This window comes from Staphylococcus sp. FW104-15G4D (genome assembly GCF_058790135.1).
Window position 1 is genome coordinate 1,198,280 of sequence record NZ_JBYTCH010000001.1, and the last position, 93,809, is coordinate 1,292,088.

Below are 93,809 nucleotides of genomic sequence, written 5' to 3' on the forward strand. Positions count from 1 at the left end.
ATTCAGCTTTAGCTTCTTGTATTTCTTGTGCTTCTGGTGACTGGTCAGCTAATTTTGATTCTTGTTGAATCGCATTTTGCTGGGCTGTTAACTCTGATGCTGATGGTTTATTTTGTTGTTCTTGTGCTTCGGCTTTAGCTTCCTGTATCTCTTGCGCTTCTGGTGACTGATCTGCTAATTTTGATTCTTGTTGAATTGCATTTTGCTGTGCTGTTAACTCTGATGCTGATGGTTTATTTTGTTGGTCTTGTGATTCAGCTTTAGCTTCCTGTATCTCTTGTGCTTCTGGTGACTGGTCAGCTAATTTTGATTCTTGTTGAATCGCATTTTGTTGAGCTGTTAATTCTGTAGCTGATGGTTTATTTTGTTGTTCAAAGTCGTCTTTAGTAGCTTCTAATTTAGCTTCTTGAATTTCTTGAGCCTCAGGTGATTGATCTGATAGATTATTGTCACTAACTTCTCTTTGGATTGCTACTTTTTGTGCTTGTAATTCATCAGAAGTTAAACCGTCTTTAGAACGATTTCTGAAGTTCTCTACTCTATCTCTTACAGAATTAACGGTGTTTTCTGCCTGTTCTTTATAATTAAGTACTTTATTTCTTAAATCTTGTTCTTTATCTCTTAATTCATCTGTTTTTTTATATACTTTATTTTTATAAAAAAGACCTAAAGCAGAGCCAACGATTGCACTAGCAATAAAACTTACTACGAAGTCTTTACGTTTAGGCGTATTTGATGAATTGCGTGACGTACGGTTATATAAATCACGACCTGTATTATTTCTCTCAAAATTATCGCGGTTATAGTGTTCCATAACGATTCCTCCTAAAACAAAAGCACTTAAATAAGTAAAAACCTCATTTAAGTGCATTTAATTCATTCGTATTAATTATTTGTTAACACGTGTAGTGTAACTATGATCAGAATTGTATTCTGAATTTGAATAGCTATGATTTGCATCGTCAGCTACAGTGTTTGCTTTGTAGTTTGCACTTCCTCTACGGTAGTATCTATTTTGCCATTTGTCAGCAATTTCCATTGCCACATTTGACCATTGAACTACTTGAGAAATTTTATCTTCATTTTGAGAAATATTGTGCGTAATTGAGTTAGTTACTCGGTCTACAGAACCATTTAAAGTTTGAACTGAGTCGCCGATACCTTTAACAGCATCTACAACAGAATTTAAACGATCCACTTTACCTTGAATATCTTCAGTTAAGCGATTTGCTTTATGAAGTAAATCAGTAGTTTCTCGAGTAATACCTTGAACTTGACCTTCAACACCATCAAGTGTTTTAGCCACGTAATCTAAATTTTTCTTAACAGAAATTAAAACTACAACGATACCGATACATAAAATTAAGAACGCTATCGCAGCGATAATTCCTGCAATTGGTAAAATCCAATCCATTAAAAACGCCTCCTAAATACCATAAAATAAAAGTCATTAATATTTAATACCCATGATGTTTTATTATAAACATATTAAAACTCATTTTTTACGCCTAATTTTTCTAAATAAGCTTTAAGTAACTTTTGAATGTCACCAGCGCCCATAAATAAAATGACTGCGTTATCAAATTCTTTTAATATGTCAATACTATTTTCATCTATTAGCGACGAGCCGTCAATACGTTCAATTAAATCTTGTATAGTTAATTCACCTGTATTTTCTCTAATAGAACCAAAAATTTCACATAAGAATACGCGATCTGCTTTACTTAAACTAGATGCGAATTCGTCTAGAAAAGCTTGAGTTCTAGAGAACGTGTGAGGTTGGAAGACAGCTACTACTTCTTTCTGTGGATATTTCTTTCTAGCTGATTCAATTGTAGCACTAATTTCTCTAGGATGGTGAGCGTAATCGTCTACTAATACTTGATTAGATACTTTTGTTTCGTTAAAGCGACGTTTTACACCACCAAAAGTGACTAATGCATCTTTAATGTTGTCAACATTCATCTTTTCTAAATAACTAATCGCAATAACTGAAAGCGCATTTAAAATATTATGGTCACCAAATTGTGGTGATAAGAACTGATCATAAAATTCCCCGTTAGTATAAACATCAAACTGAGTACCTTTTTCGGTGATTTGAATATTTTTAGCATAAATATCGTCAGTCTCTTTAAAACCATAATAATAAATTGGTACATCAGCCTCTAATTTACGTAAATAGTCATCATCACCCCATGCAATTATGGCCTTCTTAACGTTATGAGCCATATCTTGGAAAGCATCATAGACATCTTCAATATTTTTAAAATAATCTGGATGATCAAAATCAATATTCGTCATAATCGCATAATCTGGATGATAACTTAAGAAATGTCTACGGTACTCACAAGCTTCGAATGCAAAATAATCGCTTCCAGGCAATCCCATGCCAGTACCATCACCAATTAAGAATGATGTCTTTTTATCTCCGTTCATAACATGTGACAATAGACCAGTTGTTGAAGTTTTACCGTGAGCACCTGTAACAGCTACAGATGTATATTGATTTATAACATGACCTAGGAAGTCATGATATTTAATGACATCAAGTTTTAATTCATGAGCTTTAACTATTTCTTCATGATTGTCTGAAAATGCATTACCCTGAATGACAACCATGCCTTCTTTAATATTTTCAACATCAAAAGGTAAAATTTTGATGCCTTTGTTACGTAGAGCAACTTCGGTAAATACGTATTTTTCTATGTCTGAACCTTGGACTTCATGACCAAGATCATGCATGATTTGTGCTAATGAACTCATGCCGGAGCCTTTAATTCCGACAAAATGATAGTGCGTCATTTTAATACTCCTTACTCAATTTATTCTTTATTTAAATCCGCTTCAGTAATATAAACATCCCTTGGTTTAGAACCGTTAGCACCTGATATATAACCTAACTGCTCTAATTGATCTATAATTCTAGCTGCTCTATTGTAACCAATTTGGAAATGTCTTTGAATCAATGAAGTTGATATATGTCCTTCATTCACCATAAACTCGCACACGTCATCGAATAAATCATCTTGTGCTTGAGATTGTGTTTTCTTTAATAATTCCTTTTCTTCAAATAAGTATTCAGGTTCTCGCTGCTGTTTAATAAAGTCAACGACATCATCTATTTCCTCATCAGAAACGAATGTACCTTGAACACGAATTGGCTTATTCATTCCACTTCCTAGATATAGCATATCACCATATCCTAATAAGCGTTCCGCGCCACCACTATCTAGAATTGTTCTTGAATCCACGCTTGAAGATACCATAAAGGCAATTCTAGTAGGAATATTTGCTTTAATCAGACCCGTAATAACATTTACTGAAGGTCTTTGTGTAGCCACTAACATATGAATACCACATGCACGTGCTTTTTGAGCAATACGTGCAATTGATTGTTCTACTTCTTGAGGTGCCATCATCATCAAGTCGGCTAACTCATCAATTACTATAACAATTTTTGGCATTCTTTGCTCATAAGGTGCCTTTTTATTAAATGCAGTAATATTTCTTACGTGATATTGAGCAAATAATTTATAGCGCTTCTCCATTTCTTCTACTGCCCATTTTAAACTTTGAGTAGCAGCTTTCACATCTGTAATTACAGGAGAAACTAAATGTGGTAAATCATTGTATGGTGCTAATTCCACCATCTTAGGATCAATCAATAATAAGCGTAATTCTTCAGGGTGATTTTTATATAATAATGACATTAAGATACTATTGATACAAACCGATTTACCTGAGCCTGTTGCTCCGGCAATAAGTGCATGAGGCGTTTTAGCGATATCCATTAATAATGGTTCATTATTAATTCGATAACCCATCGCTACAGTTAATTTAGACTCTGTATTTTTAAATTTAGGTGTTTCTATAATAGATCGTAAGTTAACCTTAGTTGGGTCTTGATTTGGTACTTCAATACCTACAAGACTTGTTCCAGGAATTGGCGCTTCAATACGTATATCTTTGGCAGCTAATGCCATTTTAATATCGTCTTGAAGTGCAGTAATCCTTGAAACTTTCACACCTTTTTCTACAGATAATTCAAATCTTGTAACACTTGGACCTTCTGTTACATTTTTAACCTCTGCGGGCACATTGAAATAATAAAGTGCATCATTTAATTCCTGTTTCTTCTCTTCTATCCATTCTTCATCAACTTCGTGTGGTTCAGGTTCTTCTAATAAATCAAAGCTAGGCAATTTAATATTAGGTCCTTTTCTAATTCCTTGTTGCTTATCTTGAGGTGACTCTTGTTGGTTTTTATAAGAATTGGATGCTTGTTCTTTTACTTCCTGATGAGTAATTCCTGTTGCAGAAGTTTTATTATTATTTAGGTTAGTGTCATCATTATCTTTTACAGTTTCTGAGTAATAATTACCGCTAATTCTTCCACTAGTTTCATTATGAGATGTGCTTTGAGTATGCTGTTGAATATGATTATTGTTAACATTGTCACTTGTAGACACACCTGTAATACCGTCGTCGTTTGATTCAGATTGAGTTTGGTACTCATGTGAAGTTTGTTGATTTGTTTCACTTTCATTTAAATTATTTTCAGAACTAAATTGATGCTCACTGGAATCCTCTTTAGTAGATTGAACATTATGTTGTTCAGGTTTTAATTCAGGAACATTAACTCTACTATTGTTTTTACTATCCATCATACGTTTCTTATCTGAAGGAGTCATTACCACATTAAATGGTTTACTACCTGCAAATCGCGGTTTATGTGTTGAAACATCTTTTGATTGCGATTGAGTTGTTGGTCTATTTAATTCCGATTCTTGAGCCACACTGCCCTCTGATTGTGAAGTAACCTCACTTGTTGAAGTTGAATTATTACTATTAGTATTATTCATGAACTGGTTACTATCTAATTCTGAATGTTCCTCACTATTGGTAAAGTGATTTGAAGACTCGGCATCTTCACTATTCATTTTTGAATGATGATCGTGTTCTTCTACACTTTCATTGTTACCAAATGATTGACCTTCATTAGCTGTCATACTATGTTTTGAATTAACCGTGGAAGCCATAGTATCATTATTTGAAGCATTTACTATCGACGAAGAACTATCACTATTTATCTCACTTGTACTTAATGAAGAAGCTGATTCTTTAAAATCATCATCGTTTTTCTGTCTATGTTTAGCATACTCCTTCTCATTATCAACACTTTGGTTAATTGCATTATTATAGTGTTCTTGCTGTTGTGAATTTTCATTTTCAAGGTGAGAAGTCGATTCTGATGATTGTTGGCTATCATTTAATTCTTGGAATTGAGCATCCTCTACATTATCGTTGTGTGCTTTATCAACACTAGTTTCCTCATTAGCATTATCGCTAGAGGCATCACTTACATGCACATCTTCGTCATTTACCTTTTGAATATGTTGTTCATCATCAAGGTTGATTTCTTCATAATTGTACGACGAAGCGCCAATTTGGTCTTCTTTAAATGAAGTTGTTGTAGTACTTTCTGACACATTATTAGACTGTCCGTCATTCATATCCTCATCATTATGGTCTTCATCTAGAGAGCTTTCACCAATGTATTGATGTGCTTGTTTCGCGTACATTTCATCAATTGCTTTTTGAATTTGATCTTCTTCATTGTCTTTATTTTGTTGTCTCTTTTGTTGAAGCGCTTTTTTAAATCTTCTTTTTTGAAGGACTTTACGTTCTCTTTCACGTCTGATTTCTTCAACGATTTGTGAAGCATAGATATTTTCAATATTAACAGTGTTGTCTTTTTTAGAATAATTAGGTGTTCGTCCTTCAGACTTTTGCGCTGAATGATTGTTAGATTGAAGATGACTTGAAGATGTTTTCTGTGTCTGTTCTGTATCTGAAGTTTTGGCATGGATTTTTGGTTGAGGTTGATTATCTTTAGATGATGATTCTTCAGATTGATAGCCCATTTGTTTATTTATAGATTGACGATACATGTTTACATCATGTGCATTTTTAGGTTGATTCCTTTGTGATTTACTAGTTGCATTATTGCTATTTTGTAGAGAATCTTGTTTAGGTGGAATCACTCCGTTTTCTAAAGGACGTCGTTGCTTAGTTCCAAAAATAGCTGACGGAACGTCGCTCGCTTTGAAACTACCGCCATGATATGTAAGTTCAGAATTCGTAGAGGATTGGAGTTTACTGTTAGATTTCAAACGTTCAGATTGTAATTTCATGCGAGAATTTGACTTATTATTATATGAACGATAATCATCAGATTGACTGTTATTAGAACTTCTTTTAGAACGACTTGACTCGCGATGATGCATTTGATTTTCATTACGATTTGAATGTTGATTAATATGATCATGCTCACGCATTTGAGATGAACGTCTACGGCGATGTCTTTTTCCAGAATTATCAACTAAATTACGTGTAGAGTCATCATCTTGTGTGTCATATGTTCTTGAACCATAATTAGCATTGTATTCAGAAGTTTCATATTTTTTATCATTATCTAGATCGTTATATGAAGCTTCTTCAGATACATGCATAGGAAATCTAAATTTACCTCTTGGGCGATTATAAATATCATTGTTTTGAGGCAGTAATGAGTCTTGATTATTTTGTTGAGATTGAGTGCCCTGTCTTCTTTTTTTATTTTTACGTAACAGGTCGTCATTTGAATCATTATCTTCGCCAAATAATTTATCAAACCAGCTCATAATTTCACTACCTTTCTTTATTATTCAAAAAATGCTTGCCCAATTTCATAATCATCATTTAATACCATAATACCCTTCTCTTGAGGTGCATTTGGTAAATCTAATTCTTTCATTGAACAAATCATACCACTTGAATCAACACCACGTAATTTAGCATCTTTGATAACCATTCCACTTGGCATTACAGCACCTACTTTAGCTACTACTACTTTTTGTTCAGCTGCTACATTAGGTGCACCACAAACAATTTGTAAAGTTTCATTACCAACATTAACTTTTAAAACACTTAATTTATCCGCATCAGGATGTTTTTCTTTAGTTTCAACATATCCAACTACAAACTTAGGTGATAAATCAGTATCTAATTGATAGTTAAATCCAGAATTATTAATAGATTGTTGTAACGCCTCAATAATTTCTGAAGTTAATTTGATATGACCGTTTCCTTCTATTTTTATTTTATCTGATACGTTAAAGATATTGAAACCAACAACTTGCCCATCTTGAGTGATTTCGACTACATCATCTTTCTTGTTGTAATCAAATGCACCATCTGTAGGTTCAATCTGTAAAAAAGCTACATCTCCTACACCTTGTGGATTATAAAATAAGTTCATCTATAAAACTCCATTTCTATTGATTATCTTTATTATTAAATTTCTTTCTATTCGCTTCTAATCTCTGTATAACATCAGGATTACGTTTTTGTTTATTATTTTTTCCTAGAATAAATATTGGTTCTAAGTGTCCCTTGTCATAGCCAAATGATAATGAAGTAATTGGTACTAAACCTTTAGTAAAGAATTCCATTGTCAAATGAGCCATGACATCGTAACCTGTTTTATTACGTATATCAGCAATAATTAACACGTCTTGGTGAGGAACTGCAACTAACATCTCACCCTCACATTGTTCTTGGACTTCATTCAAGAATGACGTATTAAGTATGCGACTTGCATCATACCCATCATTAGAATTGATGAAATAAAAAATATTGCCTTTAACCTCATCAGTAGAATATTTATTTTTAAGTTTTCTAACATTGAATAATGACATTTCTTTAATTTGTTGTTCAGTCATATTTAATGTTTTTAACATACTTTCATCTATTAATCTGTATGATTTATCTAAATCGAGAGCATAATAAATATTCGTTTCAGCTGTATGTTCACTATAAATAAATGAATGACCTTCTTTAGTCTTCTTGTCAAAGCTTGTTGCTCGAACAACTGGCATGATTTTTAAATCTTCCATTTTTTCTAAAGAATGATCGCCCATTTGAGCAATTGCTTCTTCTACATAGTAAACAATTTCATCTATAATTTTATCTTTTTGTTCTTCATATTTGGCGACAATAGCATTGAGTTTGATTGTGACACCTTTATAATTATCTGTACGATAAATTCTTAAAGTTTCTTCTTCTCTATCAAATTTAAAGTCTACGTCTAAATGATTTAAACGCGCTTTTAATTTATCTCTCATTTGGAAGACATTCATTTAAAACACTCCTATTTTCGCACCTTATAACATTTTACAATAAATAACTGCTATATAACAGAAAAAACTAAAAATACGGTGTATAGATAACGTTATTTTCTAAATAAATTGATACTTAAATATATTTTGCTAAAAATGCATCAATTTGATCAATAGATTTTCTTTCTTTACCTATATAGCTACCTTCAAGTTTACCATTTTTATAAACTAAGAAACTGGGTATTCCTAGGATATCGTTATCAATACATATATCAATAAATTTGTCTCTATCTACCGAAACAAAATTAAAGTCTTTATATTTGTTTTCTAATTTAGGTAAATCAGGTTCTATAACTTTGCAGTCTGGGCACCAATCAGCGGTAAATTCAAAGACAGTATTACCTTGTTTTAATTCTTCAAATTGTTGTTCTGTATCAAGTTGTTTCACTTGTTCTACACTCCTTAACCAAATTTTAGTACTTCTATTTGATGATGATTTAAATGAGTTATACATTCTTTTAATAGTTGTCTAGCTGAGTAGTAATCTCTTATATCAAAAACTGCATCCGTGCTGTGTATATATCTTGCGCAAACGCCAATCACTGCTGTAGGTATGCCCTCATTTGCTTTATGGATCTCTCCCCCATCGGTACCACCTGGAGAAATATAATATTGATGTTTAATATCATTTTCTGTGGCTAACTTTAATAAATAATCTCTAAAGCGTGGCTTCAATATCATTGTACCATCTTTAATACGAATTAATGTGCCCTCCCCTAGTGCACCAGAGAGTTGTTGTTTCCCTTTTATATCATTAGCTGGGGAACAATCTACCACGAAGGCAATATCAGGTTTAATTTGCTCAGCAGCCGCTTTTGCACCTCTTAATCCAACTTCTTCTTGAACATTAGCGCCTACATACAAATCAACATCTAATTCTATATCTTTGAGCAATTCTAATATTTCTATCGCGAGGACACAACCATAACGATTATCCCATGCCTTAGCTATATAACGATACTCAGATAATTGAGTGAAAGATGTGTCAGGAACGATTGTATCTCCAATTTCAATACCTCTTTCTCGTACTTCTTCTTGAGATGAAGCACCGATATCTAACATTAAATCTTTTATTTCCGGAGCCGCTTCATTACCTGTTCTAAAGTGCTTTGGAATATTGGCAACAACGCCAACAATCTCATTGCCATTTCTATTTTTAACTTTCAGTCTTTGTCCTTGCCATATATCATTAGCAACGCCACCTAAATTAGTAAACTGAATCATACCATTATCAGTTACATGAGTAATCATAAAACCTATCTCATCCATATGTGCAGCAATCATTACTTTAGGGGCATTGCTTTGTTTAGATTTCTTAACTCCATAAATTCCACCCATGTTATTTTGAACAAATTCATCAACATAGGGGTTCATTTCTTGTTTCATATAATCTCTTACTTCATCTTCAAAACCTGGGGCTCCATGAAGCTCTGTTAATTGTTTTATGCGTTCTAAAGTTTTCGTATTATCTATCATCATACACAATCTCACTCCTTGCACTCTATTATATCATCTTCAATATGGTAAACTAAGAATAAGAAATTAGATAAGAGGAGATTATATGATGAAGTCTTTTAATTTTAAAGGTATAGCAATAGTGATGCTTTTCGTAACATTTATAACTTCACTATGTTTAGCATTTTATCTAACAAAGCGAAAATTATATAATGCCAATGACTTATTAAAAGAAGTTAAAACGTATTTTAGAAACGTAAAAGGCTCTTATATAGTACATCAACCTATTGTCTTGAATAATGTTAATCATAACCAACCTATCTATCAAGGTGGTATTACAGCTTATCATGATGGTAAATTAGTAGACTATGAGTTTTATGCCGATGCTAATTCTGGTCAAGTTATCGATATTATCGAGTTATAGCATTCTATAATTAAGGTTATCGTTTGAATATTTTATCAAACGATAACCTTTTTTTATTGTCTAGAAATAAATGTATCAATTGTTTTGAAGTCATCTAGGTATTTTACCGCAAAATAATTTTCATCATGATAAAACAAGAACCAATAATTATGATGCATGAAATATGGGATTAATCGTTCCTTTTCTCTAATGGATTGCATCGGATAGTCATCATAAGCTGTCACCCAAAGTGGATTAAGATGAGCAGTAGTCGGTAATATATCAGCCATATGCACAGCGTATTCATTATCACTTTCAATCGTAATGATTGAGTGACCGAAACTGTGCCCGCCTGTGTGCTTCATCTTTATACCAGGATAAGGTTCGATCTCATTTTCAAATAAAATTAACCTTTCCTTATAATCCCCTTGATTATAACTCCAATAAGTAGCTTGACTTCTTATGTTAGGTGAAAGAAATTCATGCCACTCGTCTTGCTGTATGAAATGTATAGCTCGGTCAAAAATTGCATGCCCATCTTTATCTGTTAAACCAGAAGCGTGATCAAAGTGAAGATGGGTCATTAAGACCATATCAATATCAGAGGTTGTTAAACCTAATTGTTTTAAATCCTCATCTATTAAGCTCTCATATTCAACACCACTATTTCTTTGTTGTTTATCTGAAAGTTTACCATTACCAATACCCGTATCGATTAAAATATTCTTATCACTAGTTTGAATTAAAATAGGATGTGTCGGAGTATGAATTTGATTCTTATCATTTACTTTGTATTTTTTAGTCCATAACGGTTTGGGAACAACACCAAACATCGCCCCACCATCTATATTAGTGTTTCCACCTCTTAAATAATGGAGAGTAAATCGCCCTAATTTCAAAGATAACGCCTCCTTGACATTATTGAACTTCTCATAGAAATGATGTAAATTACATCTTTTATTAAAAATTATTATAAGTTACTATTAAAATCAAATGTAAGCATTTTATAGGAAAGTTTAAGTTCCCAGTCAATCTCATAGAAGTTTGAGTATACAAAATTTGATTCTCATTTTGAAATAGTTTATTAGGTAAAATAAAAAAAGCCTACAAAGTTTGTAACTTTGTAGACGTTCTATTTAAGACAATAGTTATATTATTTTCTTCTTTAAGGACTTTATAAATCCTTGTGAAATTTTGCTTCCATACGATAGATTCTTGAGCCTTTATCAGAAAACTTTTTCTCATATTCTGTTAAAATATTATCTTCATCATCTTCGTCATGTAGGTTCAAATTCATTTTTGTAAAATACATCCCAAATTGCGACATACTCTCAAGGCTATATGCAAACAACCCACGATTGTCTGTTTTAAAGTGAATTTCTCCATCGTCCTTGAGAATCTGCTTATATAGAGCAAGGAATGTGTGATATGTAAGACGTCTTTTTGCATGACGTTTCTTTGGCCAAGGGTCTGAGAAATTAAGGTATATTCTTGAAATTTCTCCATCTTTAAAATATTCATTTAACTCAATAGCATCATTACAAATCATTTTAAGATTAGTTAAATTAAGTTCTTTTGTTTTATCAAGAACTTTATACATGACACTTTTCTCACGTTCCATTGATACAAAATTAATTTCTGGATGTTTAGAAGCCAAAGTAGTTATAAACTGCCCCATTCCTGAGCCAATTTCTATATATATTGGTTGTTCTGTGTCAAACCAATCAGACATACGGCCTGCGTGAGTACCGTCCATGTCTACTAGGTCAGGATGTTCTTTTAAATAATCTTCTGCCCAAGGTTTGTATCGAACTCTCATATTAAATTACTCCTTATATAAATAAGTTGCTATTCATAACTTCATTTAAGAATTTCAACCACATATTCATATCTTTATATCGTTTTTGTTCTTCATACCATTGAACCATACCAATGGATTGAATCACTGTATACCATTTCATACGTTTATTTAAATTGATACTCTCTTCTAGGCCATATGTATCAAACCATTTTGACCATTTAGATTGAGGAACATAGTTGTAAAGCAGCATACCTATATCTATAGCTGGGTCTGCAATCATTGCCCCTTCCCAATCAACGAGATACAATTCATCTCTATCAGACAATAACCAATTGTTATGGTTAACATCTCCATGTACTACAGTAAAAAAGCGAGAATCTAAATTTGGAATATGATCTTCTAAATAAGTTAAAGCTTTTCTAACAACATGGTGAGTTAGAACTTCTCTAGATAAAGAGGCATTAATTTTATTTAACATGATATCAGGAGTGATGGGTTCCATTTCCATACGTTTAAGCATGCTTAACAATGGTTTAGAACTGTGAATTTTATTGAGTAATTTTGCTACTCTGGTTTGATCCATTTCATCAGATTTTAATTCTCTACCGTTCTTCCAATGCTGTGCGGTAACGACTTCTCCTGTTTCAATTCTTTTCGTCCATACAAGTTTAGGTACAATTCCTTCTGCAGACAATGCAGCAATAAAAGGATTAGAATTACGTTTTAAAAATAATTTCTGTCCATCTTGTTCAGCCATATATGCTTCACCAGAAGCACCGCCAGCTGAATCAAGCGTCCACCCTAACTGATAAAACTGCTCCAACATGTTCACCTCACTTTCAATTAGAAAATGGCTCTAGAAATATATTTTCAAGAGCCATATATTCTAATTTATAGAAAAGCGCATATTTTAATTTTCTCTTACGCTCAATTGATATTTAGATAACAGTTTTTTAAGTTGGCTTTATAATATAAAATTCCCTAAATATTTTATTTAATCAGCCCGTTCATTATTTATCACTCATAGAAGATTTTATAATTTTTAAGGGTCAATTTCAACTAAAAATGAGAAACAAAATGACACATTTTACTAGTCGAAAGTACTTGTATTTTCTAAATCACTTTAATATAAATTATAACATAATTTTAGCACTAATTATTGAGAAATTAAGACAATTTTATTAAGATTTTTAAAGTTTAAATAATTTTAAAATTTAAGGTTTTAAATACTATGTGATTTAATGTACTTATTAAAGCCTTCTTGCAATTTACGAGTTACATCTCCTACTTTTCCATTGCCAATATCGTCACCATCCACTTTAATCACTGGCATGACTTCAGCAGAGGTACTAGAAATAATAACCTCATCAGCATTTTTTAAGAAATCAACTGTAAATGTCTCTTCTTTGAATGGTATGCCGTAATCTTCAGCGATCCATTTTATTACACGGCGAGTAATACCATTTAAAATAAAGTTATTGATTGGATGCGTATAAATTGCACCATCTTTAATCGCATAAACGTTACTAGATGCACCTTCTGTAACAGTCTCACCTCGATGTTGAATCGCTTCTGTAGCGTTATATTTAACAGCATATTCTTTTGCTAATACATTTCCTAAAAGATTTAAACTTTTTATATCACAACGTAACCAACGAATATCTTCAGTTGTCACACCATATACTCCGTTTTCTAATTGTTCATATGGTCTGTCATAACTCTTAGTAAATGCCATGATTACTGGTTTTGTTGGAGGCGTCGGGAAGGAATGTTCACGAGGCGCTACACCTCTAGTTGCTTGAATATAAATTCCACCATTTTTCACATTATTTTCGTTTAATAATTGACGAACTAAATCAATTAACTCATCTACTGTATATCCTAAATCTAGGCCAATTTCATTTGCGCTTCTCAAAAATCGTTCAAAGTGTTCTTTAACTGTAAATAATTTTCCTTCGTAAGCACGAATATATTCATATATTCCATCGCCAAATACATAACCACGATCTTCGTAAGATACTTTAGCGTCTTTTTCGTTCAAAAAATCCCCGTTAATAAAAACTTTTGTCATCGTTTATCCCTCCACACATAAAGCATAAATTGCCTCTAAATAAATACTCGTTGCGTTAATCAATTGTTTTTTAGTCATATATTCATTTTTTTGATGCATTAAATCTTCAGTATCTTCAAACATAGCACCAAATGCGACGCCTTTGTCTAGGTTTCTAGCATAAGTCCCCCCACCAATCGTGTAAGGTTCAGTCATATCGCCAGTTTGGTTTCTATATGCTTTGACAAGTTTCTCCACAAATGGATCATCTTTATCTACATAATGTGGCTTTTGAACTTTACCAAGTTCAAGGCTAAATCCAATGTCTTTAATTTCATTAGTAAACCTTTCAACAGCCTCTTCAAATTCAAATCCCTGAGGATATCTTAAGTTCACACCGTATCTTCCAGCTTCTTTATTATCGTATTTAATAATTCCTATATTAGTAGTAACGTCTCCCATTACATCTGTATGGAATTTCATACCCATTTTTTCTCCAAAATGAGAATCAAAGAGATAACGATTATTGAATTCAACAAAATCTTTTGCACTTTTATCTAAATTTAAAGAAGACAAGAATTTAAGTAGATATAATCCAGCATTGACGCCTAGTGAAGGATCCATGCCATGAACCGCTTTACCTTCAACCGTTAAGATTAAAATACCACTATCAACGGTACTTTCTCCTTGAAGCTCATTTTGTTCAACGAAATATTCAAAGTTTTGAATCACATCTGTCATATTTTCTTTAACTAAAACACGGGCTTCAGCATGATCTGGTACCATGTTATATCTTTGACCAGATTCAAAGTTTAATAATTCATAATCTGGTTCATCTACATCTTCATTTATTTGATCTTGAATTAAATCAAATGTAGTGATTCCTTTTTCACCATGTATCGCTGGGAACTCAGCATCAGGTGCAAAACCTAATGTAGGCATTTCTTCAGTTTGGAAATATCTATCTGTACATTTCCAATCAGACTCTTCATCTGTACCTATAATCATATGAATACGTTTCTTCCAATCTACGTTCATATCATTCAATATTTTCACGGCGTAATATGCAGCAATTGTAGGTCCTTTGTCATCTAGTGTACCTCTGGCAATAATTGCATCGTCTGTTACTACAGGATCAAATGGGTCAGAATCCCATCCATCACCAGCCGGAACAACGTCTACATGACATAAGATACCTAAGACATCTTCTCCTTGGCCAGCTTCTATTCGACCGGCTATATGATCTACATCATGTGTTGAAAACCCATCTCTCTCAGCTAATTCGTACATGTAGTCTAAAGCTTGTCTTGGTCCGGGTCCGACAGGTGCATCTTTAGAGGCTTTAGAATCATCTCTTACACTTTCAATAGATAATAAGCCTTTAAGATCATCAATCATTTGATTTTCATATTCTAGAACCTTTTCTTTCCACATTTGAGATCGACTTCCTTTTTATATAAGTTAAACTCCATTTTACAATATGTTACTCAGAAACTACAGTAAGATGTCAGAAAATTACTTAATTTTTTGTAATGATGATTTTCAAGTTAAATTATATCAAATTTAGGAATACTAATATAATTCATATTTGCGTTTCAAATTGAATGCTTTATATATTTTTTTAGATAAAAAAGAAGCCTATAGATGAACTTCTAGCGTTCATCTATAGGCTCTTTATTATTGTGATTTAAATTGATAAATTTTATTTATTCTTTATCTTCTAAAGCATTTTTATTATTTTTTAAATCATCTTCAGAGACAACTCTTAGATTATTAGAAGTTGTTGCGCCACCTTCGTCGTCAAACTTTCCTTCTTCTAAATCATCTGCTTTTTTGTCATCTAAATCAGTAAATTTAGATTTTTCTTCTTCAAAGAATGCTTTAGGATCATTTTTAATTCGATCAACATAATCTCTTGGATTATTTCTTACTTCTTGAATCGTTTCATTGGCTTTGTTTCCAATTTGGCTAGCAAAGTCTTTAGCGTTTGCTTTGTATGATTCAGGATTTTCTTTATATTTGTTATATTCATTTTTAAGTTTGTCACGACTGTCTTTGCGTGATAAAGCGACTGCTGCAACAGCGCCACCAATGCCTAATGCAATTCTAAATAAATTTGTACTTTTACCCATAATTGTACACCTTCTCCTTTGTCATTTTTTTAGATTTTCGAAATCTTGTTCATTTAAAAAACGATATTCACCAGAATTTAGAGTTTCATCTAATTCTAAATTGGCGATTTTAACACGTTTCAATTCTAATACCTCATTTTCGATACTATGAAACATTCGTTTTACTTGATGATATTTTCCTTCATAAATCGTAACATATGAAAGTCTATCATTTCCTTTAATAAGTTCTGCCGGTTTGACCTTACCATCAGAAAGTTCTACGCCTAATTTAAAAGCTTCTATATCTGACTGCTTAATAGGATATTTAGATATAACTTCATAAGTTTTAGATACATGTTTTTTTGGGCTCATTAATTCATGATTAAATTGTCCATCATTAGTTAATAAAAGTAATCCTTCTGTGTCTTTATCTAACCTTCCTACAGGAAAAATCCCTAAATGTGAAAATTCAGGGATTAAATCTAAAACAGTTTGATGAGCGTTATCTTCTGTAGCTGAAATATAACCTTTAGGTTTATTTAACATCATATAGACGTTATCTACATATGAAATCTCTTCACCATCAACCACTACTTTGTCTGTTTCAGGGTCAATTTGAGATTTAGGTGTTTTAATTTTTTTCTCATTAACCTCTACAAGACCTTTTTTAAGTAATTGTTTTACTTCAGTACGAGTGCCTAAACCCATATTAGCTAGAAATTTATCTATTCTCATCTTAAAAACGTCACTTTTCGTCTAATTTTTTCAGGAACGTCACCTAAAAATTCGTCAGCCAGTCTATTCTTGATTGTAATGCCACCATAAATAAGCGCACCAACAATAACACTTATAGCTATTATAATGAGGTAACCAAATCTAGTAGGATTTAGGAATAATTTAAGAATGAAGTATACAACTTCTACACCTATCATCATGATGAAGGAGTATAAGAATATTTTAGCAAATTGTATCCAACTATAGCTGAATTTGAATTTCGCATATTTTTTTAAAATATAGAAATTACAGCCAATTGCAAATAATAATGCAATTGCAGTGCTTAGTACCGCACCTGGAGTGTGTAAAAGCATAATAAGCGGATAGTTTAGTGCTAATTTGATGACTACTGAACCTAAAATAACAAAGACTGTTAATTTTTGCTTATCAATACCTTGCAACATAGAAGCAGTTACACTTAATAGTGAAATTAATATCGCTACGGGTGCATAATAAAATAGTAATCTACTTCCGTCAAAGTTAGGGTCGTGACCATGAACAATAGGATCATAACCATAGAATACAGTAAATAAAGGTTGTGCTAATGCCATAATACCTATACTAGCTGGCACTGTAATAAACATTAGGACACCAATAGATGTTCTAATTTGTCTATGCATTTCCTCTAGACGACCCTCTTCATAAGTTTTTGTGATAAATGGAATTAAACTCACCGCAAAACCAGCACTTAATGATGTTGGGATCATTACAATTTTATTTGTAGACATATTTAACATGTTAAAGAATGTATCTTGTAACTTTGGATTTACGCCAACTAAACTTAGAGCCCCATTATGTGTAAATTGATCTACTAAATTAAATAATGGGAAATTTAAACTTACAATTACAAATGGAATACTGTAAGCAATAATCTCTTTATACATGTTTCCATAAGAAACATGCATATTAGCTGTATCAGACTCAACCATTTCTTTAATATTTCTTCTACGTTTAATCCAATAATACCAAAGCGTAATAATTCCAGCTATAGCTCCGATTGCTGCTGCGAACGTGGCAATTCCATTTGCTTGTAGAACTGTACCATTAAATACATTTAAAGCTAAGTAACTACCTACTAATATGAAAATAATTCGGGCAATTTGCTCTGTTACTTCTGAAACAGCTGTTGGGCCCATAGATTTGTATCCTTGGAATATACCTCTCCATGTAGCTAAAACTGGTATAAATATAACTACAATACTGATAATTCTTATAATCCATGTAATATCAGCAACTGACCAACCAGTTTTCGCATTATTCTTACGCGATAAAGTTAACTCTGCTATGTATGGAGCTAAAAAATATAAAATTAGAAAGCCAATTACACCCGTAATACTCATTACAATGAAACTTGACTTATAAAACTTTTGACTGACCTTATAAGCACCTAACGCATTGTACTTAGCTACATATTTAGAAGCTGCTAGTGGCACCCCTGCAGTTGCTACTGCAATTGCAATATTATAAGGAGCGTAAGCATAAGTAAAAGGAGCCATATTTTCTTGCCCGCCAATCAATGAAGTGAACGGGATAATAAACAGCACACCTAATACTTTAGTAATTAAAATACTTAATGTAATTAAAAAGGTTCCTCGAACCATTTCTTTACTCTCACTCATTACCTATCTTCCTATCTTAAAATTTTATTAAAGTTTTATATCGTGTTGTTTATATCAAAACTTATTACCTTGCATTACTTAAAAATATATCACAAAATAATAAATGTTTGTCTTTTATTTTCCACTTTTTAGACATTGTAAAAATTATGTTTTAAAAAGCTAAGTATCTGTAGAAAAAAGACACGATGTTAGTATTAATTTAATGAGGTTCCAAGTTTCATATTATAATTATATTTTTACTCTTTGTCATCTCATACCTTAATTTTTATTAGATAATACTTAAATAGTCTAATACAATTGTAACAATGAATATGTGGAGGTAACTCAATGTATCAAACTATTATAATTGGCGGAGGCCCCAGCGGTTCAATGGCTGCAGTCGCCGCAAGTGAAGTAAGTGATAATGTCTTATTAATTGAAAAGAAAAAGGGTTTAGGACGAAAATTGAAAATATCAGGTGGAGGTCGTTGTAATGTTACTAATCGCCTACCCTATGCTGAAATAATCAAAAACATACCTGGTAACGGTAAATTTCTTTATAGCCCTTTCTCAGTTTTTGATAATGAATCTATTATTGAATTTTTTGAAAGCCGAGGCGTGAAATTAAAAGAAGAAGATCACGGTCGGATGTTCCCTGTATCCAATAAAGCACAGGATGTTGTAAACACTTTGATTAAACAAATTAATGAAAACAAAGTTAATGTTATGGAGGAAACTCCAGTCACAGAAATTTCTCATGATAACGGTATTTTTTATGTTACAACTCAAAAAGGTGAATTCCAAAGTAAATCTTTAATCATTGCTACTGGTGGTACATCTGTACCACAAACAGGGTCAACTGGAGACGGTTATCAATTCGCCGAATCTCTTGGCCACTCTATAACCGAACTCTTCCCTACAGAAGTTCCAATAACTTCTAGAGACGCTTTCATTAAATCAAAACGTCTTAAAGGATTAAGTTTGAAAGATGTAGAATTATCAGTTTTAAAGAAAAATGGTAAAAAAAGAATAAGCCATCAAATGGATATGATATTTACGCACTTTGGTGTAAGTGGTCCAGCTGCGCTTAGATGTAGCCAATTTGTCTATAAAGAACAAAAGAATCAAAAGAAACAGGATATTGCTATGCAATTGGACGTATTTCCAAATTTAAATCACGATCAACTCTCTCAAAAAATTAAATCCTTATTAAAGGCTGAACCAGATAAGTATATAAAAAATAGTTTGCATGGCTTAATTGAAGAACGTTACTTATTGTTTATGTTAGAACAATCCGATATTAGTGATGAAACTACATCTCATCATTTGTCTAATCAACAATTAAATCACTTTATCTCAAATTTAAAAGGATTTAGGTTTAACGTTAATGGAACACTCCCCATTGATAAAGCGTTTGTCACTGGTGGTGGTGTGTCTTTAAAAGAAATACAACCTAAAACAATGATGTCAAAAATCGTTCCAGGATTATTTTTGTGTGGAGAGGTATTAGATATACATGGTTATACTGGCGGATACAATATAACAAGTGCATTAGTGACAGGTCACGTTGCTGGATCTAATGCTGGAACTTTTAAAAATGAATCCTAATATATTTAAAACCTTCTAGGTAACGTTTTATGCTACCTAGAAGGTTTTTTGAGTAGTGAATTAAGATTTTTTATCTTTTTTATTTTTACGTGTAGATAACAATGCTAGTCCTGAAAGTAATGCTGCACCTGCTAAAGGTCCTGAATAATCTGTTTCACCAGTATCAGGCAATTCATTTATTGTATGTTGATTATTATTAGAGCCATTTACATTATCACATTTATTATTTTGTTCAGTTTGATGAGTAGATTCCATAGAGTTTAACTTATCTTCTTTAACTTTTATAGCTTCTAGTTTAGTAATTGTTTGTTTGACTACTTCATCAACAGTTTTATTATCATTAGCGTCTTCAATTTCTTTAAATGAATCATTCAAAATTTGAGAAATTAAATTTTTAGCTGCTAATTTAGCTTGATAACTAACCTTATCATTATCTTCAATATTTCGAATGATTTCATCCGCTTTGTTTTGAATGATACGTTTAGCATTAGCTTTTTTATGAGTTTGTAATTTTAATTTTTCAAATTCTACTTTAAAGTTATTCAAACTATTATCTACTTCTTCATTTGTTTCTGAGTCATTCACTTGCATATGAATACGATTGACTAAAGCTTTTAATTTGCTAATAAATGCTTGCTTCTCTTCAACTGTCGCATCACTATTTGCTTCAACAGCATGAATTTTAGCAGAAAGTTGTTGATGTAAGTATGATTTCGCATCAGATTTCTTATGTGCATTTATTTGAATTAAATCTAATTTAGCTAAACCGTCGTGAAGTGATTTTGATACATCAGCATTAGCCTCAGAATCTTGTATAGCAAGATTAATAGTATTAACTGTCTCAGCAAGTTTATTTAATACTTCTTGTTTTTCTTCAACAGTTGCATCCTCAAATTTCTCAAACTCATTTTTCTTCTTATTAGCTACATCTTGAATTTGCGCTTTTGCTTGAGGTTTAACTTCAGTTGTAACTTTCACCGCTTCAATTTTTGGTAAAGCAAGTGCTTTGGCTTTATCAACTTCTTCATTAGTATGAGCAGATAATATAGATTCATCTGCCTCATTTATCAATTCATCTAAAGTTTTTAAAGCTGCATTTTTCTCTTCAGTAGTAGCATCTTTATTAGAATTAATTGTAGTTTTTATTTCCTCAGCTTTCTGTTGTACTTCTAACTTAGCTTGAGGTTTCTTACTAATTAGAGAAAGTATAGATTCTATATCTTTAATACTTTGATTTTTAACTGCTTCGACCTCATCATTCGTTTTAGCATCATCAATTTTAGCAGCATATTCACTAGACGCTTCTACGAGTTTATCTATAGCTACCGCTTTCTCTTCGTCTGTAGCATCATTATTTTCACTAATAAACGCTTTTTGAGCGTCTAATTTAGCTAAAATTTGTTTCAAAGCTGCAGGTTTAATGCTATTAGTTGGTTCAATATTTAAAATTTTATTAATAATATCATTTTTAATATCTTCAACTTGTTGGTTTTTAGTCGCAGCATCTAATCGTACTTCACTCTGTTTAATTAAATCATCTACTAAAAGTATAGCCGCATCTTTTTCTTCTTTAGTCACTTCAGAGTTGTTGTTTATTTTAGATTTTTGATTATTAGCTTGTTGTTGGATTTCATCTAAAGCAAATGGTTTTACTTGAACTTCCGGATTGATAACAGAAAGTAAAGAAATTGCATCTGTTTTAGCGACCATAACTTCACTATCTGCTTTAGCTTCACGGATTTTATTTTGGGCATCATTAACAATAGCATGAACTTTATCTAATGCATTCTGTTTTTACTCATCCGTAGCATTAGGTGTATTGTTAATTGATAATTTAATTTCATCTGCTTTTGTATTTATAGCTTTTCTAGCAGTTGGTTTTTGAATTACATTAATAACAATATTGTTTAAATCATTTAAACCAAATACCTTTTCTTGAGCCACTTGTACATCTCTAGTATCCTTATCGATTGCACCTAAGACCGCACTTAATTGATTTTTCACATGGTTGATAGCATCATCACGTTCTTCTGTAGTAACATCAGGTGTATTTTCAAATGTTTTAATTAATTGATTAGCTAAATTGTTAAGTATAGTTCTAGCATTAGATTTACTTACAACTTCAGGGAAAATTGTTTTAATTTGCTCTGATATGTTGTTATAAATGTCATCTACACCAGCATTATCACTTGCTAAACCGATTTCTTTTTTCGTAGCATGTAATAATTGTTCAACTTTATCTATAGCATTTTGTTTCTCATCTTCTGTTGCATCAGGAACTGCATTAATAATAGCTTCTTGAGCATCAACAATATCATAAAGTTTTAGAATTGCATTTCGCTTCTTATGATACTCTGGTTCAAATTGTTTAATCGTATTTATAACATTATCTTTTGCTTCAGTTACTTGTGAATTTGTTTGGGCTTTATTAATTAATTCTATAGCTTTTTGAGCTTCTTCATTTACGAATTGTGATGCTTTATCTTTCTCTTCTTGTGTAGCACTGAAAGCTTGACTTATTCGGTCGATTTTTTCTTGTTTAGCATTATTAATTGCGTCAATTGCATTTTGTTTAACACCTATTACTGGTTCAAAAGTATTAATACTGTTAGTACCGTTCTCTTTAGCTTGATCTACTTGAGCATTAGTTTGTGCTTGATTTATATTAGTTTTAGCTTCTTGAACAAATTGATCTAAATGATTTAACGCTTGCTGTAATTCGTCCGTAGTTGCATTAGGTAATTGATTAACCTCGTTTTGTTTTCTTTTAAGTGCTTTATCAAGCTCAACCCTAGCAGCTGGTTTTTTAATGATAATAGGTTGAATATCTTTAATAGATTCTATGCCCTTATTCTTTTCTACGTTTACTTGATCTGTATCTTGTGCTAAACCAATTGAATTATTTGTTCGATCAGTAACCTGTTGAAGCTGTTGGGAAGCCACTTCTTTCTCTTCTGTAGTAGCTTCAGTATTATTAACAATTTCATTTTGTTTTTCATTACTTTTAGCAACAACATCTGCTTTAGCTCTATCCTTAACATCAGTAGATGGTTGTATATTAGCTATAGCTTTTGAATCTTCAGATATTATATTTTGAACATCTTGATTTGTATCAGCGTGTTTTAATCTATAGTTAGATGAATTTAATTCTTGTTCAACTAATTCTTTTGCTTCCAATTTTTCTTCTGTTGTGGCATTGCGATTACTGTCAATTAAGGCGTTTTGTTCATCTGCTTTCGCTTTTAATGCTTTTCTGGCATTTGCTCTTACTTCAGTAGATGGTTGTATTAATGCAATTTTTTGTATACTTGAATTTTTAGCATTGTCAACTTCATCATTAGTTTGGGCATTTTTAATGTTAGCCTTACCTTCTTCATAAGCTTGATTAATTTTATTTAGTGCATCATTTCTCTCTTCTAAAGTCGCTTCTTTATTTTTGTCAACTTCACTATTTTGTGCATTAACTTTTGCACCAATTTCATCTATTGCTGAACGTTTCTTTCTCGCTTGAGGTGTAATAGCTTCTATTTTAGGTCTAGAATTATTTAAGATTCCGTCAACTTCACTATTATGACTTGCATTGTTAATTTGTGTAGTTGAAGTATTTAATTCATTATTGAGTCTCTCAATAGCTTCGTCTTTCTCATCCTTAGTAGCTTCAGTGTTGCTATTAATCACTTGTTTTTGATTCTCACCTAATTGTGAAAGTTGTTCTTTCACATTTTGTTTTTTAACAACTTCAGTTTGAACAGCTTTCATATCTTGAATTGCTTTTGCTTTAATTTGGTTAACTTCATCTGTTGTATTAGCTTTGCCTATGTTAGCATTTGCTTTTTCTTGGATACTATCTACTTTATTATTTGCTTCTTCCATTTCTTCAGCAGTTGCATTAGGTGTTTGATCAATTAAATCATTTTTATTTTTAGCTTCTGTTGAAAGAGCCTGAATCGCATTTGCTTTTACCGATGTATCAGGATTTATTCCTGTGATTACAATAGTTCCGCTATTTTTTGCATCTTGAACTAACTGCGTTGTCGTAGCATTAGTAATATTATTTAATGCCTCATTTTTAGCTATGTTGACTTTATTAATAGCTACTGCTTTTTCTTCAAATGTTGAATTATTATTATCATTTATTTTGTTTATTTGATTTTGAGTAGTTTGTTCAATGCCTTGTTTAGCTGCTTGTTTCACAGTTGTTTCTGGCACTATTTTTCCTATTTCTGCAACACCAGTATTTTCAGCTGCTTGAACTTCGTCATTTGTAGAAGCTTGATTAATATTTTGAAGTGCACTAGTTTTCGCAGTTTCTAATTTCGTTAAAGCTGCCTGTTTCTCTTCTGAAGTAGCTTCTTGATTATTATTAATAAGTTTTGTTTGTTCTGTTACTTTATTATTGATTACATCATTTGATGCAGGCTTTTTAACAATATTAGGCTGAATATTTTCAATACTTGCCAAGTATTGTGTTTTGGCATCATTAACATTTTGATTTGCTGAGGCTGAATCAATTGCATTATTTGCCTTCGTTTCTTCCTGTTTTAGTTGATTAAGTGCTTCATCTTTTTCCTCTGTTGTAGCCTGACGATTAATATTAATTTGTTCTCTTTTATTATTTATAGCATTTGCTACATCAGCTTTTGCAGTTGTTTTAGTTACTGTTGATACCTCAATTTGTTGGAGACTTTGTTTACCTGCTTCAAGCTTTTCATCCACTACAGCATTCGTTTGAGCATTACTAATTTCTGCTTTAGCTTTAGTTAAAGCTACTTCAATAGATTGCGTTGCCGTATTTTTTTCTTCAGTAGTAGCTTGAGAATTATTTCTTATGTCAGCTTTTTTACTTTCTGCCTGAGCAATTAAACTATTGATAGCATCTTGTCTCTTATGAGGTTGGGCATTGATAGCACTTATTGCTGTGATTGCTTTAGATTTTACATTATCTACTTGAGCATTTGTATCCGCATTGTTAACATTTTGTATTTCTTCAGCTAATTTAGCATCTACTTGTGCTTGTGCTGCATTTTTTTCATCATCAGTCGCGTTGTTATTAGCTAAGATTAACTGTTTTTGTTCATTAGCTTTTTGTTTTAATTCATTAATAGCAGATTGTTTCTTGTTTACTTTTGCATGAATATCATTAATAGAGTTAATTCCATCACCTTTGGCACGTTTAACTTCCTCAGTAGAATGCGCTTGATTGATGTTTTGATTAGCCTGAGCCAATGAAGTATTAACTTCTGTGATAGCATCTTGTTTCTCTTCTTGAGTTGCATTAGGCGTGTTAGTAATTTGAGCGATCTGATCATCAGCTTTATTTTGTAATTCTTGTTTAGCGTTAGACTTAACAGTTGTAGCTGGGTGAATTTCTGCAATTTTTTGTATGCCCTTAGTTTTTTCATTATTAACATCAATAGTTGTATGGTCACTATTTATATTATTTTTAGCTTCAGTTTTAGCTTGTTCAACTAGCTCTCTTGCTTTAGCTTTCTCTTCGTCTGTTGCATCATTATTACCATTAATAATTGTATCCTGCTGTTGAGCTTTTTGATCAAGAGCTGTTTTAGCATCAGTTTTGGTAGTAGTCGCTGGGTGAATTAAACTCATCTCATCCATACCTGTGTTTTTAGCATTATCTACTTGAGCATTTGTTTGTGCTTGATTAATACTACTAATTGTTTTTATTTTGCTTGCTTCTAGAAGATTCTTTGCGACCTCTTTTTCTTCATCTGTTGCATCGTTGTTATTCGTAATTAAGTCATTTTGTGATTTAACTTTCTCTTGAACAGCATAAATAGCCTCTGCTTTTTTAGTTGGATGAGCATGAATAGTTTCTAATTCATGTATTCCATTTTCTTTATTTTGATCTACTTGTGCATCCTTAGTTGCTTGACTAATTAGATTTTTACTTTCATCTTTTTTTTCAATTAAACGTTGTATAGCTTCATTTTTCTCATCTGTTGTTGCATCAGGTGTAGAATTGATAGCTTGTTTAAGTTGCTCAAACTTAGCATCAATTTCCCTATTTGCGGTTGGTTTCTTTGTTACATTAGGGATAATAGTGTTTATTGTATCAATAGTAGTAGTTTTTGCATCAATTACTTGTTGATTTGTTTGAGCTTGATCAATATTTTGATTACCTGTATTTTCTTCTGTTTTTACTCTATTTTTAGCTTCTTGCTTTTCTTCATCAGTTGCATTAGTCGTATTATCAATTACTCTATTTTGTTCAGTTACTTTGGTTTCTATATCTTTTTTAGCGGTAAGTTTTTGTTGTGCATTAGGTTCAATATTATTTATTGCACTTATGCCATTTGTCTTAGCCTGAGCAACGCCTTCGTTATCCGTTGCAGTTTGAATATTATTTTTTGCTTCATTAGCTTTTTGGTTTGCTAATTGAACAGCTGTATCTTTTTCTTCTGTTGTAGCAGTTTGATGCTGGTTAATATTTTCTATTTGTTCACTTAATTTACGATCAATATCACTCTTAGCATTTGTCTTAGTAGATGTTGACGATTGAATTAAATTAATATTATTAATACCCTCATTTTTAGCACTAGTTACGGCTTGATTCATTGTTGCACTATTAATATTGTCTAGTGCTTCTTGTTTAGCATTATTTATTCTGCCTATCGCTTCTACTTTCTCTTCCTCTGTTGAGTTATTGTTATTATTGATAACATCAGTTTGTTCATTAGCTTTTTGTTTAACTGCATCTCTAGCGGTTTCTTTCTCTATTGCTTGAGCTGTGATTTGCTCTATTGCAGTCATTGCATTTGCCTTAACACTATTAACTCCTTGAGATGTATGTTCTGTATTAATTTGTTGTTGAACTTTGGCTAGTTCACTATTAACTTTTGCAATAGCAGTTGCTTTTTCTTCATCAGTTGCATCTGGTGTCGCTTTGATTAAACCAATTTGCTCGTTTACTTTATTTTGAACAGCCTTTCTAGCTTCTGACTTAATTGTAGTAGTTGGGCTAATTTCATTAATTTTATTAAGACCGTTATCTTTTGCTTCTTTAACTTGTTCATTTGACTTTGCTATTTGAATGTTACTATTAGCTTCAGCTTTTGCTTCTTCTACTTTTGAATTAGCTTCTGCTTTTTCTTCGTCAGTAGCATCAGGTGAAGTTTGGTTTTTAGCTATGATAGACTCTGCTTTTTTAGCAATTTCATTTTTAGCATTAGTTTTTACAGTCGTAGCAGGAGTAATTGAATTTATCGTTTGAGTTCCATTAGCCACTGCGCTATCTACTTGAGCGTCTGTATCTGCGTTGTCAATATTATTATTGATATTAGTAATTGCTGCATTTACTAAATTCTTTGCATCATCTTTTTCTTCAGTAGTAGCGTTATTATTTAAGTCAATTTCATTATTATGATTTTGAGCGACATGATTAATACTTTCTTTTGCTTGAGGTTTTTTATTAACTGTAGTGTTAATACCATCTAAAGTTTGAATTCCATTAGTTTGTGCTTGGTCAACATTATCATTTGATTGTGAATTACTTATTGTTTGTAATACAGCATCTTTAGCTTGCGTTAATTTTGTTAATGCTTCATTTTTCTCTTCTTGAGTAGCATTAGGGGTTTGATTGATTTGATCTTGTTTTGTTTTAAATTTCTCATTTATTTTTGCACGTGCTTGTTGTTTTTTATTAAAGACAGGATGAATATTTCCAATATTACTCAATCCAGCATTTTTAGCTTTTTCAACCTCTGTATTAGTTTGAGCTTGTGAAATACCACTGTCAGCCTCAACTTTAGCTTGATTTACACTTTCTATAGCACTTTGTTTTTCTTCAGTAGTACCTTCATTATCATTCGTTATTTCTCTTTGTTTGTCATTCACTTTAGATGCGATTTCTTCTTTAGCTTGTGGTTTCTTCAGAACATCTACATTGATGTTATCGATTGTTTGTGTAGCATTTGTCTTAGCATTATCAACGTCATTATTTGATGTTGAACGATTAATTTGTTGTATACCATCATTAAGTGCCTGATCAACCTTGGTATTAGCAGCGTTTTTCTCTTCATCAGTTGCATCTGGTGTTTGGTTAAGTGTAGCTTTTCTTTCTTGTGCCTTTTGACTTAATTCCAAAATTGCTTGATCTTTTTTAACCGCATTAGGTTGATCTAGATTGATAGTGTTTATACCATCTTGTTGTACATTTTTAACATCTGAATTTGAATGAGCATTAGTAACATTGTTCAAAGCTTCTTGCTTATGTGCATATACATTATTAATTGCTGTCTCTTTTTCTTCATTAGTTGCTTTGTTATTAGCATTGATTTGTTGAATTTGAGAAGTTACTTTATTTTCAACTGCTTCTCGTGCAATTCTCTTAACTGTAGTGTTAGGATTGGCTAAATTAATAGCATTCTGACCACTTGTTTTTGCTTGGTCAACCTCATTATTAGTAGATGCAGAATTAATGTTTTGAGTAGCTTGAGCTAATTCTCTTTCCACTTTACTTTCAGCTTCCGTTTTTTCTTCGGTTGTAGCTTCATTATTTCTTTGAATGTTCTGTTTTTGTTGCTGCGCTACCGTGTTTAATTCATTAATAGCTTGCTTTCTTTTAACAGGGTTAACACTTAATTGATTAATTGTATTTATTGCAGCATCTTTAGCGTTAGTAACATCATTATTTGTATTAGCATTTTGAATATTTTGCAAAGCTTGTGTTTTTGCTTGGTTTACATTGTTTAAAGCAATATTTCTCTCGTCTTGAGTGGCTTGAGTGTTTTGATTAATTTCAGTGATTTTATCTTGAGCTTTTTGATTGATTATTCTTCTAGCTTCGGCTTTTTGTTGAGGGTTTGGAATGTCCGAAGAAATGTTATTAATACCCTCATCTCTCGCTGCATTAACAGTACTCTCTGTTTCAGCCTCACCAATTTTTTGTAGTGATTCCGAAGAATGATTATCAACTTTTTGAATTGCGACATTTTTCTCTTCATGCGTTGCCTCATTATTTTGGTTAATTAACGCTTTTTGATCAGTAACTTTATTATTAATGGCTTCACGCGCTTTAGGTTTTATTACTGGTTGAGGAGTGTCTGCAGCCAAGGTAGTTAGTCCAGTATTTTTAACTTGCTCGACACCTTCATCAGTTGTTTGATCATCAATTTTACTGAGGATTTCATTCTTATCATTATCTATTCTCTCCGTTAGAGCTTCTTTTTCTTCAGTAGTTAATTCATTGTTAGCTTCCGCTTCATCACTCATATCTTGTGCTTTATTATTAATTTCTTGAGCTGCGTCCACCCTATTAATTAATGTATTCTGTAATTGATGTAACAAACTATCGATTTCAGCTTGGGAAACTCTCTCATTAATTGGTTTATTATTAGCTTCTTCTTCAAGTATCGTTTGTGCTTGTGCTTTTAAGTTTTTATAAGCGTTAAAAGAGGCTAAAGTATAATTTGAAGGTATAACTTCTTTATTCACTTGTTCTTCTAAATCGTCTTTATTCATTTTTACATCAATTGTAAATGGTGTTTGTTGCGCAGTTACAGTATTATCATTAGTATTTAAGTAATATTGAGCATAAGTTTTATATGTTATTGATTGATTAACTGTAACTTGTCTAGGCGTTGGAATATTAACAGGTCTTAATTTATATTTAATATTTAAAATTTTATTAGGTAAAAATTTAGCATCTTCTTGATTACTACTAGACTTATTCACACCATTACTTGTGAAAGTCAGTGTATTAGTTTGTCGATTGTAATTTACACTTAAAGGTTTAATTGTAGTATTTGGCATATTTCCATTAACGAACGTAGCTACAGTAGAATCATCAATATACTCAAAGTTTTCTGGTAATTTAACCGTATAAATTAATTTATTAGTATCTAACGCAGCAGCGAAATTACCATCATTCTCTATTCTAGTACTCACTTCAAATTGTTTATTATTCTTCACAGCATCATTATTTTCCTTAGGGAGCACCTTCAAATGAGATCCTGTAGCGATATCAATGGAATCTATAAGTGAGTAATATTTATATCCATCCTTTAATAGAGCCACTCGGCGAGTGTCAGTCATAATATCATTATTTGGTAAAAATTGAACTTTAACTCTATTAACATTATCTGGAATTTTAACTAATCTCCAAATCCCACCATCTTGAACATCTTGTTTCACAATTTGCTTATCATTATCTGCATTTTTAACTATTAAATATGTTCCACCTTTACCATTATTGGCAGGCATTGTATTAAATCCAAACATTAATTCTGAATTTGGATTAACAGTGAAATCTTTTTCAACTCCATTGAAACCTCCATGATCATTAACATCTGTCCCTCTTGATCTACCTAGAACCAATACATTACCACTTGCTTGATAGTTTCTAGGATCGCCACTATGAAATACATTGGTACGCTCAAGTTCACTATTAACTAACCCTACACTACCACCATTGATCATTTTGAAACCTTTTAATTCATTTAGGACTTTTACTTCAGGTTTATGTCTGTTATTGCTAGTAGTAATGCCTAAATCATCAAACGTTAACGTTGTTTTTATACTGTTTGTTCCCGTATTACTTAAATTAGGATCATTAATTGTCGTAGCCGTGTTTGCGTTGTTGCTATCTCCAGCTGGTAAATCTCTTCGGCTTCTTTTTTTAGGTAAATTACTTTCTTCTCTTACTACCTTTGTATCGTGTGTAATTGGATTTGACGTATTTTTAGCATCTTTAGATGACTTATCATTAGTCTTAGCTTCTAAATGGTGTTGAGTTGTGTTATCAACATGTATAGCGTTCTCATCGATAGTAGAATTCGTATTAGTTGCTAAAGTATTAGTTTCATTTTCTAATTCATTTGATTCATTATTAGTTAGAGATTGTGTTTGATCTAGTGTATTGCCTGTAATTTGTGAGTTATTCAAATTATCAGATTGTTCTAAATGAGTTGTACTTGGTTTATTATCACCTTGAATAACATCGTTGTTTAATTGTGCGCTTGATTCTTCAGTTGACACATTTTGTCCAGAGCCATTTTGCACTGTTCCTTCAGAACTTTCGGGTTGAGTTGAGTCTAGTTCTGATGCAGAGGCTTGTGATGGATGCGCTAAAAATGTAACAGTCGCAATGAGTGCCGAAAAAATTCCAATGTTAAATTTTCTAATACTAAATTTCTGTTTTCTAAATAGATTCATTAAGTTGTTCCTCCTAGATGTTGATTCTTTGATGTTAGTTTAATGTGAATAATTATTTTCATGATGTTTAGAACTTTTTAAAAATCTGACTGCTGGTTTATTGAACACAATCTTTTTAGTCTGTTTAATTTTATCATCTATAATATTTAAAATCTACTATTGTATAAAATTATTTTAACTCAATTGAAATTTATTAATAATATTTTGTTTCCTAACACATAACATATTGCAAAAATCTTTTTTTGTACAAAAAAACACTAGCCCTTGTCGGACTAGTGTGATAAAAACATTTACTTAAGATGAGTTTAAATACTGTCGATAACAGTACCTTCATCTCCCCATTCATTCATGCCACCTTCAACATTAACAGCATGAATACCTTTATCTTCAAGATATTCAACGACTTTAGCACTTCTTGCTCCAGCAGCACAGATAATATAATATGTTTCGTCTTTATTAAACTCATTTAAGTTATCAGGAATTTGATCCATTGGAATCGTTTTAGCTCCAGGAATAACACCCATAGCTGTTTCTTCATCATTTCTAACATCTACGATATTAACTGGATTAGAATCCAACACTTTTTTCTTTAGTTCATCTACTGTAATTGATTCCATTAATAATCTCTCCTTAATATTTATTTAGCAACAATGTTAACTAATTTTTGAGGTACTGCGATAATTTTTTTAATCTCTTTACCTTCGATACTCATTTTAACATTATCATTAGCCAAAGCTAAATCTTGCATTTCCTCTTTTGATAAATCTTTTGGAATATTTAATTTAGCACGGACTTTGCCATTAACCTGAACTACAATTTCAACTTCATCGTCAACAAGTAGACTTTCATCAAATGTAGGCCATGGTTGATAAGTTATAGTTTCATTATGACCTAGTTTACTCCATAATTCTTCACCAATATGAGGAGCAATTGGCGCTAACATTTTTACAAAACCTTCAATATAAGGTTTATAAATTTCATTAGCTTTATAACAATCGTTAATAAATACCATTAATTGACTGATTGCAGTATTAAAGCTAAGCGCATCGAAATCTTCAGTAACTTTTTTAACTGTTTGATTGTAAACTTTGTCTAATGATTTATCATTAGACTCTACAATCTTGTTATTTACTGAGCCATCTTCAGTAACGATAAGTCTCCATACACGATCAAGGAATCTTCTTGAACCATCTAAGCCGTTTTCACTCCATGCAATTGCTGCATCAAGTGGCCCCATAAACATTTCATATAAACGCAGTGTATCGGCACCATGAGATGATACGATATCATCAGGATTAATAACGTTTCCTTTTGATTTACTCATTTTTTCATTACCTTCACCGAGAATCATTCCTTGGTTATATAATTTTTGGAATGGTTCTTTTGTAGGAACTACACCTAAATCATAAAGTACTTTATGCCAGAATCTTGCATATAATAGATGAAGTACTGCGTGTTCTACCCCACCAATATATAAATCAACTGGTAGCCAGTGCTTTAATTTTTCAGGGTCAGCAATCATATTTTCATTATCTGGATCAATATAACGTAAGTAATACCAACAACTACCTGCCCACTGAGGCATTGTATTCGTTTCACGACGTCCTTTCATGCCTGTCTTTTCATCAATCACATTTACAAATTCATCAATATTAGCTAAAGGAGATTCTCCAGTGCCAGAAGGTTTAATTTCACTAGTTTCTGGTAGTAATAAAGGTAATTCTTCTTCAGGCACAGTTGTCATTGAACCGTCTTCCCAATGAATAATTGGAATTGGTTCACCCCAGTAACGCTGTCTGCTAAATAACCAATCGCGCAGTTTGTAGTTAACTTTTTTCTCACCAGCGCCTTTATCTTCTAATAACTCAATTGCTTTACTAATGGCAGCTTCATTTTCAAGACCATTGAGTTCACCTGAATTAACGTGCTCACCTTCACCAGTGTATGCTTCTAGTTGAACATCTCCGCCTTTGATGACTTCAATGATTGGTAAATCAAATTTCTTTGCAAATTCATGATCACGTTCATCATGTCCAGGAACCGCCATAACTGCACCAGTTCCATATGTTGATAGTACATAATCAGCAATCCAAATTGGTAATTTCTCACCAGAAAGAGGATTAATTGCATATGCACCTGTGAAAACGCCTGTTTTTCCTTTAGCTAAATCAGTACGTTCTAAATCTGATTTCTTAGAAGCTTCTTCTTGATAAGCTTTGACTTCTTCTTGTTTGTCTTCAGAAGTAATGCTATTAACAAGTGAATGTTCAGGACTTAATACTAAGAATGACGTACCAAAAATTGTATCAGGACGTGTTGTGAAGACATCAATTTTATTATCAGTGTCCTCAACATTAAAGGATACTTTCGCACCTTCAGAACGACCTATCCAATTACGTTGCATATCTTTAATTGATTCAGGCCAATCTAAGTCATCTAAATCTTCTAATAAACGATCTGCATATTCAGTAATTTTTAGTACCCATTGTTTCATTGGTTTACGATAAACTGGGTGTCCACCACGCTCTGAAACGCCATCAACGACTTCTTCGTTTGATAAAACTGTACCTAAAGCTGGGCACCAATTCACCGCAACCTCATCAACATATGCTAAACCTTTATTATAAAGTTGAATGAAAATCCATTGTGTCCATTTGTAATATTCTGGATCAGTGGTATTTACTTCTCGATCCCAATCATAACTAAAACCTAATTCTTGAATTTGACGTTTAAATGTTTGTACGTTTTTCTTAGTAAATTCACGAGGGTCATTTCCAGTATCTAACGCATATTGTTCAGCAGGTAGACCAAAGGCATCCCATCCCATAGGATGTAGCACATTATATCCTTGCATACGCTTATATCTTGAAACAATATCAGTAGCTGTGTATCCCTCAGGATGTCCTACGTGTAATCCTGCACCAGATGGATAAGGAAACATGTCTAACGCATAAAATTTCTTTTGACCTAAATTGTCACTTGTTTTAAATGTTTTATTGTCTGCCCAATAATCTTGCCATTTTTTTTCAATTTCCTTGTGATTGTAATTCAACACATTTCCTCCTATTTCATAAAAAAGACACCTCTACTATTGTGTGTATAAAGGGACGACAGTGTTGCCGCGTTACCACCCTTATTCGCTTATCAAGCGCACTTCATTAAAATAGTTAGAGATGTCTCATTAAATTCATTTAATTATTGGAAACGATTTAGTCCTTAACACTAGTTCTCACCACTACTAGTTCTCTGTAGAAAAGCCTCTAAATGCTTCTTTCTATTCATTTTTAATCTTATGTTATCAAACGTATTATTGCAAGTAGTTAGAGCTATTTCTTCCATATTATATTTATTTAGAAGCTTTTGATTTTCTTCTCTTACGTCTTCTAGGTATAGGGGTTTCATTTTTATCTTTAGGCAAACCTCTATCAAAGATGCTTAGGAAAATGAGTCCGAAGCAAAGTAATACTATCATTCCTACAAACATCATACTCATATTCATTGCATCTACGAGTACACCACCAATAAACGGTCCAAAGGCTTTACCAACTGTAGAAGCAGAGTTTACAAAGCCTTGGTATTGACCCTGTTTACCTTCAGGTGCAAGTTTATTGGCAATAGTAGGAACTGCAGGCCATACAAACATTTCACCAAATGTAAGAATAACCATACCTACAACGAAAATAGCAAAGTGATGCGCAAAACTTGTAACAAGGAAAGAACTCATAAAGATTAAAATACCAACGAACATTTGATGTTTTAAGTTCCCTCTTAAAATTACAATAATTGGTCGAATAAGTGGTTGTGCTACTAAAATCATAATACCGTTTATTGTCCAAAGCACACTATATTGAGACATAGAGATATTGATTGATTGAGTAAAGGATGCAATTGTTGTTTCCCATTGAATATAGGCGATCCAACAAATAGCAAACATCGCACATACCAACATCATTGCTGTAAAACGTTTTCTATTTTCTTTACTTTTTAAATCAACTGCATCTTGATGCTTAACTTTAGCATGAATTTCCAAATTAAATTGTGTAATTGCAACAAGAGCAAATAAAACATACATAACTAAATTAGCTAGAAAAATAAAATTAAAGCTAAATTCAGCAACAAATCCTCCAAGTGCTGCGCCCAATGCAACACCTATATTTTGTGCTAAATAAATGGCATTAAATGTTTGTCGTCCCCCATTTGGCCATACTGCTCCGGCCATAGCATAAATTGCTGGGACAATCATACCGCCACCAAAACCTAATAACACGAGCCAAATTGCATACCATGGCCAACCATGAAATAGATTTAACAGCGTAGTACTGCACAAACATGTAATAGTACCTATAAGTATGGTTTTATAACCACCAAGTTTATCAAATAAGGTGCCCCCTAGTAAGTTACCAACAACCATGCCAAATGAATTAATCATTAAGACAATACCAGCAATTGTAAGACTTTTATGAAGTTCTTCCTTCATATAAATAGTGTTTAAAGGCCACAAAAAACTGGCGCCAGTGATATTTAAGGCCATGCCAATAACTAGCCACCAAACTGATTTAGGTATATTCATATCTTGAGTCCCTCTCTTTATGTTTTTCTCAATCTACAATAGACACTATAACACTAAAATATGTTAAAATCTGTACTTAGAACTAAAATAGAAAGGAAAATGTATTATGGGTAATTTTTTCCCGTATGCTTTTGAAAATAAACGATATCACACATGGAATTATCATTTAAAAAATAAATTTGGACGAAAAATATTTAAAGTTGCTTTAGACGGTGGATTTGACTGCCCTAATAGAGATGGTACTGTCGCACATGGAGGTTGTACTTTTTGCTCAGCTGCAGGAAGTGGTGACTTTGCTGGTAACAGAGCTGATCCCATTGAAGTACAATTCCAACAGATTAAAGAAAGAATGCATGAAAAATGGAGCGAAGGACAATACATTGCTTACTTCCAAGCCTTCACTAACACGCATGCGCCTGTAGAAGTGCTGAAAGAAAAATATGAACCAGTACTTAAAGAAGAAGGTGTTGTCGGTTTATCCATAGCCACACGTCCTGACTGTTTACCTGATGACGTAGTAGAATACTTAGCTGAGCTTAATGAACGAACTTATCTTTGGGTTGAGTTAGGCTTACAAACTGTTCATCAAACTACTTCTGATTTAATTAACCGTGCACATGACATGCAAACGTATTATGAAGGCGTAGCGAAATTACGTAAACATAACATTAATGTATGTACTCACATCATCAATGGTTTACCAGGCGAAGATTACGATATGATGATGGAGACTGCTAAAGAAGTTGCGCAAATGGATGTTCAAGGCATTAAAATTCACTTACTTCATTTATTAAAAGGAACACCAATGGTAAAACAATATGAAAAAGGCATGTTAGAATTCATGAGTCAAGAAGACTATACAAATTTAGTATGTGATCAACTTGAGGTCATTCCTCCTGAAATGATTGTTCATCGTATTACGGGTGATGGCCCTATCGATTTAATGGTTGGACCAATGTGGAGTGTAAATAAATGGGAAGTCCTAAATGAAATTGATAATGAATTAGAACGTAGAGGCTCTTATCAAGGGAAAAAATTTGAGCAGAAGGTTAAATCATGAAAATCGAGCGTATTCTCCCCTTCTCAAAGTCATTGATTGATAGTCATGTTTGTGAGAGTAGTATCGTCATTGATGCTACTTGTGGAAATGGTAATGATACGCTATATCTTGCTGAAAAAGTCACTAATGGGTTTGTTTATGGATTTGATATTCAGAAAGAAGCGATAGATAATACTCAACTCAAAGTAAGTGATTTTAACAATGTTTCTTTAATTCAAGACAGTCATGAAAATGTAAAACAACACGTCTTAGAAAGACACCTAAATCTCATTGATTGCGCGATATTCAATTTAGGTTATTTACCCAAAGGTGATAAATCAATAGTTACTAAACCGGATTCAACTATTAAAGCTATTGAGGAAATATTTGATATGATGCGTGTCGAAGGTATTATTATTCTAGTTATTTATCATGGACATGATGAGGGTAAATTGGAGCGAGACGCACTTTTAAAATATCTTAAAGAACTTGATCAACAGAAAGCGCATGTTTTACAGTATCAATTTATTAATCAAAAAAATAATGCACCTTTCATATGTGCAATCGAAAAAAGAATATAAATATATAAAAGATCTTATTCTCACTTTTGAATTAAGCGTAGAATAAGATCTCTTTTAATAATAAAATATAAGACTAGTTAAACAGCTAAAATTGATTTTAAACTATTTTGCATTGGTTCTGATTTACTTCTAATTGATTGTCCAATAAAGTTAAGTAAATCTTCTTTTTGGGAATTGAGTTTCTCATTATAATGAATAATTACAGTTCGTTCATCATCTTGAGGTCTTTCTTTATAAATCCATTCAAGATTAACCAAGTTGTTGTACGTTCTTGTACGTTTATATGGCTTAATGTGAACGAATTTATCCATTTGTTTAAGAGTCATTGAACCTTCTTCCCAAAGTGTAAGTAAAATTAAAACTTCTTCTTTAGACATTTTATACTCTTTTTTGATTGTATCAAAAATCGAGTTAATGTCAGAAAGTAATGCCTCTAATTGCAAAATTCCATGTACTCTCTCTTTTTCACTTTTAGTCAAAATTAACATCTCCCAAATAAAATAACTGTTAATATTTTTCTAAGTTAACCGGTTCTCCCTTAATAATTAAAACCGGTTAAATTAAAAAAATATCTAATTTTCCCTATTATTTAATTGAATGTGTTAATTTAAAATCAAATTTAGTGCCTTTGATTAGAACTAGACTAGAAGCATTAGTACATATAATAAAACATCCCAAATAATAATATAATTTCAGTTCAACTTCTAGTCTCAATACATATTAAAATTATATTATTTATACAAACAAAATATATCAAGTTCCTAATTAAAATGCAATGTTTTTGTTAAATATCTCTATTAAAATTGTAAATTGTTTTTAGTTACAATAAAATGATATTTTGAATTAAACATTCTAATAAAAAGAGCTTACATTACGCAAGCTCTTTCTTAACCTAAATATCTTCTATTTCTTCCTCTTTAACCACAAACCCCATAGTGTTAACACTATTATTTAAAAAAGTAAGAACATATCTCATAACTTGATCTCTCTCGGGTTCATTATGAATTTCATGATATAAACCATTCCAAGCCTTAAAGTACAATTCATTACTAGCTAATTTATCTTTAAGTTCTATGATAGCATCAGTTTCTAAAATTTTATCTTCAGTTCCATACATGATAAGCGCTGGTAATGGTTTAATATCTTTAATATGATCCATTGTCTCTTTCATTTTTTCAACGATTAAGTTATACCAACGATACGTTACTTTCTTCAACATGAGACCATCATTATCTGTTTCGTCAATAATTTCATCATTTCGAGTTAAATCTTGTGAAGAGATGCCCACTTTGAACCTAGTATCCTTGGACATCTTACCTAAATTAGAGATAATTTTATTCTTTCGACCTTTACCAGTTTTTCTAAGTTCTAGCATAGGAGACAATAGCATTACACCTTCAATAGGTAATTCAGCCTTTTCTAAGAGATTTAAGACAATTAAACCACCTAAACCAACACCTAAAACAAAGGTAGGAATTTTATATTCATTGGCTATTTTGATCCATTCTAATAAATTTTCATGATATGTATTAAAGTCATCGATTTGACCTTTATTTGCTCGTGAGGTTTGTCCCTGTCCAGGCAAGTCTCCCATAATAACATGATAACCATTTCTTCGTAACATGGTAATAACGTATGCATATCGTCCAGTATGTTCTAAAATATTATGAGCAATGACCACGACGCCTTTTGCGTCATTTTCTGTTTCCCACTTCCACATTCTAAGACTGCCCCTTTTTATTTATTCTTTAATAGTACAATTATATCAAAACAAACATATTTATTACCATTTTTAGCATAACTTTCACTTAAAATTAATGTAATTGTAGATATTACCACCTTGAATATAAAGTATAAAACTACTCTATTAGTGTTTTAATGCGTTATGTAAACGCTTTCTCAAACATTAGTTTCGTGATACACTATTTTTAAACATTAATGTATCAATGTATTGGAGGTATTACATATGTCACTTTTCCGAGATTTTTTTATCGCATTATCTAATAATACTTATTTAAATGAAACTGCTAAAAAGGTTGGCCCTAGAATGGGGGCTAATAAAGTAGTAGCTGGAAATACTATTCCTCAACTAATTGAAAAAATTCAATATCTAAATGAATATAGAATTGCGGTCACTGTTGACTGTTTAGGCGAATTTGTTGAAACTAAAGAAGAAAGTTTACATGCAAAACAACAAATTTTAGAAATTATTGAAGCAATTCAATATTTTAATGTTGAGGCACACATGTCAGTTAAAATCAGCCAATTAGGCAGTGAATTTGATTTAGATCTTGCTTATGAGAATATGCGTGAAATACTTCTTAAAGCAGATGAGTGTGGCAAAATGCACATTAACATTGATACTGAGAAATATCATAGTTTACAACAGATACAACATGTACTTGATAAACTTAAAGGAGAATTTAAAAATGTCGGTACGGTAGTTCAAGCATACTTATATGAGGCTGAAGATTTAATTGATAAATACCCAGACTTACGATTGCGATTAGTTAAAGGTGCTTATAAAGAAGATGAAACTATCGCTTATCAAACCAAAGAAGACATTGATTCCAATTATATTAAAATTATAGAGAAAAGACTTTTAAACGCACGTAATTATACATCAATTGCGACTCATGATGATCAAATCATTAGTCATGTTAAACAATTTATGAAGAAAAATCACATTGAAAAAGATCAAATGGAATTTCAAATGTTATACGGCTTTCGTTCTGATCTTGCTCAATCCATTGCCAATGAAGGCTATCATTTTACAGTTTATGTTCCTTTTGGAGATGATTGGTTCGCTTACTTCATGAGAAGATTAGCTGAAAGACCTCAGAACCTGTCACTTGCATTTAAAGAATTTTCAAACCCTAAAGCACTTAAAAGGATAGCCCTCTACGGCAGCGTGGCCACAGGCTTAGCCTCTACCCTAGCCATAGCAACCAAACTACTCAAGAGGTAACAAACCAAACGACACGGAGAAGTAAACTACGCACCATTATCACTTCTCCGTGTCGCTTTGCTTTGTCTATATTTGTTTGATTAGGTTAGCCATTTCAATTGCGCTTACTGCTGCTTCAGAACCTTTGTTCCCTGCTTTTGTACCCGCTCTCTCAACAGCTTGTTCAATACTTTCGGTTGTTAAAATACCAAAAATAACTGGTACCTCTGATACTTCATTTGCCTTAGAAACACCTTTTGCAACTTCATTACAAACGTAATCATAATGAGAAGTAGCCCCTCTAATAACACATCCAAGTGTAATTACTGCGTCATAGTCACCTTTTCGAGCTAATTTCTTAGCAACTAATGGAATTTCAAAAGCACCCGGTACATATGCAACATCAATTTGTTCTTCTTCGACCTCATGACGAATTAATGTATCTTTCGCACCTTCTAATAAACGACCTGTAATAAAATCATTAAATCTGCTTACTACAATTGCAACTTTTAAATTTTTACCTACTAATTTACCTTCAAAATTCATATTTTATGTCCTCCTTAATGTGTTTACATACTCAATTCACAATTAAATTAAGTGACCCATTTTCGACTTTTTCGTCTCCATATATTTATGATTATATGCAGTCTCAGGAACAATTAATTCAATTCTATCTTCAATGTTAATACCATATTCTTTTAATCCTTCAAATTTTTTAGGATTATTACTTAATAAGTTAACTTTTTCAACGTTAAAATATTTTAAAATTTGAGCAGCTATATTATAGTCTCTTAAATCTTCATCAAATCCTAAAGCGAGGTTTGCAGTTACGGTATCATAACCTTTTTCAATCAATTCATAAGCTCGTAATTTATTCATCAATCCTATACCTCGTCCTTCTTGTGGTAGATATATAATCATACCACCGTGTTCATCGATGTATTTCATTGATGCTTCAAGTTGAGCACCACAATCACATCTTTGACTGTGGAATATATCACCAGTTAGACATGAAGAGTGTATACGAACATTTTCATTTGAACGAATTGATCCTTTAGCAATCACTACAATTTCTTCATCACTTAAGTCAGTTGTAAAACCGTACATATCAAATTTTCCATAATCTGTCGGCATATTAACTTTAGCATTTAACTTCACATGTGACTCAGATTGCTTACGATATTCAATTAAACTTTCAATCGTAATCATTTTTAAGTTATGGCGTTCCTTGAAACTTTGTAAGTCTTCACCTCTAGCCATTGTTCCATCATCATTCATAATTTCACATATCACACCTGCTGGTTTAGCTCCAGTTAATTTTGCTAAGTCTACAGCCGCTTCTGTGTGACCATTACGTTCTAGTACACCATTATCTTTAGCAATTAATGGGAATAAATGACCAGGGCGATTGAAGTCTTCGGCATTAGCATGATGATCTATAAGTGCTCTTGCTGTCATTGTTCTCTCATAGGCACTAATACCTGTAGTCGTATTTTTATGATCTACACTCACGGTGAAATGTGTACCATAAGCATCAGTATTATGCGGTTCCATAGCATTTAGCTCTAACCTTTTAGCAATTGAAGTATCTAAAGGTGCACATATGAGACCACGTCCTTCTTTTGCCATAAAATTAATCGTATCGTCAGCCATCCATTCAGTAACTGCGATAAGGTCACCTTCATTTTCTCTGTCTTCATCGTCTACTACAATGATACTTTCACCTTTTCGCAAAGCTTCTATAGCTAACTCAACTGTATCAAATTGCATATAAATTCCTCCTAAAAACCAAATGCACGCAATTTATCTTCTGTTAGTTTAGATTTTTGATGATTCATGATATTTTCCACATATTTAAAAAGTACATCTGTTTCTAAGTGAACTGCATCGCCCACTTTTTTATCTGATAAAATTGTAGACTTACGCGTCTCTGGAATAAGATGAATATCAAATGTGGTTTCATGAAGATCAAAGACTGTTAAACTTACGCCATCAACAGTGATAGAACCTTGTTGTACCATTTGATTTAAAACATTTTTTGAAGTTTTGATTGAAATTATTTTTGAGTTAGCTGATTCATTAACTTTAGAAATCGTTCCAAGTTCATCAACATGTCCAAGAACAAAATGTCCACCGAATCTGCCATTACCACTCATCGCTCTCTCAAGATTTACTTCAGCCTGACGTTGTAAATCGGCTAGGTAGGTCTTATTTTCAGTACCTTTAATCACTTGGACTGAGAAAGCTGTATCATTAAAATCAATCACCGTTAAACATGCGCCGTTTACACTTATAGAATCACCGATATGCATATCTTCAAGAATGCGATTCGCTTTAATTTCTAAAGTTCTCACTGATTTCTCAGAACGCACTTGTTGAACGATACCAATTTCTTCAACGATACCTGTAAACATAGGCATTCACTTCTTTCGTAGTTTCAATTTTAAATTTTGATTAATTAACTTGGAATAAACAATTTCAAATTGAGTTGCTTCAGGTAAATCAATGACTTGATCAGTTTTGTAAAATTGATGTTTACCTGAACCACCTATTAATTTCGGGGCTAAATAAAGAATGAGTTCATCTAAATGATGAGATTGGAGAAATTGTGAAGTAACATTTGGACCTGCCTCGACTAGCAGTTTTCCAATACCTCTTTGATATAAATCTTTTAATATAGCTGTACTATCGCATTTTTCTAAACAAATAATTTCTATATGTTTATCATTACTTTGATTTTTTAAATTTTCATTTTCAGTATAAATCCAAATAGGTGAAGCAGTATCTGCAAATAGCTGTTGCTCAAAATCAATTTGTCCTGACTTTGATAGAATAACTCTAATTGGATGCTTACCATCCTGAACTCTAGTCGTATACAATGGATCATCAGCGTCTATCGTTTTTCTACCTGTTAATACAGCATCATGCTCGTGACGCAACTTATAAACATCTTCTTTAACTTCTTTATTAGTTATCCATTTACTCTCATCAGAATCAGTGGCTTGTTTGCCATCTAAACTTGATGAAACTTTAACAGTTAACTCTGGAATGCTATTTCTTTTAGCAGTAAAGAAGTCTTTATAAAGTTCAGCGGCATTCTCATTAAATTGAAATTCAACTTCAATACCAGCTTCTTTAAGTATTTCATCACCCTTAGAAGCTAAGGTAGTGTCTTTTACCGCATAGATAACCTTACGAATACCAAATTCAATAATTTTATTTACGCAAGGTGGTGTAGAACCATGATGAGTACAAGGTTCTAAAGAAACGTATATAGTTGCATCTTTAGCATTTTCTCCCGCCATATCTAATGCTTGTACTTCTGCGTGTTTATCACCCTTTTTCAAATGGGCGCCTAGACCGACAATTCTACCATCTTTAACCACTACAGAACCAACCGGCGGATTTATACCAGTTTGACCATCAACCATTTGAGCAAGTTGAATGGCATAATTCATAAATCGACTCAATTTATCACCTCAACAAAATAAAAAAACCTTACACCAATTTAATTAGGCATAAGGAGATTGATAATATATCTTTAAATAAGCATATTTGTTTACTATAAGACATAGTCCTACAAATTTGCTTGTCGAGTAATTATATTCTTTCTCCCATCCAGACTTTCACTGTCGGCTCTAGATTCTCACTAGATCAGCCACCAATATTATTAAATATTAGCAGGTCGCAGGCTTAATTTACTGCCGGTTGGGAATTACACCCTGCCCCGAAAGAATTATATGAAATTGTTATTGGTTAATTGAGTGATGTAGTTAATAACTACAAATAAAATCTTACTATAATTGATTTCAAAACTCAATTTAATAGCATCAATCAAATTTTATTTATTAGTGGAATTTTATCCGTTAGTCGATAATTTACCTATTTTTTTCCATTTCTTTTTGCGTCAAATATAAGTGAGATACTGTATTCACTACTTGATCAACAATCATCTTCACACCATTACGTAATTTGTTAACACCATTTGTCATTTGACCAATGGCAATGACGTTCGTCAACGTACCATATCTTGGACTAATGACTTGATTGGTTTCAGGAATAATTTGAATGCCACCCATAGGATGTCTTTGTACAATTTGACGATTTTCAAGATTTAACATCAATTGATCATCTTCATCTAATTGTCCGAGGTGTGTTTTAGATCCTGTTGCATTAATCACTACATCAAATAATTCAGTTTCTTGATCTTCATTATTAAATTTTAAATAAAATTGATTATTGTCATGTTGAATATCTTCTAAATCTTTCTTTATTTCAAGATATCCTTCTTCAATTAACTGTATAAGTAACTTTGCAGTTCTAGGAGGCATAGGGTTTGAATTTAATTGAATCATTTTTGAGTATTTTTGATTAAATAATTCTTGATCTCTTAAACTTAAACTATTCCAAATCCAATCTAAATTCTCTTTCAAATGCTCAATGATACTTTGAAATACTCCCATTTCTGTTTCATTATTTAAATCAAATTGTAAATCTTTAATATGGTGACCAGTTCTTCTATTCACTAATCTTTGAAAATCAATTTCATAATCCTCACACTCTTTTAAAAACAAAGCAACTGCCTTATCTATAGGCACATTACCGTAATTATTTTCCTTAATTCCATTAAAATGATCTTTAGTTAAATGAGTAAATTGTATATCTATCATTTTACCTCTTACACTAGGTAAAGAGGCTGAACGACTTGTCATTGTTATCGGCAAATTAGGATGATGTGCAGCAACATATCTCACTGCATCTAAACTCGCTAACCCAGTACCTATAATAGCAATCCTATCTGAATCATCTACATGATCTAATGTATTATATGTTGGATATGGTGTTTGGATGTATCCTTTTTTACCTTTCAAATGATAAGGATCGTGATAACTAAACGTACCAAACGTTAAAAATAAATAATCATATTCTCGCCATTCTTTATCATCTTCACATGTACATACATAATACTTTAACTTTGTATCATCCACATTTGAGTTAGTAAAGATTTCCTGAACTTTATCATTAATAATTGTTAGATTCTCGTATTGTTGGTCGTATCGAGAAAGATGTGACTTCATATAATGTCCAAAAACAAACCTTGGTAAGTACTGTGGATTAGGAAAATCAAATTCGGTTTGTTGTTGATACCATTTCCAAAATTCTTCATCATCATCTAGATTTAAACTCATTTTTTTTGAGGGCATATTTATTAATAATTCACTACTGTCATTCTGAAATGGTACACCTTGCCCCATATTTTTTGCATCGTCGTACACATCCACTTTAAGTTTGGAAAAATCTTCATGTTTAACAAGTTGTCGTAAAACACTGACACCAGCTGTTCCCATACCGATTATTGCCACACGCATATTCATCATCCTTCTATTTATGTATTCAGTTATTATACCAATTAATGTGAAAGCTTAAAAAATATATACCTTATAAACATATCCTTTACTAATTACTTTTAATCTTATATAGATATGCTAAAATCATTTTGTCGAGGTGAAATAATGAAACTACTAACAAAAATATTAATTGTATTTATCATTCTGTTCACATGGTTATCCAGTAAAAATAAAGCAAAATAACTTAAATTAAACCCTCTATAAACTTTTGCACTACTCACAAAAAAAGCATCGCTATCGAGAAAATTCTCAAAATAGCGATGCTTTTTTTAAATTCTATTTTTGATGTTCTTTATCATCTTTGTATACATATAATTTAAAGTATTTACCTTCAGTCTTCATGTTCTTGTAGAAATCTGCAATAATGCTTGCATTACTTTCAGCCCATTTAATATCTGTTGCATATTGATGTTCACCAGGATTCTTAGGGTTCCATCTCATACTATACAGCGTGTCTTGATCTTCATGAGATAAGAAATGTTTGTGAATGAAATCAGCACCACCATATATAGCTTTCTGTGGAGTATCCCAACCATGTTTCTTAGCGTATTCTGCACCTGTTTTAACAGGATCACTGTCTAATGCACCTACACCATAAAAGTTATAATATTTTTTGCCGTCGATTTCTACACCTTTAGACAATTCACTTTTAGCTGAACCTGTCTCTAAAAGCGCATGAGAGATGAGATAAACTTCATTAACATGTTTAGCTTTAGCTGCATTTAAAAAGTCATCAGTATGTTCTAATAATACTGGTCTATCAAATAAAATACGTTTAATTCTGTTTTTATCTATACCTTGATATTTTGATAAATCTAAAAATTGATATTTTTGTTTATCATTATCAATGAATTCACTACTATCCATAGCTGTTTTAATTTCAGCATCTGATGCATCACGCCATGAATCATTATTTTTATTAGATACCTGTTGACTCGTATAGTTATGTATTTGTTTCTTTGCTGCTTTATCTAGAGTTTTATCGATTTTAATTACTTTCTTTTCTGACTTTACATGTTTAAAGAATATTTGATCAGAGATCATTGAAAAGAAAATAACAGCAGCAACAACAAATACTATTAGCAATCCTATAATAGCTAAGATAGAGCCCTTTTTGTGCTTAATCATAGTCACACCTCTTAGGTCATTGTTGTTAAACTATTCAGTTTCATTACGATAATAAAGTTTAACATTATTAATTCAGATTCACAATTTTATATTGGTAATGTTACAAATTCATAAATAAATAGTAATAAAAATGAAACTAAAAAATAAAAATAGAGGTTTCACTTCTTCATCATTTTTTATTACTCGATAATAAATGAGTGTCTACATCTAATAATAGAACGTAAAACTAGCAATAAATCTCTATTATTAAGGGTATTAATCATGAGAAAAAACGTTAAATGATGATAAGCAACCTCGATTTTTATATTATATGAATTAAGACTTTTTATATTCCATCATAACAAAACTAGCCGCTTGTGAACGATTTTTATAATAATACTGATTTAAATCAATTGTCCCTTCAATTTCACCATCACGATACTTCATTTCATTAGTAAAATTATTTATCATGACGAAATCAGAACGATCTCTAATTACGTCTAAATCATCGTTACGTGCGAAAAAGTGCTCTAAATTTAAGTGTGCGTAATCCATATTAACCTCCCTTAGTGCATACCAAATTTATTTATGTTGAATTATCATTTTAATGTCAATTTTATGCTTTTTTATTTGAGTTTTAATAAGTCTATGCTTACTATTTAACACCTTATTGGAAAATTACGCAAATGATAATTTTTATAAAGTAAGTTATCTTCTTTTTATCCGGAAATAATATTTATGTACATAAATAGGAGTGCATATTTTGGAATTTGAAGAAGTTTATAAAAACTATAATAAAATTATTCATTATTTGTTAAATCACTATCACATCACTTATAATTATGATGAATTTTATCAACTCTTACTTATTAAAATGTGGCAACTCTCTCTAAATTACGATGAACAAAAATCAACCTCGATAAGTACATACCTCTTCACGAGATTGAAATATCATTTAATAGACCATTTTAGGAAAGAAAATAATAGATCCAATCAAATCACTCTTGATGCCCATCTTCACAATTCTTATGATTCTACAATTCTCCTCAATGATTTTAACTTAGTGTTAGAAGACTTCTCTGATCAACTCAAACCACAAGAAGCGCAATGGCTGCGTCTTCATATTCAAGGCTTTAAACAATATGAGATAGCCCAGCACATGAATTTATCTCTAACTTCTATAAAGAAAATTAAAAACTCCACTAAACAAAAATGTTTAAATAATCTTAAATAACCATGAAGGAATGAACAACATGACTACTTATTCAACGAGACATTTACTTTATTTAAAAACTGCTATATCTAATGAGACAGAAACACGTATACAATACTCTGACTATCATATCACTGTCCCCTTTACACCACAGAAAATGATTCACTATCTACTTGAGTTGAATCACACTTCATTACAAGTGCAATCGTCAAAAGCTAAAAGATTACTAAATATAAATAAACTAATACCTATCTATATCAATCGAGATACAATTTTATTCCCACTAACACAAAAACGTGCATCAATAAAATATTTTATTAACGCACGTAAAATTATTGGAATTCACTCTTCTGTAGATTCTACTATTATCATTTTCGACAATACGACTCTACTTCGTACTGAAATCCCCTATACACTGGTATCCAAAAAATGGCAAGAAAGTTTAACTCTTGCTCAAATCATTGAAAAGACTAGCGCTTATTAAATTTTAATTCTAGTAATTTTTTTGTAAATAATGCTGTAATTATTTTAATTAAATAAAGGCTCAATATCATTATACAGATTGCTGCTATTAAAATGATAATTACTAATAAACTAGATAATTCAACTTTAGGATTAATAAAGTAATGAACTGAAGTTAAACTTGTTATCAAACCTGTTAAAAATAATCCAAGTAATAAAGCATATGTTACAACAATACTAAATAGTAATATAAAGGTTTTACCTGAAGTAGTACTTTTATGCTCGTATATATGATTTTTGAGATAACGATTAGAAAACTGAATGGGTTTATTAAAATCTACATTATCTTCACTATCTAACTGACTTAGCTTTTTATTCAATTGTTCTTTTTCTTTTTTATTTAAAAACCATAATTGTTTTTGAACCTTTTCTTTAAACGTCTTTTTGTCCATAAATTGGAGTACGCTCCTCAAATCTAATAATTACTATAAATCATAAATTATTTATCATACTGTTGCAATCACTCTTAAAAATCTTCAATGAAAAAGCAATCGATGAAGTGTTATTTCTTCATCGATTGCTTTTATAAATTAACTACAATTAAGCTTTACAAGATAGAAAGACCTGAGCTTTGAATATCTTTAGCGAAACCTTTAACTGTGTCAATTGAGAGTTCTTCAATATTACGACCCAAATTTGAATTAACTTTTTTGACCACATCAGCTGGACATGTGATGATATCTGCACCTATTTCATCAGCTTGAATAACATTAATCACTTCGCGACAACTTGCCCAAAGTAACTTAACACCTTTTTTACTATGAGTAACTTCAACAGATTCCTTCATTAAAGGTAGTGGATCTACACCAGTGTCAGCTATTCGACCAGCAAACACTGAAACATATGTAGGTACGCCTTCAGTAACAGCATTTGTAATATCTCTAACTTGTTCAATGGTATAAACTGCTGTAACATTTAATCTCACATTATCAGCTGATAATTTTTTAATTAAGGGAAGCGTTGATTCCCCTGTTGTTGTTACAATAGGTATTTTTACAAAAACATTATCACCATATTGTTTAAGGATTTCAGCTTCCTTTTCCATAGTTTCTAAATCATCCGCAAAAACTTCAAAAGAAATAGATGCATCTGGAATTGCTTTAACTACTTCTTCAGCAAATGCTTTATAATCAGTCACCCCTGCTTTAGCCATTAAACTAGGATTAGTAGTAAAACCATCAACATACTTATTATTATAAGCAGCTTTCATTTCCTCAATATCAGCGCCATCTGCAAATACTTCTACATTTAACTTCGTCATTTGTTGTTCCTCCTTAACTCAATACGTTCAATACGATAATTCATAAGTATTTTAAAACAAGATATGTATGTATATTTATAATTATAATAGAATTATAGCTTTCACGTGTTATTATTAAAACTTTATAAGATATTTATAACATGCACCGTTCAGACAAGCGAATGATATGCCTTAAAATCGCTGTTTAAAAAGAGACATTAATCTTTATAATAATGATCAAATTATTTTTACTATTCTCATATTCATAAAATGTGATAGTATATTGTAATGATGTAAATCAAGGAGGCAACGTATGGCACGTTCTAAGAAATACTTTTACTTAAGTATACTTATGATTATTGTTAGTTTTTTCTTTAATACTAACAATTCTTTATTGAGTCATATTTTAGGCTCATTTATGAAATTAATGGTTGCTACATCAATAGTAAATATTATTATCTTAATTTTATCTATTATTTTTGCGGATAAATCAATTAAATATTCAAGAGAAAGTAAAGATTGGATAAAAGTAGCAAGTAAACTTCTACCTTTAATTATATTTATAGTTATTGTGATACACATTCTTTCATCACTACACACATTTGGTTTTATATTTAATTAATCAAACGTAACAAAATAAAATTAAAATGTTAAAACGTTAATGAGGTGTTAATCCCATGCAGTACATATATATATTTATTGGTGGCGCTTTGGGTGCATTACTACGTTACGCTTTTTCAACGCTTAATGATAGTTCGGGATTCCCCTTAGGCACCTTTATAGTCAATCTTTTAGGTGCTTTTTTAATGGGACTAATTGGCACTTTGACAATTACCCTATTTAAAAAGTACCCTCTAGTTAAAAAAGCAATAACAACAGGGTTTATAGGCGCCTTGACGACTTTCTCCACTTTTCAATTCGAACTCGTCCAATTATTTGATCATCACAATTTTATGATGCTTATCATATATGGACTGACAAGTTACATCCTAGGTATCATTTTCTGTTACTTAGGAGTTAAAATAGGAGGTCAATTATGAAGTTAGCTATCCTTCTTGTTATGTTAGGTGGAGGTTTAGGCGCTGTAATTAGAGCGTTTATAACAAATATATGTAATGAAAAATTCAATTCTGCTATTCCTATAGCAACTTCAATAGTTAATATTTTAGGTAGTTTTCTAGGCGGGATAACATTGGGTTCTTCAATTTCAAATGACTGGATATCACCTTTTTTTATAACAGGAGTTCTAGGCGGATTAACTACTTTCTCTACACTTACAAATGAATTAGTTCATTTCATGACACCCAATTTTAAACTAGGTCATTTTATAGGATATTCACTACTGCAATTTTTAATTGGATTTATAGCTTGTTATATAGGATTTCATCTTTAATACTGTTGACTATTTTAAAAAAGACCATAGTAAAAGCACTCTGATACATGTATCAGAGTGCTTTTTTATAATCATTATTATTTATGCCCGTTATACTCGGCAGGATGCGGTCCCATTCTTTCATCTTTATTTAAACTATCAATTTTCTCCATCTGAGCATCAGAAAGTTCAAAATCAAATACATTTAAATTTTCTTCTATACGATGCGGCGTCACTGACTTAGGAATAACAACTACCCCATGTTGAACATTCCATCTTATAATCACTTGTGCAGGTGATTTACCTATCTCATTTGCGACTTCGTTGATAGTTTCATCTTCTAAAATTTTAGCATTCATTAACGGAGACCAAGATTCCATAACGATGCTTTGTGCTTCTAAATATTTACGTAAGTCTTTTTGAATTAAATATGGATGAAATTCAACTTGATTGATAACAGGTTTTATAGATACCTGAGCGAGTAAAGCTTCAAAATTTTCAGGAGTAAAATTACTTACACCGATGTTTTTAACTTTATTATCTTTGTATAAATCTTCCATTCCCTGCCATGTATCAATCATGACTGCTTCATTTGTTCCAGGCCAATGCATTAAATATAAATCCAAGTAATCTAAACCTAATTTATGAATGGTTGTTTCATAAGCTTGTGCAACATTATTACGACCATAATCTTCTAACCATAATTTAGAAGTTATAAATAAATCGTCACGTTGTAAACCTGTAGAAGCTAGTCCTTCTTTTATCCCTTGACCAACCATTTCTTCATTACCATATATTTTGGCTGTATCTATACTTCTATAACCATTTTCAATAGCATGTTTAACAGCATCTTTACATTGATCACTATTCTCAACTCTATATGTCCCCAAACCTACTTTAGGCATCTCTCTACCATTATAAAATTGAACTGTTTCCATCATATTCACTCCTCATCTATGCTTTAGTGTCTATCATATTACGATTCAATCTAACTGTAAAAATATTAATATGATTTTCTCTCTTCAGATTTCTATACCCTGTTCAAATAAAAAAATACAAACGTAAGAAAATCATTTTCTTACGTTTGTATTAATTAATTAAAAGACTCTATTTTATCCATAATAGTTTGTAACTCGTCCACGTTATATTGAATACGTCCATGGAATACAAATTTATTAAAGAATTCATCGAGTTGTTCAGGCCCAACTAGAACCTTAACATTAGAAGCCTGATTATAATTAGAAATTGTAACATCTCCATCATTTTTAGGATTAAAATACAAAATTGAAGTTGGTGTATATTTAGTGTTTAATTCACTTTGTAAATCACCTGCAAGATTTTGAATATGTTTAATCTTCTCAGAATAATTAACAAATGATAAAGATTGTTGATCTTCATTTTGATCTAATACTAATGTTTGAGGTGTAGATTCATCTAAATCAAGTGTTTGGAATACTTGAGACATTGTTGGTAACTCTTTGAACTGAGCACCACTAATACCATTATACACATGACCTTTTAAAAGTTGAGAATCAATGATATATAAACCAGTTCTAGTTAAAACAAGATGACTGATGCGTTCGATATTATTAAATTCATTACTTGGTAGGAAGATATTTGCCATAATGTGCATATCTTCAGGACGAATTCTCTTCTCATTAACAAGACGTTCACGAATACCAATCAATCTCATATCTGTTACATATTCACTATGATTTTTAGAAAATAGTTTTAATGCATCAATTTCTCTATCTTTACTGCTTACTGTCGCATCAAAATCTTCTTTTTGTTTTGTGACAGCCTTTTTATTTTCAACTCTTTCTTTTTCTAAGGCTTCTTCATGAGATTCTTTCATATGTTGCTCTTTTTCTTTATATTGGGCTTCTGTTTGGTTTTTAATTTTCTTTTTACTGTGATTCGCTACTAAAAAGAGAATAAAGAAAAGAATTGCCACAATAATTGCAACGATTAAGCCTATAACTATCGGTGAAGATAAACTCATCACAACAACGCTCCTTTAACCATTTCAATAACTCTCATTATAATAGAAAAAAATCAATTTTTCGACATTTAATTAATATTTATTTCTCTTAATTTTGAAAGCTATGGTTATCATTCGACCGCATCTTTAAGTAAATTAACTTTGTCTAATTTTTCCCAAGGAAGTAAAACATCAGTACGGCCAAAATGACCGTATGCAGCAGTTTGTTTGTAAATAGGATGTTTTAAATCTAACATTTTAATGATTCCAGCTGGTCTTAAGTCAAAATTATTTCTAACCGCTTCAACTAGTTTAGCTTCTGAAACTTTACCAGTACCAAAAGTATCAATTGAAATAGATACTGGCTCAGCCACACCAATGGCATAGGCTAATTGCACTTCACATTGATCAGCTAACTCCGCGGCTACTATATTTTTAGCAACATAACGTGCAGCATAAGCAGCTGAGCGATCAACTTTAGTTGGGTCTTTACCACTGAAGCAACCGCCACCATGACGTGCATAACCGCCGTAAGTATCAACAATGATTTTACGCCCAGTTAATCCTGCATCCCCTTGTGGTCCTCCGATAACAAAACGACCTGTAGGGTTAATAAAGAATTTAGTATCAGCATCTAATAAATCATCTGATACTGTAGGGTAAATGACATGTTTTTTAATATCTGCTTCAATTTGTTCCAATTCAACATCTTCAGCATGTTGAGTAGATACAACAATTGTATCTATACGTTTAGGTTGATCGTTCTCATCATATTCAACTGTTACTTGTACTTTTCCATCAGGACGTAAATAATCTAAAATTTCATCTTTACGCACATCAGATAAACGTTTAGCAAGTTGATGTGATAAGAAAATTGGTAATGGCATATACGTATCTGTTTCATTAGTGGCATACCCAAACATTAACCCTTGATCTCCTGCACCAGTCGCTTCTATTTCTTCTTCTGAAATTTCATTACGGTATTCTAGCGCTTTATCAACACCTTGTGCGATGTCTGGAGATTGTTCATCAATAGCGGTTAAAACTGCCATAGTTTGGAAATCATAACCATATTTCGCTCTTGTATAACCAATATTTTTAATTGTCTCACGCACTACTTTAGGTATATCAACATACGTTGATGTTGAAATTTCACCAGAAATAAGCGCCATACCAGTCGTTACTGTTGTCTCACATGCGACACGCGCATTTGGGTCGTCTTTTAAAATTTCGTCTAGAATTGCATCAGATACCTGATCTGCAATTTTATCGGGATGACCTTCAGTTACTGATTCTGAAGTAAATAATCGTTTATTATAAGTCATGTTTTGCTCCTTTAATATAAATTACGAAAATTCTCTTTTATTTGAGAGCTAAATAAAAGAGCCTTCATCACTATCAAGATAGAGAGAAGGCCCTTAAACGTCCATTCGCTCTTATCGTTCAGACGATATATGTCTGCAAACGGTTTGGCACCTTTCTTTATCATAAAAGAGGTTGCTGGGTTTCATTGGGTCCATGTCCCTCCACCACTCAGGATAAGAGAATCCGTTAAGAATAATAGTACCGAATTCAAGGTTCAATGTCAATTTATGATTTTCGTTAAATGCTTATGTTAACGGTGGATTAATAAAATTAATGTGTTATACTATTTAAATGTAAAGGCTTACATAACTACTATTGCTTTGGAGGGATTGAGTATGTCAGTAGACACATACACAGAAACAATAAAAATAAAAAATTTACTAGAGAAACCATCAACACAATTTCAACTCTCAACAACTCAGCTATACAATAAAATTTTAGATAATAATGAAGGGAAATTAACTGAATTAGGTGCAGTGAATGCAAGTACTGGGAAATATACGGGGCGCTCACCTAAAGATAAATTTATCGTAACTGAACCTTCTTATAGAGATAATGTCGATTGGGGAGACATTAACCAACCTATTGATGAGGAAACTTTTTTAAAACTTTATAATAAAGTTCTAGATTATTTAGGTAAAAAAGATGAATTATACGTATTTAATGGTTATGCAGGAAGCGACAAAGATTCACGTTTAAAATTAACTGTGATTAATGAATTGGCTTGGCATAATTTATTCGCGCACAATATGTTTATTCGTCCAGAATCTAAAGATGAAGCTAAAAATATCAAACCTAATTTCACAATTGTATCAGCACCTCACTTTAAAGCTGATCCAGAAGTAGATGGCACTAAATCAGAAACATTTGTCATCATTTCTTTCAAGCACAAAGTCATTTTAATTGGTGGCACTGAATATGCTGGAGAAATGAAAAAAGGTATTTTCTCAGTAATGAATTATCTTTTACCAATGCAAGATATCATGAGCATGCATTGTTCAGCTAATGTAGGTGAAAAAGGTGATGTCGCTTTATTCTTTGGACTATCAGGCACTGGTAAAACAACCCTTTCAGCTGATCCAGAACGAAAACTTATTGGGGATGATGAACATGGCTGGAACAAAAATGGTGTATTTAACATTGAAGGTGGATGCTATGCCAAAGCAATCAACCTCTCTAAAGAAAAAGAACCTCAAATTTATGATGCAATTAAATACGGCACTATACTAGAGAACACAGTCGTAAAAGAGGATGGTACAGTAGACTTCGATGACAATAAATTCACTGAAAACACTCGTGCTGCTTACCCTATCGAACATATTGATAATATCGTGTTGCCTTCAAAAGCAGCTCATCCTAATACAATTATTTTCTTAACTGCTGATGCCTTTGGTGTGATCCCTCCTATTTCCAAACTAACCAAAGATCAAGCAATGTATCATTTCTTAAGTGGATTCACTTCTAAGTTAGCCGGTACAGAACGTGGAGTAACTGAGCCTGAACCATCGTTCTCAACATGTTTTGGAGCACCATTCTTACCATTAAATCCAACTGTTTACGCTGATTTATTAGGTGAATTAATCGATAAACATGATGTTGACGTTTATTTAGTTAATACAGGATGGACTGGTGGAAAATATGGTGTAGGACGCCGAATCAGCTTACACTATACGCGTCAGATGGTAAACCAAGCTATTTCAGGAAAGTTAAAAGATGCTGAATATAAAAAAGATGAAACATTTGGTTTAAATATCCCAGTTGAAATTAAAGATGTGCCAAAAACTATTTTAGACCCAGTGAACGCTTGGAGTGATGCAAATAAATATCATGAACAAGCTCAAGACTTAATTAATCAATTTGAGGAAAACTTTAAAAAGTTTGGTTCAGAAGTAGAACACATTGCTGAAAAAGGTGCATTCAATAAATAAATATTTCCAATTAATAAAGGGTGAGACGTTTGTCTCACCCTTTTTAATATATCTCTATCTTGATTTAAAATTTGTTATCACAAATTATTTTTAGTTTCTTCAATATTGGTCATCCATTGTTGAATTTTAGATAATGTTTCTTTCATTGCTGGAGGTCGTGGCACATGACCTTCATCTAGTTGATAAAACGTTTCGTAGTACACCCTCTTAGCTGTCAACTTTTCTTCTAAATCATAAGCTTGGTGAATGCCAACTTGCTTATCTTTACCTCCATGAACAATTAATATAGGAGGGCTGGTAGAATCAATGGTTTTCATCGCGTTTCTTTGTTCATAAGCGTCTTTATCTTTTTTAGGATGGCCCACCATTCGTCTTAACATCCCTCTTAAATCAACACGTTCCTCATACATTAAATGAATATCTGAGACGCCTCCCCATATGATGAAGCTATTTACAGGTAAGTCTTGAAAGGTTAATAAACCTTGTAGTCCACCACGTGAGAATCCTATCATATGAATATATGCTGAGGGATACTTATCATGTAAAAGTCGAATTAATTGTGTTACATCATTCAAATCTCCTCGATAAAATTCATCTTTACCTTCACTACCGTTATTACCTCTATAATATGGCCCTATAACTATCGTATGTTCATTTGCAAACTGCATTAATCTTGCAGCTCTTACACGACCTACTTGTCCTTTTCCACCGCGAAGATATATAACTATACGTTGAATTACATTTTGGTCTACTGGTGTCATCATTAAAGCTTTGACATTTAATCCATCTACTTTATAGGTTACTTCATCAAAATGATGCGTATGAGCGTCGATTGGCATTTTCTTAATTTTTGTAAAATCCAAGCGCTCTCACCCTTTCTAAACATTTCAATATCGTCGCATCTTGTATTAAAAAACTTTGCTTATCCGTAGGTATGTTGGAAACATTTTCAAATAGACATGGACCATTTGTCTCATAATAAGTTGAAGTTTCAATGAAATGACTTACTTCAATGAAAAATACATCTTTAAGAAATGTACTATGATCATTTGTGTTCACTTTATATTGCGCAATATAAATACATTTCTCAGCAACTGCGCCTGTCTCTTCATATAATTCCCTTAAAACCGCATCTAATGGTGTTTCACCGGACTCAACTTTACCCCCAGGGAATTCAACTCCACGAACTTTGTGTCGAGTAAATAAGAGTTGATGATTATATATTGGAATCGTGAGTACGTGATTACCACTAGGCGTATCCTTATTCGTTTTAAAATTTAAAGTGACCGTTCGATTGTCTTTATCACGAAACTCCACAATCCACACATCCCCTCTTACTATGTTAAAATAAATCTATTAAATAATTTGTTGGAGGCGCAATACCATGATAAAAAAGATTTTTCTAGCGCTAGTTGTATTTTATCAACGATTCATATCACCGTTGACACCACCTACTTGTCGATTTTATCCAACATGTTCGGAATATACGAGAGAAGCAATCCAATATCATGGTGCATTTAAAGGGCTTTATTTAGGTATACGCCGCATTTTGAAGTGTCATCCATTTCATAAAGGTGGCTTCGATCCAGTACCATTAAAAAAAGATAAACAATCGACATCAGAACATAAACATTAAAGTTTTGTTAGTTTAGTTTTTTGTACTTTAGGGGGAATAAAATGAATCATTCCCTCTTTTAAAATGCCTGAATCTCTCACTAAATCACCTTCAAAGTAATATCCGGAAGGTGTAACATCACCTGGATAATCTCCCTCTTTAGCTAACATTGCTGTAAAATATCTACTTAATCCAAATTCATACATGCCACCGACTACAAATTTAATATTTTTTTCTTTTAAAATATCTATTGCCTCTAAAACTTTATCAATACCACCTAATCTATACGGCTTTAAAACAACTAATTGAATAGGAAATTTTTCAATAATTGAAACAATATCTTTGATAGAAGTCGCCTTCTCATCGATAGCTATAGGTGGATATTCGCTCACATTCATTGCATTTAAATTCTCTAATGATTTAAACGGTTCTTCAATATATATGATATTCGCTTGATTAACCTCACTAATCTTTGAAAATGATTCAACATTCAGCGATTCATTCGCATCAAGTGCTAAATCACAATGAATATCATTTTGATGTATAGCATTGATATCTTCAACAAGTTGTGAAGACCACTTAAGTTTAACACGACGTGGCTGTGTTTCATAAAGCTTATGTAACTGTTCATTTGTTAAACCACTTATTGTCGCACCATAGGTTACTGAGAAAGATGATAACTCATGATACATTTGATAAACTGCCATAACGATAGCTGAACGAGTCGCTGGGGTCTCCTCAAGTTGCTCTAAATAAACAGACCACTCTCTAAATGAATTAAATTCTTTGTCAATAAGCTGAGGTATCCACTCATTGAGCGTATGAACTGCTATATCTATCGTTTCATCATCATACCAATTCGTAGTAAACGCATTACACTCACCATAAAAAGATTGATTATCTCGGGTTAAAATTTCAACAATTAAACTTTCACGTTCATAAAGTTTAACTTTAGGTGTAATAATGGGAGATTTGAAAGGTTGTTTATACGTGTATAAATGAATAGCTTTAATAATCATAATTGATTTCCTTCATATGTTACTTTGCTACGTTGCAGTTTTCCTGTAGAAGTATACGGTAAATTCTTTACTTGATAGAAGGCTTTAGGCACTTTATATTTTGCTAAATTCTGTTGAAAATGGTTTAACAATTCTTCTCTATTGACTTCATTTTCAGAAACAAAATAAAGCACAGGAATTTGTCCCCAAGTATCATCAGCAACACCTACACATACTGCATCAGAAATTTCATTAAATTGTTTAGCAACTGTTTCTATTTGGTATGGATAAATGTTCTCTCCCCCACTTATAATTAAATCTTTACGACGATCATAAACCATTACGAAACCTTCTTCATCTATCTCAGCAATATCTCCAGTTTTGAAAAAGCCATCTTCAAATGTCTTTGTCAAATTCTCAGGATACAAGTAACCATTCATCACATTTTCACCTTTGATAAGAAGTTCACCGTGACCATCTTGATTAGGATTCTTAATTTTTACTTTTACATTGTCACTCGGTTTACCGACTGTATCATGTTTTTGAGCTAACAATTCAGGTGAAGCTGTTAGAAATTGCGAACATGTTTCTGTCATACCGAAAGAGTTATAAATCGGTAACTGATTGGCAAGTGCTTGCTCTATCAGATTAGAAGAGAGTTTTGCTCCTCCAAGTAAAATTTTTTCTATTGAGAATGGTTGTGTAAGACCACCATCCATCAACCATTTTAATGTTTGAGGAACAAGTGAGACATGCGTCATGTTTTCATCTTTAATAATATGAAGCATCTTATCAGTATTAAATTTACCAACTAAGCGAACTGTGAATCCCTCAATGACTGATCTTAAAATAACGCTCAGACCAGAAATATGATAAATAGGTAAAACTGATAGCCACTTTGTATGTTGATCAAAACCTAAACTTTGTTTACAACCTGTAGCACTTGCTAAATGATTATGGAACGTTTGTGGCACAGCTTTCTGTGGGCCTGTCGTTCCAGAAGTGAACATGATAGATGCAATATCTTCTAAATTGAATTGTTTAGATTGGAGTTGTTGAGGTGTTAAATTTCTAAGACCTTCAATGTTGTATAATTTAAAATCCTCCATTGTTAGAGGCATCGTATGTAATATGGTATCAACACGAACTGATTTCATCTGATTTCTCATTTCTTGCTCAGTTAAACGCGTGTTAAGCATCGCTATTTCGATTTGAGCAATCCAGCAAGCATGTATAAGTATGACCGAATCTAAATCATTTTTAATAAATAAACCTACTCTTTTCTTATGAAGTGACTGAATGTAGCGTGCCAAATCATAAGCCTTCTCATACAGCTCACTAAACGTTAACGATTGTTCATCAGTGGCCACTGCAATTTTATCTTTATTTAATTGTGATTGTTCTTTTAACCAATAACCCACAACGCATTCCTCCAAAATTAAATACAATACTCATTATAACGATTCACTGCATAATTATCAGTACTTTAGCTTAAAATATATAAGGGGTTAACATGTTATTTTTGATAAGCATATATTAATTATACCTTTATAAATGTTATAATATTAAATAAGATTTACTATGTTTAATTAATATATAAATATATAATTAAAATAAATTCATACAGATAAAAGGAGGAACTCATATATGGTAACGTTTGTAATGATTTTTCTTTTTGTTTACTCGCTTGTTATAACAATGATGTATTTTAATAAAGATAAGAAATGATGTTTCCTGTCGCCACAGAAAGTGATTCTTAATAAAAGAATTTGAGAACAAAGAAGATTAAGAAGTAGTTAAATATTTAAATGAGATTTTCTTGAGACTAAATTAGAAAATGTTGTGACTATAATAAAGCTTAATTATCATACTCATAGTCACAATTTGACTAAAAATTTAAAATGAATAAAAACTATTCAGAAGTAGAATTTTACAAAACACATCCAAAGTGTTGATACATAAGGATTTAAAAGAATGCAAAAAATTAACGCTTATAATGGATTTAAACCATTATAAGCGCGTTTGTACGGAGAGTGAGGGATTCGAACCCTCGAGACGCTTGTGACGCCTACACACTTTCCAGGCGTGCTCCTTCGGCCAACTCGGACAACTCTCCACTATTGAATTTTATTTAAGATATAAAAAAACAGAAGCGATATTTCACTTCTGTTTGTATGACTCCTACGGGACTCGAACCCGTGTTACCGCCGTGAAAGGGCGGTGTCTTAACCGCTTGACCAAGGAGCCATGGCTCCACAGGTAGGATTCGAACCTACGACCGATCGGTTAACAGCCGATAGCTCTACCACTGAGCTACTGTGGATTAATAAAATGGAGCGGGTGATGGGAATCGAACCCACAACATCAGCTTGGAAGGCTGAGGTTTTGCCATTAAACTACACCCGCGTAGTATAATACGATTATGGGGCGGTTGAAGGGAATCGAACCCTCGAATGTCGGAACCACAATCCGATGCGTTAACCACTTCGCCACAACCGCCAAAAATAGCGAATGGTTCAGGACAGAGTCGAACTGCCGACACATGGAGCTTCAATCCATTGCTCTACCAACTGAGCTACTGAACCATAATAGTAATGGCGGTCTCGACGGGAATCGAACCCGCGATCTCCTGCGTGACAGGCAGGCGTGTTAACCGCTACACTACGAGACCTATTAAAATTATGTATTGCGGGAGGCGGATTTGAACCACCGACCTTCGGGTTATGAGCCCGACGAGCTACCGAACTGCTCCATCCCGCGCTAATATTATTTTTGACTACCTTATAATCTTACCATTTTCTTCTTTACAATGTCAATACTTTTTTAAAGAAAATTAACATTTTGTTCATTTCAACTTCAAACCTATTTGCAATAATTGAAATGAATGACGCTTTAATTAAGTACTTTATTAGTATATAAACTCCAACACATTTCGTCAATATTGTTTTGGAATTAAATTGTGTAAAAATTAACCTCATATATCTTTTTATATTATTCTTTACTAAAAGATATATGAGATACCTTGATAATCACCTATTAGACAACTTGTGCTCTACCTTTAGATATATACTTACTTAGTCATGTAACCTTGCATTCTAGATTGTAAAGAAGTAAATGTTTTAAAACCTTCATCCTCTAAAAAGTGTCCACCCTCATCGACTATTCGAATCTTACCTTCCAACGTATCCATTAACCTTTTAGTCTCTTTATAAGAAACATATTTATCATCTTTAGATGTAAGTCCGTAAAAATGATCGACTTGAGATTTAACTTTTTCATAATCTATTGATATGCCCTCTAAGTTGACATTCTCATCAATATCATGGGCATCTTCTTTGAAACCTGCAATACTAAACAATCCTTCAATATGATGATGAGTCCCCTCAATATATTTTAGTGCAGCTATCGTACCAAAACCATGGGTTACAAAATAAGTATCATATTTACGAATTTCAATTTGTTCTTTCATTTGTCTTACCCATTCATCAATTTTTGCATGATCATCTGCCTCTAAATTAAACAACGTCACATGATAACCTTCTAAAGTTAAATTATGCTTCAACCACTCATACCAATGATTTGTGGCATTCCCATATTTTGAATGGATTATAATCACGTCAGTCATTTTTCAACACCTCATTCAACGATTGATTCATTTAATTCTTATTTTAAAATAAAAACACTTTAAAAAGAAATGATATTCAAATGATTTATCTATCTCACCGCTTCTTAGATTTAAATCATCCCATTCTCATTAAAGTGTTTTACAACATCTAAATTTCTTCTAAAATTTCTTCAACAGCATTTTTTCCTTGTTGAATACAATCAGGTAAACCTACCGCTTCAAAAGGTGCTCCAGTAATTCTTAATCTAGGATAAGTATTCTTTATATGTTGTTGAATTATCTTTATATTTTTTATATGCCCTACGTGATATTGAGGCATACTTTTAGGCAAACGATTCACTATCGTAAAGTCAGGATCACCCTTGAATGTCATCATTTTCCTTAAATCTTTACGAACAATTGATACAATTTCATCATCAGTATGGTCATCTACTACAGTGTCGCCTGGTTTACCTACATAAGCTCTAATTAATACTTTACCTTCAGGTGTAGTAAACGGCCATTTTTTCGAAGTCCAAGTACAAGCTGTAATATCTGTTTGACTCGTTCTAGCTATAACGAATCCAGTACCATCATACGTATTCTCTATATTCTTTTCATCAAAAGCCATAACCACTGTTGCAACAGTAGTCGAGTCCATCTTATTAAAGTAATCAAAGGCAGGATCATGGCTAAACCATTTCATAAATACTTGTTGTGGTGTAGTAACAAGTACCCCATCAAATGTTTCACTACTATCTTCGAGTAAAATTTCATAATCTTTCTGAGAAACTTTAATGTCACGTACTTGAGTATTGTAACGAATATTTACTCCCTTATTCTGAACATTTTCTGCCAATGCTTCAATAAATGAACTTAAACCATGTCTAAACTGTTTAAATTGTCCTTTAGGTGCCCCTGGGTATAGTTGACGATGTTTAATACGTTTTTCTTTCTCATCTTTCATTCCTTTAATCAAACTGCCAAATTGTTCTTCTTTTTCTTTAAAGTTTGGAAATGTACTCATTAAACTTAATTCATCAATATTAGTACCATATATGCCACCCATTAAAGGTTCAATCAGATTTTCTAATACTTCATCACCTAGTCTTTTTCTAAAAAAGTCGCCGACAGAAATATCATCCTCGATTTGAATCGGTTTCTTAAACAAGTCCATTCCAGCTCTTAATTTACCAATTGGAGAAATAAGCTTCGTTTTAATAAATGGCTTTATATCTGTTGGAATGCCCATAATAGAGCCACCTGGTATAGGAAATAATTTATTTTTAGCGTATATATACGATTGACCCGTAGTATTAGTAATTAAGTCATTTTCTAGACCAATATCTTTAGCCATATCTGTCATGATAGTTTTACGTCCTAGATAGGATTCTGGACCTAACTCAATAGTATACCCTTCATGTCGATATGTTTGAATTTTACCTCCAGGACGATTAGAGGCTTCAAATATCGTTACTTCTATAGTTGGATCTTGTTTTTTTATAAAATACGCACTCGATAAACCAGTAATACCTGCGCCGATAATCGCAATTTTTTTACTCAACTTTTTCACGCTTCCTTTCAATTCCACCTGAATCTATCATGAAAATGTATCAAATTTTTTAATTTATTTCTCTCAAAAAATGAATTCCCCCGTTATACTGGAGGAATTCTGTCATCACTTTATTAATGCTTTAACTTAATTTTAAAAATGAGCTTTAATTTCGTCAACAATTGCTCCTATAAATAGCGGGTTTGTATTAGGCATTTCAGGACGATAGTATTTAGCGCCAATTTCATCACATACTACTTTACATTCGTAGTCATTGTCATAGAGCACTTCTAAATGCTCACAAACAAATCCTACTGGTGTATAAATAAAGTTTTTGAAATGATGTTCTTGATATAATTCTCGCGTAAGATCTTGAACATCAGGTCCTAACCAAGGTGTACCGGTGTTTCCTTCAGATTGCCAACCTTCTGCTACATGAACAATATTGGAGTCTTGTTTAAGAATTTGAGCTGTTTCATGCAATTCTTTAGGATATGGATCATTATTACGCTCAATCAGACCTTTAGGTAAACTATGTGCTGAAACGATTAAAACTGTTTCATCGTGCTCTTCTTCAGGAATTTGATTTAACGTTTCATTAATTTTATCTGTCCAATATTTAATAAATTTTGGTTGGTGATAATAATGTTTAATATGAGTCAATTTAATGCCATATTTATCTGCTTCTTCTTGTGCGCGATTATCATAAGAACCTACTGAAAAACTTGAATAGTGTGGCGCGAGCACAACTGTTACAGCTTCATCAATGCCATCTTTATGCATTTTTTCTACGGCTTCTTCAATATAAGGAGAGATATGTTTTAATCCTAAATATAATTTAAATTCAACATTGTCATACGTTTCATTTAAAGCTTTAGTTAATGCCTCAGCTTGTCGATCTGTTGTTCCTGCTAAAGGTGATAACCCTCCGATAAATTCATAGCGTTGTTTTAAATCTTGTAGTTCTTCTTCAGTTGGTCTTTTACCGTGTCTAATATCAGTATAATAAGGCTCGATATCACTCTCTTTGTATGGTGTACCGTACGCCATCACTAATAATCCAATTGTTTTACTCATTGATAAAACCTTCCTTTAATTGATAGTTATCGTTACTTTAATAAGGTTTGGAGAGACACCAAATCTTCGAAAGAACTATTTTTGAGTATAGTTATGAACGAATTCACTCACTTTTCTTAATGTTTCAGGTTTAACTTCTGGAAATACACCGTGACCTAAGTTAAATATATGCTTGCCACGCGCCGTTCCTTGATCAAGAATATCTTTTAGTCGTGATTCGATAACATCCCATGGTGCTAATAATAATGAAGGGTCGAGATTACCTTGTAGTGTCTTGTTTACTCCCATTTGATCAGCCTGATTAATAGATGTTCTCCAATCTAGACCTAAAACATCAATAGGTAAATCATTCCATTCATTAATTAAATGACTTGCGCCTACCCCGAAAAGTATCACAGGTACATCATAATGAGCTTTGATACCACTCACTAATTTCTTCATAGCTGGCTTGATATAATAGTTATAGTCTTGGACGTTTAGTGCTCCTACCCAAGAATCAAAGATTTGTATTAATTCAGCACCAGCCTCAATTTGAGCGACTACATATGTGATTGACACATCTACAAGATGGTCCATTAGTGCAAACCATGTAGGTTCGTCTCCATACATCATGGCTTTAGTAAAATTATAATTTTTAGAAGGACCTCCCTCAATCATATAAGATGCTAATGTGAACGGCGCACCTGTAAAACCAATCAACGGTACATTTAATTTTTCCTCTGTAAGCAATTTGATTGTTTCTAAAACATAAGGTACATCTCTTTTAGGATCTATCTGAGATAATTTTTCAACATCTTGTACTGACTTAATAGGGTTTGAAATCACTGGTCCAATACCAGATTTAATTTCTACATCTACACCTATGGGTTTTAAAGGTGTCATAATATCCTTATAAAGAACAGCCGCATCAGTATTGTAATTATCTACTGGTAAATGCGTAACATACGCACATAATTCTGGTTGATGCGTAATTTCAAAAAGTGAATATTTTTCTTTAAGTTTGCGATACTCAGGTTGAGAACGTCCTGCTTGTCTCATAAACCAAACTGGAGTGTGTGACGTTGATTCACCTTTTATTGTCTTTAATATCGTATCGTTTTTACTATGCACCCTAGCGTCCTCCTACATTAAAATCATTCTTATCTATAATAGCATATTGTATACAATTTCGTATTTTATTATGCTTAAATGTCATAAAAAAGACATAGTACTTTTATTTATAAAACCTAGCTTTATAAACTTTAAAAATATACTTTATTTTTATTAAAAAACGGGTAAGTAATTCCTAGATATTCTAATAACGTTAAATTATATATTTAATTTTATTTTTAGTTAAATTTGTAAATTTAGGATGAATTCTATTACTTTTAATTAGAAAATCTGAACTTTTGCAGTAGCAAAAGGAATTTTATAATCGTATAATAAGACAAAACAAGGGAGGTTTGTATCATGAATTTATATACATCTTATGGGACATATGGATTCTTAAATCAAATTAAATTGAATAATCCAGATCATGACCTATTTCAGTTTTCTGCTTCCGATACATCAGTCATTTTAGAAGAAACTGAAGATAAGTCAGTTTTAAAACATCCTAGTTCTTACAATGTACTCTACCAAGTTGGAGAATTTAACGAAAATCATTTCTACTGTGCTTTGTTCATTCCCTCTTCAGAGGATCATAGTAATCAACTAGAGAAAAAATTATTGCACTTGGGCGCACCTTTTGATTCATTCGCTGGTTTCAAAAGTTATCGATTATTAAAACCTTTAGAAGGTAATACTTATAAAATATACTTTGGCTTCGCAAATCGCACTGCCTATGAAGATTTCAAAGCTTCAGAATTATTTAACGATAATTTTTCTAAGGTAGCTTTAAGTCAATTCTTTGGAGCAAGTGGCCAACATTCAAGCTATTTTGAAAGATACTTGTATCCAATTGATGAAAACTAATATCAAAATAAAAAGTTCTTAGCGTATTGTATTGAACGCTAAGAACTTTTTTTAGTCTCTTAATAAAGTTTCCTGATATTTTAACTTTTTAATGGTACTTCTTATTGTTAACCACCCTACAATAAAGAAAAGTAAAGCAAAGAAGAACAATGTAGGATGTTTTATAACAAATAGTATTGTAAAGATAATACCAACACCAATCATTAATCGGTATAAAAATTGTTCATATCCTTTGATAACTTTCGTATCAGAAACTGGCCATACTTGTGGCCATAAACCATATGCTTGTTGAGTATAGAACTGAGCCATTTGCAATAATGTAATATACATAAATAAGCTTCCTATAATCAGAGATACGATTGGATTTGATAACCATAACATTAAAACGAGTGCTATAATCACTAATCGAAGAATGATACTAAACGCGTCTCGTCCTCTTACAAAGCTTCTTACAAATAAGAATAAGTACATACGATTTTCATTAAACTTGTTACCCTTTGGTGTGGGTAATATGAAATCTAAATAACTTCTACGTACTGCTGACTCTCTTAAATGTTTCACATCAGTAAACATATTTACAAATTTATAATAATTCGTGTGTTTTTGTTGCTCAATCGCTATCATTCTCTCCCAAGGAAATAATTGCTTTTTGCTATTCAATTTTAAAATCAATAACAATACCCCTACGATGAAAATAAATATAATAGCAAAGTAATTATGAAATCTTAAAATTAAATAAAATGTTATACCAAATAGTACAAATAATAATAAATTAATTGTCCAACTTGAAAGATTTAGCTTTAACCATTGCCATTTAACAAGTAATCCTAAATAAGGAAAAATGATAGCACTTATTGCAAATACAATATAAAATGTAAAATGGTTATCATTTAATTTATAAAATAAAGGAAATAGTATAATAAGAAGTATGACTTGTAAAAAAATTCTTGAACTATAACTATATATTAAACTTACTTGCATATAATCTTTCATATGTTTCTCAAATGGTAATAGAAAAATTTTATCTGCGTCTTTTAATAGTGTTCGAATTGGAAATAATGAAACTAATGCTACAGCAATACTTGCAAATAGTGCATAATCAATATGTTGTGGTATATGTTGTAGCCATTCACCATATCCAAAAATAAATGCACCTAACAATATAAGTAAAAACACCGTGAAATGACCATTAAAAATGAATTTGTTATAGTAACTTTTTTCTTTACGAATCGCTTTATATCTCCGATTAAACAGAGATAATGATTGATTATTCATTGGCATTGCCACCTTGTGTAACATGTATATAAATATCATCTAAGGTTCTATCATACAGACCTGTTTGTTCACGTAGTTCATCTAAGTTACCAAACGCAACAACTTTCCCTTGATCTAAAATAATAAATCTATCACAGTAACGTTCCGCTGTAGCAAGTATATGTGTACTCATTAAGACAGTTCGATTTTCGTTTTTCTTTTCAACCATTAAATCAAGCATTGATTGTATTCCCAAAGGATCGAGACCTAAGAATGGCTCATCGATGATATACAATTCTGGATCAACGATGAAAGCGCAAATGATCATGACCTTTTGTTTCATTCCTTTTGAGAAATGACTTGGAAAGACTTTTAATTCATTTTCTAAACGAAATACTTTTAAAAGTGGCTCAGCACGACGCATTGCCTCTTCCCTACTTAGTTGATAGGCCATAGCAGTCATCTCTATATGCTCTTCTAATGTAAGTTCTTCATAAATCACTGGTGCTTCTGGAATATATGATAATTTTCTTCTATATACTTCAATGTCATCATTAATATTTGTATCAGAAATGGATAATGAACCTTCCATTGGATTAAGAAGTCCTAACATATGTTTAATTGTTGTACTTTTTCCTGCACCGTTAAGACCAATTAAACCAACAATTTCGCCTTTTTTTAATTCAAAATTTATATCTTTAATTACAGGACGTTTTCCATATCCGCCTGTAAGATGTTCAACTTTTACTGTCATAAGGCACCTCCATGCAAACTATTGTACCAAAAAATAATGTTTTAACCTAAAATAATCATTGCTATCATGTTGTTTTAAATTGAGTAATGCTATAATAATGACTAACAAATGATAAAGAGGAGTGTCATTGTTATGTCAGAAACTATTTTCAGTAAAATTATTTCTGGAGAAATTCCAAGCTTTAAAATTTATGAAAATGACTACGTTTATGCCTTTCTTGATATTTCACAAGTGACGAAAGGTCACACATTATTAGTTCCTAAGAAAGTTTCGGCTAATATTTTTGAGACTGATGAAGAAACAATGAAACATATTGGAGTGGCTTTACCTAAGGTAGCCAATGCTATTAAAGCCGCTTTTAACCCAGATGGATTAAATATCATTCAAAATAATGGAGAGTTTGCAGATCAGTCTGTATTTCATCTTCACTTCCATCTTATCCCAAGATATGAAAATGATATCGATGGCTTTGGATATAAGTGGGAAACGCATGAAGATACAATTAATGACGACGCTAAAAAAGAAATTGCTGAACAAATTCAAGCACAATTTGATTAATCGTGCATATTCCTTGTTATACTGGGTATGATAAAAATAATACAAATATCCGACATATAAAGTGAGGAGAATAAAAAATGAAAGTCACAAGAATATTATTTGGCTTAGGTGTAGGTGCTGCAGCAGGATTTGCAGTAGCATTAAGAAATCGTGACGACCATAGTGTCAAACATAATACAATTGATGCGAGCCAACCTACAGGAGCACAATCTGAACTTGAACGAGAAATTGAAACTATGAAACAAACATTTAATGATATTCTTAATTATGGTTCTCAAATTAAGAATGAAAGTGTTGAATATGGTAGTTCAATTGGAGATGAGTTTAAAGAGTTAATTGGTAACTTTAAATCTGATATTAACCCTAATATTGAAAAGCTCCAAACTCATATTGAAAATTTACAAAACCGTGGAGAAGATATAAGCAACGCTTTCTCTAAAGATAAGTAATTTCATTAGCTATGGCATGATGCCATAGCTTTTTTATTTTACTTAATCATAATTTCTTTTAGACATTTTAACACTAGCTTAATTAATGACTTTATCAACTTCTTTTTTGTAAATTAAACTGCCCCTTGACTATTCCTGTGAACACGTAGATAATACGTATCGAACATTAACACAGAGATGAGGCTTACATTATGTATTTATGCACTCGACAAATTGATATACACGCAAGATTTGGAATTCAAAGAATTGCTTTCATGAGTATAGTAGCAACTATTATTACCTTTTTAGTAAGCTATGAAATTATGTACTATTTCTCTGATACTCCTTTATCAGATCGACATTTTATCATTTTATTAATCTTTATAATTTTAATGTATCCCATTCATAAAATCATGCATCTTGTTTTCTTTTTGCCATTTTATAAATCTTTTAGAGTCCATAAATTAGTTAAAAAGAAATGGCTGCCATATTTTAATACGTATGTTAATACGCCTGTCCATAAAGTATATTTTTGTATAAATTTAATTTTACCTATATTATTATTAACTGGCATTTTTGTTCTGTTAAGTATTCATCTACCTCAATATGGTCATTATTTTATGTTTTTATTATCATTAAATATTGGCTTTTCTATGATGGATATTTTATATTTGAAAATCTTACTTTTCTCAAATGATGGTCATTATGTAGAGGAACATCAATCTGGTCTACATATTTTAAACAAAGTTAATAATCCTAAATCAACTAGAACTTCGCTCTAGTTATAAGGATTACCATCTTTTGCGTAATTGTATTTAATTTTCATAAATATTAATAAAACATGCAAAATTAAAATATATAATATTTAATCAACTTCCCCCATCCTAGTCATACTATAGTCTTAGGACGGGGGTTTCTAATTGGTAGTCTCTAAATAATATGTTATATTTACGATGATTAATACATAAAGGAGCTATCAACTTATGAAATTGATGAATAAAATTATTGTTCCCGTGACCGCTAGCGCGCTGTTACTTGGTGCTTGTGGCTCAAATGCAACAGAATCTAAAGATAATACATTGATTTCTTCTAAAGCAGGAGATGTAAAAGTCGCTGACGTGATGAAGAAAATCGGAAATGAACAAATTGCTAATACTTCATTTAACATTGTTTTAAATAAAATCTTAGCTGATAAATACAAAGATAAAGTCGATACTAAAGACGTTGATGAAGATATTAAGAAAGAAGAAAAACAATATGGCGGTAAAGATCAATTTGAAAGCATGCTTAAACAGCAAGGTATGTCATTAGATGATTATAAAGAACAGAAAAAACTTTCTGCTTATCAAAAACAATTATTACTAGATAAAGTGAAAGTCTCTGATAAAGATATTAAAGATAATTCTAAAAAAGCTTCTCATATTTTAATAAAAGTAAAATCTAAATCTAGTGATAAAGAAGGTCTTTCAGATAAAAAAGCAAAAGAAAAAGCTGAAAAAATCCAAAAAGAAGTAGAAAAAAATCCTAGTAAATTTGGCGAAATCGCTAAAAAAGAATCTATGGATAGTTCTTCAGCTAAGAAAGATGGTTCATTAGGTTATGTAATTAAAGGTCAAATGGTAGATAGCTTCGAAAAAGCGCTATTTAAATTAAAAGAAGGTCAAGTTTCTAAAGTAGTTAAAACTGATTATGGTTATCATATCATTAAAGCTGATAAAGAAAATGACTTTAATAAAGAAAAATCCAACCTTAAAGAAAAAATTATTGAACAAAAAGTACAGAAAAAACCTAAATTGTTAACAGATGCTTATAAAGATTTATTAGATGATTATAAAGTAGATTACAAAGATAGAGATATTAAAAAAGCTGTTGAAAATTCAATTTTAGATCCAGATAAAATTAAACAACAACAGCAGCAACAGCAATCTTCACAAGGTGGTGCCTCTGGTTCAGGCTCTGCAGGTTTAACAAGTAGTGGGTCATAATCAATAACTCATTGGTATGATTGATATAAGTTTTGCATTTTATCTAGAAAGTGTTATAATACAATTAACAAGGATATCAAGCATATATGCACCAAATCCCCTCACTATGGCAGTAGTGAGGGGATTTTTTGGTGTGGCTTATTTTAGTTGTCGCCTATTTACGTTTATCGTTGCGAGTGCGTAGCCAATGCGCGAATAAAGCAACGATACAACCACTGGTTGCCGTGGCCATGATGTGTACAAAGATATCAAATAACATATATGCACCTCCTTCCCTTGTCATATTGACGCCTGAGAAGAGAAGATAGGCGACCTATTTATTATAACACTGAACTTTAGCTAATTAAATTTGAATATAAAAAAGTGCAAAGCCCATTGTATCATAATACCACTTGAATCAATCCCGACTCTGTAGCAACTTTACAAAGATAGCTTTGCACTAAAAATATTTAATCTAAACTTGTTGGATTATAGAATTGGCGATTTTCTAAACCAAAAATGCGTTCAGTAAATTGACCTTTATCCGTTTTCTTAAATGCTTTCTCAAACATGTTCATTTTTGCATCAATATTATCAATAAAGAATAAAATTTCAGCTTCTTTCAAATGAGGTAGTTTAGGTGACCCGAATTCCATTTTACCGTGGTGTGCTAAGATCATATGTCTTAATAACATCACTTCTTCACCTTCAATACCTAATTCTTTAGCCGATTCAGCTACTTCATCACTAGCAATTGAAATATGGCCTAGCAAATTACCTTCGACAGTATAAGTCGTTGCAACTGGTCCACTTAACTCTCTGACCTTTCCTAAGTCATGTAAAATAATCGCACTATATAATAAGCTTCTATTTAATAGCGGATAAATATCACAGATTGACTTAGCAATACGTAACATAGTTAAAACGTGATAGCTTAGACCGCTTGCAAAATTATGATGATGTGAACTTGCTGCTGGATACGTAAAGAAACGGTCTTGATATTTCTTTATTAAATGACGCGTTATACGTTGTAAATTTGCGTTTTCAATATCTAACATAAAATGCGAAAGCGCTTCTTTAATTTCATCAGGCGTCATAGGTGCTCCATCAACAAAATCTTTAGTTGATAAATTGTCTTCAGGTTTAGCTAAACGCACTTGATTAACTTTCATCTGTTTACGACCACGATAATTAATCACATCGCCTTTGACATGAACAATTTCTTCAGGTTTAAGGTTCTGCATATCCTCTTTCGTTGCAGTCCATAATTTCGCTTCTATATCACCACTTTTATCTTGGAGGTAAAGTGTCATGTAATCTTTACCTTGAGCAGTGACACCCTGAGTTGCACGATGAATTAAGAAAAAGTGATCAACTGAATCGCCGGGATTTAAATTTTCTACATTTCTCATTTTTTCCCGCCTTCCTCTAGTTTATTAAGAATAATCATTTCTTTTGAAGGGATAATATTATCTTTAGTGCATGTAAAGTAAAGCACTTGATAATTTTGAGATAATTCTCTTAAATAATTTAACATTCTTTCTTTTCTATGTTTGTCAAAATGAACAAATGCGTCATCCACAATAATTGGGAATGGATAGTATGGTTTTAATACTTTAATTAAACTAATTCTAAGAGCAACATACAATAATTCTTTTGTAGATTGACTTAGTTCAACAGGTTCGAAAACTTGTCCATTATCATGTTTGACATGAATTGAATCATCTTCAGTATAATTAATCATTGTATATGCACCATTTGTAAGATACTTGAATATAGATACAGCTTCTTGGATAACTTGTGGTAAACGCTTATCTTTGATTTGCTTAATATGTTCTTCTACTAAATTTTGAAGATAACTTAAGCTTGCCCAATCTTTAGCGATATCATTTAGTCTATTTTTTAAACTGTAATATTCATGTCTTAATTGTGCAAGTGTCGAATCTGTTTCCATATGATTAATTTGAGCAGTTAAATCACTGACTTCAGCTTGCATATTTAAATATTGATCGTTATATTGATCTACTTGTCTCGCTAATGTATCATCTTCTTCGTCTAATTGAGCGGTTGTTTTTTCACTTAATTTAGAACTCATTTCATATGAGTAATTTTGGTTCTCTAAGTATTGAGTTAAATCATTAAATCTATTTAAGTTACTATGATACGTTTCGTAATCTTGATGATGTGAATAATAACTTTCCTCATCTTCAACATTGACGAAATCAAATAGCTCTTTGATGATATTTTTATTTTCACTTAAGCGTGATTTAAGATGCTTGAGCTCATTTGTTAATAACTGTGTTTCTTCTTGATTCTTATGCCAATTATCGTTATTGTCTTTAGCATTTTTTAGCCATTGATTAACATCGTGGAAGAACGACATTGTATTAAAATGACTAAAATGTGGACTCGTTACGTCTTTAGCGTGTTTATAAAATTGATTAATTTCATCCATAAGTTGACTACGCTTATGATTCAACTCTTTGACGTAATTATCATGAGACTTAATATTACTCATTGAGGTAATACTTTCAACGATAAGTTCATCAGATATCTTAGGAGATAAATATAATTCTTTCTTCACGTTGTTAATATTATCTGATAATGAATCTAAACGATGTTGCGCCTCATCCATTGATTTATTTAAATATGCATTCTTTTCATCTAACATTTCTTTTACTTTAATAGCATTTTGCCATTGCTCACGAATGCGATGTTGATGATCTAAATCAAAATCTAAATTGTAGTTGCTTTCTAAATGTTCAAGTTGACTTTCCAAGTCATTAATTTCTTGGTTCATTGCTACACCATAATCAACATCTTTAGTTTTTGCTAAGAAGATACCTACAATAAAGATGACGGTTAGAATCGCAAAGACAATACCAAAAATCATGTTAGTCGTTACAAATGAAAATACAGTTAATGCCGCACCTATGATAGCTAAAGCAATAAATGCAAGTCTAAGTAATTTTTGACGTTGATTTTTACGAATTTGTTCTTCTTCAAATGATTCTTTTAATTTTTCATATAAGTTTTCTTTTTCGTGTAATTCTAATACCTGCTGTGAATATTCCTTTTTCTTTTCAAAAGTTTCCTCAGGAACTAATTCTTTCTCTAGTTGATCAAGTTCATTACTATTAGAATTACGTTCAATTTTATTATCTTCAAGACCGCGTTCTAGTTGTAAAATATAAGCATTTTGTTCTTGCTTACCACGAATTTGCTCACTTACATGACTTTTCATAGCTTCAGAACTATCTACTTCATGATGTGGTTCATTCCACCCAATAGTGTTTTGTAAACTTTCTTGTTCTCTTTGTTTATCAGAGATATCTTTTTCAACTGAACGCAACTCATATTCTTTTTGTTTAATTTCATTTTCTTGTTGATATAAGGAATTAATTGCATCTATATCTTTAGGTTCTACTGGAAAGATATTTTTAGCTTCTTGCTTAAGTTGAGCTAAACGTTCTTCTTTAAGACCAATATCCTTTTCAAGTGATTGTTGAAACGACTTAGCAGTCTCATAACGGTCTATACCTTTTTCAGGAAATTTTAGAGGTTCGATATTTAGAACTTGTTCTAATCCTTTCCATTCTTGCGTTTGATCATGCAGTGCAACCTCTTTTTGTTTAGCTTCATGCATCTTGGATAACTGATTTAAATTTTGTTTTAAATGTTCTAATCTGCGAGAAGATTTATCTCTCTCATCTACTAAGCGATGATATGTGTCTAATTTACTTTCTTCTTCACGTATCTGGCTTTCAAGGTGCTTGAGTTGTTCGATTTGTTGGTTAATAATTGGATTTTTACCAGACTTTTTATACAATTCTTCTTTCTTTTGTCCTATGGTATCTCTCATGCTGGTAAATTCAGTTGAACCTAAAGCGCCTGCTTGTAATAAGTAATCTTGTAATTGTTTTTCATCTAAATTACGGTGAATATCTTGTAACCCTAAAACGTTGAAAGAGAATATACCTTGATACGTTTTCTTTGTAATGTAATTGAGTTTTTTATTTAGCCATGACTCATCCCGTATAGAACCATCTGAGAGGTAAACTTTGACATCACCTTGAGCGCTACCTTTAATTCTCTCAACTTCAGCTTCAGTACCATCGTCAAATATTAAAGCTAATTTACCACCATATTGATTTCCTAATCTAGGTTCCAAACGAGGTTCTCTAGATTTTTTAGTAGGAAAACCGAATAAAATTGAATGTATAAATGCTTGAATCGTTGATTTTCCTGCTTCATTTTCACCAAAAATTTCAGTAAAACCTTTATTAAAGTCTATCTTACGTTGAACAAATTGACCGTATCCATAAATTTCTAGTGATTTAATTATCATTTTGTTCACCTCTCATATCATCTTTTAAAAGACTTTCAGCATGATTAATTAATTCGGTTTTATCAAATTCTGTATAATCATCTAAGAATTTAGATGCACGAGGATTTAAGTATAAATCCGTCATAGCAGAATCAAAGACCGATGTGTCTTCCAACAAATCTGAGGAGAACTCATTTACAAGAGGTGATTCATCATTTTGAACATATTTAATATTTAAATCTTCTATAAACACAAACTGATTTTCATTTTCTTCATACTCTGTAATCATCTCTTTAACTTGAACCAAGTCTTGTGGTGCAATAAAATCTTCACTATTTACGCGTACATTTAATCTATAGAAAGCTTTACCTTCAGGTCTTACTTTATCTTTGAAAGACTGTATATCTTCGTATAGCTCTTGTTTAGACGTATGATTAGTATCAATAGTTGCTTCCTCAAATTTAATAAATTGAGTAGGATAAAATTGTGTTGTTAAATTAAGATGATCTCCTTCAATTAATAAACAACCTTTTTCACCTAATTCATTAAAATGTCTACCTTGAATATTACCGGGATAGTTAATTACTGGCATATCACTGAGTTGTTCACGTTCATGTATATGACCTAACGCCCAATAGTGGTATAATCGACTATTTAAGTCTTCTAACCTAAATTCTGTATAACGGTCTTTGACTGAGGATTTACTATACGTGCCATGTAAAACACCAATATGTATCCCTTTTTGACCTTGGCTTGATGGATAAGCATCAATTTTATTTTCATAACTTGTATCATTTTGATAACTAAAGCCATGTATAAAAATTGTTTCCCCATCTTTAGTAATCGCTTGATACGTTTCTACTTGATTTGAAAAAACTGAAACGTTGTTTGGCCAATTTGAAGATATCTTTGAAGATAGAGGATCATGATTACCATGACATACATATACAAATACTTGTTCTTTACGTAATCTTTCAAACTGTTCTTTTAAAAAGACTTCCGCACGTAATGTTCTATTCTCATTATCGAATAAATCCCCAGCAATGATAATGAAATCTACTTCTTTTTTTAATGCCAAATCTACTATATTTTTAAAACTTTCATAGGCACTTTTTTGTACATCTTCAAATATTTTAGGGCTTAAATGACTTTTAGATTTGAAGGGACTGTCTAAGTGTAAATCAGCACAGTGTATAAATTTAACCATAAGTTTAATTCTCCTTATAAAAGCCGTAAAGTTAAAAGAAATAATGCAATTTGAATATACTTCATTTGTTGATAAAAATTATAAATATTGATATTAAGACAGACTAATGACTATATATTAATAAGCTATGTATCATGAAAAATAACTTTACTTTATATTAAATTATTTTACCATAACACTTTGAGTCCAGTCGACGACAAACCAAGACATTCATTTTAATTTTATACCTACTCAAAACTATGACGTTAATACAAATTTTAAAGTATCACCTTTGAACTAGTTTATAAATTTGTAAACGAGAGTATTCTAAGGTACAAATGTATAAAAAATGTCTACAAAGTCTGTAACTTTGTAGACATTCAAAATTTAAAATGATTTCTCACTTTTATAGAAAAGTATTGAAATTAGTCAGCGTAAATTTCATCTAATGGTTTTACGATGATTTGGTTAATTTCTTGGAATACTTGGCTCATTTTTTGCTCAGCATTCATTAATTCAGAGATATTTTCATCTTTTTCGATAGCTTGAGCTTGTTCTTGAGCTTTTTGTAAATCCTCTTCAGGAATTTCTTCACCTTGCATTTGTTTTTGTTGGAAACTAATTTGAGTTTCACGGAATTCGTCGAATAATTTTTTTGATTCTTCATTTTCTTTAACTTTAGCAAATGCATCTTTAATAGCTTTATATTCTTCACTGTCTCTTAAAGCTTGTTCTAATTGATTTGCATAATCGTATAAATTTACTGCCATAGTTGTTTGCACTCCTTTGAGTTAATTTGTGTTTTAACCACTCACAAATAACTTTAACATATATGTCACCTTTAGACAAAGATTGCAATTACACCTTGGAAGAAACCAATAATTCCTCCAAGTAAAAATCCTAGTGACATAATCAATTTTAATTCTTTATTAGCAATTTCTATAATTAACTTTTCAATGTAATCTAAGTCAAATGTATTAATTTGATCTTCTACTAGTTGTCGCAAATTAATCTTTTTCATTATATTGGTAAGATGTCGTGAAATATTATGAACAATGACTTGAGTAATTTTAGTAGCTGCTTCATTTTCAAGGAAGTGAATAAACTGAGGTGCAAGTTCATATATTGGTAAACGAGCTTTACCATTAAGATCAATATATGAGATTAAAAGATCTGTCGTGGATTTAGAAATAGATTCAAATTGCTCATCACTAACTAATTCTTCTAAATGCTTATTCTTAAGTGTCTCATATTCATTGCGAATGATCTTATTAATAATTACACGTGCTTTCGGATGTTGAGTCAATCGAATAAGTTCGTGTTGAATACGTTCTGCGATGCTTTCTTTAGTCATGAACATTTGTAGAAGACCTACAATTTTTCCTTTTTCCTGAAAGAAGGTATCTAACATTTCATATATATCGTGTGAACCTTTGTCAGAATTCAAATATTTTCTAGCTCTCTCGCATAATAAATCAGCTAATTCTTCTACTTTATCATCTGCTAAAACAAATAATTGCTCTGGCAAACATGCTGTTAATGCCTCTTGCTTATGTTGTTGATAAAAGTTTATAAGTTTGTCATTCAAAGTTGTTTTCACCTTATTATTTAATAAATCAGTTACATTAATGTCTAATGCTTGAGCAAAATTTTCAATTGTTGCATCTTGAGATTTAAGCTTTTGTATTTGAGTAAGAACTAAGTCTTGAATCGCATCTTGAGATTGTGGTTGATTTAACTTATGACGAATCATTTCTTCAGTAATTAAATGATCTTCGATAACTTGACCTATTTTCTCAGCTATTTCTCCACGTCTTTTTGGAATTAAACCTGGAGTGAATGGAATTCTCATTTTAAATATATAATATGGTTTAAATGGATGAAATAACATACGTATCGCTATAACATTTGTTATACCACCTATTATAGCCCCTATAATCATCATAAAAGCAATCACTAAAAAAGCGTGCATATTGTTAACTCCCTATTTAAATTTGAAATTGTGGTTAGATTATAACATCAATTAACCTAACTTCATTCTATTAAAACTTATAAATACAAATTACTAAAAATAAAACGATGAAAATCAAAAATGAATTTCATCGTTAAGTAGAAAAATAATTTTGTTTAATTAAGACAATACATCTGAAATAAGTGATTAAATCATTATAAGATTCTACTATCACTTTTAATTATACATGTAGTAATTCTTCTTTAGCATTTCTATTAAAGTAAGTTTCAGCCTCTCTCATTTTAGAAGTACCGAAGATTGGTTGCTTATCTGCATTTAATACTCGGTAAATGTTACTTACTTTATTACTTTGTAAAATAAATCCATTACGCGTTTCGATTGTATTCCAATAAATATCACTTGTAGTAGCATGATTAGGGTAAGCACAATGATTTCTAGAAATAGTTTGAACGATTTCTAATGGGTCGCAACCAAATGTGCTATTGAGTACATCTGAATCTCTAAATAACGCGCAAATTGAGACACAAGTCGTCCAGTTAGGTAAGACTCTTTCTTTTTCAATTTGTACTAATGTTTTTTTAGAAAGTCCGATTGTTTGAGCCATTGTATCTTGAGTATAGCCCGCTTCAATACGTACCATTTTAAATTTTGTTTGAATTAAATCTGTGAAACTCTGTCTATCCATTCTATTTATCTACCTTTCTAATTGGAAATATTTTATCCGGACACAAGAAATTGCAATAATACACATTTCTTGAAACACAAATTACATCTTAATATATTTTTAATAAAAATAAAAGAGAGAAATGCGTTTTTCTAACTATTTTATTAAAGGCAAAATTATCAAAATAGTTAAATATTTACATTTAACGACATTTTAACTAATTAAATTTAAAATATGTATATTTATTTTATATAATCGCGTTTAGCACATTATATTAATTTATTTTCCATAGCATAAATGGCAGCTTGTGTTCTATCCGTAACTTGTAATTTATTAAATATGTGACTTACATGTGTTTTAATAGTCTTTTCAGATACAAATAATGTTTGAGCAATTTCTTTATTTGTCTTGCCTTTAACCATCTCTCTCAATACTTCAACTTCTCTTTTAGATAATTTATTAGTAAAATGAGGCTTTTTAGATACTGCTTCAATCACACTTTTAGCTTCAGGATGAATGATATGTTCACCATTTAAAACTTTATGAATTGTTTCAATCAATTTTTGTGGTTCTACGTCTTTCATTTCGTAACCATCAGCACCTTTGTCTATAGCTGATATCACATGTTCATCATCTACATAGCTCGTTAAAACTAAAACTTTGACTTGAGGATATTGTCTTTTTAAAACTTCAGTAATTTCAATTCCATTCATTTCTGGCATCACTAAATCGAGCAACACAATATCAGGCAGATGATGTTGCTCTATATATGATAGAAATGTTTTGCCATCAGAAAAACCCTTGACTACTTCTAAATCATCAACTGTTGAAAGTAAAAACTCTAATCCTTGGCGTACGATATGATGATCATCTACTAGTACTACTTTATGCATAATCGTTCTCCTTTTTTTATTACTTTAAAGGTATATTTATTGTAATGGTAGTACCTTTATTCAATTGTGATTGAATATCTAATTTACCATTCAATGTATGTGTCCGTTGTTTAAGATTATTGATACCACTTGAAGCATTAACATTTACTTCATGCAAGTTAAATCCCTTTCCTAAATCAATAATTTCAATAATGAGATTATCCTGTGTTTGCGTTAGATTTAATGAGACTTCGTTAGTATCGGCATGCTTTCTGACATTATTCATCGCCTCTTGTATCATACGATAAATATTTTCTTCTACATGATTAGATAAATTGATCAAGCCATCAACATGGACGTCTAAATTTAGATTTAATACATCACTATAGTTATTTAAAGCGTGAATTAATCCGTGCTCTAGTCCTACAGGCTTTAATTGCCAAATCAATGCTCTCATTTCATTAACAGCATTTTGACTCGTTTCTTCTATAGTTTTAAATGCATTTTTAGAAAAATCATCTGATGCCATTCCTTGGGCAGCATGAGCAGTAAGTTTTAACGAGAATAACATTTGATTAACAGAATCATGCAGATCTCGAGCTAAACGGTTGCGCTCATTAATCTTAGCCGCTTCCTTTTCTCTATCTATCAATAATATACGTTTTATCGCCGAACCTATTTGAAATGCTACAGATTCTAGTAATTCTAAATCTTGCTCGCTATAATGTTTTTTATTTGGTGAAGCAACGTTAAGTAGACCAAATTGTTCCTCTCCAGAACGCAGTGGCACAGTTGCATGATGCGTAATATCATCTGTTTCTTCTTGATATGCACGATTAGCTAAATTAATTCTTGAACAATTTATAATATTGGACGCTTTAGTTAATTTTTTATTATTATATGCTTTGACACACCAACATGATCCGTTAGTCATATAATGACAATCTTTTTTGGATAATGCACCAGGGAGGTCTACTGAGGAAACGAGTTCATGGTCCCCCTCCTCATTGATAAAAAATATCCATCCAGTCGTGAAGTTACTACCATTAATAAGATAACGTAGTCCTCCATGCATCATGCTATACATCTCTGTTTCTTCATTAAGAAATTCAGCTATCTCTTTTAGTAATGCAAGTCTTGTTGGCTTCTCCATTTTATCGCCCCAATACTATATCCATAATATTTATATTATACATGCCTTAGCTTTATTTTGAAAATGTAATTAAATACACAATTGATAAGTATTTGAAAATTCATTTTCAAAAATAAACATGATATAGAGAGTAATAAATTTGTGTTATGATAATAATGAACTATAGGAGGATATTATGAAATTTACGATACCTGAACAATATAATGAGAAAACTTTAAGAGAGATATTTCAAAATCTCAAACTCCCTAAAAAAGACTTACATCAACTTAATATGTCAAAAGATATAACAATCAATAATCAATCTGCTAAATTAACTGATGTAGTGAGAACCGGTGATTCGGTGTTCATACCTACACCAGAGGAAAAAAGTAATTATTTACCTAGTTATCGTTACGCACAGGTTTATTATGAAGATGATGACTTTGCGATAGTGATGAAGCCCAAAGGTGTTAAAACACATCCAAATGATTTAAAAGAGAGTAATACACTTATGAATCATGTAATTTACACAGTTGACAGTGAATATGTCGAACCTATTCATCGTTTAGACCAAGAAACAGTGGGTTTACTTATTGTTGCTAAGAATCCAATTATGAAGAAAATCTTAGATCGAATGTTAGAAGAAAATGAAATTACTCGTATTTACAAAGCTAACGTTAAAGCATTGTTACCAATCAAACCTCAAACAATAGATATGCCTATTGGTAAAGACAAATTCCATCCTAATAAGCGTAGAATTTCAAATACAGGACAACGTGCAATCACTCATATTTTAAATTCTGAGATGATTAAAGAAGGTATATGTCAACTTGATATTAAACTTGATACAGGTCGTACGCATCAAATACGAGTACATTTAGCAGAAATCGGTCACCCTGTAATTGGTGATCCATTATATGGTGATTCAACATTGCGTAAATTAGAACTTAATAGTCATAAAATTGAATTGATTCATCCACTAACACGTGAGTTGGTTTCGGTAAGCTTGGATGATAAAAAGGCATAAGTCTACTATAGAACAGATAGAGGCTCAATAATATGTAATATTAAATAAGCGAGAGACGTATTATTCAATACGCCTCTCGCTTTTATCATAGATTTAATTAGTGAGGGTCAACCATGTCTTCTGGTTTAATCCATTCTTCAAATTGTTCTTCAGTAACATATCCGCTATTTATAGCTGACTCTTTAAGAGTTAATCCCTCTTTATGCGCCTTTTTAGCAATCTGAGCCGCTTTTTCGTAACCTATATGTGGGTTTAATGCTGTAACTAACATTAATGATTGATTTAAGTAATTGTCGATATTTTCTTCAATCGGCTCAATACCTACTGCACAATTATCATTAAATGTTTGCATACCGTCAGCTAATAGATAAATTGATTGTAAAGTATTATGAAGAATAACTGGTTTGAATACATTTAATTCAAAGTTACCTTGTGAACTTGCAAAACCAACTGCAGTATCATTACCCATAACTTGTACTGCGACCATAGTTAACATTTCACATTGTGTTGGATTAACTTTACCAGGCATAATAGATGAACCAGGTTCATTTTCAGGAATAGAAATTTCTGCTAAACCTGCTCTTGGACCTGAAGCTAACCATCTTACATCGTTTGCAATTTTCATTAAATCGCCTGCTAATGCTTTCAATGTACCATGTAATTGAACTACTTCATCATGTGCAGTTAAAGCATGGAATTTATTATCAGATGAAACAAAGGCATACCCTGTGTTATCTGAAATAAATTTAGCTACTTTAGCTCCAAACTCTGGATGAGCATTTATTCCAGTTCCCACTGCTGTGCCACCGATAGCTAAACTAAGGATATGTTTCTTAGATTCACTTAAAAGTTCTTCGCATTTATCTAACATATATCGCCAACCACTAATTTCTTGGCCTAATTTAATTGGGGTTGCATCTTGTAAATGTGTACGTCCAATTTTAATAATTGATTGATATTGATCTTCTTTTTCTTTTAAAGTATTACGCAGGTTCTTAAGCGCTGGTTCTAATTTTGTTTCAACTTCATGATATAAAGCAACGTGCATTGCTGTTGGGAATGTATCATTAGAGCTTTGTGATTTATTTACGTCATCGTTAGGATGAATCGTTTCATCACTATTATGTTCTTTAAGATACTCATTAGCTACATAGCTTACGACTTCATTTACGTTCATATTACTTTGAGTGCCGCTTCCTGTTTGCCAAACTACTAATGGAAAATGTTCGTCTAGCTCCCCTTTTAGAATGCGATCACATGCATATACTATGGCATCTTTTTTCTCATCACTTAACTTTCCTAACTCATTGTTAGCTAACGCCGCCCCTCTTTTTAATTGAGCGAATCCATAAACTACTTCAATTGGCATGCGTTCCTTACCAACTGGGAAATTACGTTTACTTCTTTCAGTTTGAGCACCCCAAAACTTATCTCCAGGTACTTCAATTTCTCCAAAAGTATCATGTTCAATTCTGACTGACATACATTTCTCTCCCCTTATTCATCTTTATTTAATTGTAGTATAGCACTATTTAATTTGTATGGGCAACGATGAGGTGAAACGTTTTCATTTCAAATATTAAAACCCTCATTATGTTCTGAAGTGATTAGAAGTAATGAGGGAATATATAATGAATTAAGCATTTTTATATTTACTTTTAATAGCTTGTAGAATTGCTATAGCTGTTAAAATAAATAAAATTACACTTAACGCAATAGTGAATGGACTAATTGAAACTAAAAATCCTAAAAATCCAGTTAAGCTATTATAAAAGCTATTAAGTGTATAGATAAGAATACCTGTAATGGCTAAACAGCAAATAACACTGATTACAACGCCGGATTGATTACTTTTAATAAAAGTTTGAGCACTCACATCATCGATTAAACCCTTTGAGAGGTTTAATTGAAGCTGAACAATTTTAAATAGTAAGGGTAAATAGAGAGCTCCTAAAGCAAGCGGAAACGCTTTAATTGAAATTAAACTAATAATGATGGTTGCTATCATCAAATGCAGCCAATATTTTCCTAACATATTTTGAATCTCCTTGAATTATTCACTATTTAGTATCTTATCACAATTCCATAATGAGGTGGAACTTTGTCATAGTAGAGGTGGAACTTTGTCATAGTAGATGAAAATTTAAAACTAAAAATTAATAAATTTAAAAAGAACTCCAATAAACTAATAAAAGCTAGCTTATTGGAGTCAAATAAATTATTATTCATTATTAAGGTCAGAATGAACATCTTCATCATGAGATTGGTTTAATTTATCTTCATCATTTTCTTCTGAAATTTGTTCCATTTCTTTTCCTAATTCTTTTAAATCATCTAAATCTGTAACCATAGCATTTTCTTCTTCATGATAATTCAATTTAGATTCATATTCTTTATTCATTATAAAATCCCTCACATAGTTTATTGATTAAACATAACGTGCTGTGAAGTATTCTTTAACATCCTCAGGTAATCCTGCAGCCGCTTCTTTATCTAAAATAACATTTACCATGCGGTGTGCTTTAAGATCTGCTGGCTCATAACTAGATTTGCCGTTTTCACGATAAAGTTTTTCAATAACTTCACGTTTATTACTACCTGTAACAACTAAGAAAATTTCTCTAGCTTCCATAAGGCCTTGACGTACACTTACATCTAACTTGCCACTTTCATCAATTGAAAGAACTTGAAGGATTAATTTACCTTTATTTTCTTTAGTTTTCATTTTATCTGAAATAAAATCAATTGCATCTTGTTCGTAAGAAATTGAATACACTTGGCTTTCAGGTACACCTAATGCTTCATAATAAGATCTATTATCATCATAATCTAAAATATTGATTTGGCTGAAATCTACAGCATGCGTATCTACATTTTTCTTAAGTTCATCTAATACAGGTGCGTGATCTTTTTCTAAGTGAAAACCTGCAATTGTAGTTGGATTATTATTAAATTGTTTACGAATAATATCTGCAGCATATTCTGCTACTCTTTCACTATTTTCAAATACTTTAAAGTTCATTGCCATATTAATTACACTCCTCTAAGTTTGCTCTTTACATAGAATGGTTGATATTAATTTCAAGTATACCCTTTTAAACAATTTATCAAACCAAGTAAATTCAGTTTAATGTTAGTACTTCATGATTAAATATAACATTTCTAACTAAATGATGACATTTATATATTTTTAAAAATAAAATTTAATTATGAAAGATTTGGAAATTCTTGTTGTCTTAAAGCTTCATAAATTAATAGTGCAGCCGTATTAGATAAATTTAATGATCTAATTTTATCGCTCATTGGTATTCTTAAAGCGGTATCAGCATATTTCTCTTTTACCCAATCAGGAAGCCCAGTTGTTTCTCTTCCAAAAATAAAATAATGATTCTCTAATGTATTAGAAAAATCAAAATCGCTATAAGTTTGTTTGCCAAATTTAGTTAATAAGTAATAATTACCTTTAGTGCTATCAAAAAATTCTTCAATGCTTTCATGATATGTAATATTTACATGCTCCCAGTAGTCTAACCCAGCTCTTTTTAACATTTTATCATCTGTACTAAAACCTAAGGGTTTAATAAGATGTAAATGTGTGAAAGTACCAGCACATGTTCTAGCTATATTTCCAGTATTAGCAGGTATCTCTGGTTGAAATAATACAATATGATTTGTCATATTCAGTCTCTCCTCATGTCCAAGCCTTTTTTCATTTCTACTTGAACTTCCTCTATTTCTTTTTCATAATTTTCATTAATAAAAGCCTTTGCGTCTTCACCTTGAATTTGACCTATAGCCCAATAAGCTGTACCTCTAATCATAGGTCTAGGATCATTAAGTGCAACTTCTTTTAGTTCTGGTATAGCACTTTCCTCGTTAAAATGCGCTAAAGCTAGAATTGCGTTTCTTTGTATAGGTTTTTTACCTCGCCACGCTCCAGCCAAATGACCATAAGTGTTCTTAAACTCTTTATTACTCATTTGCAACAAAGGAACTAATCGTGGTTTTAGGATTTCCGGTTCAAGTACTATATCATCATGTTGAGTATTAATACCTCTATTTTTAGGACACACTTGTTGACATGTGTCACAACCATATAAACGATTTCCTATTTTATAACGGTATTCATCTTGTAGATAACCTTTTGTTTGGGTTAAAAAGCTTATACATTTTTGACTATTCAACTGACCATTACCTACTAATGCACCCGTAGGACAACGATCAACGCAGATTGTACAGTCTCCACAACTGTCTAAAATAGGATCATCTGGTTCGAAAGGTATACTCACTAACATTTCACCTAAATAAGTCCAAGTCCCCAATTCTGGAGAAATAACAAATCCATTTCTACCAACAAATCCTAATCCTGCGCGTTCTGCTACAGCTCTGTCTGAAAGTACACCAGTGTCTACCATAGACTGTATCTCGACATCGGGTACCTTTTCTCGTAGAAATTCACTTAATTTATCAAGTCTTTTACGCATAATTGTATGATAATCTTGACCCCAAGAAGCTCGCGCAAACATGCCACGTCGATCACCTCTTACACTTTTAGGTGCACCTTTTAATTTATTTGGGTAACCTACAGCGATTGCGATAATGGAACGCGCACTCGGTAAACTTAGTTTAGGTTCAGTTCTTAGAGCGATGTCTGATTCTTCAAATCCAGATGCAAAACCTTTTGAATGATAGCTTTCCAATTTTTGTTTTAGCTCATCAAACGGATCTGCAGTTGTGAAACCTATACTATCAATGCCAATCGAATGGGCATAGTCGATAATCTCTCTTTTTAACTGCTTGTAATCCACAAGCTTTGCCCCCTCACATAAAATTACATATGTCATTTTAACACATGTTTAAATAGGATAACGTTGTGAGTTTTTATTTTTTCTAAAAAAAAGATAGAACTGAAATCAATGACATAGTGAAAGATTTCTACGTTCTATCTTAATTTAAATATCAGCTTATTATAATACACGAGATAAGAAATTTTGAGTTCTTTCTTGTTGAGGATGTTCAAAAATTGCTGTTGGCTTACCTGATTCCACTACAACGCCATCTGCCATAAAAATCACTTTATCACTAACTTCTTTAGCAAAGTTCATTTCATGCGTAACAATTACCATCGTCATTCCATCTTTAGCTAAATCTCTCATTACTTTTAATACATCTCCTACAACCTCCGGGTCTAACGCAGATGTAGGCTCATCAAATAATAAAACATCTGGTTTCATAGCTAATGCCCTAGCGATGGCAACCCTTTGTTTCTGTCCTCCAGATAATTGATTAGGATATGCATCTGCTTTATCCTTTAAACCTACCTTATCTAATAAAGCTAAAGCGGTATCTTTTAACTGCTCTTTATCCACTTTGAGTAACATCTTAGGTGCTAACATAATATTATCTATCACTTTTTTATGAGGAAATAGATTAAAGTTTTGAAATACCATCCCCATTTTTTGACGTAATTCATCTAAATGAACATTTTTATGAGTTAAATCATTACCTTCAAAAATAACTTGTCCTTTCGTAGGTGTTTCAAGTAAATTCATACAACGTAACAACGTACTTTTACCACTACCTGAAGGACCTATAATAGCAACTACTTCTCCTTGAGAAACTTCTAGATTAATATCTTTAAGAACTTCATGATTTCCAAACTTTTTGTTCAAATTTTTAATTTTAATCACTAGCTTTCATTCTCCCTTCAACTAAACTCATGATGCGTGATAATGCAAACGTTAAAATAAAGTATAGAACTGCAGCAACGATTAAAGGTGTAAAAGGATCGAATGAAATACCTTGAACAACTTGAGCATTAAACATAATTTCGCCTACACCAATAGTTGAAACAATCGATGATTCTTTAATGAGCGTAACAAATTCATTTCCTAAAGCTGGTAAAATATTTTTAATCGCTTGAGGCATAATGACCGACTTCATAGTTTGAATGTAGTTTAAACCTAAACTTCTTGCTGCCTCCATCTGACCTTTGTCCACAGCATTGATACCTGCTCTAATAATTTCTGCTATGTAAGCTGATGAATTTATGATAAGTGCTATTGTTCCACATATAAGTGCGGAAACATCTAAGCCAAGTGCTGCTGTGGTACCAAAGAATACAATAAATACTTGTACTAACATTGGTGTTCCTCTTAAGAATTCAATATAAATACTTGCTAACCAAGATAATGGTTTAAATTTATTTATTTTCAATAATGCGATAAAAGCACCTAGTATAGAACCTAAAATAACGCCTACTAATGAGATTAAAATAGTGTTTTTAATTCCTTTAATAAAGAAACTTCCATATTTTGTGAAGAAATTCCCATCATCTTGCATATCCTGAGCAGCTTGATTCATATACTTATCAATAAGGTTTTTGTTGTTTACTTCATCAATAGTTTGATTTAAATGCTTTAGTAAAATTGGCGAATTTTTGGGAACTGCTATACATGTAGGTTTCTTTTCTTCATTAAATTTTACATCAGCGAATTCTAATTCAGGATTTTGTTTTAAATACGCTTCTCCTACTGGTTTTTCGACAATTGTTCCTACAACTTTACCACTTTTAAGAGCTAAAATTGACTCAGGTAATCGATTTAGAGAGGATACTTGACTATCTTTTATTTCATTATGAGCTATTTTCTCTTGATCAGTTCCTTTCTGAGCAGCAATTTTCTTACCTGTGAAATCTTTCAAATCTTTATATTTATTTTTATCTGATTTTTTAACTAACATTACATTATTTGTCATCATGTACGGCTCGGTAAAATCTACTTCCTTTTTTCTTTCCGGTGTTGTAGTCATACCAGATATAATGACATCAATTTTTCCAGTTTTTAATGCCCCTAATAAACTATCGAATTGCATATTAATAATTTTTAACTTCAAATGATTATCTTTGGCTATTTTCTTCGCTAGCTCAATATCGACACCTGCATAATCAGTTTTACCATTTTTTATTTTTTCAAATTCTAAAGGTGCATAATCAGCAGATAATCCAACACGAAGTTCACCACGTTGTTTAATCTTGTTCCAATTAGAATCTTCTTCAGCACTAGCAATTGGATTTATATATGTAATTGCAGAGCCTAAAAGTAGTGTAATGACTATAAGAATTTTAATAATTTTGTACATACTTTAAGAGCCTTCCTAAATAAATATACATTATTATACATAATTACTTATAATAATGCAATTTAATTTTGAAGAAAGACAAAAAAATAAGCAATGTTTCAATAGATACTACCATGAAACATCGCTCTCATGCATATAATAATTTATTCTTTTGGTATTTCAAATTTATAGATTTCATCGCTATATGAATGAATAAATCTTTTGCATAAATGATGTATAATAAACGCACCAATAAATGGAACAACAAAATAACCAATTATCAATAAAATAATATTGAAAGACGTATCACCAGACATTCGATTAAGCGCATTAATCGGTCCAACTAGACCTGTATAACCAAAACCAGCTGACAATGGTGTCCCCTTAATATTTAAAAGATACGCTACTATACCACAAATAATCCCATTTAGTGTTAAGGGAATAGCAATAATTAAGTTCTTCAAATAGACAGGTATCATCATTTTAGCTGCACCAATTAATAGGACCAAATTGACACCGATTGAATTGACTCTTAGTGATCCAAATAAAAACGTTACACATGCTGCTACAATACCCATATTTGCAGCACCACTACCTAAACCAGTTAAACTTATAGCAGTAGCTATCGCTACGAGGGAAATAGGTGTAACCATCAATAAAGAAAATGTCACACATATAAGGATAGACATTAATAATGGGTTTAATTCTGTAAAGCCATTAATGAGTCTACCAATAGATTTAGTAATGATTTGAACATATGGGAGTGTCATTAAACCTATCGCTCCACTAACTACGGGTACTAATACCGGTAGTATAATCATTTCAAATGAACCAAGTTTACCCTCAAGAAACATATAAATGGCACAAGCGATAACGACCACAATAATGACATTAATAATATCTCCTATCCCTTTTAAAGCTATGCCACCATTACTAAACTGTATAGCTCCAGAACCTAATATAGCAGAAGTACCTATCATTGCAGCTCCTGCTCCTTTAAATTTAAATTGATGCGCCGCTAACACACCTATTATAAAAGCCATAAATGATTGAATAACAGTTACTAATTGGAATATAGTTTCTAATAAGTGATTTCCTTCTTTAAATAACTTGAGCAATTCACCTAATAACGCATTAGGTAATAGAGCAACAACTACCCCCGCCCCTACAGCATTTAATATATTATTAAAAAATGATTTTCCACTAAATTGAGATTGACTCATGATGTACCTCCAACAATTGCATTAGATTAATAGTATTATAGATAAGTATGATTAACAATAACTAAATTTAGAAAAAGTAAAAATTTAAGGGTGTTTTAGTATTTTTTTATTTTTCAGGTTAATATCTTCTTTAACACATTAAGTTCTGATAATCATATTCGTATTTATTATAGTATTAAAAAAAGAGTGAAAACGTTGATTTAACAACATTCTCACTCTAAAAGTTCCTAAAAGAATATAAAATTATACCGGTGGTCGGGATCGAACCGACACTCCAAAAAGGAACGGGATTTTGAGTCCCGCGCGTCTGCCAATTCCGCCACACCGGCTCAATAGATAAATAAAAAACTTCCCTATGGAAGCATATTATGGAGCGGAAGATAGGACTTACACCTATACCTCGTTCCGGGAAGGAACGTGTTCTAAAAATTGAACTACTTCCGCTTAATATTAAATTATATGGAGCGGAAGATAGGATTTGCACCTATATCTCATTCCGGGAAGGAATGTGTTCTAAGAGTTGAACTACTCCCGCATAGAAAAATTAATGGAGCGGAAGATAGGACTTGCACCTATACCTCGTTCCGGGAAGGAACGTGTTCTAAGAGTTGAACTACTCCCGCATGATATAAATTAATGGAGCGGAAGATAGGACTTGCACCTATATCTCATTCCGGGAAGGAATGTGTTCTAAGAGTTGAACTACTCCCGCTTAATCCTGGAGGCGGCAACCGGATTTGAACCGGTGATAAAGGTTTTGCAGACCTCTGCCTTACCACTTGGCTATGCCGCCAATAACTGGGCTAGCTGGATTCGAACCAGCGCGTGACGGAGTCAAAGTCCGTTGCCTTACCGCTTGGCTATAGCCCATTAATAATAAGGGCGGTTGAAGGGAATCGAACCCTCGAATGTCGGAACCACAATCCGATGCGTTAACCACTTCGCCACAACCGCCATGGCAGGGGCAGTAGGAATCGAACCCACATCAAAGGTTTTGGAGACCTCTATTCTACCGTTGAACTATGCCCCTATTTAGATGGTGGAGGGGGGCAGATTCGAACTGCCGAACCCGAAGGAGCGGATTTACAGTCCGCCGCGTTTAGCCACTTCGCTACCCCTCCAAGAGATGGTGCCGGCCAGAGGACTTGAACCCCCAACCTACTGATTACAAGTCAGTTGCTCTACCAATTGAGCTAGGCCGGCGTGCTAAATGGTTCAGGACAGAGTCGAACTGCCGACACATGGAGCTTCAATCCATTGCTCTACCAACTGAGCTACTGAACCATAATAAATATATCGTAATGGCGGTCTCGACGGGAATCGAACCCGCGATCTCCTGCGTGACAGGCAGGCGTGTTAACCGCTACACTACGAGACCTATAAAGAAAATATTGCGGGAGGCGGATTTGAACCACCGACCTTCGGGTTATGAGCCCGACGAGCTACCGAACTGCTCCATCCCGCGATAATAATAATGGCGGAGGAAGAGGGATTCGAACCCCCGCGGCCCGTTAAGGCCCTGTCGGTTTTCAAGACCGATCCCTTCAGCCGGACTTGGGTATTCCTCCATTATTTATAGGTAAATCGCTATTAAATTAATTAAAAATGGCGGTCCCGACGGGAATCGAACCCGCGATCTCCTGCGTGACAGGCAGGCGTGTTAACCGCTACACTACGGGACCATTTATAAAACGGAGGAAGAGGGATTCGAACCCCCGCGAGCCGTTAAGCTCCTGTCGGTTTTCAAGACCGATCCCTTCAGCCGGACTTGGGTATTCCTCCAAAATTATATGGACCTTGCAGGACTCGAACCTGCGACCGAACGGTTATGAGCCGTTAGCTCTAACCAACTGAGCTAAAGGTCCTAAATATAATTCTACAACTAATAAGTAGTGGCGGTGGAGGGGATCGAACCCCCGACCTCACGGGTATGAACCGTACGCTCTAGCCAGCTGAGCTACACCGCCGTTATGTAGTTTGTAAATTAATAATGGTGGAGACTAGCGGGATCGAACCGCTGACCTCCTGCGTGCAAAGCAGGCGCTCTCCCAGCTGAGCTAAGCCCC

At 32.1% G+C, this 93,809-nt stretch carries 81 protein-coding genes, 27 tRNA genes and 2 riboswitches; of the genes, 18 read left to right on the top strand and 90 right to left on the bottom strand.

The features are described from left to right. The 8 genes from AC3WQX_RS05795 to AC3WQX_RS05830 form a co-directional block, all read right to left on the bottom strand. Window positions 1–814 (bottom strand): YtxH domain-containing protein (locus tag AC3WQX_RS05795; protein ID WP_492739906.1); only part of this gene is annotated, 814 nt, incomplete at its 3' end. A gap of 75 nt (window positions 815–889) precedes the next feature. Beyond that, window positions 890–1,414 (bottom strand): DUF948 domain-containing protein, encoded by a 525-nt coding sequence (locus tag AC3WQX_RS05800; RefSeq protein ID WP_002453468.1) that lies wholly within the window; start codon window positions 1,412–1,414, stop codon window positions 890–892. Window positions 1,415–1,488: 74 nt separating this feature from the next. Beyond that, complete coding sequence (murC, locus tag AC3WQX_RS05805) at window positions 1,489–2,802, bottom strand: UDP-N-acetylmuramate--L-alanine ligase (protein ID WP_002434715.1); 1,314 nt, start codon at window positions 2,800–2,802, stop codon at window positions 1,489–1,491. Between the two features lie 20 nt (window positions 2,803–2,822). Continuing rightward, complete coding sequence (locus AC3WQX_RS05810; RefSeq protein WP_023350091.1) at window positions 2,823–6,683, bottom strand: DNA translocase FtsK; 3,861 nt, start codon at window positions 6,681–6,683, stop codon at window positions 2,823–2,825. Between the two features lie 20 nt (window positions 6,684–6,703). Continuing rightward, window positions 6,704–7,300 (bottom strand): YtpR family tRNA-binding protein, encoded by a 597-nt coding sequence (gene ytpR, locus AC3WQX_RS05815; protein ID WP_002434829.1) that lies wholly within the window; start codon window positions 7,298–7,300, stop codon window positions 6,704–6,706. A 16-nt stretch (window positions 7,301–7,316) separates the two neighbouring features. Beyond that, the gene (locus AC3WQX_RS05820) at window positions 7,317–8,180 is read right to left on the bottom strand and encodes a DUF1444 domain-containing protein (RefSeq protein WP_492739908.1); all 864 of its coding nucleotides are present in this window, start codon (window positions 8,178–8,180) and stop codon (window positions 7,317–7,319) included. A gap of 115 nt (window positions 8,181–8,295) precedes the next feature. Next, a complete protein-coding gene (locus AC3WQX_RS05825; protein WP_030058669.1) occupies window positions 8,296–8,607 on the bottom strand; it encodes a thioredoxin family protein in 312 nt (103 codons plus the stop codon). Between the two features lie 14 nt (window positions 8,608–8,621). Further along, window positions 8,622–9,698: a M42 family metallopeptidase gene (locus AC3WQX_RS05830; protein ID WP_023350088.1), complete on the bottom strand. Its 1,077-nt coding sequence runs from the start codon at window positions 9,696–9,698 to the stop codon at window positions 8,622–8,624. 85 nt (window positions 9,699–9,783) lie between these two features. Here AC3WQX_RS05830 and AC3WQX_RS05835 point away from each other — a divergent pair, with 85 nt between their 5' ends. Further along, on the top strand, window positions 9,784–10,098 hold the full coding sequence (locus AC3WQX_RS05835) for a peptidase (RefSeq protein ID WP_030058672.1): 315 nt from the start codon (window positions 9,784–9,786) through the stop codon (window positions 10,096–10,098). 53 nt (window positions 10,099–10,151) lie between these two features. Here the strand turns inward: AC3WQX_RS05835 and AC3WQX_RS05840 are convergent, their stop codons facing one another. From AC3WQX_RS05840 to AC3WQX_RS05875, 8 genes are all read right to left on the bottom strand, one after another. Further along, on the bottom strand, window positions 10,152–10,976 hold the full coding sequence (locus AC3WQX_RS05840) for a YtnP family quorum-quenching lactonase (RefSeq protein ID WP_030058674.1): 825 nt from the start codon (window positions 10,974–10,976) through the stop codon (window positions 10,152–10,154). Between the two features lie 275 nt (window positions 10,977–11,251). Next, window positions 11,252–11,896: a tRNA (guanosine(46)-N7)-methyltransferase TrmB gene (gene trmB, locus AC3WQX_RS05845; RefSeq protein WP_023350085.1), complete on the bottom strand. Its 645-nt coding sequence runs from the start codon at window positions 11,894–11,896 to the stop codon at window positions 11,252–11,254. Between the two features lie 13 nt (window positions 11,897–11,909). Next, the gene (locus tag AC3WQX_RS05850; protein ID WP_002434704.1) at window positions 11,910–12,701 is read right to left on the bottom strand and encodes a phosphotransferase family protein; all 792 of its coding nucleotides are present in this window, start codon (window positions 12,699–12,701) and stop codon (window positions 11,910–11,912) included. Window positions 12,702–13,100: 399 nt separating this feature from the next. Next, window positions 13,101–13,949 (bottom strand): D-amino-acid transaminase, encoded by an 849-nt coding sequence (gene dat, locus AC3WQX_RS05855; protein ID WP_023350083.1) that lies wholly within the window; start codon window positions 13,947–13,949, stop codon window positions 13,101–13,103. 3 nt (window positions 13,950–13,952) lie between these two features. Next, on the bottom strand, window positions 13,953–15,362 hold the full coding sequence (gene pepV, locus AC3WQX_RS05860) for a dipeptidase PepV (RefSeq protein ID WP_030058677.1): 1,410 nt from the start codon (window positions 15,360–15,362) through the stop codon (window positions 13,953–13,955). Between the two features lie 272 nt (window positions 15,363–15,634). Then, window positions 15,635–16,060 carry a YtxH domain-containing protein gene (locus tag AC3WQX_RS05865; protein ID WP_002434662.1) on the bottom strand — a complete coding sequence of 142 codons (426 nt, stop codon included), beginning with the start codon at window positions 16,058–16,060 and terminating at the stop codon, window positions 15,635–15,637. A 21-nt stretch (window positions 16,061–16,081) separates the two neighbouring features. Continuing rightward, window positions 16,082–16,774, bottom strand: a complete 693-nt coding sequence (locus AC3WQX_RS05870; RefSeq protein WP_023350081.1) for a pseudouridine synthase — start codon at window positions 16,772–16,774, stop codon at window positions 16,082–16,084. Beyond that, the gene (locus tag AC3WQX_RS05875; RefSeq protein ID WP_023350080.1) at window positions 16,771–18,432 is read right to left on the bottom strand and encodes a putative polysaccharide biosynthesis protein; all 1,662 of its coding nucleotides are present in this window, start codon (window positions 18,430–18,432) and stop codon (window positions 16,771–16,773) included. The genes AC3WQX_RS05870 and AC3WQX_RS05875 overlap by 4 nt, the downstream gene beginning before the upstream one ends. Before the next feature lie 327 nt (window positions 18,433–18,759). Here AC3WQX_RS05875 and AC3WQX_RS05880 point away from each other — a divergent pair, with 327 nt between their 5' ends. Beyond that, window positions 18,760–20,019: a BaiN/RdsA family NAD(P)/FAD-dependent oxidoreductase gene (locus tag AC3WQX_RS05880; protein ID WP_023350079.1), complete on the top strand. Its 1,260-nt coding sequence runs from the start codon at window positions 18,760–18,762 to the stop codon at window positions 20,017–20,019. A 60-nt stretch (window positions 20,020–20,079) separates the two neighbouring features. Here AC3WQX_RS05880 and AC3WQX_RS05885 read toward each other — a convergent pair whose 3' ends face one another. From AC3WQX_RS05885 to AC3WQX_RS05905, 5 genes are all read right to left on the bottom strand, one after another. After that, the gene (locus AC3WQX_RS05885; protein ID WP_492739910.1) at window positions 20,080–21,729 is read right to left on the bottom strand and encodes a DUF1542 domain-containing protein; all 1,650 of its coding nucleotides are present in this window, start codon (window positions 21,727–21,729) and stop codon (window positions 20,080–20,082) included. A gap of 84 nt (window positions 21,730–21,813) precedes the next feature. Next, complete coding sequence (locus AC3WQX_RS05890) at window positions 21,814–31,191, bottom strand: SasC/FmtB family protein (protein ID WP_492739911.1); 9,378 nt, start codon at window positions 31,189–31,191, stop codon at window positions 21,814–21,816. A gap of 305 nt (window positions 31,192–31,496) precedes the next feature. Then, complete coding sequence (locus AC3WQX_RS05895; protein ID WP_002434691.1) at window positions 31,497–31,808, bottom strand: rhodanese-like domain-containing protein; 312 nt, start codon at window positions 31,806–31,808, stop codon at window positions 31,497–31,499. Between the two features lie 20 nt (window positions 31,809–31,828). Beyond that, a complete protein-coding gene (gene leuS / locus AC3WQX_RS05900) occupies window positions 31,829–34,246 on the bottom strand; it encodes a leucine--tRNA ligase (protein WP_023350077.1) in 2,418 nt (805 codons plus the stop codon). 291 nt (window positions 34,247–34,537) lie between these two features. Beyond that, the gene (locus tag AC3WQX_RS05905; RefSeq protein WP_002434677.1) at window positions 34,538–35,761 is read right to left on the bottom strand and encodes an MDR family MFS transporter; all 1,224 of its coding nucleotides are present in this window, start codon (window positions 35,759–35,761) and stop codon (window positions 34,538–34,540) included. Between the two features lie 106 nt (window positions 35,762–35,867). Between AC3WQX_RS05905 and mnmL the strand changes: the two genes are divergently transcribed. Together mnmL and mnmM are read left to right on the top strand one after the other, a co-directional pair. Further along, window positions 35,868–36,821 (top strand): tRNA modification radical SAM protein MnmL/YtqA, encoded by a 954-nt coding sequence (gene mnmL, locus AC3WQX_RS05910; RefSeq protein WP_002434687.1) that lies wholly within the window; start codon window positions 35,868–35,870, stop codon window positions 36,819–36,821. Then, window positions 36,818–37,381 carry a tRNA 5-(aminomethyl)-2-thiouridylate-methyltransferase MnmM gene (gene mnmM, locus AC3WQX_RS05915; protein ID WP_002434676.1) on the top strand — a complete coding sequence of 188 codons (564 nt, stop codon included), beginning with the start codon at window positions 36,818–36,820 and terminating at the stop codon, window positions 37,379–37,381. The genes mnmL and mnmM overlap by 4 nt, the downstream gene beginning before the upstream one ends. A gap of 77 nt (window positions 37,382–37,458) precedes the next feature. On the opposite strand, the gene AC3WQX_RS05920 is transcribed toward mnmM, so the two are convergent. Together AC3WQX_RS05920 and AC3WQX_RS05925 are read right to left on the bottom strand one after the other, a co-directional pair. Beyond that, on the bottom strand, window positions 37,459–37,860 hold the full coding sequence (locus AC3WQX_RS05920) for a transcriptional regulator, SarA/Rot family (protein ID WP_002434669.1): 402 nt from the start codon (window positions 37,858–37,860) through the stop codon (window positions 37,459–37,461). 413 nt (window positions 37,861–38,273) lie between these two features. Next, window positions 38,274–39,101 (bottom strand): alpha/beta fold hydrolase, encoded by an 828-nt coding sequence (locus AC3WQX_RS05925; RefSeq protein WP_002434756.1) that lies wholly within the window; start codon window positions 39,099–39,101, stop codon window positions 38,274–38,276. A 246-nt stretch (window positions 39,102–39,347) separates the two neighbouring features. On the opposite strand from AC3WQX_RS05925, the gene AC3WQX_RS05930 reads away from it, so the two are divergent. Next, window positions 39,348–40,349, top strand: a complete 1,002-nt coding sequence (locus AC3WQX_RS05930) for a proline dehydrogenase family protein (protein ID WP_023350074.1) — start codon at window positions 39,348–39,350, stop codon at window positions 40,347–40,349. A 66-nt stretch (window positions 40,350–40,415) separates the two neighbouring features. Here AC3WQX_RS05930 and ribH read toward each other — a convergent pair whose 3' ends face one another. From ribH to AC3WQX_RS05965, 7 genes are all read right to left on the bottom strand, one after another. Further along, window positions 40,416–40,874 carry a 6,7-dimethyl-8-ribityllumazine synthase gene (ribH, locus tag AC3WQX_RS05935; protein WP_002434688.1) on the bottom strand — a complete coding sequence of 153 codons (459 nt, stop codon included), beginning with the start codon at window positions 40,872–40,874 and terminating at the stop codon, window positions 40,416–40,418. Window positions 40,875–40,916: 42 nt separating this feature from the next. Then, on the bottom strand, window positions 40,917–42,098 hold the full coding sequence (locus tag AC3WQX_RS05940; protein WP_023350073.1) for a bifunctional 3,4-dihydroxy-2-butanone-4-phosphate synthase/GTP cyclohydrolase II: 1,182 nt from the start codon (window positions 42,096–42,098) through the stop codon (window positions 40,917–40,919). Window positions 42,099–42,109: 11 nt separating this feature from the next. Beyond that, window positions 42,110–42,742, bottom strand: coding sequence for a riboflavin synthase (gene ribE, locus AC3WQX_RS05945; protein ID WP_030058685.1), 633 nt, complete (start codon window positions 42,740–42,742; stop codon window positions 42,110–42,112). A gap of 6 nt (window positions 42,743–42,748) precedes the next feature. Continuing rightward, entirely contained in the window at window positions 42,749–43,798 is a 1,050-nt protein-coding gene (gene ribD, locus AC3WQX_RS05950) for a bifunctional diaminohydroxyphosphoribosylaminopyrimidine deaminase/5-amino-6-(5-phosphoribosylamino)uracil reductase RibD (RefSeq protein ID WP_002453491.1), read from the bottom strand. A 132-nt stretch (window positions 43,799–43,930) separates the two neighbouring features. Then, a riboswitch (FMN riboswitch) is annotated at window positions 43,931–44,067 on the bottom strand. A 139-nt stretch (window positions 44,068–44,206) separates the two neighbouring features. Continuing rightward, the gene (locus AC3WQX_RS05955; protein ID WP_023350071.1) at window positions 44,207–45,697 is read right to left on the bottom strand and encodes an FAD/NAD(P)-binding protein; all 1,491 of its coding nucleotides are present in this window, start codon (window positions 45,695–45,697) and stop codon (window positions 44,207–44,209) included. Window positions 45,698–46,012: 315 nt separating this feature from the next. Beyond that, complete coding sequence (gene sagB / locus AC3WQX_RS05960; protein ID WP_002434844.1) at window positions 46,013–46,864, bottom strand: peptidoglycan release complex glucosaminidase SagB; 852 nt, start codon at window positions 46,862–46,864, stop codon at window positions 46,013–46,015. 315 nt (window positions 46,865–47,179) lie between these two features. Beyond that, window positions 47,180–47,398: a hypothetical protein gene (locus tag AC3WQX_RS05965; protein WP_002434817.1), complete on the bottom strand. Its 219-nt coding sequence runs from the start codon at window positions 47,396–47,398 to the stop codon at window positions 47,180–47,182. A gap of 208 nt (window positions 47,399–47,606) precedes the next feature. Between AC3WQX_RS05965 and AC3WQX_RS05970 the strand changes: the two genes are divergently transcribed. Further along, window positions 47,607–48,077 (top strand): sigma-70 family RNA polymerase sigma factor, encoded by a 471-nt coding sequence (locus AC3WQX_RS05970; RefSeq protein WP_023350069.1) that lies wholly within the window; start codon window positions 47,607–47,609, stop codon window positions 48,075–48,077. A 19-nt stretch (window positions 48,078–48,096) separates the two neighbouring features. After that, complete coding sequence (locus tag AC3WQX_RS05975; RefSeq protein WP_002434754.1) at window positions 48,097–48,540, top strand: competence protein ComK; 444 nt, start codon at window positions 48,097–48,099, stop codon at window positions 48,538–48,540. On the opposite strand, the gene AC3WQX_RS05980 is transcribed toward AC3WQX_RS05975, so the two are convergent. Both AC3WQX_RS05980 and AC3WQX_RS05985 read right to left on the bottom strand, forming a co-directional pair. Beyond that, window positions 48,527–48,970 carry a hypothetical protein gene (locus AC3WQX_RS05980; RefSeq protein WP_023350068.1) on the bottom strand — a complete coding sequence of 148 codons (444 nt, stop codon included), beginning with the start codon at window positions 48,968–48,970 and terminating at the stop codon, window positions 48,527–48,529. The genes AC3WQX_RS05975 and AC3WQX_RS05980 overlap by 14 nt on opposite strands. A gap of 155 nt (window positions 48,971–49,125) precedes the next feature. Then, window positions 49,126–49,839, bottom strand: coding sequence for a transaldolase (locus tag AC3WQX_RS05985; protein WP_002434689.1), 714 nt, complete (start codon window positions 49,837–49,839; stop codon window positions 49,126–49,128). A 292-nt stretch (window positions 49,840–50,131) separates the two neighbouring features. On the opposite strand from AC3WQX_RS05985, the gene AC3WQX_RS05990 reads away from it, so the two are divergent. From AC3WQX_RS05990 to AC3WQX_RS06000, 3 genes are read left to right on the top strand one after another with little or no spacing between them, the layout of a single operon-like run. Further along, on the top strand, window positions 50,132–50,440 hold the full coding sequence (locus tag AC3WQX_RS05990) for a hypothetical protein (RefSeq protein ID WP_002434733.1): 309 nt from the start codon (window positions 50,132–50,134) through the stop codon (window positions 50,438–50,440). A 55-nt stretch (window positions 50,441–50,495) separates the two neighbouring features. Further along, entirely contained in the window at window positions 50,496–50,858 is a 363-nt protein-coding gene (crcB, locus tag AC3WQX_RS05995) for a fluoride efflux transporter CrcB (protein ID WP_023350067.1), read from the top strand. Further along, window positions 50,855–51,211 carry a fluoride efflux transporter FluC gene (locus tag AC3WQX_RS06000; protein ID WP_023350066.1) on the top strand — a complete coding sequence of 119 codons (357 nt, stop codon included), beginning with the start codon at window positions 50,855–50,857 and terminating at the stop codon, window positions 51,209–51,211. The genes crcB and AC3WQX_RS06000 overlap by 4 nt, the downstream gene beginning before the upstream one ends. A gap of 77 nt (window positions 51,212–51,288) precedes the next feature. Here the strand turns inward: AC3WQX_RS06000 and AC3WQX_RS06005 are convergent, their stop codons facing one another. The 3 genes from AC3WQX_RS06005 to metK all read right to left on the bottom strand — a co-directional run bounded on the left by AC3WQX_RS06005 (window position 51,289) and on the right by metK (window position 54,496). Then, window positions 51,289–52,128 carry an aldo/keto reductase gene (locus AC3WQX_RS06005; RefSeq protein ID WP_002434834.1) on the bottom strand — a complete coding sequence of 280 codons (840 nt, stop codon included), beginning with the start codon at window positions 52,126–52,128 and terminating at the stop codon, window positions 51,289–51,291. 155 nt (window positions 52,129–52,283) lie between these two features. Next, window positions 52,284–53,192 carry a nuclease-related domain-containing protein gene (locus AC3WQX_RS06010; protein ID WP_002434861.1) on the bottom strand — a complete coding sequence of 303 codons (909 nt, stop codon included), beginning with the start codon at window positions 53,190–53,192 and terminating at the stop codon, window positions 52,284–52,286. Between the two features lie 110 nt (window positions 53,193–53,302). Beyond that, entirely contained in the window at window positions 53,303–54,496 is a 1,194-nt protein-coding gene (metK, locus tag AC3WQX_RS06015) for a methionine adenosyltransferase (protein ID WP_023350065.1), read from the bottom strand. Between the two features lie 108 nt (window positions 54,497–54,604). Further along, window positions 54,605–54,716: riboswitch (SAM riboswitch) on the bottom strand. Between the two features lie 155 nt (window positions 54,717–54,871). Here metK and pckA point away from each other — a divergent pair. Continuing rightward, window positions 54,872–56,464, top strand: a complete 1,593-nt coding sequence (gene pckA / locus AC3WQX_RS06020) for a phosphoenolpyruvate carboxykinase (ATP) (RefSeq protein ID WP_002434740.1) — start codon at window positions 54,872–54,874, stop codon at window positions 56,462–56,464. Between the two features lie 77 nt (window positions 56,465–56,541). Here the strand turns inward: pckA and AC3WQX_RS06025 are convergent, their stop codons facing one another. Together AC3WQX_RS06025 and ytkD are read right to left on the bottom strand one after the other, a co-directional pair. Next, window positions 56,542–57,327, bottom strand: coding sequence for an alpha/beta hydrolase family protein (locus AC3WQX_RS06025; RefSeq protein ID WP_023350063.1), 786 nt, complete (start codon window positions 57,325–57,327; stop codon window positions 56,542–56,544). After that, window positions 57,308–57,781 (bottom strand): RNA deprotection pyrophosphohydrolase, encoded by a 474-nt coding sequence (ytkD, locus tag AC3WQX_RS06030; RefSeq protein WP_023350062.1) that lies wholly within the window; start codon window positions 57,779–57,781, stop codon window positions 57,308–57,310. Before ytkD ends, AC3WQX_RS06025 begins: the two co-directional genes overlap by 20 nt. Before the next feature lie 70 nt (window positions 57,782–57,851). Here ytkD and yidD point away from each other — a divergent pair, with 70 nt between their 5' ends. Next, window positions 57,852–58,100, top strand: coding sequence for a membrane protein insertion efficiency factor YidD (yidD, locus tag AC3WQX_RS06035; RefSeq protein ID WP_029625717.1), 249 nt, complete (start codon window positions 57,852–57,854; stop codon window positions 58,098–58,100). Here yidD and menC read toward each other — a convergent pair. From menC to hemE, 14 genes are all read right to left on the bottom strand, one after another. Next, window positions 58,097–59,098: an o-succinylbenzoate synthase gene (gene menC / locus AC3WQX_RS06040; protein ID WP_023350061.1), complete on the bottom strand. Its 1,002-nt coding sequence runs from the start codon at window positions 59,096–59,098 to the stop codon at window positions 58,097–58,099. The genes yidD and menC overlap by 4 nt on opposite strands. Continuing rightward, window positions 59,095–60,498, bottom strand: coding sequence for an o-succinylbenzoate--CoA ligase (menE, locus tag AC3WQX_RS06045; RefSeq protein WP_492739915.1), 1,404 nt, complete (start codon window positions 60,496–60,498; stop codon window positions 59,095–59,097). Before menE ends, menC begins: the two co-directional genes overlap by 4 nt. Window positions 60,499–61,104: 606 nt before the next feature. After that, window positions 61,105–61,193, bottom strand: a tRNA-Ser gene (locus tag AC3WQX_RS06050). A gap of 59 nt (window positions 61,194–61,252) precedes the next feature. Next, window positions 61,253–61,324 (bottom strand) — tRNA-Glu (locus AC3WQX_RS06055). A 1-nt stretch (window position 61,325) separates the two neighbouring features. Continuing rightward, window positions 61,326–61,400 (bottom strand) — tRNA-Asn (locus tag AC3WQX_RS06060). A 9-nt stretch (window positions 61,401–61,409) separates the two neighbouring features. Next, window positions 61,410–61,483, bottom strand: a tRNA-Gly gene (locus AC3WQX_RS06065). A 17-nt stretch (window positions 61,484–61,500) separates the two neighbouring features. Further along, window positions 61,501–61,576: transfer RNA gene (locus AC3WQX_RS06070), tRNA-His, on the bottom strand. A gap of 13 nt (window positions 61,577–61,589) precedes the next feature. Further along, a tRNA-Phe gene (locus tag AC3WQX_RS06075) sits at window positions 61,590–61,662 on the bottom strand. Window positions 61,663–61,672: 10 nt separating this feature from the next. After that, a tRNA-Asp gene (locus AC3WQX_RS06080) sits at window positions 61,673–61,748 on the bottom strand. Window positions 61,749–61,763: 15 nt separating this feature from the next. Beyond that, a tRNA-Met gene (locus tag AC3WQX_RS06085) sits at window positions 61,764–61,837 on the bottom strand. Between the two features lie 310 nt (window positions 61,838–62,147). Beyond that, window positions 62,148–62,702, bottom strand: coding sequence for an RBBP9/YdeN family alpha/beta hydrolase (locus tag AC3WQX_RS06090; RefSeq protein ID WP_002434723.1), 555 nt, complete (start codon window positions 62,700–62,702; stop codon window positions 62,148–62,150). Window positions 62,703–62,850: 148 nt separating this feature from the next. Then, window positions 62,851–64,245 (bottom strand): protoporphyrinogen oxidase, encoded by a 1,395-nt coding sequence (hemY, locus tag AC3WQX_RS06095; RefSeq protein WP_023350057.1) that lies wholly within the window; start codon window positions 64,243–64,245, stop codon window positions 62,851–62,853. Window positions 64,246–64,386: 141 nt separating this feature from the next. Beyond that, entirely contained in the window at window positions 64,387–65,310 is a 924-nt protein-coding gene (gene hemH, locus AC3WQX_RS06100; RefSeq protein ID WP_002434744.1) for a ferrochelatase, read from the bottom strand. A gap of 75 nt (window positions 65,311–65,385) precedes the next feature. Continuing rightward, window positions 65,386–66,420 (bottom strand): uroporphyrinogen decarboxylase, encoded by a 1,035-nt coding sequence (gene hemE, locus AC3WQX_RS06105; RefSeq protein WP_023350056.1) that lies wholly within the window; start codon window positions 66,418–66,420, stop codon window positions 65,386–65,388. A 339-nt stretch (window positions 66,421–66,759) separates the two neighbouring features. Between hemE and traP the strand changes: the two genes are divergently transcribed. Then, window positions 66,760–67,263, top strand: a complete 504-nt coding sequence (gene traP, locus AC3WQX_RS06110) for a signal transduction protein TRAP (RefSeq protein WP_002434692.1) — start codon at window positions 66,760–66,762, stop codon at window positions 67,261–67,263. A 51-nt stretch (window positions 67,264–67,314) separates the two neighbouring features. Here the strand turns inward: traP and ecsB are convergent, their stop codons facing one another. Both ecsB and ecsA read right to left on the bottom strand, forming a co-directional pair. Further along, window positions 67,315–68,538: an ABC transporter permease EcsB gene (gene ecsB, locus AC3WQX_RS06115; RefSeq protein WP_023350055.1), complete on the bottom strand. Its 1,224-nt coding sequence runs from the start codon at window positions 68,536–68,538 to the stop codon at window positions 67,315–67,317. Then, the gene (gene ecsA / locus AC3WQX_RS06120; RefSeq protein ID WP_002453567.1) at window positions 68,531–69,271 is read right to left on the bottom strand and encodes an ABC transporter ATP-binding protein EcsA; all 741 of its coding nucleotides are present in this window, start codon (window positions 69,269–69,271) and stop codon (window positions 68,531–68,533) included. Before ecsA ends, ecsB begins: the two co-directional genes overlap by 8 nt. A 132-nt stretch (window positions 69,272–69,403) precedes the next feature. Between ecsA and AC3WQX_RS06125 the strand changes: the two genes are divergently transcribed. The 4 genes from AC3WQX_RS06125 to prsA all read left to right on the top strand — a co-directional run bounded on the left by AC3WQX_RS06125 (window position 69,404) and on the right by prsA (window position 72,242). Then, window positions 69,404–69,829, top strand: coding sequence for an HIT family protein (locus AC3WQX_RS06125; protein WP_002434751.1), 426 nt, complete (start codon window positions 69,404–69,406; stop codon window positions 69,827–69,829). Window positions 69,830–69,906: 77 nt separating this feature from the next. Further along, window positions 69,907–70,278 carry a YtxH domain-containing protein gene (locus AC3WQX_RS06130; protein WP_002434824.1) on the top strand — a complete coding sequence of 124 codons (372 nt, stop codon included), beginning with the start codon at window positions 69,907–69,909 and terminating at the stop codon, window positions 70,276–70,278. A 191-nt stretch (window positions 70,279–70,469) separates the two neighbouring features. Further along, window positions 70,470–71,039 carry a DUF3267 domain-containing protein gene (locus AC3WQX_RS06135; protein ID WP_002434864.1) on the top strand — a complete coding sequence of 190 codons (570 nt, stop codon included), beginning with the start codon at window positions 70,470–70,472 and terminating at the stop codon, window positions 71,037–71,039. Between the two features lie 201 nt (window positions 71,040–71,240). After that, entirely contained in the window at window positions 71,241–72,242 is a 1,002-nt protein-coding gene (prsA, locus tag AC3WQX_RS06140) for a peptidylprolyl isomerase PrsA (RefSeq protein ID WP_023350053.1), read from the top strand. 154 nt (window positions 72,243–72,396) lie between these two features. Here the strand turns inward: prsA and AC3WQX_RS06145 are convergent, their stop codons facing one another. The 9 genes from AC3WQX_RS06145 to AC3WQX_RS06185 form a co-directional block, all read right to left on the bottom strand. After that, entirely contained in the window at window positions 72,397–72,501 is a 105-nt protein-coding gene (locus AC3WQX_RS06145; RefSeq protein ID WP_030063529.1) for a type I toxin-antitoxin system Fst family toxin, read from the bottom strand. A 190-nt stretch (window positions 72,502–72,691) separates the two neighbouring features. Continuing rightward, window positions 72,692–73,633, bottom strand: a complete 942-nt coding sequence (gene yhaM / locus AC3WQX_RS06150) for a 3'-5' exoribonuclease YhaM (RefSeq protein ID WP_002434737.1) — start codon at window positions 73,631–73,633, stop codon at window positions 72,692–72,694. Continuing rightward, a complete protein-coding gene (locus AC3WQX_RS06155) occupies window positions 73,630–76,569 on the bottom strand; it encodes an ATP-binding protein (RefSeq protein WP_049326519.1) in 2,940 nt (979 codons plus the stop codon). The genes yhaM and AC3WQX_RS06155 overlap by 4 nt, the downstream gene beginning before the upstream one ends. Next, window positions 76,559–77,755 (bottom strand): metallophosphoesterase family protein, encoded by a 1,197-nt coding sequence (locus tag AC3WQX_RS06160; RefSeq protein ID WP_002434873.1) that lies wholly within the window; start codon window positions 77,753–77,755, stop codon window positions 76,559–76,561. Before AC3WQX_RS06160 ends, AC3WQX_RS06155 begins: the two co-directional genes overlap by 11 nt. A gap of 404 nt (window positions 77,756–78,159) precedes the next feature. Further along, window positions 78,160–78,504, bottom strand: a complete 345-nt coding sequence (locus AC3WQX_RS06165) for a YlbF/YmcA family competence regulator (RefSeq protein ID WP_002434673.1) — start codon at window positions 78,502–78,504, stop codon at window positions 78,160–78,162. A gap of 71 nt (window positions 78,505–78,575) precedes the next feature. After that, window positions 78,576–79,706, bottom strand: coding sequence for a DUF445 domain-containing protein (locus AC3WQX_RS06170; RefSeq protein ID WP_023350051.1), 1,131 nt, complete (start codon window positions 79,704–79,706; stop codon window positions 78,576–78,578). A 220-nt stretch (window positions 79,707–79,926) separates the two neighbouring features. Beyond that, on the bottom strand, window positions 79,927–80,391 hold the full coding sequence (gene xdrA, locus AC3WQX_RS06175) for an XRE family transcriptional regulator XdrA (RefSeq protein ID WP_002434804.1): 465 nt from the start codon (window positions 80,389–80,391) through the stop codon (window positions 79,927–79,929). A gap of 248 nt (window positions 80,392–80,639) precedes the next feature. Beyond that, window positions 80,640–81,263: a response regulator gene (locus AC3WQX_RS06180; RefSeq protein ID WP_023350050.1), complete on the bottom strand. Its 624-nt coding sequence runs from the start codon at window positions 81,261–81,263 to the stop codon at window positions 80,640–80,642. Between the two features lie 19 nt (window positions 81,264–81,282). Beyond that, window positions 81,283–82,395, bottom strand: a complete 1,113-nt coding sequence (locus tag AC3WQX_RS06185) for a GAF domain-containing sensor histidine kinase (RefSeq protein WP_030063524.1) — start codon at window positions 82,393–82,395, stop codon at window positions 81,283–81,285. A gap of 175 nt (window positions 82,396–82,570) precedes the next feature. On the opposite strand from AC3WQX_RS06185, the gene AC3WQX_RS06190 reads away from it, so the two are divergent. Beyond that, window positions 82,571–83,401, top strand: coding sequence for an RluA family pseudouridine synthase (locus AC3WQX_RS06190; RefSeq protein WP_049306969.1), 831 nt, complete (start codon window positions 82,571–82,573; stop codon window positions 83,399–83,401). A gap of 97 nt (window positions 83,402–83,498) precedes the next feature. Here the strand turns inward: AC3WQX_RS06190 and fumC are convergent, their stop codons facing one another. From fumC to AC3WQX_RS06330, 28 genes are all read right to left on the bottom strand, one after another. Continuing rightward, window positions 83,499–84,884, bottom strand: a complete 1,386-nt coding sequence (gene fumC / locus AC3WQX_RS06195) for a class II fumarate hydratase (RefSeq protein ID WP_023350047.1) — start codon at window positions 84,882–84,884, stop codon at window positions 83,499–83,501. Between the two features lie 153 nt (window positions 84,885–85,037). Further along, a complete protein-coding gene (locus tag AC3WQX_RS06200; RefSeq protein WP_023350046.1) occupies window positions 85,038–85,436 on the bottom strand; it encodes a hypothetical protein in 399 nt (132 codons plus the stop codon). Between the two features lie 186 nt (window positions 85,437–85,622). Then, window positions 85,623–85,802, bottom strand: coding sequence for an SAS053 family DNA gyrase inhibitor (locus tag AC3WQX_RS06205; RefSeq protein WP_023350045.1), 180 nt, complete (start codon window positions 85,800–85,802; stop codon window positions 85,623–85,625). A gap of 27 nt (window positions 85,803–85,829) precedes the next feature. Continuing rightward, window positions 85,830–86,429 carry a 6-phosphogluconolactonase gene (locus tag AC3WQX_RS06210; RefSeq protein WP_002453580.1) on the bottom strand — a complete coding sequence of 200 codons (600 nt, stop codon included), beginning with the start codon at window positions 86,427–86,429 and terminating at the stop codon, window positions 85,830–85,832. A gap of 179 nt (window positions 86,430–86,608) precedes the next feature. Then, complete coding sequence (gene trmL, locus AC3WQX_RS06215; protein ID WP_023350044.1) at window positions 86,609–87,079, bottom strand: tRNA (uridine(34)/cytosine(34)/5-carboxymethylaminomethyluridine(34)-2'-O)-methyltransferase TrmL; 471 nt, start codon at window positions 87,077–87,079, stop codon at window positions 86,609–86,611. Between the two features lie 2 nt (window positions 87,080–87,081). After that, window positions 87,082–88,245 (bottom strand): tRNA epoxyqueuosine(34) reductase QueG, encoded by a 1,164-nt coding sequence (queG, locus tag AC3WQX_RS06220; protein WP_087671673.1) that lies wholly within the window; start codon window positions 88,243–88,245, stop codon window positions 87,082–87,084. A 123-nt stretch (window positions 88,246–88,368) separates the two neighbouring features. Further along, a complete protein-coding gene (locus tag AC3WQX_RS06225; protein WP_492739919.1) occupies window positions 88,369–89,091 on the bottom strand; it encodes an amino acid ABC transporter ATP-binding protein in 723 nt (240 codons plus the stop codon). Continuing rightward, window positions 89,084–90,541: an ABC transporter substrate-binding protein/permease gene (locus AC3WQX_RS06230; RefSeq protein ID WP_023350042.1), complete on the bottom strand. Its 1,458-nt coding sequence runs from the start codon at window positions 90,539–90,541 to the stop codon at window positions 89,084–89,086. Before AC3WQX_RS06230 ends, AC3WQX_RS06225 begins: the two co-directional genes overlap by 8 nt. A 143-nt stretch (window positions 90,542–90,684) precedes the next feature. After that, on the bottom strand, window positions 90,685–91,743 hold the full coding sequence (locus tag AC3WQX_RS06235; RefSeq protein WP_002434721.1) for a PTS sugar transporter subunit IIC: 1,059 nt from the start codon (window positions 91,741–91,743) through the stop codon (window positions 90,685–90,687). A gap of 246 nt (window positions 91,744–91,989) precedes the next feature. Continuing rightward, window positions 91,990–92,072: transfer RNA gene (locus AC3WQX_RS06240), tRNA-Leu, on the bottom strand. A gap of 40 nt (window positions 92,073–92,112) precedes the next feature. After that, window positions 92,113–92,187, bottom strand: a tRNA-Gly gene (locus AC3WQX_RS06245). A gap of 16 nt (window positions 92,188–92,203) precedes the next feature. Continuing rightward, window positions 92,204–92,278, bottom strand: a tRNA-Gly gene (locus AC3WQX_RS06250). A 13-nt stretch (window positions 92,279–92,291) separates the two neighbouring features. Continuing rightward, a tRNA-Gly gene (locus AC3WQX_RS06255) sits at window positions 92,292–92,366 on the bottom strand. A gap of 14 nt (window positions 92,367–92,380) precedes the next feature. After that, window positions 92,381–92,455 (bottom strand) — tRNA-Gly (locus AC3WQX_RS06260). A gap of 7 nt (window positions 92,456–92,462) precedes the next feature. After that, window positions 92,463–92,536: transfer RNA gene (locus tag AC3WQX_RS06265), tRNA-Cys, on the bottom strand. Window positions 92,537–92,541: 5 nt separating this feature from the next. Next, window positions 92,542–92,613 (bottom strand) — tRNA-Gln (locus AC3WQX_RS06270). A gap of 11 nt (window positions 92,614–92,624) precedes the next feature. Then, window positions 92,625–92,697: transfer RNA gene (locus tag AC3WQX_RS06275), tRNA-His, on the bottom strand. Between the two features lie 2 nt (window positions 92,698–92,699). After that, window positions 92,700–92,773, bottom strand: a tRNA-Trp gene (locus AC3WQX_RS06280). Between the two features lie 7 nt (window positions 92,774–92,780). Further along, window positions 92,781–92,864 (bottom strand) — tRNA-Tyr (locus AC3WQX_RS06285). A 6-nt stretch (window positions 92,865–92,870) separates the two neighbouring features. Next, a tRNA-Thr gene (locus tag AC3WQX_RS06290) sits at window positions 92,871–92,946 on the bottom strand. A gap of 8 nt (window positions 92,947–92,954) precedes the next feature. Next, a tRNA-Phe gene (locus tag AC3WQX_RS06295) sits at window positions 92,955–93,027 on the bottom strand. An 18-nt stretch (window positions 93,028–93,045) separates the two neighbouring features. After that, window positions 93,046–93,121, bottom strand: a tRNA-Asp gene (locus tag AC3WQX_RS06300). Window positions 93,122–93,134: 13 nt separating this feature from the next. Continuing rightward, window positions 93,135–93,208, bottom strand: a tRNA-Met gene (locus AC3WQX_RS06305). 10 nt (window positions 93,209–93,218) lie between these two features. Continuing rightward, a tRNA-Ser gene (locus tag AC3WQX_RS06310) sits at window positions 93,219–93,311 on the bottom strand. Window positions 93,312–93,349: 38 nt separating this feature from the next. Beyond that, a tRNA-Asp gene (locus AC3WQX_RS06315) sits at window positions 93,350–93,425 on the bottom strand. Window positions 93,426–93,435: 10 nt separating this feature from the next. Then, a tRNA-Ser gene (locus AC3WQX_RS06320) sits at window positions 93,436–93,525 on the bottom strand. Between the two features lie 9 nt (window positions 93,526–93,534). After that, window positions 93,535–93,608, bottom strand: a tRNA-Ile gene (locus AC3WQX_RS06325). Window positions 93,609–93,636: 28 nt separating this feature from the next. Next, window positions 93,637–93,710: transfer RNA gene (locus AC3WQX_RS06330), tRNA-Met, on the bottom strand. Window positions 93,711–93,809: the final 99 nt, after the last annotated feature.

Bases quoted from the DNA above. Each gene is read 5' to 3' on its own strand.
- AC3WQX_RS06125 (WP_002434751.1), top strand. From the start codon at position 69,404: ATGTCAGAAACTATTTTCAGTAAAATTATTTCTGGAGAAATTCCAAGC.
- AC3WQX_RS05880 (WP_023350079.1), top strand. From the start codon at position 18,760: ATGTATCAAACTATTATAATTGGCGGAGGCCCCAGCGGTTCAATGGCT.
- murC (WP_002434715.1), bottom strand. From the start codon at position 2,802: ATGACGCACTATCATTTTGTCGGAATTAAAGGCTCCGGCATGAGTTCA.
- AC3WQX_RS05830 (WP_023350088.1), bottom strand. From the start codon at position 9,698: ATGATGATAGATAATACGAAAACTTTAGAACGCATAAAACAATTAACA.
- AC3WQX_RS06155 (WP_049326519.1), bottom strand. From the start codon at position 76,569: ATGATAATTAAATCACTAGAAATTTATGGATACGGTCAATTTGTTCAA.
- ecsB (WP_023350055.1), bottom strand. From the start codon at position 68,538: ATGAATAATCAATCATTATCTCTGTTTAATCGGAGATATAAAGCGATT.
- AC3WQX_RS06180 (WP_023350050.1), bottom strand. From the start codon at position 81,263: ATGCATAAAGTAGTACTAGTAGATGATCATCATATCGTACGCCAAGGA.
- AC3WQX_RS05940 (WP_023350073.1), bottom strand. From the start codon at position 42,098: ATGCAATTTGATACAGTTGAGTTAGCTATAGAAGCTTTGCGAAAAGGT.
- AC3WQX_RS06130 (WP_002434824.1), top strand. From the start codon at position 69,907: ATGAAAGTCACAAGAATATTATTTGGCTTAGGTGTAGGTGCTGCAGCA.
- fumC (WP_023350047.1), bottom strand. From the start codon at position 84,884: ATGTCAGTCAGAATTGAACATGATACTTTTGGAGAAATTGAAGTACCT.
- AC3WQX_RS06135 (WP_002434864.1), top strand. From the start codon at position 70,470: ATGTATTTATGCACTCGACAAATTGATATACACGCAAGATTTGGAATT.
- menC (WP_023350061.1), bottom strand. From the start codon at position 59,098: ATGATTATTAAAGCTATTCATTTATACACGTATAAACAACCTTTCAAA.
- AC3WQX_RS05820 (WP_492739908.1), bottom strand. From the start codon at position 8,180: ATGAATGTCTTCCAAATGAGAGATAAATTAAAAGCGCGTTTAAATCAT.
- AC3WQX_RS06185 (WP_030063524.1), bottom strand. From the start codon at position 82,395: ATGGAGAAGCCAACAAGACTTGCATTACTAAAAGAGATAGCTGAATTT.
- AC3WQX_RS06160 (WP_002434873.1), bottom strand. From the start codon at position 77,755: ATGGTTAAATTTATACACTGTGCTGATTTACACTTAGACAGTCCCTTC.
- AC3WQX_RS06005 (WP_002434834.1), bottom strand. From the start codon at position 52,128: ATGGAAACAGTTCAATTTTATAATGGTAGAGAGATGCCTAAAGTAGGT.
- ecsA (WP_002453567.1), bottom strand. From the start codon at position 69,271: ATGACAGTAAAAGTTGAACATCTTACAGGCGGATATGGAAAACGTCCT.
- mnmM (WP_002434676.1), top strand. From the start codon at position 36,818: ATGAAAATCGAGCGTATTCTCCCCTTCTCAAAGTCATTGATTGATAGT.
- crcB (WP_023350067.1), top strand. From the start codon at position 50,496: ATGCAGTACATATATATATTTATTGGTGGCGCTTTGGGTGCATTACTA.
- ribE (WP_030058685.1), bottom strand. From the start codon at position 42,742: ATGTTTACAGGTATCGTTGAAGAAATTGGTATCGTTCAACAAGTGCGT.
- AC3WQX_RS05975 (WP_002434754.1), top strand. From the start codon at position 48,097: ATGACTACTTATTCAACGAGACATTTACTTTATTTAAAAACTGCTATA.
- AC3WQX_RS05905 (WP_002434677.1), bottom strand. From the start codon at position 35,761: ATGAATATACCTAAATCAGTTTGGTGGCTAGTTATTGGCATGGCCTTA.
- AC3WQX_RS06190 (WP_049306969.1), top strand. From the start codon at position 82,571: ATGAAATTTACGATACCTGAACAATATAATGAGAAAACTTTAAGAGAG.
- ribH (WP_002434688.1), bottom strand. From the start codon at position 40,874: ATGAATTTTGAAGGTAAATTAGTAGGTAAAAATTTAAAAGTTGCAATT.
- AC3WQX_RS05980 (WP_023350068.1), bottom strand. From the start codon at position 48,970: ATGGACAAAAAGACGTTTAAAGAAAAGGTTCAAAAACAATTATGGTTT.
- AC3WQX_RS06165 (WP_002434673.1), bottom strand. From the start codon at position 78,504: ATGGCAGTAAATTTATACGATTATGCAAATCAATTAGAACAAGCTTTA.
- sagB (WP_002434844.1), bottom strand. From the start codon at position 46,864: ATGATTAAGCACAAAAAGGGCTCTATCTTAGCTATTATAGGATTGCTA.
- AC3WQX_RS05800 (WP_002453468.1), bottom strand. From the start codon at position 1,414: ATGGATTGGATTTTACCAATTGCAGGAATTATCGCTGCGATAGCGTTC.
- AC3WQX_RS06000 (WP_023350066.1), top strand. From the start codon at position 50,855: ATGAAGTTAGCTATCCTTCTTGTTATGTTAGGTGGAGGTTTAGGCGCT.
- dat (WP_023350083.1), bottom strand. From the start codon at position 13,949: ATGACAAAAGTTTTTATTAACGGGGATTTTTTGAACGAAAAAGACGCT.
- mnmL (WP_002434687.1), top strand. From the start codon at position 35,868: ATGGGTAATTTTTTCCCGTATGCTTTTGAAAATAAACGATATCACACA.
- AC3WQX_RS05875 (WP_023350080.1), bottom strand. From the start codon at position 18,432: ATGAGTGAGAGTAAAGAAATGGTTCGAGGAACCTTTTTAATTACATTA.
- AC3WQX_RS05885 (WP_492739910.1), bottom strand. From the start codon at position 21,729: ATGGTCGCTAAAACAGATGCAATTTCTTTACTTTCTGTTATCAATCCG.
- prsA (WP_023350053.1), top strand. From the start codon at position 71,241: ATGAAATTGATGAATAAAATTATTGTTCCCGTGACCGCTAGCGCGCTG.
- trmL (WP_023350044.1), bottom strand. From the start codon at position 87,079: ATGACAAATCATATTGTATTATTTCAACCAGAGATACCTGCTAATACT.
- hemH (WP_002434744.1), bottom strand. From the start codon at position 65,310: ATGAGTAAAACAATTGGATTATTAGTGATGGCGTACGGTACACCATAC.
- yhaM (WP_002434737.1), bottom strand. From the start codon at position 73,633: ATGAGAAATGTAGAAAATTTAAATCCCGGCGATTCAGTTGATCACTTT.
- AC3WQX_RS06170 (WP_023350051.1), bottom strand. From the start codon at position 79,706: ATGCACGCTTTTTTAGTGATTGCTTTTATGATGATTATAGGGGCTATA.
- AC3WQX_RS05890 (WP_492739911.1), bottom strand. From the start codon at position 31,191: ATGAATCTATTTAGAAAACAGAAATTTAGTATTAGAAAATTTAACATT.
- AC3WQX_RS05865 (WP_002434662.1), bottom strand. From the start codon at position 16,060: ATGGGTAAAAGTACAAATTTATTTAGAATTGCATTAGGCATTGGTGGC.
- AC3WQX_RS06090 (WP_002434723.1), bottom strand. From the start codon at position 62,702: ATGACTGACGTGATTATAATCCATTCAAAATATGGGAATGCCACAAAT.
- AC3WQX_RS05895 (WP_002434691.1), bottom strand. From the start codon at position 31,808: ATGGAATCAATTACAGTAGATGAACTAAAGAAAAAAGTGTTGGATTCT.
- AC3WQX_RS05835 (WP_030058672.1), top strand. From the start codon at position 9,784: ATGAAGTCTTTTAATTTTAAAGGTATAGCAATAGTGATGCTTTTCGTA.
- AC3WQX_RS06205 (WP_023350045.1), bottom strand. From the start codon at position 85,802: ATGAATAAAGAATATGAATCTAAATTGAATTATCATGAAGAAGAAAAT.
- AC3WQX_RS06235 (WP_002434721.1), bottom strand. From the start codon at position 91,743: ATGAGTCAATCTCAATTTAGTGGAAAATCATTTTTTAATAATATATTA.
- AC3WQX_RS05990 (WP_002434733.1), top strand. From the start codon at position 50,132: ATGGCACGTTCTAAGAAATACTTTTACTTAAGTATACTTATGATTATT.
- trmB (WP_023350085.1), bottom strand. From the start codon at position 11,896: ATGAGAGTTCGATACAAACCTTGGGCAGAAGATTATTTAAAAGAACAT.
- xdrA (WP_002434804.1), bottom strand. From the start codon at position 80,391: ATGGATAGACAGAGTTTCACAGATTTAATTCAAACAAAATTTAAAATG.
- AC3WQX_RS06010 (WP_002434861.1), bottom strand. From the start codon at position 53,192: ATGAGTTTATCTTCACCGATAGTTATAGGCTTAATCGTTGCAATTATT.
- pepV (WP_030058677.1), bottom strand. From the start codon at position 15,362: ATGTGGAAAGAAAAGGTTCTAGAATATGAAAATCAAATGATTGATGAT.
- AC3WQX_RS05965 (WP_002434817.1), bottom strand. From the start codon at position 47,398: ATGGATTACGCACACTTAAATTTAGAGCACTTTTTCGCACGTAACGAT.
- queG (WP_087671673.1), bottom strand. From the start codon at position 88,245: ATGACATATGTAATTTTATGTGAGGGGGCAAAGCTTGTGGATTACAAG.
- metK (WP_023350065.1), bottom strand. From the start codon at position 54,496: ATGACTTATAATAAACGATTATTTACTTCAGAATCAGTAACTGAAGGT.
- AC3WQX_RS05810 (WP_023350091.1), bottom strand. From the start codon at position 6,683: ATGAGCTGGTTTGATAAATTATTTGGCGAAGATAATGATTCAAATGAC.
- ytpR (WP_002434829.1), bottom strand. From the start codon at position 7,300: ATGAACTTATTTTATAATCCACAAGGTGTAGGAGATGTAGCTTTTTTA.
- AC3WQX_RS06145 (WP_030063529.1), bottom strand. From the start codon at position 72,501: ATGTTATTTGATATCTTTGTACACATCATGGCCACGGCAACCAGTGGT.
- AC3WQX_RS05930 (WP_023350074.1), top strand. From the start codon at position 39,348: ATGTCACTTTTCCGAGATTTTTTTATCGCATTATCTAATAATACTTAT.
- AC3WQX_RS05985 (WP_002434689.1), bottom strand. From the start codon at position 49,839: ATGACGAAGTTAAATGTAGAAGTATTTGCAGATGGCGCTGATATTGAG.
- AC3WQX_RS06230 (WP_023350042.1), bottom strand. From the start codon at position 90,541: ATGTACAAAATTATTAAAATTCTTATAGTCATTACACTACTTTTAGGC.
- AC3WQX_RS05955 (WP_023350071.1), bottom strand. From the start codon at position 45,697: ATGCGTGTGGCAATAATCGGTATGGGAACAGCTGGTGTCAGTGTTTTA.
- traP (WP_002434692.1), top strand. From the start codon at position 66,760: ATGAATTTATATACATCTTATGGGACATATGGATTCTTAAATCAAATT.
- AC3WQX_RS05870 (WP_023350081.1), bottom strand. From the start codon at position 16,774: ATGAGAATAGATAAATTTCTAGCTAATATGGGTTTAGGCACTCGTACT.
- pckA (WP_002434740.1), top strand. From the start codon at position 54,872: ATGTCAGTAGACACATACACAGAAACAATAAAAATAAAAAATTTACTA.
- AC3WQX_RS06210 (WP_002453580.1), bottom strand. From the start codon at position 86,429: ATGGCAATGAACTTTAAAGTATTTGAAAATAGTGAAAGAGTAGCAGAA.
- AC3WQX_RS05925 (WP_002434756.1), bottom strand. From the start codon at position 39,101: ATGTGGAAGTGGGAAACAGAAAATGACGCAAAAGGCGTCGTGGTCATT.
- AC3WQX_RS06200 (WP_023350046.1), bottom strand. From the start codon at position 85,436: ATGTTAGGAAAATATTGGCTGCATTTGATGATAGCAACCATCATTATT.